Below are 114,919 nucleotides of genomic sequence, written 5' to 3'. Positions count from 1 at the left end.
TATTAGTGAAAATAAATATCTCAAAATGGACTTACGGTTTGACTAATGGAAAAATGACTTTAGGGCAATCTTATGTTGACGGGCCAAATTTAATATTTGAACGCAATTAAAAAAACGACCCCACAACGCGGTATAACCGCAATTACGGCGGATTCGACTACGTCCGAATCCACTCGGAATTGCTAACGATTGGCATAAACTGAAATTTTGTATATTTAAATCCGTAACTGACGGTTATACTAACACGTTGTAAATAATACAAAACCAACTGACTATGAAAAAAGCAATAATTCTTATTTTGACTATTGTAACTACGATAGGTTGTGCTTCAAAAAAGCATAATGTAGCTTCAAATAATTCAGCATCATATACAAGCTTGAAAAATTTTGGATATGTTCCAATTGATCCAATGCCCGTAATTGTTGACACTTATGATGGGAATTTTGAACCTGAAAATTCTGATTATTTAAATTCACTTGCTGACGAAACAATATTGGTAGCAACAGGAAAATATAATGCAAATGGAACTATTACATTTGGTCCAATAGGAGGAACTATAAAAGGTGAAAAATATACAGTAATTCTTGACTGGATAAAGTATACAACTATTTCCAAAGATTTAGTTGAATACAAAGGTGCTGATGATAAGAGTAGAATTGAATTTATTGATTTAGAAAGAGCTTACTCCGACAATGAAGATTTTTCAAATATGGGTGAAACGCACTCAATTCCAATTTACACAGGGATTGGATTAAGATTAAAAGCAACTTTTGTAGCTGATAGTACTGGTATTAATGTGAATGGCATCTTTGGAATTTCTGGAAGTTTCAACTCAAAAAATGTAAAAGGAAACTTGATTATTCAGTCAATGGGTATAAGTGGAAAATCTGTTTCATTACCTCTTCCTAGCGAAATTAATCCAACTTCAATACAAAATGCAATGATGGCTATTTCTTCCATTAGAGCATTAGTCTACACTTCTGAAAAAGATGATTTGCAAATCACTCCTAGAGTTATAGGCTATTATAATACTATTGGAGATAAAACAGACAGACATAAAATGGTTTCTGCATTGAGCCAAAGTGGTGAAGAAGTCTATTTTAAATTTAAGTTGCCATTAGAAAAGCAAGTTGACCTTTACGAAAAGAAATGGAAAATGAAACAAAAAATGAACGATATTGAAGATAAATATAAACCTAAACCTAAACAATAAAACGTACTATTTACAACAATAGCTATAAGTAATTGCTTCTACTCGCCTATTCTGAAAACCCTCTCGGATTTTCAGTTTGGTCTGTACTTGTAAAATTTTGTATCTTAACCTCGCAACTACTCATAGCCAATACCGTTGTAAACAATTTAGAGCAACGCCATTAAATGAAAGAAGAAGCACCATTATTAATTCCTAAAATCAAATACGTACTGAAACAGATTGCTAAACAGAAATCTGAAAATTATATGATTGAATTAATAAACCATTCTTTCTTCGATTTCGAACAGCATTGGAATAACAAGGAATTTCCAAATGCTTATAATCTCAAAATATATTTAACCCCTGATATATATTCAAAATATTACTCAACAAAAAAGAATATTGAATCAATAATTAAAAAAAGAATAAATGACTCAGCGGAATTATTAATTCCTGACCTCAAATTATTTCCAGATTATGACAAACTTGAACTTTTATCATCTGAAGTAAAACCAATTTACACAAAATGGGAAGAGATAAATTCAAATCAACAGAAACTTATAGAGATAATGGAAAGAAGTTCAGACTCTATTGATTATCAAAGTATCGGAAATACATCGAGAACATTAATGGATAAATTGGCTAGAGCAGTTTTTAACGCTGATTTACACAAATCTAATGACCCAACTATTGAGTTAAATAATGGAAAATTTAAGAATCAATTAAATACATACATCTCTTGTGAACTAAAAGGAAAGAAAAACAAAGAATTGAGAAAAGTGGCTCAATCTTCAATGGAGTTTGTAAGGGATTCGATTGATTTAATGAATTCAACAACACATAAACTAAATGCGGAAAAACATTTTGCGGAATTGTGTGTTATAAGTGTAATTAGTGCTGTAAGTATAATTAAAACAATAGATGCGCTTGATTAAAAACTGTTTACAACAATGTATAACCGCAATTACGGCGGATTCGACTTCGTCCGAATCCACTCGGAATTGCTAACGGCTGGTATAAACTGAAATTTCGTATATTTAAATCCGTAACTGACGGTTATACTAACACGTTAGCAAATATACTGACCAAACTGGGAATTGAATTTTGAAAAACTAACTAAAATCAACAATTATGAAAAATACAAATTGGGCGGAAAGAATTGGATTTATCCTTATCATTATCGGATTTGCTTTCATGATTCTCAACGATAAGTGGGAAAGCAATCCAATGCCAAAAATTATGGGAGAATATATGTTAGTTGGTTCTGTAGGACTTTTAGTTTGGGCTCTTGGTCATATGAAAAGACAAGCAGATGAGAAAAAGGAGAAAGAACGGAATAAGTTGGACTTGGAAAATTAAATCGCTCGATATTGAACTGAGTTATTGGTAAGAATAAATGGACTGATATTTCTAAAATGTAAACAAATACGGAGTGATGGAATTAATAAAAGTACATTTTCTAACAATGTATAACCGCAATTACGGCGGATTCGACTTCGTCCGAATCCACTCGGAATTGCTAACGGCTGGTATAAACTGAAATTTCGTATATTTAAATCCGTAACTGACGGTTATACTAACACGTTAGAAAATGAACAATGACAAAATGAAAGCAGCCGTACGAAGAAATTATTGTTCGCCAAGTCAACTTAGAATAGAGCAGACTGACAAACCAATCCCAAAGGACAATGAAGTCTTAATTAGGGTTTATGCTACAACCGTCAATAGAACAGATTGTGCTAACCTTACAGCGAAACCATTTATAATGCGGTTTGTTCTAGGATTGTTCAAACCTAGAAAAGTTATTGTCGGAACCGATTTTGCAGGAGAAATAATATCAGTTGGCAATGAAGTTACAACTTTTGGCATTGGAGATATGGTATTTGGTTTTAATGATACAGGAGTTGAATCGCAAGCGGAATATTTGACCATCTCGGAAGAGCATATTTTCAATATCCCGACAGATATTAACTTCAAACAGGCTGCTGCAAGTCTCGAAGGAGCACATTACGCCTACTCTTTCGTTCATAAGGTAGACATCAGGTCAGGACAGCACATTTTGATCAACGGAGCTACAGGAGCCATTGGCTCTGTCCTATTGCAATTAGTAAGGCAATTTGATGTCAAAATCACCGCTACGGCCAACACCAAGAATATTAATCTAATAAAAAGCTTGGGGGCTGATGAAGTCCATGATTATACCAAAGAAGACTTCACTAAAAAGGGAGGGAAATTTGATTTTATCTTTGATGCAGTCGGTAAAAGCACATACGGAAAGTGTAAATCAATTTTAAAGAAAAATGGCGTTTACATTTCTTCTGAACCAGGTCCATATGCTCAAAATGTGTTCTACCCTCTAATGAACCCAATATCAAGTAAGAAAGTGATCTTTCCTATTCCTTACAAAACAAGGGAAACGATTCCTTATATCATTAAACATTTGGAGCTGGGAAAATTTGAGCCGGTGATTGACAAAGAATATAGTCTGTCTGAAATATCGGAGGCTTACAAGTATGTAATTAAAGGAGAAAAAACGGGAAACGTTTTGATCAGGCTAATTAATAACGAGAGTACAACAAAACCTAAACAGCATTAATACGCAGTTTAGCCAAAACGTTAGCTACCATATGAACAACTAAATGGGATTTCACATTGTAAATATCGAAAATGGAATTTTAAAAAAGGATTATGTGGAATCTTTTGAAGAGCTTGCATTCATTGACTTCATAACTAAAGACTCTATAATTTACCAAGGCGAGGAACATTGGAAACCAATAAAAATATCCGATTCGAAAAAATATGAACATTTTTCAAAAGGTTGGTTCAGAGCAGGAATTCAGGCTCAGGAACTATTTAAAGAACAAGCGATAGAAAATGGTTTTATTTTGGAGGAGTTAAATCAAGACCAGAATAGTTTCAAACTTTACACCTCAAATGCTGAAAAAAAATCCATAAAACGAGGTGATTTTCTAATTAGAAATTATGCCAATATAGAAATTGACATCAAATGTAGAGGCTTCAAAAAAACCAATGGAAACCACTATTTTGATTTTAAATGTGAGGACGCTATTAAACACTTGAATATGATGAGCTTCACGAATACGCCAATTTTAATTGCTGTTTATGAAAATGTAAATGACAAACCAGTATCAGAGAATATTTATTTCTTTTCAATTAAAGAGCTTCTATCTAGTAGTTTGGAGACTCATTTTAGAAAAGGAATAGGTAAATGCTATAAAATTCCGATTAGTTTTACTCAAAAGGGCTTTGAATTTATCGATAAAATTTACAAGGAGCATTTAGGGTTAAAAGAGAAAAGCTATTCTGTTGCTGAAAAGAGAATTAAACACCCAAATGCTTATTCTAAATGGAGTGTTGAAGATGACGAAAAACTTGAAGTTCTTTTTTGTGAAGGTAAGACAGTGAAAGAATTGAGTAAATTTTTTGGGAGAAATAACGGAGCAATTCGTTCTCGAATAGAAAAATTGGAATTGAAAGAAAAATACGGTAGCTAACAATGGCTATAAGTAATTGCTACTTCTCCCCTATTTCTGAAAATCCTCGCGGATTTTCAGTTTGGTGTGTACTTGCAAAGTTTAATGCAAAACCACGCAACTACTCATAGCCGAATACGTTAGGCAACATTTGAAAAAAAAACCGAACAAAAAAGAATGTTATTCGATAATTTAGAATATATAAATATAGAAAACCAAACGACCGATTTTCCAAAACATTTTCACGAAACGTTTTGCATCTCGCTAATACACAATGGAATTGAAAAAATCGAGTTTGACAGCCAAAGCCTCTTTAGCGAAAAAGGAAGTATTTCGATTACCAACCCTTATGAAATACATTCCAACCCTTTGATAGACAAAAATACTTGTTTGAGTTTTGACACTATCTATCTATCAAACGACTTGATGAAATACCTGCTCAACGGAAAAAACATCACATTTTTAAACCGAAAAATCAATAGCGCAAAAACAAACCAATTATTCGTGAAACTCAAAAATGCTATGGACACAAAGAATCCCAAAAGCATTGAATTTTTTCTAAAACAATTTATAAACACACTAAAATTCCACTCACAAGAAAACGAAACGGAATACGCTAAACAAAATCTTAACGATTTTAGCGAAATCAACAGCTACATAGATAACAACATTGGTGATAAATTTTGTCTTGAGGAGCTTTCAAAAATGGCGAACATCAACAAATATGGGTTTGTCAAAAAATTTAAGGCTGCAACTGGAATGACACCGATGAACTATATTTTGATGAAGAAAATATTTTCCTGTAAAACACGTATCGACCGAAATTCAGAACTTACCGAACTAGCTTATTGGTATAGTTTTACAGATATGGCTCATTTTTCCAAAACCTTTAAACGCTATATTGGTATCTCGCCAAAAAAATATCAAGCAAATCTTATCGTAATTTAGTAATTGCCAAGATTATACAAGTACTTGTTTTTAGATAAGCCTACATTTGGAAAAATTTTAATTCCGAATGAAAAAAACGACTTATTTACTATTACTCTTTTCTATACTTTCCAACGTCATATTTGCACAATCCATAGACGATACTTTTTCGCAAAAGAAAATGCGGAAAGATTTAAAAACATTTATAAAAATTAGGGAAACCGTAAATTCTGGACTTTACACATACCATACTAAAAAACAGATTGATAGCACTTATGCGTGGGCTTATAATGAAATACCGCATTTAAAATCGTATCGAGATTTTTATAATTTACTAACAACTTTGACAGATTATGAAGGTAGTGTTCACAATGGCACATACTGGCCCAACAAACTTTGGAAATCTATAAAAAATGAACCAAAAGGATATTTTCCGCTTCCGTTAAAAATTATTGAAGGGAAATTCTTTATAAATATTGAAAACATGGATATTCCATTAGGTTCAGAAATTATTTCTATAAACAGTCATAACAAAGAACAATTGTTAAGAGAACTTGGCAAATATTATACAACAGACGGATTTAACACAACTGGAAAAAAAATTGGAATCGATAAACATTTAAGTAAATACTATCGTTACAATTTTGGTTTAGAAGATGAATTTAAGGTTGTGTACAAAAACCCAAAACTTAAACAAAACCAAAGTATTACTTTAAGTAGTGCCAGCTACAAAAAATATTACGAAAACTTTTCAAACAGGCATTCCCAAAAATTAGATAATAAGATATACGATGATGTTGAAAAAAACGACTACTATTCGCTAGAAAAAATAGATTCAAAAACTGCAATTTTAACAATAAACAGTTTCAGTCTTGGTAGTGGTAGCGAGAAAAGTCACTTAAAATACAAACATTTTTTGGATTCAGTTTTTGTTGATTTAAACCAAAATAAGTTTGAAAACCTGATTGTAGATATTAGGAACAATGGTGGAGGAGACAAACCCAATGATATGGTTACGTTATCCTATTTGGTAAACTCACCACAAAAAGAAATCCGAACTGCTTGGATAGGGTTTACGCAGTCCATACCTTATTGGAAATACTTTCAAATAAACATCCCTTTTTATTTAAAACCTTTCGCAAAAGGAAAACTTAAAAAAATGATGAAAAAAGAATTGCCAATTATAAAAAACAATAGGAGGTATTATAGAGATATAAAAACATATCAACCAAACAGGAACAGGTTTAAAGGTCAGGTATATCTACTAACAAGTCCATTTGTTGCTTCAGCCGCTTCTCTTTTTGCCTCAATGGTGGCTTCAAACACGAATGCTATTGTTATTGGCGAGGAAACAAGCGGTGGCTATTATGGTCATAACGGTTCTTTTCCTGTAGAATATAAATTGCCAAAATCTAATTTTACAACCGACTTTTCCATTGTAAACTTAACACAAGATGTGAAGAAAAAAGATACACAGCCTTTTGGCAGAGGCGTTATACCAGATTTTATTGTAAAGCAAACAATTGAAGACTTTATCAATAACAAAGACACTCAAATGGACTTTGCTCTTGACTTGATAAAAAGAAACGCCACGGAATAAAAAACGTTGCCTAACAACGTATATAAAAAATAGCGGCCTAAATGCTTAATTCAAAGAATTTCCATAAATTTATCATCAGTAATAAATTGAAAAATTAGCGCGTGAAAATCCGCTACTTTTCATACACGAGACCGTTGTACGTAAGCTAGAAAACATGGAGCTAACAACAGAAATAAAGGAAAATATAAACAAAAGCGTTCTCTGTTGGCTTGCGACAGTATCGACTGAAAATATACCGAATGTTTCTCCAAAAGAAATTTTCAATTATTACGGAAAGGACAAAATAATCGTCGCTAATATCGCTTCACCTCAAACCGTTGAAAATATAAAGCAGAATCCCAATGTTTGTATCAGTTTCATAGACATTTTTGTGCAAAAAGGATTCCAAATAAAAGGAAGAGCTAAAATTATAGGAAAAGCAGACTCTGAATTCTTGGAAATGGAAAACATATTGACTAAAATGACTTGTGGAAATTTTCCTTTTTTGACAATAACAGAAATTAAAGTGGAACAAATTAAGCCAATAATTGCTCCGAAATATATTCTATATCCTGAAACAACGGAATCGGAACAAATTGAAAGTGCGAAAAAAACATATGGAATTTAATAATTATGATTTTAGAAGTAGCAATATTGAAAGTGAAAAAAGGACAAGAAAAGCTATTTGAAAAAGCTGGATAATTCATCAGTTCTATAAAGGATTATTTAAACCATTCACTTAAAAAATGTATAGAACAAGACAATCAATATTTTTTACTAGTCAATTGGGAAAAACTAGAAAATCACACTATTGATTTTAGGCAATCGACTCAATATTTAAAATGGAAAAAATTATTACATCATTATTATGACCCATTTCCGATAGTTGAACATTACGTAACAATAATTGAACACGAAAAAAATTAATGAATAAAAGCCTACGTACAACACAGTATAACCGCAATTACGGCGGATTCGACTACGTCCGAATCCACTCGGAATTGCTAACGGCTGGCATAAACTGAAATTTTGTATATTTAAATCCGTAACTGTCGGTTATACTAATACGTTGGTGAACAATTCGCCAAAGGCGAACTTTGATCTGCGTTGCTTGCGCAACTCTGCATCTCAAAGTGAATTGTTCACCAACAAAGCGCTAAACCAAATTACGACATCCTTTTATATAAAAAAACTCCCCTTTGGCGGGCATCGAGCCTAAACTATTCACAACGTATGCTAAACGTAATTTGGCTCTACTTTTCAAACTCCCAATATAATAAATTTGACAAATAACGGTTGCCAAAGGCAACCTATTGCCGAATCAATACTAGTGATTAACTATCAACTCCCTAGTACATATCACTAGTATTGATTATTCAAATTTATTATATTTACCTTTTCAAAGCAGAACTACGTTTAGCGCTTTGTTATGGGCAACCTTAAAAAACCGACAGTACAAATAAACTGAATGAAAGAACTTGAAATTGAACATAACCTTTCCTCTTATGTACAGCGAATTGAAAAGGATATTGAACTTGGTAACTTTAGAACAACCAAGACTGAAGACTTTTTTCTTCGAGTTTTAAGTGCTGCATATAAATTACCCAATCTTGAAAACCTTGCATACGATAAGATTAATACAATTGCTATTGACCTAATCGACCGTAAAAAAGGACTTGGTGTACAGGTTACAGCTCAAAAATCAAACGAAAAGGGGAAAATAGACAAAACAACAACAGACACAATTTCTGAATGGAAAGAACAAGGCGTTAAAACGCTTTGGATTTTATTTATCTCTGAAACTCCATATATAAAAAAGAACATTGACACCTCGAAACTGTACTTAGAGAAAGATGGTCTAAAAGTTTATATTAAAACTATAAGAAGACTTATAGGAGATGTCAATAAACGTCCGATAGAAGAGAGAGTAAAATTTGATGAGCTTTTAAAACAAGAAGTTTCTACAGAATATTATGGACTTTCAAAACTTGCACTTTTCAAGCAAATAGAAAAAGGTGAGAAGATTGTAAATGACAATTTTTTCAATCTTGAATCATCAATTTATTATAGTAAAAAAGAGTACCAAACAATAAATACCCTTTCATTTCAATTTAGCAAAGGAAAATTAAAAGAGTACTGTATTTTGGGCAACCCTTGTAGCGGGAAAACAACTTTTGCATATTCTATAATTCAAAAAATCAACAATAGAAAGACATTTTATCTTAATCTCTCCAACCCAACGATTACAGAAAAAGATTTAGCAGAAGAATTGATTCAAATCTCACATAATTACTCGCTTGTGATTATTGATAATATTCACGACAATATTGAAATTTTTCGTTATTTACGTGATAGAATATCAAATCATAAATGGATAAAAGTTCTATACCTCTCACGTTACTACAATACATTTGATGATTTTGACACAGAAAATATTTATAGATTAATTGACGGTATCCCTTTCTTTAGAATTGACTCAAATGAAAGTTTTGAAGAAAAAGTATCTGGCATAATTTGGAAGAAAACAAAATCGTTAATCGAAAAAGGAAGTCAGCTTCAGTGGCGAAAAGGAGATTTTAAACAAGTTCTTAAAAACATTAATAGAAATTTATTAAAACTAAATATTGCTTTACGAATGTGGGAACAAAAAAACTCACATTCTGCACCCCTTACTTTTGATAAGATAGATTCTAAGAAAATATTGCACCAATTCTTTAAAGAGCATAAGCTAAACCTTTTTAAGAGTGAGGCTTTGTTAACTTACTGTTTGCTTTTTAGAAATGATTTTTCTTTCGTTCCATTGAGAAATGCCTACGATGAAAACTCTCTACTGCGAGAAAAAGGAATTATCTTACAATACTTTAAAAGTGATTTTTGCTTTTTCCCACATAAAGAATATGCTCAATTAATATTTGACTCATACGATTATATTGAAAATGGTATTAGCATTGACAAAAAAACGGAATTAGTATTAAACTATATCCAAAGCTTTGATTATGATGAAAACAATATTGGTTTATTGTTCTTATTAGCCAAGTTTCAAAAAACGGAAGAAAAAGAAATTATTGGCAGTTTATTAAATGATGAAACTACAAAAGAAGTTTTTTTAGGTGAGCTATCAAATAAGACAAATAAAAGCTATTGGATAATAAACATTTTGAATATTGTCTTTTTTCATTCCGAACGTGTTGAAACAAATTATTTAGAAGAGTATTACAAATCTTTCCTGACATTCTTCAAATCAAATAAACTTAGCCTGTACGTTGAAGAACATTACATAGCCTATTCAAGGCTTCTTCAATTGAGTAACATCTTGAATATTGAATTGAATGAATCTAGCATTTTAGTTTCACTGAGAAAGAACGAAATAGCAAATACTAGTTCAATCGTGGAGTTAACATTAAGAATCAGCAAAAAAAGGCGTGAGTCAGAAACAATACTTCGTATTCTTCATTCCTATGATTTCGCTGAATGGTTAAAAATGATAACAGATTTACCCCGTCTATCAAATGTTACCAATTGCCTTTCAGAGTTAAATACTTCAACTGTAGCGAAAAAGTTACTGATTGGCTTAATGAGAAACATAAATTGGGATAAACAATACAACAAAGCAAAATCATTAAAGATTGACCAGTTTGTAAAATCGTTGAGAGAAATCAACAGGATTGACATTTCAATTGGCACAAATAAATCTTGGGTTCTTTTTCAGAAAGCATTAAATGACTCTCTTTTCAAAATCAAGCTAAATGGTGCTAACCTATCAGAATATTCAAAAGCACTATCCGATTTATCTAAAATTGACTCTAATTTCGTAAAGAAACAATTAACAATAGACCTCAAAAACAAAGTTGTTTATAACAAGTTTTCAAATGAAACAAGTATCTCAAATTTCACTGCAAGGGCATTAGAATTAAGAAAACTTTTTGAAGATGAAAAATCATTCTTTGAGTTAATAGGTTCAATAGTGGCAACAAAAAGCTTTGCACAGAAAATAGAAACAGAAACCAACTTAAACTATCTATTAATATTTGCAGAGTTTGCAGAAAAATATTTGGATTTAGAAGAGCTTAATCTGAGCCAAACTCTTTCAAACTCAATAACAAAAATTATTAGGAACCTGCCTAATAAGCTTGAAGCTTTAAGTAATCCTAAATTTTTGAACATTAATGACTTGGATTCAGAATTCGTTGATTCAATAACAATAAAATAACTTATGCGGAAGACCTGTTCAGAGTTATGTCTTCAATCGATAAAGTCAAAACAATAGAAAAGTTTAAACAGATTAATAAAACAATATTAGTTCGTGCTTTATTAAACCCTGAACTTAATTTTAGTCAAGCCTTGGAAGATTTGTATAAACTGAAAAACAAAGTTTATAAAAATGAGAATCTAAATTGCAATGAAAAAATTTATTCAATTCTAAATGAATACCTAACAAATTACAGCAGAGACTATAGGCGTTACAGTAGAGTTAATATTAGTGATTTTTTTAAAGGTTATTATTTTGGTTCATTTATAAGCAAAGATATAATAGAACACCATTGCAAAAATGACTTGCTAAACAAGCTAAAATCTGACAAACATAAAAACTTTGAAATTTCCCCACTATTCCAATTTTTGAGACGTATCTCAAGTATGTATAAAAATGAACTTGATGATAAACTCACAATATTTTTAAAACTAAACACTGACAATTTTATTGATGCAATCAGAAATGAGGATATTGTAAAGACCTTGTCAGGTTTGTGCGAACTTGCATTGACAAAATTTGATATTTATGGAGATGAATTATTATTCAAAGCGAGAAGTATAATCATTAAAAAAATAGCACAAAGAAAAAGGGATGATATTTATAAAGTTAAACTCATTCCTGACCTCGAAAAAATTGCGAAAGACAAAGGGAAAATTATACTAAGAGAATTGAAATAAAGAAAAAGGCAGCCCATAACAATGTATAAAAATAATAGCCGAAACATTAGTAAATTCAAGGGTTATAGCCCGCTTCAACTTTCTTGTAACTTGACAGAAAAGTGCCACGCAGTCGGCTACTATTCTTATACGTTACCGTTGGTGAACAATTCGCCAAAGGCGAACTTTGATCTGCGTTGCTTGCGCAACTCTGCATCTCAAAGTGAATTGTTCACCAACAAAGCGCTAAACCAAATTACGACATCCTTTTATATAAAAAACCCTCCCCCTTTGGCGGGCATCGAGCCTAAACTATTCACAACGTATGCTAAACGTAATTTGGCTCTACTTTTCAAACTCCCAATATAATAAATTTGACAAATAACGGTTGCCAAAGGCAACCTATTGCCGAATCAATACTAGTGATTAACTATCAACTCCCTAGTACATATCACTAGTATTGATTATTCAAATTTATTATATTTACCTTTTCAAAGCAGAACTACGTTTAGCGCTTTGTTGTGTGTAATAGAAGTAAAACATGATTGAAAAAATTAAACTTAAATCAGGGTCTTCCCAAGGTCAACCGAATCTTGACTTTAGGTTAACTCCAATAACCATTTTTGTCGGACCAAATAACTCTGGAAAAAGTCGTGTTTTAATAGAAATAGAAAATTTCAGCAGAAGAACTCATGGACAGGCAAATGATCTTGTACTTGATAATTTAATGTTTGAACCCTTTACGCAACAAGAAATTGAGGAAGAGATAACTCGAATTGAAACAGTCCCTAATCTTGGTGAAAATGTGCATCCAGGTCATGTTATTCTTTCAAAAATCAACCCTCAAAATAATGGAGCAATAAGACAACAGGTGAATCGACAAGGTCTTATAACTGAGGCTCAAAATCCCAACACTCGACAAGGCCATTATCAAGCATTTCTAAATATGTACACCATGCGTTTGGATGGTACTAATCGTTTGACCTTATTGAACGAACAAAATGCAGGAGATCTTCAACAGACACCAGCTAATCATTTAGCACATCTGTTTATAAACAACTCATTAAGGGAAGAAGTTAGAAGAATTATTCATGAGGCATTTGGCAAATATTATGTAGTCGATCCAACGAATATTGGCAAGCTACGTGTTAGATTATCTGATAGAGCTCCTTCCTCAGAAAGAGAGGAAAAAGGATGGGAAACAGAATCAATCAACTTTCATAAAGATGCAATAGAGATCAAATCTGCAAGTGATGGAGTAAAAGCATTTTCAGGAATTATTACTACCATTTTAGCAGGTGATCCAAAAATCACATTAATTGATGAGCCAGAAGCATTTCTTCATCCTTCATTATCAAATAAGTTAGGTAATGAGATAGGTAAATCATTGCGAGCAACTAAAAAAAGGCTTTTTGTATCAACTCACAGTTCTCATTTTTTAATGGGTTGCATACAGTCAGGTTCTCCATTAAATATCATAAGACTTACTTATAAAAATAATTTGGCGACCTCTCGAATCTTACCAAAGGAAAAGATTCTAAATCTTATGAGAAATCCTCTCTTAAGGTCTACAGGCGTGCTTAATGGATTGTTTTACGAATCTGTAATCGTAACGGAAGCTGATTCAGACCGAGCGTTCTATAATGAAGTAAATGAAAGATTATTGGCGGAGTCTGACCGAAGAGGAATAGTTAACTGTCTATTCATTAATGCCCAAAATAAACAAACAGTATGGGATATAGTCCACCCATTAAGAGAGTTAGGAATTCCAGCAGTTGGAATAGTTGATATAGATGTATTGAAAGAAGGTGGTCAAGTTTTTTCTAAACCTTTAATTGGAGCATTTATACCAGAACCCAGTCATCAAGCACTACACAATCAAAGGCAAACTATGAAAACAGCTTTTGATGCTTCAGGGCAAAATATGAAAAGAGATGGAGGAGTTGAGATTCTTGATGAGCCAAATAAAGAGGCATGTAATAACCTTTTCAATCAATTAGAAGAATATGGTGTCTTTGTCATTCGAAATGGTGAATTAGAATCGTGGTTAACCAATTTGAGAGCAACAGGTCATGGTTCAAAGTGGTTGATAGATATTTTTGAAAAAATGGGAGCTAATCCTGAAGACGCAAATTATTTGAAACCTTCAGCCGGAGATGTTTGGGATTTTATCGGAACAGTAAAAGATTGGATTGATAACCCGAATAAAAAAGGAATACCAAAATAAAACTACACACAACAAGGTGTATAGTGCATACCCTGCGGGATACGCACCATACACAAACCGTTGGGTGTAATTTAAAGCAACCAAACTATAATTTGAACATCAAGTAAATAAATAGAAATATGAAAAAACTGATTTATCTTTTCATTCTGACTTTAGGAATAATTTCTTGTAGTTCTGACGATGAAACTGAAATTAGCAATTCTGATTTAGTTGGCGTTTGGAATTGGACTGGAACCTCTGGAGGACTAATATATTTTGAAGAAACACCAGAATCAACTGGAAAAACTATACATCTGACTTTAAACAGCAATTATAACTTCTCAATTACAGAAAATAGTAACGAAATATCAAGTGGGACTTATGTACTGACCTTAAAAAAATCCATTTATTCAGGGGAAATGGAAAGATTTATTCAATTCCCAGAAAATCAACAATATACTGGAATTGTTAATCGAGGAATCATTAAGACTTATGAAACTAATAAACTTGATATTTCCGATAATAATCACGACGGAATTGGAAGCGGATTTACAAAAATTAAGTAAAAAAACTACACACAACAACGGCTATAGTTCATTGCTTCTGACTTTCCGAGAGGAAAGTCCTCGCAAATTTGCTATCTTCGGTTTACGTTGGAAAATCCTTACGGATTTCCACGCAACGAAACCATAGCTCAACCGTTGGTGAACAATTCGCCAAAGGCGAACTTTGATCTGCGTTGCTTGCGCAACTCTACATCTCAAAGTGAATTGTTCACCAACAAAGCGCTAAACCAAATTACGACATCCTTTTATATAAAAAAACCTCCCCTTTGGCGGGCATCGAGCCTAAACTATTCACAACGTATGCTAAACGTAATTTGGCTCTACTTTTCAAACTCCCAATATAATAAATTTGACAAATAACGGTTGCCAAAGGCAACCTATTGCCGAATCAATACTAGTGATTAACTATCAACTCCCTAGTACATATCACTAGTATTGATTATTCAAATTTATTATATTTACCTTTTCAAAGCAGAACTACGTTTAGCGCTTTGTTACCTGCAAGCTGAAAAAAGTCACTGAAAGACAATAATAAAAATATTAATAAACGAACTGAATAATAGATTATATGACAGAAATTACATTTGAATATTGGAATAAACTCGCTGAACAAGTAATTATGATTAGCTCGTTATTAGGAGGTTTTTCGATTGCGATAATTGCAAATTTTTTAGTTTCAGATTTGAACACAAAATTGTCAAAATCAATTATGACTGTCTCGACTTTAGCATCTAGTTTCTTTTTGATTACCATTTTTGCTATGACTAATTTATTAATGAAAACAACAGTTGGATATCCTTTTAAAGTAACTGATAATGATTTAATGCTTCCTAGAGCAGTTGGAGTGATTGCATTTTTTATCGGTATTATATCTTTACTTGTTATAATTTCAATGTCAGGTTGGACGAAATCCAAAAAAATGGGCAGATTTACAACAACACTTGGAATAATAACAACGATATTGATATTGCTAATGACTACTTAAATGAGCGGATTGAATAAAAGCCAGCAGGTAACAATGTATAACCGCAATTACGGCGGACTCGACTTCGTCCGAATCCACTCGGAATTGCTAACGGCTGGCATAAACTGAAATTTTGTATATTTAAATCCGTAACTGACGGTTATACGAGACCGTTAGCGGTAAGCATAGAAAAGCAGTCGTAAATGGAATTAATTAAAGACAATACAAAATTGCTTTTATTCGGACAAAGTTCCGAAAGATTATCGTTTAGGCAACTTGAACAAACGGATTTTAATGAATGGTTAAAATTCTGTGAGGATAATACTTCATTAAAATATATATGGTTGACAGATAAAGATTCTCCTGATGAAAAATGCAAAATCTGGTTCGATAGGGTTTTTAATAGATACAAAAATAACTTAGGAGGAATGAATGTATTGATTGAAAAAAACAACCACCAATTTATTGGACAATCTGGACTTCTCATTCATACTGTTGATGGAATTGAAGAGCTAGAGATAGGTTATTCTTTAATGCCAAAGCAAAGAGGAAAAGGTTATGCAATTGAAGCAGCTCAGAAGTGTAGAAACTATGCTTTTGAGAACAACTTAACGGACTCTTTAATTTCAATAATACACATTGACAACAAGGAATCTGAAAAAGTAGCTAGAAAAAACGGAATGAAACTCGATAAAACGACTATTTATAACAACAATAAAGTAAATATTTTTAGAATTAGTAAATCTGAATGGAATAAAGAATGTTTTAATAAAGCCTACCGCTAACAAGGGCTATAAGTAATACGGGCTGAAGTCATAAAATCAAAGGTCATGCTTTTTACGAAATTTTGTATCTTAGTCGAAAGTTTCGGCTTCGTAAATCCGCACTACATATAGCCAAATCCGTTGGTGAACAATTCGCCAAAGGCGAACTTTGATCTGCGTTGCTTGCGCAACTCTACATCTCAAAGTGAATTGTTCACCAACAAAGCGCTAAACCAAATTACGACATCCTTTTATATAAAAAAACCTCCCCTTTGGCGGGCATCGAGCCTAAACTATTCACAACGTATGCTAAACGTAATTTGGCACTGCTTTTCAAACTCCCAATATAATAAATTTGACAAATAACGGTTGCCAAAGGCAACCTATTGCCGAATCAATACTAGTGATTAACAATCAACTCCCTAGTACATATCACTAGTATTGATTATTCAAATTTATTATATTTACCTTTTCAAAGCAGAACTACGTTTAGCGCTTTGTTGTGGTTAATGTCGAAAAACCGAAAAAGTGAATGAACAAAACGATATTTGAGATTACCAAAATGGACTGTCCTTCGGAAGAAAATCTAATCCGAATGAAATTGGACGAAATCTCAAGTATTGCGAATTTGGACTTTGACATTCCCAACCGAAAACTAACCGTTTTTCACAACGGAGAAATTGACCAAATCGAAAAGTCCATTCTTGAACTGAATTTAGGTGGAAAGAAAATTTCGTCCGAACAAACCGACCAAACGGAATTTAACGAAACCTCTAACCAGAAAAAGCTACTATGGACAGTACTCGGAATAAATTTCGTCTTTTTCCTGATCGAAATGACAACTGGAATAATCTCAAAATCAATGGGGTTAGTTGCTGACAGTTTGGATATGCTTGCCGATAGTTTTGTTTACGGAATCAGTCTTTTTGCAGTTGGAGGAACTTTAACAAGAAAAAAACGGATTGCTAAACTTGCTGGATATTTTCAAATAACACTTGCAATTATCGGATTTATTGAAGTTTTAAGGAGATTTTTTGGAGACGAGAAAATTCCCGATTTTTCAACAATGATAATCGTTTCTATTTTCGCACTTGTCGCAAACGGAATTTGCCTTTACATTTTACAAAAGTCAAAGAGCAAGGAAGAAGCTCATATGAAAGCAAGTATGATTTTTACATCGAATGATGTGATTATAAATTTGGGAGTAATAATAGCTGGACTTTTCGTAAATTGGTTAAGTTCAAGCAAACCTGATTTGATTATAGGAACAATCGTTTTTGTCTTGGTAGTTCAAGGAGCTTTTAGAATTTTAAAATTGAGTAAATAAATAAAAAAACACTAACCACAACAATGTATAACCGCAATTACGGCGGATTCGACTTCGTCCGAATCCACTCGGAATTGCTAACGGTTGGTATAAACTGAAATTTTGTATATTTAAATCCGTAACTGACGGTTATACTAACACGTTGGTGAACAATTCGCCAAAGGCGAACTTTGATCTGCGTTGCTTGCGCAACTCTACATCTCAAAGTGAATTGTTCACCAACAAGCTGAAAAAATGAGATTCACAATAACAATTTTAGTTCTGATTTTATGCTTTTCGTCTTGTAAAAAACAAGTGGGGAAAAAGGTTGAATCAGAATATAAAAAAACCGAATTAAAAGTTGAACCGACAAGAAGAGTTGATTTGACTAAAATTCCTGATTCCTTGGAATTGGTAGCTGACAAAAATCTGAATGGAGATTTTAATGGCGACAATAAAACTGACTTTGCCTCTATCGTAAAAAATAAAAACAACCAAAAAACTGGAGTTTTAATAATTCATAATTCAGCAAATCAAGAAAGTTTTGTTTTCGGAGCAGGAAAAGAAATTGACAATATGACTGACTTAAAGTGGATTGAAATATTTAAAATCATTCCGAAAGGAGAAACTGTAGCACCTGAATTAGTTGACGAAGAAACAGGAGATTTACTCGGACCAGACGAATCTCAAAATTTCAAGCTAATTGGAAACGGAATTTATATGAGTGTGACTGAAACTCACGGTGGCGGAATTATATTTTGGAACGGAAACGAATATAAATGGTATCATATAGAATAAAAAGCCAGTTGCCAACACAGTATAACCGCAATTACGGCGGATTCGACTACGTCCGAATCCACTCGGAATTGCTAACGGTTGGTATAAACTAAAATTTTGTATATTTAAATCCGTAACTGACGTGTTATACTAACACGTTAGCATTAGGATAAAAAAATGAATAAACTTAAACGTAATTTTTTAAAATATTTTTTTGAATTTATTATTGTAACCTTTGGGGTTGCTTTAGGCTTAATTCTTAGTGAATGGAGGAAAAATGAAGAAACCGAATTAAAAAAACAGCAATCAATTCATTATATTATTAATGAGATTGAAACAAACAAAGAAGAATTATCGAAAACGGTTCAGTATCATGAATTAATTAAAAAAAATATTGATAGTATCTCACGTAATTTTCCAAGTGAGAAATTATCAATGAATATTTTAGAAAAAGGAGCTTTCCATCCCATGAAAATTAAAGGTTGGAAAGGTTTAGAAATTCCCAAACTAAGTGAAACTGCTTTTAATAATTTAAAATTAAGTGGAATAATTGAGAATTATAGTTTTGAATCATTGGAAGAAATTTCTAAAGTTTATAACCAACAAAAATATTTAACAGAATTAAGTAGTTCTTTAATTGAAAAAACGGTTAATTTCAATTCAAACACAAAAGTATCAGATATGATGATGGTGTTGGATTTATTAACAAGTGATTATTTACAACTTGAGAAAGAGCTTATAATTGATTACAATGAATCTATTGAAAAATTAAAGCCATAATAACGCTACACAACAACAGCTATATGCAATGCTCTTTTCAGAATTTTTGGAAAGTTATTTAGTGATATAATTTTTTCGTAATTTTATCGAATAACAAGAAAACATCGTCGCACAGCACATAGCTCCAACCGTTGGTGAACAATTCGCCAAAGGCGAACTTTGATCTGCGTTGCTTGCGCAACTCTACATCTCAAAGTGAATTGTTCACCAACAAAGCGCTAAACCAAATTACGACATCCTTTTATATAAAAAAACCTCCCCTTTGGCGGGCATCGAGCCTAAACTATTCACAACGTATGCTAAACGTAATTTGGCACTGCTTTTCAAACTCCCAATATAATAAATTTGACAAATAACGGTTGCCAAAGGCAACCTATTGCCGAATCAATACTAGTGATTAACAATCAACTCCCTAGTACATATCACTAGTATTGATTATTCAAATTTATTATATTTACCTTTTCAAAGCAGAACTACCTTTAGCGCTTTGTTATCTGCAATTGTGATAAATCAAAAATTAAGTCAAACGTAATAATGAATGAAAATAAATTGACCAATCAAAAGAGAAATAAATCCAGTCAAATGAAATCAACCCAAATACTTGATGCCATTATAATTGGTTTTCTATTTGGTATTATAATATACAGTGTAGTGAATAAATCAAAAACCAAAAAAGGGGATGACTTGTAACAATTGCGACTCTGAGGTAAAACAAAATTATTGTCCAAATTGTGGGATTCCAATAAAACTATCAAGGATTAATGGACGATACATACTGAATGAAATTGGAAGTGTTTTAAACTTTGACAAAGGAATATTCTACACTATCAAAGAACTGCTGATTAGACCAGGGATAAGCGTCCATAATTTTATTCATAAAGACAGGAATAGACTTGTAAAACCCATTATTTTTGTCATTGTAACTTCCCTGATTTATATGATAGCACAGCACTTTCTTCTCTTTGAAGACGGTTATATGAAAGCTGACGGATTCGAGGAATCAGCAATTACAAAAATACTTGGGTGGATTCAGAGTAATTATGGTTATGCAAACATTTTAATGGCAATTTTTATTGCAGGTTGGATAAAAATATTCTTTAAAAAATATGACTACAATTTTTTTGAAATTCTAATCTTATTGTGCTTCGTAATAGGAATTGGAATGTTGATTTATACGGTTTTTGGAATTATAGAAAGCACAACTAAGAGTCGAGTATTACATATAGGCGGAATAGTTGCATTGATTTATACCTCTTGGGCAATTGGACAATTTTTTGATAAAAGTAAAAAAACAAACTATTTAAAAGGATTTACAGCTTATCTTTTGGGTATGTTAACTTTCTTTATTGGGGCAATAATTTTAGGATTATGTATCGATTATCTACAAAAAATATAGTTTAAAAAAATGAAAAAGCAGATAACACGGTATATGAAATCATAGCCGCCTATCGACATGCTACGCTTCATATACTAGTGATTAACTATCAACACCCTAGTATATATCACTAGTATTGATTATTCAAATTTATTATATTTACTTTCTCAAAGCAGAACTACCTTTAGCGCTTTGTTACCCCTGCCATTTGAAAAACACTCTGTATAAAAAGATAATATGTTTCATTTCGACAAAAATTTTGGATTGTTTGTAGGTAAACTGACTGACAACATTTATCATAAACATTACGCTTTACAAATAAGTGTTTCGACAAAGTCTAAAATGGAACTTTCTATAAAAAATGAGAAAAAGCTATCTGGAAAATCTTTTTTTATCAATTCAAAAGTTGAGCATTGTTTGGTTAGCAAGGCAAATCAACTGACAATTCTTATAAATCCATTAAGTCCTAAAGGACACGCATTTTATTTACAATTTGGAAAGTCCAACTTTGTAAAACTTGAAAATAATTTATCTAATAAAATAATAGAGACTCTAGGTCAATTTGAAAATTCCAAAATTGATTTTAATGTTTTATGTAAAAAAATTAAATTGATTTTAGAGGAATATCAATGTGCTTGCAAATCCGAAAATCATATGGATGATGAAAGAGTTTTTAATGCCATAAAATATATGGATGTTAATTTTGAAAAAGTATTAAGCCTTGAAGAGGTTGCAGAAAAATGCTTTTTATCACCAACACGTTTTTTACATTTATTCAAAGAAAAGACTAATTTAACTTTTAGAAGATATCAGTTATGGAATAAACTAATACAATCCCTTCCCTTTTTAGTCAAACATTCTATTACAGAAACAGCTCATTCTTTCGGATTTTCTGATAGTTCTCACTATACACGAACTTTTAAAGAAACTTTTGGAGTTACACCAAAATTTCTTACTCCAAAAATATAGCCAGTTCATACAATTTTAAGTCTGTTCAAATTCTCAACTTTGTATTTCAAAAGAAAAAAATGAGAAAAATATTAATTGCTATGTTGTTAGCACAACTAAACGCATTATCTCAAACAAACTTAAAATCAATGAACAATTACTTAAAAGAAACAGAAATTCTAAATTATTCAGACACTTCAATTCAATCATTGATAAAAGATAAAAATTGGATGGAATTGGATACAATTGAGAGAGTTAAATCAATTTACAATTTTGTAAGAGATGATATTGAATTTGGATATAATATCTCTGATGACATTCCTGCAGCAGAGGTTTTAAAAGACGGCTACGGACAATGTAATACAAAAGCAACATTACTTATGGCTCTTTTACGAGCAACTGGAGTTCCTAATAGAATTCACGGTTTTACAATAAACAAGGCATTACAAAAAGGTGCAATTAATGGAATTTGGTATAAGCTATCTCCCAAAAATATTTTACACAGTTGGGTCGAAGTGTACCTTAATGATACCTGGTATTTTCTTGAAGGAGTGATTTTAGACAAGAAATATTTAACCAAATTACAAGAAAAAAACAATGATTGCAAAACTACATTTTGTGGCTATGGAGCGTATACTGACAATTTTGAAAACCCACCAATCGAGTGGAATTTAAACAATACATTCATTCAGAAAAAAGGAATAAATCAAGATTTTGGACTATTTGACACACCTGATGAATTCTACGCTAAACACCAACAAAAATTAGGAGTATTTAAAAGGTTTGTTTATAGAAAAATTGTTAGACACAGAATGAACAAAAATGTTGAAAAGATAAGAAACGGCAGGTAACAATGGCTATAAGTAATGTGGATTGAAGGGAAAATCCAAAGGTAGGTCTTTCTATGTCGCTCGCAATTTGTATATTAGTTGGATAATTATAACCAATATAAAAATAACTCGCTTGGGTTCGGGTTTAACCGAAAGTGAAGTGCTTTAAAGTCCGCACTACTCATATCCGAGACCGTTGGTGAACAATATGAAAAAACAATTATCTACATACATTTTAATTTTATTTATTTTTTCGTTTATGTCTTGTAAAAGTCAGGAAAACAAAAAAACTGAAATAATTCAAACTCCAAAATCGTTTAAAATTATTGACGAAACAGAAGGAGATTTAGACAGTGATGGAGTTTCTGAAAAAGTTATAGTTTACGAAACAAAAAAGGAAACTGATTTAGGAACTGAAAGACAAATATTCATTTACAAAAAAACTAATGACAAATGGAAATTGTGGAAAAAATCTGTTGGAGCAATTTTACCAAGTCAACACGGAGGAATGATGGGCGACCCTTTCAAAGGAATTTCAATTGAAAGAAATTGTATTGTAATTAATCATTTTGGAGGAAGTCGTCAAAAATGGAATTATACTCATAGATTTAGATTTCAAAGTGGAGAATTTCAATTAATCGGAGCAACAGTCAATTTTGGTTCTCCTTGTGATTATTTCTTCAATTTTGACTACAATCTCTCAAATGGCAAGATAAATTACGAAAAAGAAACCGAAGATTGTGAGAATGAAAGTTCAAAATTTGAGAAAAAAGAAATGATTAGAAAATTGGAAACTCTGCCGACAATGAATGGTTTTTACCCTGGTAATAACGAATTGAAATTTCCGAAATCTGAAACGATAATATATTATTGAATAAAACTATTGCTAACAATGTATAACCGCAATTACGGCGGATTCGACTTCGTCCGAATCCTCTCGGAATTGCTAACGATTGATATAAACTGAAATTTTGTATATTTAAATCCGTAACTGACGGTTATACTAACACGTTGGTAAACAATTCGCCAAAGGCGAACTTTAATCTGCGTTGCTTGCGCAACTCTACATCTCAAAGTGAATTGTTCACCAACAAAGCGCTAAACCAAATTACGACATCCTTTTATATAAAAAAACCTCCCCTTTGGCGGGCATCGAGCCTAAACTATTCACAACGTATGCTAAACGTAATTTGACGCTTTATTAGCGGCAAGTAGAACAAGCGACTGACTTTCTAAAAAATAGAACCCAACAGTTATTCATTTTTGCCAAACACAGACTTACGGTATTCAACACCCCATTTTGCCAATTCATCAATTAATGGAGAAAGCGTTCTACCATATTTTGTTATTGAATATTCGACAGTTATTGGCTTCGTGTTCATTACGGTTCGACTAACCAAATTGTTAATTTCTAAATCTTGAAGTTCCTTTGAAAGCATTTTTGTTCCAATTCCATCTATTTCTCGTAACAAATCCATAAAACCTAATTTATTCCCCTCTATTAGTGTTCCAAGAATATGAAACTTCCATTTTCCAGATAATAAACTCATTGCATCGCTAATTGCTTGCATTCTAATTTGGCAGACAGGTGTTGTATTTATTTCTGTTTTTTTTCTCATTTATGCCGCTTTTTTCTCTTCTCGCAAAATTATGAATATCTTTAGTAGTTTCCAAAAGGAAACTACTTTCTAAAAGGAAACTCATAGAATAAGAGTAATTGATATATTTTATCTTTGGAACAATAAATCAAAAAGTGAAAATAAGAATACTCAAGTTAGTATCTATATTAATTATGCTAGCAACGTAGGTTGTCAGACCCAAACAAATAACAAAATGGAAAACAACAATCCTCTATTGTGCAACCCTGATAGTGGTATTTGCGAAATACCAACTACTAAAACAAATGCAAGAGACAGCAATTTAGTAAAAGCAACTCAAAGGCCCGTAAAAATTATTTATTACACCGACCCAATTTGTTCCTCTTGTTGGGGTATTGAACCACAACTACGAAAACTTAAATTGGAATATGGAGAAAATATTGAAATTGAATATAGAATGGGTGGTTTGCTTCCTGATTGGAGTTACAATAGTGGTGGTATCAGCAAACCTTCAGACGTAGCACATCATTGGGAAGAAGTAAGCATTTATTACGATATGCCAATAGACGGAAATGTTTGGTTAGAAGACCCATTACATTCGTCTTATCCACCTTCAATTGCTTTTAAGGCAGCTCAAATGCAGGACAATGAAAAAGCAATCTTGTTCCTTCGTGAAATACGAGAAATGGTTTTTCTACAAAAAAAGAATATTACGAAATGGGAGTATATAGAATTAGCAGGAAAAAAAGTAGGTCTTGACATTGTTAAACTTAAAATTGATTATGAAGAAAAAGCAAAAGAACTTTTTGAAGAAGATTTAAAATTGGGCAGAGAGCTTGGTGTAAGAGGTTTTCCAACTATGATTTTTACAGACACAGTTGGTCAAAAAAAAGTGGTTTATGGCTCAAAACCTTATAGTACATTTGAAAGTACTTTGATTAAATTACTTCCATCTGCAACTAAAACAATTTATGATAAATCCTGGAGTTCTGTATTTTCAAAATATCATTCATTGACTGCAAAAGAATTTTCAGAATTGACTGAAACAGGCAGAAAGGAAAGTGAGCAAATACTAAATGAATTGACAGCCAAGGACAAGTTAGAAAAACTGAATATAAAAAACGGAGCAATTTGGACCTTGAAAGAAACCAGCCGTTAACATTGTGTATAAGCAATAACGGTTCAAGTTTGCACTTAAACCGTTTTTGTGTTTAATTAAGTATCTTGCTTTCCGAAAGGTAGTAGCTATAAATCCGCTACTATTCTTATACCAACCGTTGGTGAACAATTCGCCAAAGGCGAACTTTAATCTGCGTTGCTTTTCAAACTCCCAATATAATAAATTTGACAAATAACGGTTGCCAAAGGCAACTCAATACTAGTGATTAACAATCAACTCCCTAGTATATATCTCTAGTATTGATTATTCAAATTTATTATATTTACTTTCTCAAAGCAGAACTACCTTTAGCGCTTTGTTAGCGAGCATATGAACAAAATTTTCGCATACATATTAATTTTAGGAACAATTGTTAAAGTATCGGGACAAAACTCGGATATTCTGGTTTTAGAAAAAGACACATTGAACCTTTATTCAAATCCATTAGAGAAGAGAACTGATTGGGAAAGAATCAATCAATCGATTACGAAACAAATTCAAGAATATGAATTTAATGCAAGTCAAGACTCAATAATTGAATTTTCACCTTTCTTTCAAAATTATAAGACAGAATGGAAAATTGAGAAAGGAAATTTGTATTTCAACAAAATCACAACCTACACGGATTTAGAATCAAAACTTGATTTAACGAAAATATTTAAAGGCAACAAGTTTCCATTAATTGCTGACTGGCTTAATGATTCTTTGATTATATTTGAGGGTAATTGCATCATCTGCGAATCCAACCATTTAAAGAACACCTCAATCTATCCAAATGAATTAATACTCAAATTTAGAAAAGGAACATTAGTAAATAAATCGAGATACAAAAACCAAATTTTGAAAGAATCAAAACTTTCGGGTTTAGACCCAAGTGAATATCTCAAATATATTTACAGCAAAGTTAATTGGAGTAAATTAGGTAAAATGGATAAGACTATCCAAGCCTTTGTAAGTATTGAACCTGATAAAAATGGTAAACTAAAAAAAATTGATTGGGAAAACACTTATCTGATTTCTGACAACAACATAATAAAAATTAAAAAGAATAGATTTTTAAAAGAAGCTGTCCGAATTGCTAAACACATTCCCGATTGGACTGTGATTTTAAGTCATAAAAAGATTATGAACCAAGGCATATCGATTATATTTAGCCAAGAAATGAAAGAAAAATACGCTCGCTAACAATGGCTATAAGTAATTGCTACTTCTCCCCTACTTCTGAAAATCCTTGCGAATTTTCAGTTTGGTGTGTACTTGTAAATTTTGTATCTTAACCTCGCAATTAATCTTACACAAAACCGTTGACGATAATTATGAATAGGACAGTGATAACTTTATCTATTTTATTTTTATCTACTATTGGTTTTTCTCAAACTTTTAAAAATTATGAGCTTAAAAGACTGAGTTCGTTTGAAATTAATTTTAACTCGATTAACCTAAATAATTCAACCGATTATTTTAATTTAAAAACAATTTTAGGAAAAGATAAAAAAAGGAGAACAAATAAAACTGTTGGAATAGTATTGACTTCTTTGTCTGCGTTAACTACAACACTTGGAATTATGGTAATTTCAGGTTCTAAAAATGCCCAAGAAGGAGTCGGAGAATCTATCGGGATGATGTTTGTCGCAACTGGAGTTATCGAATTGGGAATATCAATTCCTTTATTCATTTCATCTAACAAAAGAAAAAAAGAGAGAAATAAACTCATTGAATATTATAAAAATAGAAAGAATTGGAAAACAACTGTTGCCAACATTATATAACCACAATTAAAACAGAACGAAAATGAAAAACTTATTAACCTTTTACATTTTGATTTTAACACCTCTCGGAATTCTAATCTGGCTGAGTAAATCTGACTTGATAAATGGACCTTTTTTCGCTGGACTCTTAATCTTTTATGTATTCGTTTACAGAACTTATACTGACGGAAAAAGACTAGCCGATAAAAGCATTATTCATAAAAAAGATATATGGAAAATGATAATTCCTGGAAAACGATTTGAGTATTTTAAAGAATTATATCTGAAATAAAATTGACCGAACAAAATAAAAAAACTGCTTACCATACTGCATAACCATAATTACGACCGATTTGACTACGTCTAAATCCACTCAAAATTGTTAAAACCTGTGCTAATCTAAAAAAATAATTGCTATATTTAACCATAACTGACGCTATAGAAGATAATTTTACTAAATTTTTAGATTGGATATAAAAGAAAATATATGCCCTTACGCTATCAATAGCAACAGGACAAGTTTTAGTATTAGTAATTTGACTTTTATTTAATGATAATTATTTTTTTCCCAATATTCTTAGGTTCAATTTGGCTATAAAGAAAATGAAAAAAATAACGTGGCATAACACAGTATATAAAAAATAGCAGATAAAGTGCTAAATTCAAAGTAATTACTCTTCTTTTAGGTTAGTGATAAACCAAAAAGTTAGCACCTAAAAACCGCTACTTTTCATACACATGGCTGTTGGTGAACAATTCGCCAAAGGCGAACTTTGATTTGCGTTGCTTGCGCAACTCTGCATCTCAAAGTGAATTGTTGTCAACAAAGACGAAAAAGAAGACTTCAAATACCTACCTAATTTTAAATTTTAAGAATGAAACTGTTTGAAAAAATAAACACCGCCTACAATACTATTTTTACTCCTAACAAATTGACTATCGGAGTGGGCATTCCCATTGAGAATAACCAGATGAATCCCATAGCCACCATGAATGACCACATTAAGCGGGCTAAATTGGTAGAACAACTGGGGTTTAAAGCCTTATGGGTTCGCGATATTCCGTTTTTTGTACCTTCTTTTGGTGATGCGGGGCAAGTGTACGAACCCTTTACTTATTTGGGGTATCTCGCAGCACATACAGAATCTATTGCCCTCGGTACGGCAAGTATAGCCTTACCGCTGCACCACCCAGCGCACATAGCCAAAGCGGCGGCATCTCTTGATCAATTATCGGGTGGAAGATTTTTGATGGGCGTGGCTTCGGGCGACCGCCCAACGGAGTATCCTGCTATGAATATAGACTATCAAAAAAGAAGTCAGCTATTTAGAGAAGCCTTCGAGTACATTCGAAAATCCGCCGAACCTTATCCCAAATTCTATTCAGAAAATTATGGTCAATTAGACGGCAGTTTAGACATCATACCCAAACCAACGGCTTCTAAAATACCGATGTTGGTCACAGCCCATAGTCAGCAATCGATAGCATGGAATGCTGAATTTTCGGATGGCTGGATGAATTACCCCATGGGCCAAACACAACTTGAAACCACCATTAAAGAGTGGCGTGGGATCATTGCGCAAAAATACGATTACGACAAGCCCTATATGCAGTCCTTGTTTATTGACCTACACCCCGATGATAACTTCAAGCCTGTGCCCCTACATTTAGGCTTTAGGGCAGGCGCAAATTACCTAATCGCTTATTTTAATCTGATGCGCGATATTGGGGTAAATCACATTGGTGTTGTATTACGATTTAACTCTAACCATGTAGAGGACACGTTGCAACAAATTTCAAATAAAATACTTCCTCATTTCCATTAAAAATCAACCACATGAAACATAAACTATATGCAATGGATTTTGCTTTTTACAATAGCTTAGGCGTCTATAATTTTGAAGCCCGCTGCGAAATGGTAAAAGACATAGGCTATGACGGCATCAACTTTTCAATTTGGAACGGCGTCCGTTGGCAAGAAAGTCTGCTCTATGCCCAAGTGAAAGAAAAATATGATTTAGAAGTCACAGGTACCTACGTGGTGCTTAACTTAGACTACCCTGCCGACCATCCGAATAATACGGGTATACTCACCATGCTCGAAAACATAGAAGGCTGCAAACAAATAGACCTAGCTATTCAAAGTGCTGGTCGGGGTATCCCCAAATCAAACGTGGCTGGAGATAGTGTCATTATTCCTTGGCTAACCAAAGCCTTGGCTATATGTCAAAAACGAAACTTAGAGTTATTGCTTTATCCGCATGTCCAATTTTGGATGGATAACTACAAAGACGCCATTCGGCTTTGCAATACCTTGCAGCACCCTAACTTGGGTATGGTTATGACCGTTGTACATTGGTATGGCGAAAACGGCAGTAACCCCGCCACTTATTTAAAAGAGTGCTATCCCTATACGCGTAAAGTACACATAGCTGGGAGCAGACGCAGCCCATTAGGCTGGGGTGGAATTGCCACTTGTGAACCCGCAGACACTGGAGAATTAGACAATTTTGCCATAATTGGCGCATTAAAAAATCTCGGATACAAAGGCATGTTTGGTGCCATGATGTGGGAAGAAGGCGGCGATCCATATCAAAAGTTACAACGAGCTTATAGCGCTATAAAAGGCATGATAGAAAGAGCCGACAAACACCCGCATTGGTTCACCCATATTTTAAAAGAATAACGGTGTACAACAATAGCAGAACTATGTTTAGCACATTTGTTTTTTTTGCTGATACAAAAACCAACGCTCAAAAAAAACGAACAAAATTAAAAAACATTTATTACCTTTGTAACTCAAGTTGCATGAAATCTACTACACACATATTGACACTCTTAATTTCATTATTGGTTTTTGCTTCCAGTAATGCATTTGCGTGTAAAAACACTTCTGTAAAGGCAAGTAGTGAAAAGATGACTTGTTCAAGTAAGGACAATCATTATAAAAAACCGTGTTGTAACAAAGATAAAAAACACGATAAAGGCTGCAGTGGAGCTTGCTGTAATTTCTTTTGCCATTATCCAAACTCGATTAGTATTCCTTTTTTTCAGAATGATTTTAAACTATCGAACACGAATAATTTCGAGACCTTAAATGTGAACTGGACTTACGTTCAACACATACCTAAAGATATTTATCTTTCCATTTGGCTACCGCCTAAATAAGTTATAATATTTTTTTGATAGCCATAGGTTTGTCTTTTTTAAAACAAGTCTTTGGCTTGTATTTTTTAGCTTATATATTAATTACAAACTTAAAATATTTTAAAATGAAGAATCTCATCAATATTCTAATTCTTCTGTTAATGATTGGTAACCAACCCATTTTTGGACAATTAGTAGAAGGAAATGTTAATAATTTACCTGTTCATAAATATACGTTGACCATAAAAAAAGAAATGGTCGAAAAAGCAGGAAAAAAAGTAATGGGAATGACTATTAATGGAACTATTCCCGGCCCAAAACTCGAATTTACGGAAGGCGAATATGCCGTCATTTATGTTAAAAATGAAATGGATGTAGAAACGTCTATCCATTGGCACGGCATCTTAATACCTAATTTTTATGATGGTGTACCTTATTTAACCACACCTCCTATAAAACCAGGAACTACTTTCAAATATGAATTTCCAATCAGACAGTCGGGAACATATTGGTATCACTCGCATACAATGTTACAGGAACAAAGTGGTGTTTTCGGTTCAGTAATAATCCATCCAAAAAAGAAAGCCTTACCATACGACAAAGACTTGGTTTTGATGTTGTCTGATTGGACAAACGAGAAACCTGAAAACGTATTGCGAAACCTGAAACGTGGCAATGAATGGTATGGAATAAAAAAAGGAACATCCACACCTTTAAATAAAGTAATTGGACATGGTGGGTTTGGTGCTCAGCTAAAATTTTGGAAACAACGGATGGAAAGTGCAGACATTGCCGATGTCTATTACCCCGCCTTTTTAATCAATGGTAAACAATCGGTTGAATATCCTGAATTTAAACCAGGCGAAAAAGTTCGTTTACGTATAATAAATGGCTCGACATCGACTAATTTTTGGATGACATTTGGCGGACAAACGCCACTTTTGGTTTCGGCAGACGGAAAAAACGTTGTCCCAATTCCGCACAATAAAACTTTTATTGCCATTGCTGAATCCTATGATTTTATCATCACCATTCCCGAAAATGGAAAAATAGAATTTCGTGCTATGGCACAAGATGGTTCGGGAACAACAACCACTTATTTTGGAAAAGGGAAAGTGATTCCTGCCGAAATTGTTCCAAAACCCAACAAAATTGAAATGATGAAGAAAATGGCAAAAATGGATATGAAAATGGGAGCACCTGCATTAAAGTATCGTCCGAAAAAAGATGACCGTTATAAAATGGAAAAAAAATATGGAATGAAGATGCCTAAAGATACAATGAAAATGACTCATTCCAATATGGATGGCATGACAATGAAAAAAAACACGATGCCAAAAATGAACGGAATGAAAATGGGAGATTCCAAAAAAGATAAAACGAAAATGAATGGGATGGAAATGTATTCGCAATACAACTACGATTATTTAAAATCGCCCGTAAAAACAGCCTATCCAAAAAACGTTCCTGTTAAAAACATTTTATTGAACCTGACAGGAAATATGAACCGTTATATATGGAGTATGAATGGTGTGCCTTTGAGCGAAACGGACAATATAAAAATCAGTAAAGATACGGTTACCAGAATAACTTTTAACAACCTGACAATGATGCCTCACCCAATGCACCTTCATGGTCATTTTTTTAGGGTTATTAATGAAAATGGAGAATACTCGCCTCTTAAACATACTGTAAATGTTCCGTCTATGGGTAAAGTAACCCTAGAATTTTACCAAAATGGTGGCGATGAGTATGGCGATTGGTTTTTTCATTGTCACATCCTCTATCATATGATAAGCGGAATGGCAAGAGTTATGAGTTACGATACACCAACAGACCCGAGGATGTTAAAATATCCAACATCCAACTTAATGAAAAAAGTAGATAAATATTATGCTTGGTCAACACTTGATATGGCATCAAATACAGCAGCCTATAACCTTGTTGCTTCAAATATTCGCAATCAATTTAACGTTTCGGCAGAATATGGTTGGAACAAAAACCTCGAAGCAGAAGCAACTTACGAATATTATCTGTATGATTATTTCAGGGTTTTTGGTGGGGTAAATATCGAGAATGAAAATAGAGATAACCTGAACGAAATATCTACAACAGCCATAGCAGGAATCCGTTATTTAACGCCTTACCTATTAGATCTTGATGTTCGTGTTGACAATAAATTACGTCCTCAAATAAGTTTGAGCCGAGAAATAATGATTTTCCCAAGAACTTCAATTTTTGGAATGTACGAATATCAAGCTGATTTTGGTTGGGTAAACAAACTCGATGCAGGAAGTCATTTTGAAAGAGAAGTTACTTGGAATGCAGGTATCGAATATTTTTTATCAAGAGACTTTTCATTGACAGCAAGCTACGACAATCGTTTTGGTGCAGGTGGAGGTCTATCAATAAGATTTTAGACAGAAACAATAATTATCTATTTAAATTTTAAAAACAATGAAAAAAATAAAATTAACAACAGCAATTGTTACAATAACTTTTATTAGTTTATCAGTAATGTCTTGTAACAACGGTAAAAAAGATAATTCTAAAAATACCGAAGTGAACCAAAATAATGTTCACGCAACTAACAATATCCAAAAATCGAATATTTCTGTTATTCTCAAAAACTATATGGCGCTAAAAGACGCCTTGGTAGCGGACAACAATAAAGCAGCACAAAAAGCTGCAAAAATGACAATGGAGGCCTTCAAAGCTTTGAATATTAGCGAATATAATAAAAAGGAGCAAAAAGAACTCACTGACATTATAGCTGATGCCGTGGAAAATGCCGAACACATTTCTGAAAGTCCGATAAAACACCAGCGTGAACATTTTAAAATTTTGAGTCAAGATGTTACGGATTTGGTGACTATTACAGGATCAAAAACCAAATTATACCAAGATTTTTGCCCAATGTATGATGGCGGAAGTGTTTGGTTGAGTTTGAACAAAGAAATCAAAAACCCTTACTATGGAAGCAAAATGTTGACCTGTGGAAAAGTACAAAAGGAGATTAACTAAATGAGATTTCTTAAAATCATAGGAGTAATTCTATTGGTAGTGTTCGTGGGCATACAATTTGTGCCCACGCAACACAACCAAAATGATATGGTGCCAAAAACCGATTTTATATTAACAAACAATACGCCTAAAAATATTGGTGATTTATTAAAAACATCCTGTTATGATTGCCATAGTAACCATACCAATTATCCTTGGTACAATAAAATTCAACCTATTAGTTGGTTTTTGGAAAAGCATATAAATAAAGGAAAATCCGAACTGAATTTTAACGAATGGGACGATTATTCAAACCGAAGAAAAAATAGCAAATTAAAATCTATCATCAACCAAATAAAAAACGGTGAAATGCCTCTTCCTTCGTACACATGGATTCATAAAAATGCTGTATTACACAAGGTAGAAAAGACGAAAATAATCGACTATATGAATCAGTTAAAAGACAGTCTAAAATATTGATGTGATAAAAACAATTGAATTGATTTTTCTACACTAAAAGCTAGCTACACAAGCTAAAACTTATAAAAGAGTATGACTTCGCTAACGCTGAAAACAAGCTAAATAAAATAAATACAGTATAAGTAACAACGTATAAAAAATAGCCGTTTAAGCGTTTAAATCAAAGGTACTTTTATAAATTCAAAGCCGTTAGTAGGCAATTGACCAAAGGCGACATTTGATTTGCGTTGCTTTCTTATTACTGTTTTTACATCAGGCGATATAACAATAACAATAAAAACAATACCTAGAGGAATTTTTAAAAATGTTACAATTAATAATTTCCAATCTTCTAGAACTATTGTAATATTTGCTTTTTTAATTGGATTTTTTCGTACCTTTAGATATAAATTGCATTACACTTGATTTTATTTACCCTAGTAAAAATAAAGAATTATAGAAAAAAATAATTGGTTTTTTAATAAGCAGAAGGTGCTTTTAGGTTTTAAGATAAGACCTTTGACTTTAATAATTATATTAGGGATTTTTCTTTATTTTATTATAATACCCTTAGCTAAAAGCCCATAACACAGTATATAAAAAAATTACTATCTTTAGCCGTAAACGATGCGTTATACTCATGTGCTGTAGACAATTAATAATGTGGAATATGGAAACCACAAAAAACGGAACAAATAAAAATTTATAATTATGAAAAAAAGTATTTATTTTCTTCTCCTTCTAACAGCCATTATAACTGCTTGTGTTAGTGGAGAAAAGCCAAAAAAAGAGATTTCTAAAGAATTAAAGAAACAAACTGAAAAAATTGAACAAGCTACTCAAGAATCTGTCGAATTAATTCATAATTCGGAATCTAAATTCAAAGCCACTCAAAGCAAAATAGACAGTTTATTAAATGACATTTAAAAAGTACCTTATGAAAAAAATAGTATTAATAGCCATTGTATTTTTTATTTCTTCCTCAATTCTAAATGCTCAAGGAAAAGGAAAACAGAACAAACCTAACAATGTTGAGCAAACCCATAAAAAGGACAACAAAAATAAAAATGCTCAAGAAAAACCAAATAAAAAGAATAAGCCCAACAAAGAATTAAAAGTTAAAAAGGATAAGAAAAATGTGAATGAGACCAAAGAAAAGGGTAATAAAAAAATGGATAATGATACTACCGAAATAAAGGATCATTCAAAAAATAAAACAGAAAAGGTTAAAAAAGAAAATAAGAAAAATGTGAATGAGACCAAAGAAGATGGTAATGCTTATGGTAAAAACAAAGAAGGATTACGTGGTAAAGAATTTGGTCAACAACGTGCTACGGAAGCCAAAGTTGCTGCCGAATCAAAAAGAGATGAAATAGAAAGAAAAGTTAAAGAGCAAGAAAATCAAATAAAAGAAAATGAAGAGAAAATTAAGCAAGCTAGAGAAAAAGTAAAAAAACAAAAAGAAAAGGGCGAAATTACATTAGAAGAAGAAACTCAAAAGAATGAAAAAATCATACTTGCAGAAGAAAAGGTAAAAGAAATGAAAAAGATTGTTGAGAAAGAAAAAAAGAAAAAAGAAGAGCTAGAAAATCTTATTAAGTCAGATTAAATATTCCTTAAAGTAGCCCATAACGAAGTTAAAATATAAGGCTTATTGTCTGCTAAAAACCATAACGACCTGTTGCTTATACAATACCGCTTCTCAAAGTGAATTGTTCACCAATAAAGCGCTAAAATCAACATCCAACTATATCTAAGAAATGCTCTACTTGGAAGAAAAAAGAAAAGAATAAAAAAATATAATTAACGATAAACGAAGTTTATTCTAAAAAATTAAATGTGCGAAATATTAAAATGAAGAATTTACTAATATATTCCAAGTATATTTCTCCTTTAGCTATTTTAGGATTTATCGTTGATTTTTATATACTCAAGGTTGATATTTTTAAATATATAGGAATTTTCATTGGCTCTATAATTGCTACAAATTTTATTTGTAAAAACAGGAAAGATAGTAGTTAAATACAAACTATAATGTCTGTGTCTTTATAAGATAATTAGACACCTGGGTTATTTAGGAACTATGTTAATTTGGATTGCTTTTGGTTTTGCTATTGAAAATTACATAATGCTTTTAATTGCAATACCAATGATTATAATTTCTTATACATATAAAAACAAACTAATATGAATGGTATAAAATATATTACAACACTGATTTTATTAACTGTATCTATACAAATGGCAAATGCCCAAGCTGCTATAATTGCTGCCTTATTTGGTGATAAAGTTGCCAGTGAAAAATTTAATTTGAGTATGGAATTGGGTATTCCATGGAGTAACTTTAGTAATGTAACAGGTTCAAAACCAACCAATGCTATTAATTTTGGAATTGCAGGCAATGTAAAACTGTCAGAGAATTGGTATGTGAGTCCAACTGTTTATTTTTTGTCTAAACGAAGTATAAATTTAAATCGCTTTTCACTTAACTCTACAGATACCAATCTAAATGCTTTATATCAAGATGTACCTGCTAATTTAACGCTTGCTTATACAGACATACCTGTGTTTGTGTATTACCAGCCAAATAATTCTAATTTTAGATTTGGCATAGCACCACAAATATCTTTTTGCAAAAAAGGCAATATTGTCTATGAAGGTAATTTGGGAGATTTTGACCAATCTATAAAAGATAATGTAGCTGGTACAGATTACGGTGCAATACTCAATATAGGCTACCTCTTTAAAACAGCACATAAAGGAAAAGGCATTATATTAAATGTTAGATACTACAATGGATTTTCTGATGTGTTTGACAATAAATTTATTGCTAAAAAAAACAACAGTAGTTATTTTTCAATACATATCAGTCTGCCATTTATTTCGGACAAATTGACTAAAAAGAATTTAGAAAACAAGTAATTTATATTTGATATTAAAATTGACGTAAGAAATTTTCACTATTATCGCTTTTACTGATTGTACCTTATTCGGTATTTGGTATAGATGAGGTTTTGCATGAATTAGAATTAAAACACGTATTTTAAGCAACTGAAAAATGGAAATTCTAGAACTTAATCTGAGTGATAAAATTGCTTCTGTAAAACTTAAAATCGATAACTCGAAAAATGATTTTATTTCCTACAACTCACTTGTATTAGATACCGATAATCAATGGAAACGAATTAACAACCGTGCTATTGTAACTGCAAAAAAATAGAAAAGCCTGTGTACTACAATAGCTATAAGTAATTACTTGTTCTCCCCTACTTCTGAAAAATCCTCGCGGATTTTCAGTTTGGTGTGTACTTACAAAAGTTGTATCTTAGTCACACAACTACTTATAGCAGAATGCGTTGGCAGTCATCATAATAAAGAAACTATCATTCATATCAATACTTTTGATTTTACTTGGGTGTTCACCAAAAATAAGTGAATATTTTGAGCAAAATAAATATATCAAAAATTACAGCATTCATGTAATAAATGATTCTCTTCAATTATATTTTAAAACACCCGCGGATATAACCTATACTACCAATAAAAAGGAATTAAAGAAAATTATCCGCAATGAGAAATTTAAACTGTTAAATAATGTTTTAGTTTATGGTAAGACTAATGACCCTCCATACGAGTATTTTGTAACAATCTCTAAAAATAGCCCCCAAAATTACCCAAAAGAACTTATCGTATTCGACACAATTATTAACAGCCATGTGATTAGGTTTATAGGTAACCCATTAGCTCAAAATTCAAAAAAAACTTTAGAAATTGATTTGAACAATATTTTTAAGAGTTTAGAATTAGGCTCTACTTACAGAAAGCAAATCAGTACTGTTTTTGATATTGTGAAAAAATATAAATCTTCCAATAAATTCTATGCTGCACTCAATGAAATAAATGAATTTCCAACTTACGACAAACAAGAGGAATGGTCTAAACTACAAATGGAACTTACATTTTCTTCATTTCTCGGAAAGAATGAATTTTATGAATCCTATTTGAACAAACTCGAATCAAGATTTGAACCAAATGATACTATTTCTGAAATCATAAGAAAGAATTCAGTTTTTAATTCACAGGTTATTGATACAATTATTAAAGAAGCTGAGAATTGTAAAATTGTAATGATAAATGAAAATCACTTTTATCCTAATCACCGAATATTGATTTTTGATTTATTGCAAAACCTAAGAAAAATAGGCTATAATTATTTGGCCTTGGAGGCACTAAATACAAAACAAGACAGCATATTAAATTTGGCGAATTCTTATCCTGTTCTTGAAACAGGATTTTACACGAGCGAACAGAATTACTCAAACCTTATAAGAAAAGCAAAAGAATTAGGATTTGAATTTGTGGCTTATGAAAACACTGACAGCAACAAAAATAGGGAAATTGGTCAAGCAGAAAATTTATATAATAAAACTTTTAAAATTACCCCTAATAGCAAAGTATTGGTCTTAGCTGGAATTGACCATATCCTTGAAAAACCAACAAGCAGAGGAAAAGAATGGATGGCTAGCATTTTTAAAGATAAATATAATATTGATCCACTTACCATTAGCCAAACTCACTTAAATTTATACAGACAACAAATTAACTCAAAATATGGAATTATTAACAGCAAGCTTTTTGATAATGAAAGATTAAACTCCGTAGATTATTTGGTTCTAAACAACGAAACAGAAATTCAAATGGAAAATATATTAGCTTCATATCAATACAAAAACAATACTAAAAATGATGTTCAAATTGCATTGTTCTTTGGTAATGAGATTGAAAACCAATATGATTACATTAAAAAAGTTCCATATTTTACAACAATAATAAAATCAGGAAAGAAAACTGAACTGCCAATAGATGAAAAACAAGAAATATACTTATACACATTTGACAAGAATGGAAAACATATTGACAAACAAATAATTATGCCTGCCAACAATGGCTATAAGTAATTGCTAGTTCTCCCCTACTTCTGAAAATTCTCACGGATTTTCAGTTTGGTGTGTACTTGTATATTTTGTATACTAACCACTCAACTACTCATCACTAGTATTGATTATTCAAATTTATTACATTTACTTTCTCAAAGCAGAACTACGTTTAGCACTTTGTTAGCTGCAACCTAAAAAGAACAAACATCAAAATGAGATTTCTACTGCCAACCATATTTTTATTTCTATTTACTTCTTGCAATGGACAAAAAAATAAACCTATTGAAACAAAAGAGTTTAAAGTTTATACTGATGCCGATATTGTTACAAGTAGTCTTCTTGACAGAAATGGAAACTTATGGTTTGGAACATCAACTGAAGGACTATACAAATATAACGGAGAAAAATTTTCGAACTTTAATGAAAGTAATGGACTATGCACTAACCAAATATGGAACATAATTGAAGATGATAAAGGAATAATTTGGTTGGCTACTAATAAAGGTTTGTGCAAATACAATGGCAATACGTTTACTCAAATTTCACTTCCATATATTGACACCAGTAGTGATTGGTATAAAGACATTTATCCAACTATAAATCCAAACCAAGCAAATTCAATAATTCAAGATAATGATGGTATGCTTTGGATTGGTACTTCTGGTGGTGGTGCTTATAAGTATGACGGAAATACATTTGAGAGTATTTTAGCTGACAAAGGTAGAAAATTTGAAGACAGTCTTCATCACAATGTCGTGCAAAGTATAATACAGGACAAAAACAACAATATTTGGTTTGCTTCAATGAGTAATGGTGGAATAACTCGCTTTGACGGAGAGACATTTAAAGATTTCAAAAGCGAAAATGGATTAAGTGATAATATGGTTCGTTACCTATATCAAGACAATATGGGAAATATTTGGATTGGAACTAACGGAAACCGAAATGGTGGTTTAGATAAATTTGACGGAAACAACTTTATAAATTTTAACAAAAAAAATGGATTGTGTGCTAACAATGTTGCAGTTGTATTCCAAAGTACAGATGAAAAACTATGGTTGGGAAGTGACTGGGGAGCTCTTTGTTATTTTGAAAATGGAAAATTTAATTCATTTGACAAGCTGTCGGGAATTGCAATAAGGACAATTATCGAAGATAAAAAAGGAAATCTATGGTTTGGTGGTCGAAAAGGAAATCTGTGGAAATATGACGGAGAGCAGTTAATAGACCTAACCCAATTGAAAAATGAATAAAGGCAGCAGCTAACACCGTGTTATAGTACACGTTGCCCATTTGCAATCAATTTAGAAAAAGAGGTATTTTTCTTTGGAGGGCTTAAGGAATAAAGGTTTATTGATACTTCTTGGTCGCCTACAATAATGTTTTGAGTGATGGTTTCTACGACATTTCTTTTTTCTTCGTTGGATAACTTATCCCAATTATCATATAAAGATTTAGTTTCTGTTAAAATATAATCACTCGATTTTACGTGTTCTTTTAAAATCTTAATTTCACTTTCTAATGTTGGAATGGTTCTTTGTAAAATTCGTTAAAACGAGAAGTTTCAATTTGATTGTTTTCATACAATTCGAAGAGTTTATAAATCTTGGTTTTTACCTTTTTTTATTTTCTCTTTTACAATATTAAGTTCTCTTTCTTTGTATTTAATGCCTGTTTGGCTAGTTTGGTAATAGGCTTCAATATCTTTTTCTGAAAGAAGAAATTGTTTTAATTGACTTTTAAATATTTCTTCAATATATTCAGAAAGAAGTTTGCAAATTCTAAAAGCTCAATAATATTACGAGTAAAACGTGCAATCTTGGAAAAGATAAAACCACTAACATGTTCACGATGAATATCCATCAGCATACGTTGGCATTCAGGATGTTCTTTAACTGTTTTACCTGATACACCCGTTAAGTCGTAAATTTCAGCAACTTCATAGTTGTGTAATTTTGCATAGGTTTTTGCTTGGTCTAAATGATGTTCTGGGCTATCTCCTCGTTTTTTACATGACTTCCAAGTTTTTAAGTGAGGGTCTAAATTAAAAAGGCTTGTTTTTAAAAACAAGGTAATATTGAAAAAGTATTTTTTTAAGCGTAATAATATGATGCTATTGGTTAAAATAATACGCTAAAACTTTCAATTTAAAATAGTATTTATATTTAGCTTTAATATATTCTGAAGCATTTCTGATATATTTCCCTTTACTTTCTAAAAATTCGTAATTACCAACATTCCCATTTTTGTATTGACTCTGTAAGATTTCAAAGGCTTGTTTTTGAGTATCTAAAGCAGTTTTGGAAGACTCTAATGACGCTTTAGAGGTATATACATCATTTGTCGCTACTTTGATTTTATTTCGCAAAATTTGTTTATTACTTTCTAATTCAGCTTCTGATGTCTTTAATTCTTCTTTTGTTTTTTTATAATTTTCTTTTGTTAGAAACCTATTAAAAATTGGGATGGTAGCTGAAATACTAATAAAATGAGTTCTGTTATTGTTTAATTGTATCCAAAAACCATTCGCTTCACTTTGTCCTGTTTGTTGGTTAAACACAACATCATCTTGACCTAGAATGTGAAAATAATTACTGCTATAAAAATAATTTAAATTTACTCTGGGATAAAAATTAACCTTTGAAAGTTGAATATCTTTATTTTTGAGTTCAATATCTAATTTGGAACTACTAATTTGTGGGTTATTTTCTATTACTTGTTCAGTAATTTCATTTGGTGTCAATGGTATATTTTGAATAGAAATTTCTTCAATATCAAAATTCTCAATTTGTTTAATATCCAATAATTCCTGTAATTCTATCAAACTATTTTTTACGTTATTTTCTGCAATCACCTTTTCTTTGGTGTCAGAAGCAAATGTGGATTCAATTTCTAATAATTCTCTTTTTTCAATCAGTACATTATCGTATAGCTTTTTTAGTCTGTTGTAGTTTTGTTGACTAATTTCTACTTGTTCTTGAGCAACTTTTAAAATTTCTTTATTAAAGAGAACTTGCAAATATTTATTAGTAATATTTAACGTTAAATCAAATCGTATTTTATCTATATCTGCTTCTAATTTTTCTTTTGATAATTTAGATTTTTGAAGTGTATATCTATTTTTAAAGCCATTAAAAACATTTAGAGAAGAAGACAAATTAAAGTTATTTGAACTACTTTCAAGCTGACCAACACCTGTAGAAACATTAAATGAATTTCCAAGAGAAAAGTTCTGCGAAGCATTAAAATTTGCATCGGGTAGATAATTTCCTTTCGCAATTTTAATATCACTATTTAATACTTCTGCCTGTATCTTTTGTTTAATAACATCAATATTGTGTTCCTTTGCGTGTTCAATACAATCTTCTAGCGACCATTTTTTTTGAGAAAATAAACTGGTTATTGAAAAACAAAAAACTGTTAGGATACAATATCTAAATATCGTGTTCATTCTTTTCTTTTTTACTTAATAAGGCATACATTAAAGGTACAAAATACAAACTTATAAAAGTTCCTATTAACATTCCTCCAATTACTATTAAAGCCAAAGGCTTTTGTAATTTAGCACCTAAACCACCTATAAAGAGAAATGGTAACAAAGCTAAAATAGTGGTTAAAGAGGTCATTAAAATAGGTTTTAAACGTAATTTACCTCCCAACTTAATGGCTTCTTGTATTGGTTTTCCTTCTTTACGCAATAAATTAATAGTGTGCAATTTCAAAATACTATCGTTAATAACCACACCACTCATCACTACAATTCCAATTGCCGACATCACATTAATAGTTCCTCCAAAAAGCCATAGTAATAATAATGCTCCTCCTACATCAATTGGAATTTCTAATAAAATAATTAAAGGTTGCCATAGCGATTCAAATTGTGCAGACATTATAAAATAAAGTAACAACACAGCTACCAAAACAACAATTAATAATTCATTTCCTAATGCTTTTATGTCAAAAAAACTACCCTCAAAACGAACATTATATTCTTGTTGATTGGTAAATTTATTTTGGATTTCATTCACTTTATCTTTAGCATTGTTATTTGTTTTAATGTCAAACGCTAAATACTCACCACTTCGATTTGCGGTAATAGTTTTGTATTGTTGAGCAGGATAAATTTTTATTAAATTACGAACAGCTATCAACTCGTTATTTTTATTCTTCACAAACAAATCAGCAATCATCATTTCAAAAGTTTCTTTTTGATAATTGAGTTTGATAGGAATAAATTTTTGAGCAGTTTTTAAATTATCTATAAAATTTTGATTAAACGTAGATTTTAATTCATTTAACAAATCATCATAAGAAACATTGTATAACAACACTTTTTCGGGTAATACTTCTATAAAAGCAGTTTGTTTTAAAGGAATTTCAGTAGCTGTATCATCTTTTAGTAAGTTTTTAATATTGGATAAATTTTCTTCAGATGGAACTTCTAAAGAACTCCTTGAAAATACTTTTGCGATTAATTCACTTTTTTGATTACCAAATAGATATTGGAAAATGTTTTTAGGTTTTTCAATAGTAAAGGTAGCACTTGGAAACACTTTTTTAATTTCACTTTGTAAACTAGTCTTTAAATTTTCAATTTCAGCAATTGTATTTGTTTTTAGATATACATTTGCTTCTGAAAAACTTTTTGTGTTTTCTTGTTGTAGTATGAATTGTTGTTCTCCTATTTGAGAGAAAATAGTTTCAACATTTTCTTTATCTTTAAATAATCTTGTTATTCTTTTTTGGTTTTCGTTAGCGGTAATATTTTCATTCCAGTCAATACTCAAAATTGCTTCATTTTGATTCATCTTGGGTAATTGAGAATATGGCATTATCATTGATAAAACAATAGCTAAAAATATAAATAGTATCGAAATACCATAAACAATCCCTTTTCGTTTAAAGAAAAAGTTATATCCTTTTTCGTACCAATTTTCAATATGTTGAGTTTTAACATCAAATTGCAACCATTTTTCAATTTTGAAGTTTTTGTTCTTTAATTGCTTGTAAATAACAGGAATCAATAAAATAGACACCAACAAAGATGAAAACAAACCAATCGCTACCACTAATGCTTGGTCATAAAATAATGCGCCTGTAATTCCGCTTAAAAAGAGCAGTGGTAAAAACACTGAACAAGTAGTTAAAACCGAACTGATAAGTGGTGTAATGATTTCATTTGTACCTTTTATGCAGGCATCAATTAAGTTATTTCCTGTTTCGATTTTTTGAGTAATATTATCAATAACAATAATGGCATTGTCTATCATCATTCCTACACCCAAAATAAGTCCTGATAATGAAATAATATTGATGGATAACCCAAACAAATACATAAACAACACACTTATTACTAAAGAAACAGGAATACTAATAGCAATAATTATAGGCGACTTTACATCTTGTAAAAAGAAGAACATTATTAGGATTGCCAAAAAACTACCTATCCACAAACTGGATTTTAAATTGTCTATAGAAAGTTGTAATAATTTAGTTTGGTCTTGGTTGGTGGTAAATTCTAAATTAGGATAATCTTTAAGAAAAGACTGCGTAACTTTTTCAAGAGATTTTTTCAATTCATAAACTCGTGCATCTGCTTGCTTTATAATAGCTAATACAATGGCTCTTTTACCATTTACATAGATTAAACCTCTGTCTTGTTCTGATTGTAATTGAATAGTTGCTAAATCTTGTAGCTGAAATAATTTATCGTGAATATTTAGATAAATATTCTCAATATCTTTTTTGTTTTTCAAAGGATTAGCAAATTTAAAATTATATTGATAAATTCCGTTTTGAACTAGTAGATTACCCAATTCAAAATTATTTTGTTTGATAGCATTAATAAGTTCATTACTACTTACCCCAAGACTTTGTAATTTTTGAATGTTGGGTGTTACTAAAATTTCGGGTTTAGTTATTCCACTAATATCTGCTAATGCAATATCGGGTAATTGTTCAATACGTTTTTTTAAAACAGTTTCTGTAAAATCACTTAATTCTAAAAACTTTTCCGAAGAAAAATCTTCTTTCAAAGAAACGGTTAAATTTACAATAGGAATATCGGTAGCAGAGGCTTTAATAACTTTAGGTCGTTCTAAATCTCTTGGTAAATAATTTAAAGAAGCATCTACTTTTTCATTGGCTTCTACAAAAGCTAAATTGGTATTTGTTCCATATTCAAAAGACAACTTTAAAGTTGCAAAACCATCTCTTGTTTCAGAAGAAATATCTTTTAAGTTACCAACTTGTAATAATTGATTTCGTAAAGGACGAACTACATTGGTTTCTAATTCTCTTGCTGTATTGTTAGGATAGCTGACCTGTACCGTAATTTCGGGTATAGGAATATCAGGTATTAAAGAAGTAGGAATACGAGAAGAAGCAACAATGCCCAATAATAAAAAGGCTAGAGTTGTCATAAAAACAGCTATGGGACGGTTTATTAAAAACTTTACCATAGTAAGTTACTTATTTTTGGGTACTATTATCAGTTACAAAAGTAGCATTTACTTTTGCATCATGTGATAAGTTTAAATTACCCGAAACAATAATCGTATCTGTAGCTTTTAAGCCTTTTTTAATGGCGTAGCTATCATTATTTTCTCCTGCAACTTCTACATAATTCCATTTGGCTAAACCATTTTCTATAGTAAATACTACTTCTCGGTTTGAGCGTAAAACTAATGCTTCTTTGGGTACAACCAACACATCTTTTAATGGTTTGTTAATAAACACTTTTACATTCATACCATCTAACAAACCTGTATTTTTTGAAATAACTTTAGCTTTTATTTTTATAAGACCATTTTTATCTACTATGGGGTTTATTTCGGTAATAACACCTTTAAATTGTTGGTCTTTGTTTGCAAAAGATTGTATTTCTATTTCTTGACCTTTACTAATAAAACCAAACTCATTTTCTAAAACTGAAAAAGAAACTTCTAGAGCATTTGGGTTAATGATAGTACAAAACACATCGGAAGTAGTAATAAAATCTCCTTGTTTTTTTTCTAAATTGGCAATAACACCAGAAAATGGTGCTTTTAATAAAGTTTGCTCGTATTCTATTTGTGCTCTTTCTAAATTATTTTTGGCTTCTAAAACACCACTTTTTATTTGTAGACTTTTAAGTGTAGTTGGGCTGATGATTTCTTGATTGTAATTTATCTTTTTCTCCTTTAGCTCATTGTTTGCTTTTTGTAATTCTATCTTGGCTTTATCTACATTATTCTTTAAAAGATTGTTTTCTAAAGAAGCTAATAATTGATTTTTATTTACTTTTTGACCATTTTTGACATTAACTGAAGTTAATTTATCAGTTGATTTAAAATAGAGTTGATTCTTCTTAAGAAAAGATATTTTACCATTACTTATAATCGTTTTATAAAAAATATTTCTTTTAATAAGAAATACTTCTACTTTCTTTTGTTTTACTTTGGATAATTCATCGTTATCCTTTATTGCTCTATCAACTTTCCTCTCGCATGAAATACAAAAAAGCAGAGATATAAATAATATTTTTCTCATTATTATTTTTTGTTACCTAATTCTTTAATAACTAATTTATCTTCGTATTTAATAATTTAATTTTCATTGTTTTTCAATTCAAACAGTTCAAAACCTAGCTCATCTTCTTTGTAATTTTCATTATCTGGATTATTTGTTGAAATCCACAAACCTTCTTTATTTATAAAATAATCAAAACTAATATATTTTGGTTTGGTGTTTAATATTGCTGTTTCATAAATAACATTTAATTGATTATCTAAAACCATAATAGAAAATGTATCATTTAATGAATTAAATTTATCATTCATATTATAATCTTTTTTAAGATGTTTGCAAAATCTATAGTAAACATCTCGATAACGGTCGTAAACTAAATAGGTATATAAAAAACTCTCATATGAATGCTTAAAATAGGGTTCCCGATCCCACAACTTATCACATCGTATTTGCTTAACTTCTCTTTCTTTATACTTAGATCTTACAATTTTCTTTTTAATAGCTTTTTTTTCATCTAGTGTATGAATATACAATGTGTCTTCTATAGGATATGAAAAAACAGCTGTGTTTTTTCTCAAAACATTACTAACCCCAGTATCTAAAGAAGTCAAACACTTATCAAAATACGATGTTGGGTAATTAGAGCTATCCATCTCAAAAAAACGACCATCATCAATATGGTATATCGATGTTACGTTAGATTTGTATAACGTGTTAGACTTATCAGGTGGTAAATCTACCCAATAGGTTAAATAAATTTTATTTTGGAAAATATAAGGCTGCGACTTATTTACTACAGCTGCTGAACTTATCGGTTTGTTCTCTGAAAATTGGTCGTCAGACAATAATTTTCTTTCAAAAAGAATATCTCCTTCCGAATTTATCATCATTATTTTATTTAACCCAAATAAAAAAATAGAATCTTTACTCTTTACATTAAAACCATGATACCTTCCTAAAAGCCTTAATACTTCTGGTGTAAATATAATTTCTTTTTGACTTTCTTTTTTATATATGTTGTATATATCTATCCCATCTTTTCCAGACCTCATTTTTTTTCTATACACAATAGAATCATTACTAGAATCAGTTTGTGTATAAAAACTATAAAAATAACCGTTATTTTTAAGTGTAACTTTTTTTGAAGGAACTAAACTTTTTTTGTAGTTGATGTGTTTTGATAGTTCTTGAGCAGATTTATCATTTTTACAAGCAAAAAAGAAAGAAAGAAAAAAGAGTGATATTAAAAATTTAATTTTCATTGTTTTTCAATTTAAACAGTTCAAAACCTAGCTCATCTTCTTTGTAATTTTCATTATCTGGATTATTTGTTGAAATCCACAAACCTTCTTTATTTATAAAATAATCAAAACTAATATATTTTGGTTTGGTGTTTAATATTGCTGTTTCATAAATAACATTTAATTGATTATCTAAAACCATAATAGAAAACGTATCATTTAATGAATTAAATTTATCATTCATATTATAATCTTTTTTAAGATGTTTGCAAAATCTATAGTAAACATCTCGATAACGGTCGTAAACTAAATCAGTATATAAAAAACTCTCAAATGAATGCTTAAAATAGGTTTTCTGCCCCCCCCACAACTTATCACATCGTATTTGCTTAACTTCTCTTTCTTTATACTTAGATCTTGCAATTTTCTTTTTAATAGCTTTTTTTTCATCTAGTGTATGAATATACAATGTGTCTTCTATAGGATATGAAAAAACAGCTGTGTTTTTTCTCAAAACATTACTAACCTCAGTATCTAAAGAAGTCAAACACTTATCAAAATACGATGCTGGGTAATTAGAGCTATCCATCTCAAAAAAACGACCATCATCAATATGGTATATCGATGTTACGTTAGATTTGTATAACGTGTTAGACTTATCAGGTGGTAAATCTACCCAATAGGTTAAATAAATTTTATTCTGGAAAATATAAGGCTGCGACTTATTCATTACAGCTGCTGAACTTATCGGTTTGTTCTCTGAAAATTGGTCGTCAGACAATAATTTTCTTTCAAAAAGAATATCTCCTGCCGAATTTATCATCATTATTTTATTTAACCCAAATAAAAAAATAGAATCTTTACTCTTTACATTAAAACCATGATACCTTCCTAAAAGCCTTAATACTTCTGGCGTAAATATAATTTCTTTTTGACTTTCTTTTTTATATATGTTGTATATATCTATTCCATCTTTTCCAGACCTCATTTTTTTTCTATACACAATAGAATCATTACTAGAATCAGTTTGTGTATAAAAACTATAAAAATAACCGTTATTTTTAAGTGTAACTTTTTTTGAAGGAACTAAACTTTTTTTGTAGTTGATGTGTTTTGATAGTTCTTGAGCAGATTTATCATTTTTACAAGCAAAAAAGAAAGAAAGAAAAAAGAGTGATATTAAAAATTTAATTTTCATTGTTTTTCAATTCAAACAGTTCAAAACCTAACTCATCTTCTTTGTAATTTTCATTATCTGGATTATTTGTTGAAATCCACAAACCTTCTTTATTTATAAAATAATCAAAACTAATATATTTTGGTTTGGTGTTTAATATTGCTGTTTCATAAATAACATTTAATTGATTATCTAAAACCATAATAGAAAATGTATCATTTAATGAATTAAATTTATCTTTCATATTATAATCTTTTTTAAGATGTTTGCAAAATCTATAGTAAACATCTCGATAACGGTCGTAAACTAAATCGCTATATAAAAAACTCTCATATGAATGCTTAAAATAGGGTTCCCGATCCCACAACTTATCACATGGCATTTGCTTAACTTCTCTTTCTTTATACTTAGATCTTGCAATTTTCTTTTTAATAGCTTTTTTTTCATCTAGTGTATGAATATACAATGTGTCTTCTATAGGATATGAAAAAACAGCTGTGTTTTTTCTCAAAACATTACTAACATTAGTATCTAAATTACACCAACACTTATCAAAATACGATGTTGGGTAATTAGAGCTATCCATCTCAAAAAAACGACCATCATTAATATGGTATATCGATGTTACGTTAGATTTGTATAACAGGTTAGACTTATCAGGTGGTAAATCTACCCAATAGGTTAAATAAATTTTATTTTGGAAAATATAAGGCTGCGAATTATTTACTACAGCTGCTGAACTTATCGGTTTGTTCTCTGAAAATTGGTCGTCAGACAATAATTTTCTTTCAAAAAGAATATCTCCTGCCGAATTTATCATCATTATTTTATTTAACCCAAATAAAAAAATAGAATCTTTACTCTTTACATTAAAACCATGATACCTTCCTAAAAGCCTTAATACTTCTGGCGTAAATATAATTTCTTTTTGACTTTCTTTTTTATATATGTTGTATATATCTATCCCATCTTTTCCAGACCTCATTTTTTTTCTATACACAATAGAATCATTATTAGAATCAGCTTGTGTATAAAAACTATAAAAATAACCGTTATTTTTAAGTGTAACTTTTTTTGAAGCAACTAAACTTTTTTTGTAGTTGACGTGTTTTGATAGTTCTTGAGCGGATTTATCATTTTTACAAGCAAAAAAGAAAGAAAGAAAAAAGAGTGATATTAAAAATTTCATATATTAAAAAATTAAAACATTAAAAAACAACTTGCTATTAAACAATAAAATTATAGAGAGGCTAAGAACAATGTAAAGTTAAAAATACTTGCTTTAGCCTCAATACAATCTTATTCTTACTTTATAGCTCTACTGTAGGTCCACATGAACCTACTCCGGTTTCACAGCAAGGTCCAGAATTAATATTCGGACTCGCTTTACCATCGGTATCAGCAAAAGCTTTTTCTGTACTTAATGTTAATGTTAGAGCAAACCCTAAAAATGAAATTAAAAACTTTTTTTCATTTTTAAAGTAAAATTTAAAAAAGAATGTTGCGCAATTTATATATACACTCTTTTTCAAAACAATGCTAATATATAAAAAAATAACTCACAGAAAATAAGAAACTTTTTCATTGAAGTTAAAAATTAGATTGTTTTTACGTCAAAGTCAAATAACCAGCAATAGTAGGTTAAATATTAATACTTTCGATTTTAATAAAAGACAAGGTGTTTTGCAAAATACTTTCTTAAGTTTGTCTTTCAAACTGCTTGCCATAGAAAATAAAATACACATATCATCTTTTAAAACACTTATCTTTTTTTTATTACTCGGAATTTTAGGGTGTTTTATTATTCCTAAACTCTCTATTCGCTTAAATCCAAGCGAGTCTTTACCTTCTATTTCTGTAAAATATGATTGGGTTAATGCCTCTCCGTATGCTTTAGAGAGAGAAGTTACCAGTGTTTTAGAAGGTGGCTTTAGTACCGTAAAAGGCTTAACCAAATTAAGTTCTAAATCTTCAAAAAATAATGGTAGAATTACTTTAGAGTTTGATAAATATACTAAAATAGATAATGTGCGTTTTGAAATAGCTACTATTATAAGACAGCTATATAAAAAACTCCCTGAACGAGTTAGTTACCCAACTATAAGCGTAAATAAACCTAATGATGATGAAAACCAACGTGCATTTTTATCTTATAGCATAAGCGCTTCACAAACACCTTTTATAATTCAAGAAGTGGTTAAAAACCAAATAGAACCTATTATTGGGGCTATACAAGATGTAGATAAAACTCAAGTGTATGGAGCAACACCTATAGAATACGTCATTGATTATAATTTTAATACGCTCAAACAACTTCAAATTAACAAGCAGGATATTTTTACTGCCTTACAACAAAGATTTACAAAAGAAAGTTTAGGTAATGTTTTTTACAGAAAAGAATACATTTCACTAGCTGTTAATTCTAATGAAGAACTTAACTGGCATATTCCTATAAAAAAAATTGAAGATCGACTTATTTACTTAGATGATATTGCTACTGTTAAAAAATTAGAGCAAGAAGCTCAAAGTTATTTTAGGATAAATGGAAAAAATGCAATAACACTTTCTGTATATGCAACAAAAAATGCGAATACCATTGCATTGGCAAAAGAAGTAACTAATAAATTACAAGAAGTACAACAAAAATTACCAAAGGGTTATTCCATAATTGAAACTTACAATGCCACTGAATATTTAAAAACAGAACTAAATAAAATTTATAAGCGAACAGCATATACAATTGCCTTTTTACTACTTTTTATTTTATTGGTAAGTAGTAGTTTTAGATATTTATGGATAATAATAATCAGTTTAATCTGTAATCTTGGAATTGCTTTTTTGTTTTACTATCTTTTTAGAGTAGAAATACAACTGTATTCTTTAGCTGGAATTACTATTTCTCTTGGATTGATTATAGACAATAGTATCGTAATGATTGATACTATAAAAAAACAAAGTAATACCAATGTTTTTATTCCAATTTTAGCATCAACACTAACAACTATTGGAGCGTTAACTGTTATTTATTTCTTAGATGATGCATACAAAGTAAATTTAATTGATTTTGCTCTAGTAATTGTAATTAATCTTGGTGTTTCGTTATTTGTAGCTTTATTTTTAATTCCTGCTTTGTTAGAAAAAATTCATTTACAAAAAACAACTCCAAAAACGATAGGATTGTTAATTCAAAACAAATTTTATTGTTTTTATGAAAGGCTAATAAAAGCTTTATTACGTTTTAAAAAACTGGCTATTGTATGTGTTATTTTAATTTTTGGAATTCCGTTTTTTATGCTGCCTCAAAAATTAGAAAACAATAAAACTTTTTTAGAAAAAACCTATAATATTACAATTGGAAATGAATGGTATCGCGAAAATGTTCGTCCTTACATTGATAAATATCTAGGTGGTAGTTTTCGTTTGTTCAATTATTATGTTTTTGAAAATGCATATTACAATAGAAATGAAGAAACAAAACTGTATGTTGTTGCTTCTATGGAAAAAGTAGCAACCGTACATCAAATGAACGAAGTCTTTTTAGAAATTGAAAATTACTTACAACAGTTTTCAGAAATTAAACAATATACAAGCAACGTTTATAGTGGAAATTATGCAAAAATGGAAATTAGTTTTAAAGATGATTTTCAAGAATCTTCTTTTCCATTTATTTTAAAAGCTCGACTAGTTTTAAAAGCATTATCTCTAGGAGGTATAGATTGGAATATATATGGTGTAGGTAAGGCTTTTAGTGGTAAAAATAATAGTAAAGAGCCTATTAGTTTTACAGTAAAAGCTAAAGGATATAATTACGATGATTTGAATGCTTGGGCAGATACACTCAAAGTAGCTTTAGAAAAGCATCCAAGAATACAAAAAGTATTAATAAAAGAAAACTCCTATTGGTCAAGAAAACCATCATATGAGTATCATTTTAAATTGGATAAAGAACAGTTAGCTTTACGAAAAAGTAATCCGTCTAAAATATTTGATGAACTAAAATCTTTGGCGCTTTCTAATCAACCCGATTTTTCTTTAAATATTCAAGGAAAATACACTCCTGTTCGTTTAGAATCTAAAAACTCAAAAGATTTTGATTTGTGGGGTATAACTAACACTCCTTTAGATAGTTTGCATACTCCAATTGTATTAAAAAATATTGCAAAAACCTATAAAGAACGTGAAGAAGAAAATATATACAAAGAAAATCAAGAGTATATAAGATTAGTGCAGTTTCAATATACAGGCTCAACAAAATTTGGAGAAAAGTACTTAAAAGAAAAACTAACCGAATTAAAAGAAAAATTACCACTTGGGTATCAATTTGAAAATTATCAAAATAGTTGGTTTTTAAGTGATGATAAAAACAATAACTATACTTTTTTACTTTTCTTGGTATTGGGTATTATTTATTTTATCTGCTCAATTCTCTTTGAAAGTTTAAAACAACCGTTCATTATTTTAAGTGTAATACCAATTTCTTTTATTGGTGTTTTTCTTACTTTTTATCTATTTGATTTTAATTTTGACCAAGGAGGTTTGGCAAGTTTTGTACTATTAAGCGGAATTACAGTAAACGCTTCTATTTTTATTATTAACGATTTTAATAAATTAAAAAAAGAATTTCCAAAAGAAAATTATGTTAGTATATATATTGAAGCGTTTAAGCAAAAAATATTCCCTATTACTTTAACAATAATATCTACTATTCTTGGTTTTATTCCTTTTGTAAAAGATGGTCAAAATGATGTGTTTTGGTTTGCGTTAGGAGCAGGAACTATAGGAGGGTTGCTATTTTCTCTTTTAGGAATTTTGATTTATCTCCCCTTATTCACTTTGAAACAAAAAAGATTAGTTGAATAAATTTGGTTTAGAGAACACACTTACCATTTTTTCCTTGTATATAACTTTGAGGAACAAAACCAAAACTTCTAGAATCTATAGAGTTATGTCTATTATCGCCCATAGACTTTTTGGTAGTATTTTTTTCAGCTTATTAACAAGTATTTTAGTTGTGAAACTGTCTAAGATTAAAAGTAGCAATAATGATATTACTATTAGCTTTGACCACCCATAAAAAAACAATATAAAAGCAAACTCAATAAAGAAAAGTAACTTTTTTATTGGGTAAAAATAGGGTTTTAATAAAAAAATAAAGTAATTTATTTAACAAAGAGAAATTTTCAAAAGGGAAACATAAAGGGCATTTCTCTGATGATTTAAAATAACATAAAACGGGCTACAACAATGTATAGCCGAAATTACAACGGATTCAACTACGACCAAATCTACTCGAAATTACTAACACTAGTTTTTAATCTAAAAAATAATTGCTATCTTTAGCCGTAACTGACGGTTATACTAATCATTATACCGCATTTAAATTGTAGCTATGAAAATTCAAAACAGACTTATCAGTTTTATTTGTATAGTTGCACTCTTCTTTTCGTTTAAGGAAGTAAGCCAACAGAAAAGCAAATTGGTAAATAATTTAACATCAAATATTTATTTTAATGATGACATCGTTATCTTGAAAAGCTATTCTCTCCAATATGCGAAAACTATAGTAAATCAAAATAATAAATTCATAATTAATATATTTAGATGGATAATCGAGCATGAACATGACGATTCTCTACTTAAAGAAAAAAAAATATCCTAAGGCAACAGAGTTTAAATAAGATAGGTAAGATATTCCTATTTTATTGATTCACCAATCAGAGTATTTTGGGCGTGTGAACTCTAAAGCCTTAGAACTTTGTAGAGATATCAAAAAAAACATTAAAAAAACCTAAAAGAGGGTCTAAAAAGAAACCCTAACAATAGCCGAAATGGTGTTTTAGAAGAAAAAGCTATGTATGCCGTTATTTCTTCTGCGAGAGAAAGTAGGTGAGAATCTGAAAGAAAGAAAAATGACTGATTTTATCATTTTAGACAAAAAATTAGTTAAAAAATCGACCTATATAAATTCACTCCATTCAAGTAATAAAAAATATAAAAAAGAGAAAATCGTTTATAAAAAATTAAAAAACAATGAAATCGAAAATCTTATTATTATTATTAGCTTGTTTTGTCGTAGCTAACTTAAAAACGTATGCTCAATCAAAATCAGACAGAAAATACCTAACAGGAAATTGGGGAGGCGTAAGAAACAATTTAGAGTCAAAAGGTTTGTACATTAATTCTAGACTTACTGTTCTCAATCAAAATTTTGTAGCAGGAACGGGAGATAAAGAATCCGTTTTCAATGGTAAAGCACAGTTAGATGTAAAATTTAATGGAAAAAGCATAGGATTGAGCAGTTGGACATTGGTGAGCAAGGCGGAGTATAATTTTGGCAATGACGTAGGTTTTGCTGGCGACGTGCTGCTACCCAAAAACACCTCCATCGCATTTCCAGGCAATAAACCAGGCGAACGCTTTGATATAAGCAGTCTGTATTTTGTATATGATTTTAATAAGAGCAGTCAACTGCTTTTTGGAAAAATAAATGTGGTAGACCTAGGGGCAAGCGCTAAATATAGTGGTGGTGCTGGATTAGATGCCTTTTGGAATATGGGTTTTGCCGCACCTATCTCAGGTATTATGCCCGCCTACTTATTTGGTGCCATTGCTAATATAACTGGCAAAAAGCTAAATTGGACAATGATGGTATATGACCCCGTAAGTACCGTGCACAAAACAGGTCTTGAGGCGCCCTTTGCCGAAGGTGTAGTACTATTAGTAGCTCCGAGCTGGCCAGTTAAAATAGGCAACTCACTAGGTAGCCATAGTTTACAGTTGACCTTCAGCACCCAAGACGGCGACAATTTATACAACCTAGGTGATATCAACTCCGATATCCATATACCTCTTTCAGATAAAAAATACCGCTATTTTGCCAGTTATAGCTTTGATCAGCCCATCCGTGTCTTCAATGACAAAAGTAGCTGGGGTGTATTTGGGCAAATAGCCGTCTCTGATGGTAATCCAAATCCTGTAGATTTTAGTTTTTTACTAGGAATTGGAGGAAATAGTTTCATCAAAAACCGAACGCAAGATAAGTGGGGGTTAGCATTATACAATTATTCGCTAAGCAAGATTATAGATGATAAAGCTGAAGCATTAGGCACTCCACTTCGCAATGAGTTAGGTCTTGAAACTTTTTATCAATATTGGGCAACCCAATGGTTTTCTATTGGTGCAGATGTGCAAGTTATTAATCCTATCATAAAAAATAATGATACCGCTGTATTTTTAGGTTTGAGGTCTTCGTTTAAATTGTAAAAAACTAAAGCTAACAATAAATGGTCTAAGTCATTACTTGGGTTAGTAAATATTAGTCGAGAAATTCTGTTAATTTTCCTCAGTTTCGAGATTTTTTACTACATTAAACTGTTAAACCATTACCCATACCGATTGCGTTAGTGAACAATTAACCAAAAGCGAAATTTGATATACATTACTTTCGAAACACTACTTTTCAAAGTAAATTGTTCGTCAAAAAAGCACTAAAGAACTACGTTTAGTGCTTAAATAGGCAATATTAAAAAACAAAACATCATAAAATTATGATTTAAAAAATTAAAACATTTGAAGGAAATTCTTTAGCTATAGAGGTTATTGACAGTTTTACAGAGACGGACGAAAAGTTAGCTCAAAAATTTTTTAACAAAAAAGTAAAAGAAGGTTTTGAAAATATAAATGTGCTGATAAAATTAGACGAGGCAAAAGTTAGTCCGAGTAGTATAAAAGTTTTAATTTCTATAGATGCGTTTTTCTTTGAACGTTTACAAAAGGGGTTTGGAGAACGGTATTTTTTGATATTTCTACTAATCAAACTATGCTATCTATAATTAACATTATACCATCTTCTATTGCAATTTACTTTTTAATAAATTTTAAAAACATCAAGAATATTGTATTTCAATTTTTCAGTATAGCTTTAATTACATTACTGATTTCAATTATTATATACAATATATGGGGATTATTATAAATAACTATCCTCAACAATGTGTAGGAATTACGATTTAGGTACTGACCTAAATTTAAAGTATCCTAATTAGAAAAGTAGTTGCTTGAAATCTGCTACTGCTCATATACAAAAACCTTCTAGTATATATCACAAGTATTGATTATTTAAATTTATTATATTTAGCTTTTCAAAGCCCCCCCCCTTAACTCTTAGTTAAAAACACAAATTTATGAAGCAAACAATATTAATAGTATTTGGAATATTATTACCTTTTTTTGTATTGCACAAACTGAAAATAAAATTTCAAAAGAAGAAGCAAATATACTTTTTGAAAAAACGAAAGATTTTCCAAAAAACACTGAGTTTTCAATTGCCTGCATCAAAAATAAAGAAGCTTCATACTATGGGTTTAAACAGGTAAATGACACAATAGAATATACAGAAAAATCAAGGTCGAAAAGTTCTTTGCATTAGTAATCTTAGAAATATAAACGAACTTACCTCCTTTCTTCAATTTATAATCAGGAAAGCAAATTCAACCATACCCATGGTAATCTACAAAAAATTACCTTATCTATACTATTTTATAAAACTTAAGTGGAAATGTTTTTATTGTTTTTCGTTAATTATAAAAAGTGCTTTTTTATGATAAAAAGCAGCAAACTCTACAACTAAAAAATCTTCTATCTCTTTATCTGTCTTTTTTTCTTCTATCATTTTAAAAATTATAGCTATATAATTATTCTTAAACGTTTTAAGACTTCCTTTATCAGCTACAATATCTTGATATGATAATCCTTTTAATTGTGATTGCATCCAATTATGAGCCTTCATTTTCAACTCTCTTGTTTTTAAGTTTTTTTTATCTTGTTCTGATACAAATGCTATGCCTCCTTGCTCTTTTACTAAAGACGAAAGTCTAACGTAATCTACTTTTACTTTTTCACCTAATAAAACCGCTTGATTGTATAATTTTTTTAAGCTTTTAAAAACTAGTTTATGATAAATATCTATAAAATTTTTGTACTTATATAAATAATCTAAATACCTTATTGCAGCTCTTTTATAATGTTTATTGCTTGCATTTTCATTATTAACTACATCTGTTTCTAATAAACTTAAATTATTTCTTATTATTTCTATACTTTTTACACTTACAAACATAGAATCATTTAACAGCTGTGTAAGCTCTGAGGTAATTTTTGAATGTTCGCCTTTAAAGGTGTAATTTTTATATGAAAACTCAAATTCTTTTAATTTTTTATTTTTTTCTCTTTTATTAAATTTTAATTTTGGTTTTTTCACTCCAAAAGCATAACTATAACCAAACGTTACGGTTAATTCTTCTAATTTTTTTTGATTTGTTGTCGCTCTAAATAATTGTACCGCATTTAAATTAAAATTATGTTTCTTTGCTATAGTTGTAGAAGCACTAGCCCTTATATTTAATACTGCAGAATTTATGTTTTTATTCTCACTCATGTTATACGAGCTTCCTAAAGTAGTATTGAATTTATTTTTAAAAAATAGTTTACTAATATTTAAAGAAGCTCCCCATGCCTGACTATCATCTCTTCCAATATCACTATAATTATAATTTAAAGAAGGTGAAATAGACAATGCTCTCTCAGGAAAACCAAGGGTATATACTGCATTAGCGTTATGAAAATTATTGGCTTGCCCTATTCGAATGATTCCATTTTCTTTATTAGCAGACGAAAATAAAGCATAACTTAAATTAATATTTTGAGTGTTATATTTCTTTTTAACTAGCATCCAACTCAAATTTACATTAGCGTTTTGTGATAATTGTTTAAAATCTAATGCTTCTTGTTCTTCATCTGTTAAATCATTATCATTAATATCATCAAATTGATTTAAGCTTTTGTTTGTAAACGTTGTAAAATTAGAATATGACCCCGATAACGTAACAGCATCATTCATTTGATACGTAGCATTTATACTTCCTACATTTCTTCCTGTAGATTGTGCTTTTTGATTATTTAAATTATCTCTTTGATATCCTATATTAAATGATAAATTTAATTTATTTTTAAATAACGATCGAGTCATATTTAATGTAATATTTTCAAAGTCATTATTAAAATAATAGGCTCCTAGGGTTTGGTAATTAGGGTCAATACGTTCATAACCTAAACCTACTTTCATTTGTCCTAATTTTATATCTAAATCTGCTTTAAGCGCATTGTAATATTCGGTTGATGTACGATTGTTAAACAAAAAACCTGCTAAATTATTAGCATTATTACTACTTTTATCTGCTCTGAGATCTTGTGTAATAGCTGTTGATGCATATTCTGCTCTTACCGTGTATTTTTTAGCAATGGTTGTTTCACTAGTAAGGCTTATTGCTAAATTTTCTTTGGGTTTTATATTTCTTTCTTCTGGTATTGCTGTAATAGACTTTTCTGCATCCTTTGCATAAAACCCTATTAAACCAACCTTATACTTCGGTTTTTTCCAAGCTACTTTTGCACCATACCCCATACGTTTAAAAGCGGGTACGGTTTTGGGGTTACCATCATCTTCTGTCGCTTTTAATAAACGCCCATACATAGCACTAAACTTTAACGGGCTTTTTTGAGGTGTTAGCTCTACCCCTCCTCCTGTAAATTGATAACCGTTTAAAGTATACGGTGAAAAATTCATCGTAACATCTCCAATATGTGCTTGTACCCATTTGTATCTGGGGTGTAAGCTTAGTTTATTAAAATTAAAAGGTAACTGGTAATCAAAATTTTCCCCTTGGTTAGAAAAGCTATACGTAAAAGGTACATTAAAGCTTAGCCAACTTACATTTACGGTTCCTTGTAAAAAATAAGTAAACGGAATACGTGCATTACGGGTATTAGCATTGTAATACACCATATTGGCATTTACATTTCCATTAACCTTAACCTTGGTAGATTTTGTAATGGACTCTATATCTAAATTTTGTGATAAACCTATACTACTTACTAAACATAGTAAACTTATGAATATGTACTGTTTCTTCTTTTTCAATACTTCTTTTTCTTCCTTCTTAATTTTTTTACACTATATAAGTTTTTATTACTTAACAACAAAATATACTTTATAATTTGATAATAAGCACCATATACAGCATTAATTTTAAATACACTTTCTCTTACAAAATAACAATTTCTTATGTTTATCTATTATTTTTTTGTTACTTTTTATAAACTCATAAAGTATAACCCGCTGTGCATTTTGATTTAAATAAAAAAAGTTTCCCATCTTTCTGATAATCAGCAAATTGTTTTCATTACAAAACTTTAAAACGAAACAAGCGTTTGCTAGGTGAAATCGAACTTTATTTAAAAACCATCCTGACGATTTAAAAAGGGTAGCCAGCGTAATCTTCGCTTTAATTCATAAACCCCACCATCTTTTTGAAGTATTTCTAAAATTGATTCAGAGTTAATATTTTCATTTGAAGGATTCTCCCAGTTTTTCACATTTAACCATTCTTCAAATGTCAAAATGTTATCCATGAAAAAACCACAAGAATAAAGAAAAGAAAAATATTTTTTCAGTTCATCATCAAAGCGATTATCATCCTTTACTTTCTTATTATAAAATTTTTCTGCAATCCAATATTTCGGAAAAAAAGGAGTTTGTAATCGTTTTATTTTAGCATAATAACTTTCATGTTCACTAGGAACAAAGATTGGCTGAACAAATTTTTCATACCATCTATTCCATTCCTGTTGGTCACTTTCAACAATCATCATTACTTCAATTTTACTGGGGTTATACCACTCAAGGCGGATGTTAATTTTGATTGAGTAAAAACAACAATATTTGTATAATCTTGAGCACCTCTTGCTCCAGGAACGATTAGCCCATTATAACCTTTCGACCTTGCCCAAGAACCAATTACATTAGTAAATTCATACATTTCAGATTTTGACCCTGTTGTTAAAACCAACTTATTAAATTCAGAACCCAGTTGTTCAATAACAGATTGGTCAGTCAAATCAAGCATGTTATTAATTTGGACATTGTCAAATTCATATGTGCTGTATGAATTCCAATCTCCATAATGGGACATCTCAGTTTGATTTCCAGGTAAGGTTTTTGAATAATACATCACTCTCTCCTTGTAAATCATATCTTCCCCATACTTTTCCTTTTGAAATACTTGAAAATTGACTTTTATTTTCAATACTACTTCTTGCAAAATTTTGCTCACCAATTTTCACAATACTTTCCTCTTTTACAATTTCAGTTTTTGAAAAGGAAAGCTCATAATACGGTAATACAATTTTTGCATATACAGTTGTAGCACATTGCAAAAAGAAAGTGAAAAAGAAAAGTAATATTTGGAGAAGGAATTTCATTCTTTTACAATCTCGAATTCGTTAAATGAACTGATTAATATTTCATCATTAATTATGTATCTATCTTTTTCTGCAATCAGTTTGGTATCATTCGAAATTTGAAAAACAATAACACTCTTCTCTTCATAGTGATTGTAACTTAATTGATAACTGCCAAAACGTTCCATTAGTTCTTCAAAATAGATAGCGTCTTTTAATACAAATTTTACTTTAGAAATTTTGTCATCGTTTAAAACCAATAAAATTCCTAGAACTCCGTCTATTTTAGAATCAAAAACTAAATTGTTACCAACTCTATTTTTAATATTGCCTATTTTATCAAAAAGGTCTTCATTACCTAGGTGATTGCTCAAAATCTCTATAATCTGATTTAACTTTTCCATTAGTACGTTTTAACTATAGCTTCAAGTTTTCCATTTGGTAAAATACCTCCAGGCAACCAAAGAGGATTAGTGCCAAATTCATTACCATCAGGCATTTCAAAATAATATTTATTGTTTTTAATCAAAGATTATTTTGGTTCCAATACTTTCAGGAGCGTCTTTAGAGATAAATTCTATAATTTGTTTTTTTTCTTTTTCTGAAAAAACTTTAGACTTTTCAAGTGAGATAATGTCTGCATAAAAAGTAGGAGGATTGAATATTAACTCACCAGAAATGTTTTCTGATCTGTCATTATAACTAATTGTCAATTCACCTCTTGAAATTATTGAATATGTTATTTTTTCCTTTTTCTCTGGAGAAAAATTAGCTATATTTCTATCTAAAAACTTTGATGGGTTTGATTGTATTTCTTTCGCTAGTTTATCTATAAAACCCTCACCACTATTTTTGTAGTATTCAACCTCTAAAGGATTTAATTCTATAGAAATATCATAAACAGCAACGGTCCCGCATAACACTTTTAAAACCAATGATTTTTGGTTGTCATATAGGGTGTAATCCCATTTTTTTTTTATTAATTCTTTCATTGAATATTTGTTAATGTTTCTATGTATTCACCCGCCGGAATAGGGTCTAAAACAGCTTCAAGTTTTCCATTTGGTAAAATACCTCCAGGCAACCAAAGATTATTTGCTCCAATTTCATTGCCATCAGGCATTTCAAAATTATATTTATCGTTTTTAATCAAAAATTATTTTAACAGCTGCATCTTTAGTTTTTTCTGTTATTTGCTTTATTATATTTTCTCTTTCTTCATCATTTATAATTATTTTATTATGAGGATATTCCCAATTTTTTATTGAATTAATATCCGCATAAAAAATTGGAGTTGTTGTTAATTCACCAGTAATAATAAGTGATTTGTCTCCAATTATTACTTTAATTTTACCTCTATTTAATCCTAAAATTTCCATACTTAAATTATTTTGTATATATCACAGTTTCTATCATTGTCTCTGCGTCTATTGTAGATATTTTTGTTACGTTAGGGTTATCTTTTAGTCTGGGAAGTTCAATGTTTTCCCATATATTACCTTCTTCTCAAGTTTTTGCCTAATACAGCTTTCACTTCACCAGATACTTGAGAAGCATATAAAGCACTTACATCTTCCCAAACCTTTATAGAATTAGGGTCATCAAATTTCCATAAAGGCATTTCAACATTGTATTTCGCTAATAACCCTTCTAATGTATTTCCCCCTGCTGGCGCAAGCGTCACGCTTGTGTCTTTATACAGTTTATTTTTTCTTCTGATACATCTATCTCTAAAACTGTTTGGTCGTCTTGATAATTTCTCGCACTACTATATTTCCAATCTGTAGGATTTGTTACAAATCCACTTTGAACAGGATTATTATGTATATAATCTATCTTTTGTTGTATTACTTTTTCACTCCACAATTCTATAGGCTTATTATGTTGTTGCCAAAATTGACGTTTTTTAACATTACTTTTTTTACTTCCCGCTCTTTCTAGCATCCATAACAACCATTCTTTTCTGCTCTCTTGTGGATTTTCTTCTATTTTTTTTATTAATTTTCTTGCGGTAAATCCTTTAAAATCTCTAATCAATCCTGAAGGGTCTTCATTGCTTGACCTAAAAATTAAATGTACATGACTTGGCATAAAACAATAGGCAAATACTTCCATACCTTTTTCTTTTCTACAATATTCTATACTTTCTACTAAAACATTAAAATACAATTGTCGAGTAAAAACATCTAACCAATATACTGTAGCAAAACTGATAAAGTATGCTGCTGATTCGTTATGAAATTTATACTTTCTACTCATTTTTATATTCTATTTTTCTCTTTCCGTCACGAGCAAGATGCTCGCGCTAGCGGGGTAAATTTCATCCCTTAATTTTATTTGTTTTTGATATTCTTTTTCTGCTTCTAAATCAAATAATCTAGTCTTTTCTTCTAGTGATAATTTAGAAAACTCATCATCTGTATAATCTTTCATTTTTTTTCACTCAACAGTTATTTTAATTATATATCTTATATACTGTTTCCTTTCATTTTTTTATGTTTATTTTTTAAAATCTTCTCAATTTTTAAAGTATCCCACGTTCCACTCCAAATACTGAAAATACCCGAAAGCAACTCAAAAAAATCTGGCTCTGATTTTAAAACATCTTTTAACCAATTCGTATTATAGATAGAATATGCGCTAAAACCAGATTCTTCTTGAAATCTCATACTTCTATTTAAACTACTTGCCCAAAACTTGATTTTATCTTTTTTATTCATTTTAGGATATGCTTCTTTCCAAAATATATCCTCAGCTTTTTTAGCTTGCTCTACTTTAAACTCTAACTTTTTTAAAATTTCTTTATTACTTTTATTTGACATATCAGTTCAATTGATTTAAATATATTTCCCATTTATTACCTCCTATATTTTTAACTTCTAGGACTTCAAAATAACTACCTCTGCGTAGTAGTAACTCTTTAGGGTCATAGCCTCTGAATCTTATGCCATCAGCATAATTAGAAATATCTGGAGCTCTTTTAACATTCATTATTAATTTAACATTTTTTTCTCCTTTATCAAAAAATGCGGCTTCTTTAGTACTACCTGCTGATATAAATTCTTTATATGTTACTTTACTCCCTTTTTTATGTAAATCTAAAAAGGTATTTAATATTTCTCCATTTAATTCTAAGGCTCTGAAAGCTGTCCCTTCATAGTTTGGTAGTTTTCTAAGACCATCTTTCATGATTTTTGCTAGTTCATATGTTTTTGAACTATTAATACCTTCTCTTATCCATGTATTTAAATCTCTGTAAAAAAGTTTGTTGTATATCCCCAAATAGCATAAGTTTCATCTCTAGTTAAGTTATAATTGTTTCCGTTTCGTAAAACTTCTTCAATAATTTCAAAAAAATCTCCTTTAGTGTGAATATTATGGTAATTTTTAAAATAGCTAACTATTTCATCTTCTGTTTTACCGAATTTTTTTAATACAGAAACAAATGAATTAGGTAATAAGTCTCTTACAAAATCTGTATTAACAACCTTTCTAAATATTTTAAGCAAATCTCCATCAGTAAAATGACCTTTTCCAATTTCATTTGAGATTTCAACAATTAGTTCTGAATTCTCTTCTAGATATTTTAAATTATCGGATTGTTTAAGAACTCTTTCTACTTGAATCCTATCTATTCCTTTAGATTTAAGGATTACAGAAACTTCATCTAAGGCTTTTCTTACTTTAGGGTATTTGACCAATCCAACCGTAACTTCAGCAACCTTAGTTAATTCATCAATAATTAAGTCATCAACTGTATTATCAGCTTTTTCCAGAGCTTCCTTAGCTGTTTTCTTAATCATTTTTTGGGTAAAAACATCTAGTCCTAAAGACCCCATTTCTAACCAAAATAAGTGCACTCTTAACTTCTCACAAAATTCCGATTCACAATCTGAAACTGTCAGCATTGCATTTAATGCCCCTGATGTTATCTCTGCTCCTGCAATAGTATATTTTAACCCTTTTTGTAATTTAGTTAAATGCCTTAAATGTCTTAGCTTTGCTATATTACCAACCCCTGTAAAAGTAGTAACCACATCTAAAGTTAAGCTAAATCCTGTTTCTAAATTAGCTGTAGAATTAATATCTTTAAATGCTTTTAAATAAAATACAGGTATTTCTTCTGCTGGTATCTTTACCCCTTCTCCCTCTTGATTACTGTTTAAAAGATTAACTTTCTTATAAAAATCAAAATGTCCTAAATACTCATAATGACGATTTGGATTATTATACCTAGAAGTAATATGAATTTCATTATTCTTAGTATGAAAAAATGTTGCAAAATCATCTGTATAAAAACCTAAAACTTTTTTTGAGTTGTAAGGAATATATAATTCTACATCTTGTTTAGCATAATCTGTTTGTAACCAATATTTATATAAAGTTTTAATATATTTAGTAAAATTATCTTCTCCTCCATAATTATCTATTTTATCATAAATAATTCTAAATAATGTTTTATCATCTAGCTTATTAGTCAATAGTCCGTCTAATAAATCTTTGGCATTATTTTTACCAATGCCATTTACAAGCTTTATTACAGCTTTTTCTTCATCTGTACCCCACTCGTTCAATGAGCATGAAGTTAATATTTTTAAGTCTTTCCAATAAAAATCTTTTCTTTTATCAATGATAAAACTTGGAGCATGCTCATATAAAAAATCTAATTTGTTACAGTCATTTCCTGCTATTTCAAACTCCTTATTGTATTTTTCTAAAACGTACTTTTTATTGAAACTAATTCCCGTATAAGCAGAATATTCTTCGTAATCTTTAACATCTTCTATTGTTATACGAATTGCATCTTCTTCTTTATGATTTTCATTTGTTACATATTTTATTTTATCAGTATAACTATGCTTTTTGTTTATCTCTAATTCTAAAAGCATATATATTTTTGATAAGTTTACATTTCCCTTTTCCCTAGACAAACTTCCTTTCAATTCTAATTTTCTTCCATTATATTCAAAAGGAACAGAATAAGCCAGCTGCTTAACTTTATCAAGTTTCCAAAAATACTCTAGTTTACTAGGAACTATAAAATTTTGAACATCATATGGAACAGATGATTTGCCATAATTATCTTTTATCCAATTAACCAAAACATCATAGTTAATTAAATCTTCATGTCTATCATCACCATTTGATTCTCCTTCTCCATCCTTATCAAAAACTCCTATACGTAGCTTAGGGTTGTGTATGGCTTGCCAGTGTACAAAAGGAAGTTTTGTTCCTTCTTTATAATCTAGTAGCCAATTAGTCGCTTTTTGCGCATATTGATAACTATATTTAGAAAATGGATGCTTTAACTGGAAAGCCCCATGACCTAGTTCGTGAGCAACTGTAAGTGGTATGCAGTTAGCAGTTGTACAGTTAGTTGTATATATATACCCAAACTGCCTGCCTAAAGGCATCAATCCTTTTTCATTACTAGAAGATGGTTGTTTATCGGTTATAATTAAATAGTAGGTATCTTCTTTATATACTGGGTGTTGTTTTAACTTATTATTTATTTGACGCTGTTGTTCGGTATATTGTGCTGCATAACCACTCTCTCCACTTTCTATAATACCATTGGGAGTTAAGGCTTCTAAATCGTATTTAAAATCATTAATCTCCGTAATGGTAATATTTACCATGGCTTGTTTATAAATGTTTTGCAACTCTTTTTTTATAGCTTCTGTATCTGTATTGGTCGTATTAACCAAGGTTACTTTTACATTCTTTACTACTGCTTGGTATTGTATAAAAGCACCTGCAACCTCATATTGAGTTCCTTGTTTTACTAAAGCTTGGGTTTCTATTTCGGCATCATCAAAAACACCTTTTAATTGTAAGGTATACGAAGTAGCGGTACTATCTATTTTTGTAATAGCTACCCCCTCTTTTGTTTTAAATAGTACATCTTGTGGTTTTATACTACTACCTGTAATAGACAAATTAGCTACAATAGTTTCTGTATCATTCTTTGCAACCGCTTTGTAGGGTATATAATAATCGTTTCCTAATTTTTTATATAATTCTTTGGTAGCACTATAGTTGCTTTGGTAACTATCAAACCCATATTTACTATCGGATGCTTTTGTAAAGGTAACGACCACTCCTTTTGCCGATATGGCAGTAGCTTGCCCATTAGTATTAACGCCATTGGTGTTGTCAGGTGTACTAGCACCTCCTTCTGCTTGTAATGCTTGGTCACCTACATTTCCTTGTTCATCAACCGTCCAAACTTGTCCGTTGCTATCGGTAATTACGGTATCTTCTCCTCCTGGTAATTCTACCACCTCTCCATCTTTTCCTATAACTAAGATGTCGCCGTTGGGGTCTATTTGCACATCTGAAACAACAATAGTCAGAGTTGATAACTCTTGCCCAAAAACTATTAGCTGTGAAAACAGAAATAAGAATAATGAAATTATATGCAACTTTTTTCGTAGCAAGTTAATCGTCTAAATATTTAGCTAATGTAGTTCTATTTTCCTTGATAACTTGGGCTAGTTTTTCTACGTTTAAAACGCCATTAGCATCTTTTACTAAGGGCTTGAGTTTGTTTACTTCTGGGTAGTTTGAATCATTTTCTCCATTAGAAAATTGATTAATAGCAATTGATTTCAAACCTCTAATAATTTCATAAATGTTTTTATCTATCTTTTTTATTCTTTCAAAAATCATGATAGAATCATTCTTTATAACAAACTGAGATGTTTTCAACTCTTCTTTATTAGCACTCCTAATTAAATACTTAAATACTATTATATTTTTATTATCAAATAAATAAGAAAATTTATGAATTGGTATAATGTTTAACTTTTTAGTTTGCTTACTCTTGATATAGTTTAAAATTAAATCAAGTTCAGTTTCTTTATAATTACCAACTTTATTTAAAAAATAAGAACAAAATTTTTGGTTTTTAAGTGGAATTAAATAATTCGTCTTTACAACCTTCTTGTTTAAGGATAAATTTTAAGAAAATTTTTGTTTATTACTTTCAATTAAACTTAAATTATTTCTTTCAAATATTTCTTTTAATTCTTCTACATGATTAAGCATAACATTACTTAATTTTAAATATAAATTAGCAATTTTAAAATTATTCTTTTTCCATGAAGACTCTATAATATCATTTAAAGTAGAGTTATTTGTTTCTCTGTTTTCAAAAACAGCATCTAAATAACCCAAATTTAAATTCATAAATAAAAACTCGATTGGATCTTTTAATTTTTCTCTAATTAAAAACCATTTATTTCCTTCTTGTTTTGCTTTTAAACTTACTACAATAGGTTTTTCTCTTCTCTCGTCAAAAACATTTACTCTAACTATCGCATAATTTTCATTATCAAAAGTATATGTAATTTTTCTTGCTAATTCAAGGTAATCAGTCTTTATGTCTTGGTTTTTAATTCTAGAAAACTACTGGTCAGACCAAATCATTTTTTTATTAAAATTGAAAGACAACCAATCATTATCTTGAACAGACATTTGTGAAATAATTAACTCTTCGACAGTTGAATTTTTTACTTCCTTAAACGTTTTGTATTTCTTCTGTAATTTTACTCATGGAGAATATTTTACATATTCAATTTCATTATTTTTAACCCCTATGCCCAACAAATCCACTGAAGAACATATACCATCTATATTTTGCGAATTAACTATAGCTGTAACCCCACAAAAAACTATTACTAAAAATTTTATTTTTAACATTTTACTTATTTTAAAATCTTGTATTTAATTAACCTAAAAAACAGATAACTAAAAAGTATAATAATAAATGGCGAAAGTTTATCCCAAACATCATATTTAGAACCAATTACTTTATTATTAACTTCAAAAATTCTATTTCCTCCTTGTTCTCCGCTATATCTAAACTTTACCTTATCTCCAATCTCAAGCATAGTTTGACTCCCCCCATAAAGTGTATCTCTAGATTTTTCTTCAATAATGGTATTTAAAAAAGGCTCTGATTGAGGACTAGTACTTAAACTATTCGGTCTTCTCATATCAATAATAGTTCCTTCTTTTATTATATTAAAATATTTAATATTCTTATAAACTACTTTAACGCTACTTAAAAAAAGTATTGAGCTTATGACAAAAAAGCCTATTAAAAAAATAATATTAATCAGTTTATTCATCATCAATAATTTTATTACTTTAAGTAAATTTCTTTATTTTTTAAATCAAAAATTAATTTTTGATTACTCTCCCAATAAGTATCAAAAATTAGGTGTTTGAAATTAAAGGGTTCTCTACCAGTTAACCATCCTGCTAATTTATCCTTAGTTATGCTAGTATTAGTAGTTCTCCATTGTATTTGATCTAAGTTGTTGGTACTCTAACAAAAATTACTTCACTTTCAGCACAATATCTTCAAGTGGATGAGCAAAATTTCATGGATTTACAAGAGTGCTACTGGCATTTATTTCTGCTAAAACATCAGCTTGAGAGACAATTGATTTACTTCCTTTAACTTTCGTATTAACAAGTTGTTTATAAAGGTCTTTGACTTCTTCTATAATCAGATTATCCCATTTTGAAAGTAATGGTAGAGCTAAATCCCCCTCACATTAACAACTATTCCCTTAGGCTCTAAAAAATGTTGCTCCGCAGAAAACCCAGACACGCTCAAAAAGAGGGTCAACACAAGTGTCAGTATGTATTTGGAACGTTATCATATTGTGGCGAAGATACTCATTTTTGAAATATAGTTTGGATTTTCAGAGTTCAGGTTTTGAGCTTATCCTGAACATTAATCATGATAAAATAAAATTTGTATCTTTGTATAAGATCTGGATTTTACGCTGTATTAAAGCTTTTATAATATGACTTTTGGTAAAAAGGTAGCAAATACTAGAAAGAAAAAAGGCTTTTCACAAGCTGAACTCGCCAAGCAAGTAGACACTATCAGTGTGACTATTAGCAGATATGAACAGGACGAGATAAAACCCTCTATAGATATTGCCAGTAAACTGGCGGATGCCTTAAATGTATCATTAGATTTTTTAGTTGGAATTACAGATGTTGAATTGGATAAAAGTATTATTAATAAAATACTGACCATTCAAAAATTACCCCAAGAGGATAAGGAACATATTATGCATTCCTATCCAACACGCTAAGAATAGAGAAACTTACATTAAATAATTTTGCTTAAATACAATACAACATATCAGTCTCTTAAAAAAGTAAAAGCTGAATGGCACGCATCAGTCGCTCAATGGGAATATTATTGGTATCTATTCAAATTTAATCAAGATGGAACCTTTATTTATTCAAGAATAACTGAAAATGAATTTAAGTCAATTAATGACTGGTTTACATACGAAAATGAGCATTTAACAAAGGGAAAATTTGAGTATGATAGCCAAGGAAAACTGAAAATCTCGTTCAAAGAAGTATCCCTAAATGCTTGTATTACTGGGCAAGATGAATTACTGTTAGAGGGAAAAATGGATTGGGATATGTTTAGCCCAATCTACCTATAAGGCTTTATAAACTCCGTTAGCAGCATCCCATTGATACTTGCCTTGCTGTACTAAATTTTCCATATACTCGATTTCGCTACCAAAGCCAGTTTTTATTCTCGTAGATGTTCCTGGTATCACATCAAATTCAACTTGCCCAGTATTCGAGTTTTTAGTCCATTTATATTTTAAGTAATCATTCGATTTATCACTCAAAATAACTATATCAGCTTTTTTACTTACCAAATCATCAAGCCAAGGCTTATTATATTGCGTCCAAAACTGGTCAGCATTCTGATAAAATTCTTGAGGGGTATTTAACATCTTATAACCATCTTTAGATATGGTTCTAAAATTTGAATTATTAGCAACTGGAAAACCTCCAATACTTTCAAGAGGATACAATCGTGCGGTAGCGGGGGTAGCGGGGGGGGGTAATCCGAACAAAAGACCTCTTAAGTAGGAGTGTTATTGTCTTCCAAAAATGATTTTAATACATTGAGCTGGTATAGAATATTTTCTTTTGAAGCTTCCCAAAAATTGATGACACTTCTGTTATACTTCCAAAGAGGAAACTCTTCTTCTAAAATTATAATTACAATGTCAAAACCGTCGTTTTCCCCTCTAATCCTAATTTCTACTCCGTCTTTATTTTTAAATGAAACGCCCCAATAAGGACCGTAATTAGTTACCTTGACTGTCAAAAATTGAGGTAGATTTTTCTTGAAAAAATTAATAATCAAACGATTATTAGAATTCTCATCAGAAATAATATTTGGCTCTACCATACCACTTTCCATGTATTTTCATTAATCTTTACAAAATCCTTAGCCCCTAAATCTATGAGATATTCAGCTTCACGAAACCTAAATGTAAGTGGGGTGCTTGGAAAACTCCAAGGTTCTTGAGAAAAATAAAATTCCCTACCCAAGGCTTTCTGGTTATTAATAAATTTTTTGTTAATTTTCCACATTTCATCTTTCCAAGATGTACTGATACCATCATCCACTATTGCTTTAGCTTCATCCCATTTGTTACCCATATCAAAATAGGTATAACCGTCTGCTTTTGCAACACGATTATATGATACTTTTGATAAGTCCTCATCATATTTTCCTAACATCATTCCCTTTGAAGAAGCAGAATTTTTAGTAGAACTAAAAGCTAAATTATTTATTTGAGTGGTAGAAATACAAAACCTACCTAATGAGGATAGAACACACATCCTCTACACCCTCGATGGACTTCTTCAAAATGTTAGAACTAAACTGGCGTTTGCTAAATAGATTAGGCATTATCGTCATTGGTTAATTCCTTGAGGCCAACTAAATCTAATCTTCCAAAAGAGAAATCACTAACCCTATTTAATTCTATATTTTCATTATCTATATCTTCTTTTGAAACCTGAATGTTGATGAAATCATTAGTAAAATAAAATTCATTTGACTGTTCAATTATCATACCTTGAAAATGCCGTAAATCCTTTTTAATTCCTTTTTCGACAAAAAGAGAATTTATATTTATCTCGACATTTTTATTAATGTATTTTGTTATATCTAACAGTTCATAATCAAACAAAATAATTTTAAAGTCATTTTTCAAATAACAAGTTACCCAGTAGTCATATATCTTTTCTTGATAAATTGCCCCTGCTTCGACTTTATCTATTAACGCTTTTGTAGTCATTACTTTGGTATAAATGAAACAATAAAACCATTGTCACCTGTAGCAACAGTAAATTCTCTGAGACCTTTATTGGTTGGCATTTTGTAAACAAATGATAGTCTTTTTTGAGCATCTACTACTCTTGAAACATAATTATTATTCTTAATTGCATTGAACAAAGTTTCAACCATTTCATCCTGAGTGTTAAAAAACTTCATTAACTCATCCGAATTCCAATGTCTATCAATAATATGTTGCAACCCTGCATTAGAATTTCCTTTCTCAAGGAACATAATCAAATTGTCATTATTTTTTACTACAAATTTCAAATCCGCTTCGGTAAACTTAACTCCAGCTGCTCTTAATTCAGCAATCAAGGCATTATCCAGCAGACTCCCCGCCGTATTAACAGCCACTCCAAAATGCCTATCTAACTCTTTTATTTTAACATCCGCTTCTCCATACTTGTTTACTAGAGCCTCTCTATGCTTAAAATATTCTTCTTTAGCATTGTTACGAACACTACTAAATTTAGCTCGTATAAGCCCTGAACCTAACAACCCTAATTGTAAATAGGTATTGTATTCTTGAAAGGCTTTACAAAATGCTTCGTTACCTTGGCAAAGATACGAATAACGCATCATAATATCGGCAAAACCACTAGTAATTTCTACCGATGCTAAGGTTACTCTTCCTATTTTTTGTAAGGTAGTTAAGTGTCGTAATTTTGTTACATTTCCTATAGCAGATAGTGTTAAGGCAACATCTAATGCTAACCCTATTTGGTCTAGGTTTTTTCTAAATTGTCTTTTTTAACTGTGCCTGCAAAATAAATAGCGGGTACTTCAACCTTTGTTAGTTTTATATTGTTGTTATTTACAAACCCTAAACACACTGGTTGAAAATATTTATATTCTAATAAACTATTACCATATGCAGTTTTCGCTAACATGCTAAACTTCCCTTTTTGAAAAGAAGCATTTGAATAAGATACCCCCGCTGCCGCACGATTGTATTGTGTGGTTTTTCTATATCTTTTAATCATAATTTTCAAATACTAATATATTTTTTAGTAAACCTTCTTCTCCAGCATAATCCTTTGCTCTGCTATATACATAATCTTCTGCTTTATATACCAATCCTGCTTCTACAGGATTACTGTGCACATAATTAATTTTCTCTTGTATTACTTTATTGCTCCATAGTTCAATAGGTTTGTTATCATGTCTCCAAAATTGATAGCTTTTTACATTAGACACTTTTGTTACTGCTTTTTTAAACTGCTCTAACAAAAACTCTTTTCTGCTTTCTTTTGGATTCTTTTGAATAGCTTTTACAATTTCTTTGCTTGTAAATCTTTTAAAATCGCCCAATAACCTTTCTCGCTTTTCTCCTTGAACACTTCTAAATACTAAATGTACATAATTGGTCATAATACACCATGCTACAATTTCCATCCCTTTGTTGGTCTGGCAGAATGATAAACTATCTATCAATATGTCTTTATATTGATTTCTAGTAAACACATCTAACCACTCTACTACTGCAAAGCTTACAAAGTATAAACCTTCTGGATTATGGAACTTGTAGTTTCTACTCATTTGTTATATTTTTTATCTCAATTTATTCTTCTTTTAGTCTTTTTTACCACACGATACAATCGTGCGGCAGCGGGGGGATTTTGTAGCAACTAACTTAAAATTGGCTCTATCCCTCTTTCTTTTCTTATTATTGAATCATAACTGCCAAATTCTGGGTAATCTTCCCAATTAGCAGATACGTCAATTTTATTCTTCGCATCGCTATCAATTTGCTCGTTTGTAATCAAATCTCTTTCTGTTATATGAAATGAACCATCAGGTTTAAAAATATAGTCTGTGATTTTTACCATTTTATCCGTATCTCCTTCAAATTCCCAAAACATAATGGTCTCCAGAAAAAGTCTGTTTCCGTAATTTTTTCTCCATTCGGCAATACTATCTTTCCCCATGAAAGTATATGCCATATATACCCGATTATAGGCATCAAAAAAATTCACCCGATAAAATCCTTTATTAATTTCTATATAGCTGTAAGGTCTCTCATTTTCATAAATGGTAACAAAATATAACAACTGGTTGTCATTAGCATACTTTGCTACTTCGCTTAATAGCTGCTCATCTTTATTTTTTTTACGACTAAATTTTGTTTTGTTTGCAATATCTAAACTTTTTATTGTGGTTTCAATATCTTGCATTTTACCCCAACCCCATCTCTGAAAATATAAATTTCTCATTGTTTAATTATAAATTTTACCTTGAACATCTCTAATTTTAATTAACCTAGCATTTGCCTCGTTTATTATGGATTGAGGTATTCCATTTGTTTGGACAGGAATTTCTAAAATCATATCTCCGTCAATAGTTTGACCAATTTTTGAAAATAGATCATGATTCGCTCCTTTTACTCCATTAACTGTTTTATTTGATGCAACATCAGCAATTACTGCTTTACCTTTTGGATATTTGTTATACAACTCCTGAATATATTTTACTCCAGTGGATTCTTGTATGTCAGAAAACTGGGTATATTTCCTTGATACAATTTCTTGCCCCGGTTTATACGAATCTAACCTTACATATCTAGATGGGTCGCTCGGGTTGACCAAATATACTTCATTATTTGGATAGGAAGAAGAACGTATTTTATTAAATTCTGTACCATCAAGTATTTTTTGTAACCATGCTGGTTTTTTACTTTTTTGGGCAGATGCTGCTAAAGCATCAATTTGTTTCCATTCATCAAGTAATCCGAAATTATCTTCTAATTGCCTTAATGCGTCATCGGATAAGTTGGCAACATCATTTGCAAATCTTGCTTTAGCTGCGGCAGCGGGGGAAGATACTCATTTTTGAAATATAGTTTGGATTTTCAGAGTTCAGGTTTTGAGCTTATCCTGAACATTAATCATGATAAAATAAAATTTGTATCTTTGTATAAGATATGGATTTGACGCTGTATTAAAGCTTTTATGATATGACTTTTGGTAAAAAGGTAGCAAATGCTAGAAAGAAAAAAGGCTTTTCACAAGCTGAACTCGCTCGTAGAATAAACTCTCATCATTCTATTGTGGGAAAATATGAACGTGATGAAGTAAAACCCACTATTGACGTGGTTAAAAAACTGGCTGATGTTTTAGAAACAACTGTAGGCTATCTCTTAGGTGAAACAGAAGATAGGGAACTTCTTAAAGCCCCATCAATGATGAAGCGGTTAAATGATATTGCAAAATTTTCTGAACAAGATAAAGAACATATTCTCTACGCCCTCGATGCTATGATTAATAATGTAAAACTTAAAGCTATTTAGTGGTATGACTATCTTTGATATTGCTAGTAACGTTAGACAAAACGGAATAGATTTAGTTCCTGCAACCAACAATGAGATTAATGGTGTAAAATCACTAAGTAAAAAAGAACTACCTCAAGCGTATATTGAATATTTAAAACTTATGGGAAATGGAACTCCCAATGGTTTTTTAAAAGGTCAGTCTTGTTTTCTAAATGAAATACCAAATTTAAAAGAATGGTCAAATGAACTACTTGATGAAAATAATTTTGACAGAAAACTAACTGAAAATGATTTTGTTTTTTGGATGAGTCAAGGTTATCAATTCGCTTTTTTTAAATTAGATGAAGGAGATGACCCCCCTATTTATTATTACCGAGAAGGCACAAATCAAACTGATTTTGTGAAAATCACAAACAGCTTTAGTGAATTTCTTTATAGATTATCCATAAATGACAAATTTCTGTTTGATATTGAAAAGCCTCTTAACTGACTTTTTTCAATATCTTATTTCACTACTTCAACTCTAGTGATGGTGATGTTTTTAAATTCTGCTTGGAACTGGTCAACAATATCAATACAATTTTCACAATAGGGACGTTCTGAAACTATTTCAATTGCTCCAGAAACATTCTTATTGTTTAAATATTTGGCTCGAAGATATTCTACAATTTTTTGCTCTGTATGATTCTCATAACCTAATATTCCATCATAAAAAGTATTTTGAGGCGGTGTGAAATTTCCTTTCTGTAAAGCGTTTTGAGGAGTGACAGCTCCACTTACACATTCCAAGTCTATCACATCGTTACCAATAGTACCCTTTGAAAATGCAATATTTCGTCCTGCCCCAGCATTATACTTCATCCGAATTGAAGTAATTAGGTCTAAATCAGCCTGAGTAGCTTGTCTAATTATCTTACCCCCCGCCGTGCTAACAGCCGCTTCTCCATACTTGTTTACTACTGCTGCCAATTCATCTACCTGACTTCGTACAAAATTGCCATCGATATATTGTTTAGAATCAATAAGGGCTTTGTCTATCAATTTTTTATCGCCACTATGCAAAACAGACGACACATGAAACTCGTTTGCAGTTATTTCGGATAATCGTTTTGATTCAAGTATAAAACCATCAGCATTGTTGGCTTGTCGAGCAACTATACCATACATTTCGTCTATATGTTTAGTTGCCCCTTTTCCTCCTTTTATATATGCAGCACCTGCAAATGGTATAGCAAATGATGCCGCATATATTGTAGCATTTTGATAATCTCCTCTTATTCCTGCGTAAATAGCACCAATAGGGTCAGCAAAGGTATCTAAACCTGGTATCAGACCTGCCACATCCACAGTTCCTAATACTAGGTTATCTACTACTGCCATTTTGTCGAAATCGTAAAAATGGACATCGTCTACCAATTCTGAACCCAATCCTGAGGCAATTTTCAAACTTCTCCACCAAGTCCAAGTGTTAGCTGTTTGTTGCCAAAGCATAAAGGTGTAATTCTTTTGAGCATTTATACTTGTGGCACTATCTGAATTACCCTGTGAGCCATCGTAATCCATATATATTTCTCTAAATCGAGCTATTTTGTTAATATCAATTTCTGACCAAAATGACGTATTTGCCAATGCCCCTTGGGCATATTCTTTTTCTAATTCTCTAGAAACATACGTAATACCTTTTTCTAGACAAGAATTATAATTAGGTTCACATTCATCACAGTTATAACCTGAATCTGCATCGTCACAATCTGTTTCACAAAAGCTTTTATTATTACTACAAGTAAAACGCATTTGTTGATATTCTTTAAATGCAACGGATTGGTAGAAAGAAAGATGGTTTATAAATGAATAACCCCTTATATTTTTATTTGATTGATATAAATAGTTTTGTAAAGTACCATCAGCATACTGATAGTATTTGTTTAAGATTAATGGTTTTTCAATAGAAGCATAAATACTTAGCAGGTCCGCAAGATTACCACCTGTATTTGTTACTAAATTTTCATCTACAATATCCGTACTACTCTGTGCAAATCCCATTTCAGAACATACTGTAGTGGTTTCTCCAAATAATGATTCAAACACAGAACCATTAATCAATACCAAAACAATATTTTTACCATTTGATTGTTGGTCTATAGCTTGTGTAGCAATCTCACGTAGTTGGCTACTCGTATAAAGATTATTGTTTTCAGTTCTGAGTAAACCAACTACAAAATATGTATTTGGTTTATGGTAACTTAATAAATGTAATTTATCCTCAAGTACATCCCATTCTTTTTCACTGTTGCTCAATGAAACAGATGCTCCGTTATTAATTTGAAATATATGGCTAAAAGAACCTAGAGAGCGTTCTTTTTGGGTTTTAGCAACATCAATATTATTCAACGCTGTTGAAAGACCAGACTTTACTGTAGCGATAATTTCGGCATTTACCGATTTTGTGTGGTTCATTTGAACACATCGAATATTTTCTTCACTACTACTTGAACTTTTAGGTCGTATAGGGCAATTTCTCGCTTCTTCAAAGACCTCTCCAGTTTCTTGTCCATTCAATAATACTTTATTTGTCTTATTTACTGAAACTAATCTAGCATTTGTTCTATTTCCATCACTAAATTTGTCAAACTTAATTTTTTTACCATACTTGTCTTTCTGCCAAGCCCCATCTTTGTACTTCCAATAATACTTTTTGTTTTCTCCTGCTATTGGATAATATAAATCACCACTAGAGGTTTCCCTAACAACCGAAATTCTTCCCTCAGCAGCTGGAGTGTAACTCCCTACAAATGCAGCTGGAGCATACCCCTCACCAAGTATTATAGGATTTCCATCTAAATCGAAATACGTATAATTTCTATTTTGATATTCAATAGGAACACACACATAATCTAACTTATAATAAGTATATTCCCCCTCACCATCACTATCAAAAATACCGATACGTAGTTTAGGATTATGTATGGCTTGCCAATGTACAAAAGGAAGTTTTGTGCCTTCTTTATAATCAAGTAACCAATTGGTCGCTTTTTCAGGGTATTGATAACTATATTTAGAAAATGGATGCTTTAACTGGAAAGCTCCGTGACCTAGCTCATGGGCTGAGGTAAGTGGTATGCAGTTAGCAGTTGTACAGTTGTTGGTGTATATGTACCCAAACTGCCTGCCTAAAGGCATCAATCCTTTTTCGTTACTAGAAGAAGGTGTTTTATCTGTTAAGATTATATAGTAAGCATCTTGCTGGTATTGTGGATGCTGCTTTAGCTCATTATTTATTTGACGTTGTTGTTCGGTATATTGTGCTGCAAATCCACTCTCTCCACTTTCTATAATACCATTAGGAGTTAAGGCTTCTAAATCGGCTTTAAAATCATTAATCTCCGTAATGGTAAAATTTACCATGGCTTGTTTATAAATGTTTTGTAACTCTTTTTTTATAGCTTCTGTATCTGTATTGGTCGTATTAACCAAGGTTACTTTTACATTCTTTACTGCTGCTTGGTATTGTATAAAAGCACCTGCAACCTCATATTGACTTCCTTGTTTTACTAAAGCTTGGGTTTCTATTTCGGCATCATCAAAAACACCTTTTAATTGTAAGGTATACGAAGTAGCGGTACTATCTATTTTTGCAATAGCTACCCCTTCTTTTGTTTTAAATAGTACATCTTGTGGGTTTATACTACTATCTGTAATAGACAAATTAGCTACAATAGTTTCTGTATCATTCTTTGCAACCGCTTTGTAGGGTATATAATAATCGTTTCCTAATTTTTTATATAATTCTTTGGTAGCACTATAGTTGCTTTGATAACTATCAAACCCATATTTACTATCGGATGCTTTTGTAAAGGTAACGACCACTCCTTTTGCCGATATGGTAGTAGCTTGCCCATTAGTATTAACGCCATTGGTGTTGTCAGGTGTACTAGCACCTCCTTCTGCTTGTAATGCTTGGTCACCTACATTTCCTTGTTCATCAACCGTCCAAACTTGTCCGTTGCTATCGGTAATTACGGTATCTTCTCCTCCTGGTAATTCTACCACCTCTCCATCTTTTCCTATAACTAGGATGTCGCCGTTGGGGTCTATTTGCACATCTGAAACAGTAAAATCTACCTTAGTTGATTCTGCATTTCCTATTCCTCCTTGCACCCAATCATTGGTGTCTTCCACATCACCCCAAGTTGGGTCGTAGGTTGTTTGTATAACACCGTCTATCAATTGATAATCGGTATTAATACTTATATTAGTAAACCTTACCGCTATTTTAGTATCCCCCAAATAAGGTACTATAATGTAGCCTACTCCTGTAAATCTTCCGTTGCCCCCTTGTATTTGTTTTACCGTTACCGGAAAATCACCCGCTGTAAAGGTTTCGTTAACTCCTATGTTTTTTATAGGTTTATTATTGTGAATTTGTATCTCTGGTATAATACCACAATTATAACTACTTGCTATTTCGTTTTTAGCAGGCATGGTAAATTGACTGGTATGACTATAAGAATAACTTTGGTTAAAATCGGTTAGTTCATTACAAGTACCCCCTACACGAAAATCATAGGTTTTACCGGCTCTTAAATTACTAAGTTGTACTTGGGTATTATAGGTATATACTTCAAACCATTCGGCATCAGGTATATCGGCTCTTTTGTATTGTACATGGTATTTTTTATGGTCAGTATGCCCTTGCCATGTAATTTTTACGCGGTCTTTACCTACTATTTCTGATAAGGCAAAAGTAGGCGGGTAACAAGCGTTGGTATAGGTAAAGTAGTAAATTTCACTATAACCATCATTTTTAAAAATAGCATTTTCGCTAACACCTGTAGTCGACCTAGCTCTTACTCGCCAACCATATCTTCTGTTAGGTAATAAGGTAGGTTTACCTATATTATACAATAGTGTGGTGGTATGTGTGGTTTCTGTATAATAATTAGGGGAGGCTAAAAAAGCGGCTTGTGGGTCTATTTGATTATCCCACAACTCTCGTAATTCAAACTCATACGATACGTTGGTGGCATTGGTGTGTCTTGGCGTCCATTGAAAAATAATATTCATAGGGTCTTGCGCTACTATTTGGTCGCCTTTATAAGGTAAATTTAAAAAAGGAGGATCGTTTAAAAGTAGGTAAACACTTGAACAACCCGCTGTAGGATGATTTAACTGCTGATGGGTAAATACATCGTACACTTCCCAACAAAAAGTATACATTCCTTCGGGTAAGGGTTTATTATATTCCTGCGGCGTAATTCCTGTTAAATTGTTGGGTTGAAAATAAGTGGCTAGGTCTATATTGGTAAATTGCTGTAATACGCCTCCGTTTAAAAATATAGGTGAAGCGCCTGATACAAAATCTGTAGAATGTATATTTAATCCATTGCCTTTAATGTGTAGTTTTAATTGTACTTGTTTATTACTAACTACTACATCGGTTAATAGTAAATTTAATCGTAATTTAACATCACTTGCCGTTGCATAATCGCTTAGTTTTGTCGAATATGGCGGAATAATACTTTGCGTTACCTGTACGGGATAGCGTTGAGCGTAAGTTAGTTGGATGAACAGTAGACAGTAGACCGTTAGCAGTAGACAGCTTTTCAGTTGACAGTTGGTCGTTGGCAGTTGTTGATTTGTAAATTGCTGTGTACTGTATCTTGCATACTGCTTCCCAGCATACTGTTCTACTGTATCCTGCATCCTGCTTACTATATACTGTATAAACTTTTTCACCACTATTTAAATTTTTGAGGATATTGAATCATATAGCCTAACAGCTTTCCTACTTCAAGTGATTCTTTGTATAATTCTTTTTTTATCTCTTCTGAAATATAATTACAAGCTAACGAAAATTCTAACCAAACCTGTGTTTCACTATTTTCCATATCGGCATCAGACAATTTTGCTATAAAATGTTTTGTATAGATTCTTTTTCTATATCCTTCTGCCAGATTAGCACATACCGAACGTGAACTTCTTCGTATTTGGTCAGTCAACGAATATCTTTCTTCTTTGGGAAACACTTTTGTTACCTCAAATATTTTCATTGCCAACTCAAATGCTTTCTTATATGCCTTTAACTCGTTATACACGTAATTTTCTATTAAAATTATTATTTACTGCCACTGCTTACTAAACTACTCTTTCTGCACTTTAATATCGCACAAGATGTATGAATTACTACCGTTATCTACAAACGCTGTTATTTTTATAGCTCCTTTTCTGCCATCTGCTGTTTGAAAAAGTACAATTCTAGGCTTCATCGTATTATTAAAATGCAACAATCCATTAGGTGTTTCTGTAATTATTATAGCCTGTAACGAAGTATCGTTATTCATAGCATCAAATTGAGCTACGCTAAGACTACCCCCACTACTACTGTTTTCTTGTGAATTAATAAATTTAGTATCGGTTGCATTGGGTATAGTTGTAAAACCATTAGTGCCTGCCTGAATTGGTGATACAAATTTATTAAACGTAAAATCATTACTAAGCCCCAGAAAAACAATATCTATCTTAGACCCATTTTCTTGAGTTACTTCGTTAGCTGTGATTGTTTTTCGTAATTCTGTTGAAAAAAATGCTCCTATAGCATTGGTGTTATGTGCCGAATTAATTCCTAGTTTAACGTTCGAAAATGTTCTTAAATTTGTATTGGGTTTTACCCGAATAGTTTTGCTTATTGTTTTTTCTTTTTTACCGTTAGAGGCTATTAATTGAATGGTATAAGTTCCTGCGTTTTGAAAAGTAACTCTTGGGTTTTCTTCCATACTACTATGCGCTCCACCTTCAAACATCCATTGATAGCGTATTGCATTGGTTGTTGTGTTTTGTAAGGTAATTGTTACGGGAGCTTGATAATCATCATCAAAAAAATCGACTTCCCAATCAAAACCTATAGCTATATCTGGTAATACGGTAATTTTTTCTTCTTTAGTTATGGTTTCAAACCCGTTAGACACCGCTAATTTTATACTATATTCACCTGGATTTTGGAATATTATGTTTGCTGGATTTTTATCTGTAGAACTCGAAGGATTTCCTCCTTCAAATGTCCATTGATAAGTTAAATTGTCTCCAACTGTGGTATTTGTTAAGTTTACTTCAACTGGGGGGTAATTACTTTCTATAATTTCGGTTGAAAATTGAATATCAATACCTTCCACCACACTTATTTCTTTTTTAATTATTTCTTCTTGTCCATCAATATTTGAAGCTTTTAAAACAATGGTATAAGTTCCTGCCTTTTCATAGGTAACACTTCCTGGGTTTTTATCATTTGATGAAGTAATGGTTGCCCCTTCAAATGTCCATTGATAAGTATCAGCTCCTTCTGTTTTATTTCGAATACTTACCTGAACAGGTACAGAAATATCATCATTTACAAAGGATATTTCAAAAGCCGCCTTTATAAAAACAGGAGTTTCTTTATAGCAAGAAGTAAGTACAATAAACAAAGATAAAATTATATAAAACTTTTTCATTTTACCACTAATTTACAATCATACGTTTTATCTGTGTTTGTTTTGCCGTTTCTAAAACTACAATATACATTCCTGATGCTAAATGCATGGCAAGTGGAATTGTATATTTTTCTAAGGTTTCTATAGGTTTATGTTTGGTTATAAACGCTCCCTGCGAATTAAAAATGCGCAACGAAATAGGGCTCGTTTCAACTAAATCTATACCAATTGTAAAAGCTCCATCATTCGGGTTTGGAGAAATCGTAAATGCTTCAATAAATGGCGTATTTGTATCGCCTAGATTTGGCAAATCACTTTCTTCTTCAATAACTATATTTTTATACAACGCTTTAACACATGCTCCTACATGAGATAGTAGACCAACTTGATAGGTTCCTGGTTTAGAGAAATTTAACACGATAGTATTTGCCTCTTCTTCTGTTATATTTGCTTCTTTAGGTAAAAGCCATTCAAAAGATTCTGGAGTTGGATTACTGGTATGAAACACCACAACATCTTCATTAACATAAGCTTGAGATGACATTAAAAATTCTGCTGCTATTTCATTATCAGAATAAGTAACTGTTACGGTATCTGTTGCCACACAACCTAACGATGATGTAGCGGTAACGGTATAAACACCTTCTTCTGTTACCGTAATTGTTGCCTTATTAGAACTAAAACCTTTATCTGAAGTCCATTGATATGTAGCATTAGAATCGCCTATGCTTGCATCTAAAACATATATTTGATCTTTACATAAAATCTTATTTTCTCCTAAATCAACTTTCAATTGTTCTGGATTTTCTAATCGTACTTCTTTAAAAGTTTTACATCCTTTTGAATCGATTAATGAAAAAGTGTAAACTCCTTTACTTAAACCTGTTAAACTTGTTGTTTGTTCACCAGTATCCCAAGTATAGGTATATGGTGGTGATCCACCTGTAATTTCTAATGAAATAGCCCCATCATTACCTTCATAACAGGTTGGATTTTTTTTGTTTACTTCAATATGTAATCCTCCAGGTTGTTCAATAGTAATATTTCCTGTAGCTTCACACCCTCTGGCGTCAGTAACAAATACTACATGATTACCTGCTATTAAATTTTTTGCGGTAGTTGTAGTTGCACCATTAGACCATTTTACGGTATAAGGTGGTATTCCTCCTGAAATAACTACTGTTGCCGTAGCATCGTTTCCTGCATCACAAGAAACTTCGGTAGCCGATAATGACAACGTAATTAATTCGGGCTCTTCTAAAGTATATAAAACATCTGTTGGATTAATTAATTGTAAACCGTCATATACCCCAATAACAACACCTCGGCTGTCTTCAACATTTAAAGCATATTCACCCACTGATAAATTAGTTGCTATAGAACTATTTTGGTTTATGCTTTCATATACCCCAATATTATTTTTTTTCTTCCAAGTATATTTATAATGTTGTTCTTCATTAAAAGGTAGCCCTCCTGTTACAGTTGCTTTTAAGCTTCCGTCTGCATAGGGATTGTTAAACTCATTATTTTGGTTACAAGAAATTGGGTTTTCTACAGAAATAGTTGCTTCTATTGGATCGTATAAAATAAACTCTTCTTCTATATAAGAACAGCCTTCTTTGGTTGTAGCAGTAGTATAATTAGCATCTTCAACAGTCAGGTAATAGGTTCCTTTAGAAATGGTGTTTAATCGTATTTTATATATACCGTTTACTGTACTTGTAATGGTTTTTGTATTTAAGATATTTCCTTCTTCATCTTGCCAATAATAATGGTAACTACCATCTAAAAATGATGTTCCTCCTTGAATTTCAGCTTCTATCCAACCATCAGATGCTTCACCTTTGGTTGGCGTTGCAAATGCTGTAAAGTTTATACTTATTGGAGGTTCTGGTTGATTTATTAATATGCTTCCTGCTACCTGACAGCCGCGAGTATCAGTAACTAAGACGGTATATTCTCCTTTTACTAAATTATTAATTTGAGCAACATCACTTCCGTCTTGCCACTCAATGGTATAAGGTGGCACACCGCCTGTTATAACAGCTTTTGCCCAACCATCACCTCCATTATAACAATACACATCTTGTTTTTTAAAAGATAATTGTAACAACGGAGGTTCTTCAAAATTATAAATTATATCGGTCGGTGTTACCAATATGTTGTTTTGATAAACCCCTAAAACAATACCATTAGCATCTTTTATATTAACGGCATAATTTCCTGCGTCTAACCCCTTTGCTATATTAGATGTTTGATTAGTCAATATTGTCCAAACTCCAGGGCTAGTTTCTTTTTTCCAAGTATAATAATATGGTAACCCATTGTTTTGATTAGGCTGTAATTTTACACCTCCCTCTGCTACTACTTGTAAAATTCCATCTGAAGAAGGATCTTCGTATAAATTACCATTGTTACAAGAAATGGGTTTTACTAATTTAACAGCAGCTTGTAATGGTTCTGGGTCTTCAATAACATATTTACTTTTAACTATAGTACAATTTACTTCGTCGGTAGCTAAAGGATAATTTTTATCTTGAATAGTTAATTTATAAGTGCCCTCTCCGATGTTATGTAACTTAAGTATACATGAATTCGTATTGACTTGTGATGTTACTTGAGTATTTAGGTTATTACCGTTAACATCTGTCCAAACATAGGTATAAGCACCGTTATTTAAAGGAGTACCTCCTGTAACTGTAGCTTGAATCCATCCGTTTGTTGCTCCTGCAAAAGTGGGCGTAAAAAAATTGTAGCTTATTTTAATGGGATTTTGAGGTTCTTCAATGGTAATTGTCTGTTGAGCTTGGCAACCTCGTTCGTCTGTAACTTCAATAGTGTAAGTACCCGCAACTAAATTAGAAATGTCTTTTGTAGTTTCACCCGTATTCCAAGAAATAGTATAGTTACCTGTACCTCCTGTTATTGTTGTATTAATGGCTCCATCAGTACCTTGGTAACAAAATACATCTTTTTTGGTGTAGTGTATTTGTAATAATTCTGGTTCTTTAAGAATGTATGTAACGTCTGTAGGAGTTGTTAAAGTATTATTTGTATAATTTCCTAATACAATTCCGTTAGCATCTTTAATATTTACAGCATATTCTCCTGCTGTTTGATGTTCTAATACATTACCCGTTTCACCAGGTATAATTTGATAAACCCCTGATGCATCTTTCTTTTTCCACGTATATTTATAATGGTATTTACCCTCTAATAAAGGGGTAAAAGGAACACCGCCATTAGCTATAGCTGTAAGCTCTCCATCACTTGACAGATTTGCTAAAGCATTACTGCTATTACATGATATTGGGTTAGTTTCGTTAATAGACAATGTTAATTTTGAAGGTTCTTTTAAAGTGTAACTAGTATTATTTATTGTACAGCCTTCGTTATTTGTAGTATTATTATAATTAGCGTCTGTTACCGTTAAGGTATAAGTTCCTGAAATGGCATTTTCTAGTGTTAAAAACCAACCTTCAGTATCTACAATATCAGAAAATGTTGTCCAAACCGTGCCATTTTCGTGTCTCCAAGTAAAATTATATTTTCCATTAGGTAATGGCGTACCCCCCGTTATTTGTGCACGTATTTTTCCGTCAGAAAAGCCAAATGCTGTGGGTTGTTTTTCATATACAAAATTTATGGTCACAGGCTTTTGGGGTTGTGTTATTTTAATGGTTTCTTCTTTTTCTTCTCCTAAACCCACAATATTTCCGTGTTCATCTCTTACAAGAATTCCTGCAACACAATTATTAGCGTCTTTAATTTTTATGGTATAATTACCTGCTGGTTTTTCGGTTATAACTTCTGTTGCTTCATTTTTTGTATTGGAACCCGCTTCTGTATAAGCTCCTATTGTTCGAAATTCTACCCAATCACTTTCTAATACAGGACTAATATCACCTTCTTCTCTCAGTAAATATTTGTATTTTCTTCTATCTTGCCCTCCACTAGCTTTTATAGTTATTGTTCCATCACTTCCTCCATGACACCGAACATTGGTAGAATTAACAGAAAATTCTACTGGTTTAGGTTCTTGTATAGTAAAATTAATTTTATGAGTAGCAGACTCACTAAAAGTATTCCACGATTCACCATTATAAGCTAATATTCCTCCACCTATTATTTCTGCTTCATAGTCTCCTGGAGGTAAATTATTTATAATATACTCTTTATTTAGAATATTGTTTTCTATATTAGAAACACTGTAATCGGTATCTTTTGTAAGGTTTTTAACACTAATGCTCAATTTTTCATTTGAACTTGGGTTTCTGTCAAATAAGAATGTTACATTCCCATCCGTTTCTTCAAAACAGGTTATATCTTTTATTAATACATTTTCAAAGCGAGGAGCCGATTTTGTTAATCTATAGAAAATTTCATCTGAAGTTATGGAACAATCTTCGAACCAAGTAGAAAATAATGATACTAAACATTTTTTTTTATATATATTTACTCTAAGATAAATTTTCTTTCCTATATCACTTATACTTAAAAATGATGATGGTTTTATAGAAAATGATGGCTTCCCTTGTGTATTTGTACTTGAAGGCATATCTAACCAATTATTCTTATCGGGAACTCCAGTAGCTATTACTTGATATTGCCAGTTATAAATAGAAGTTTTAAAGCCATAAGAATTAGAATCTACACTAACATTTACATAATCATCAAAACCAATCAAATCAACTAATGGTTGTGTAAAATTAACTATAGGTCGAATTTCATAATTTACTTCTAATTTACCCCTAACTTGACCGTCATTTTCTTTTTCTATAGTTGGAATACTAGCTCGCTCATAATCATTATAAATAAACTTGTCTTCGGTTACATTTATACTTGTTGTATGATCACAGTCACAGCAATATGAAGTTCCCAAAAATTCATTTCTTGCATCTGTTGCGGATATAGTAGCACTAATTTTTTTAATTCTTCCTTTTAATCCAATACTATCTATTGTTCTGTTAACAGATGTTGAGTTAGTATAATAAATTTCTTCTGTTCCTAAACTACTATCTTCATATTGTACGGTTATTTTTGCATAATTATTACATCTTCCATCTTTATACCAAGTATTCATTTTTACGGAAATATCTATTTCAAATTTTTGCGCTAATAATTGGCTTGTTATTAAAAAAAACAATAAAAAAACAACCTTTTTCATTTTCTAAAAATTTACTTCAATTTTTTCAACTTTTGCATATCTGCCTTGTTTTAATGCTGCTTTTATATAATAAATATACGTTTCGTTAGGGCTCACTTCTTTATCTATTATACTTTTAATAGTTGCGGGCAATACACGCCAAGTACTCGGTTGTTTATCTTTTAATTGTTTATAAATAGTATACTCAACAATCTGTTTTTCATCTGCTCGCCAAAAAAGTTCTATTTGGTTGGTTTCTCTATTTACTGTATAGTCTAATCCTTTTATATATTTAACTGGTGATAAATCTACCAGTTTAATAGTTAAAGGTGTAGAAGGTGCTGAAACCAAACCATTTTTATCTATGGCTTTAATCTGATAACGATATTTATTGTTTGCTTCTAGTTGAGTATCACTATAGTTTTTTATGGTATCTTTAGTTATTAAAATAGTTTTCCATTCACTATGTTTTGTCAAGTTTTTTCTAGATAAAACATGGGTTACCTCTTCTTCTGAAGAGCGAATCCAATTAAGTATAACGTTACCATTTTTTATCTTATATCCTGAAAACACAGGTGATGTTGGCGGTATTACATCGGGTTTTTCTAACTCTAACACCTCAGATTTTTTAGAATGATTGTATCGTTTATCAACAGCAACAAGGCTATAATATACTTTACTGTTTAAGTTTTTTACCTGTACGGTGTCGATAAAAAGATTTTGATGTATTGGCGACACTGTTATTTGCGAAGGTTCTTCATCTTTTAAAAAACCTCTGAATATGCGATACCCTAAAAAATCAGGTTCTGTATTTTGCTTCCAAGTAAGATGAACCACTCCTAAGCTATCTATTTTTCCTTCTAACTCGGTAGGAATTGCAGGTGGAGTTCTTTCTAAAGGTTGTACTAGTGTTGAAAAAGATGTTTTTTGTTGTTTTGAATCTTTACCTATTGCCTTTATTTTAATATAATTAGACACTTGTAATTTAGAGTAGGTTAATTTTCGTTGATTGGGTGATATGTTATCTACCGCAACAACGTAAGGACCATTATCTTTTGAAGCAATCAACAGTTGAAATTTTTCTAATAAAGGTTCTCCTTTTTGAGGAAAATCCCAAGTAATTATTGCCTCATTATCATTTTTTGTTAATTGTACATCAAAAATTCTAGGCATATAGGGTAGTATTGGTTTTCCTACTCCTGAAAGTGTTTTTGAATACAATCCTTTTTCTCCAAATGGTGAAACTCCATTAACTCGATAATAATATGTTTTTGTGTTATTTGCTAAAGAATCTATATAAAACATACGTTTTGCGGGGGCTTCAGGTTTATCGTTTAGATTTACTAAAGGTTCTTTATTTAATGTAATAAAATTGGTTCCATCTATAGAACGTTCCACGGTATAAGATGTATAAATAGTTTTAAACATTTGGTAGTTCCAAGTTAGAATTACATTTTTGTCTCCAAAAATAGCTTGAAAGTCTAACGGAGCGGGTAAGGGCTCGTAATCTTTACTACTTACTATAGTAGCTGTTCCTTTTATTTCATTAATTTTATTTGTGCCATCTATACCTGCTGGTTTTATTTTGTACACATATTTTTCGTTAGTTTTTACCGCTATATCTTCGTATCCCCAACCTGCTTTTTTTGCTGCTTCAAAACTCATATCTGCGGCTAATAAAGAGAATGAAAAACGTTGTTCATTTTCGTTTACCAAATTGTAAATATCAGCTAACTGCCCATTATTACTACCTTCTACAAAAAAACTTTCACCAAATAATGCTTGTGCTATAATTGCGGCATTGTTGTCTTTTTTAACTATTTCTTGCCAAGTTTCTAACGGCGCTTTTTGAATGTGTTTTTCCCAAACTTTTTCAAGCTCATTTAATCGAACCCCATCTCTTGAAAAAACATATTTTTCTAGTATAAAACCATTTGTATTTGTTTTTTTCCAAGCGATAGCTGTATTTGTTGCCCAACGTAACAAAACTCTATCTTTTTGAACTCTAGCTAATAATTGAACACTTGGTTCTTTTTCTGCCTCATTTACTTGGGCAAAAGCCTTAGAAACAAATAAAAAATGGGTTACTAATAATAAGTTAAATGCAACAAATACCCTTTTCATGTTTTTTTTTGAAATATGAAAAGGGTAAGTTTACTAATTAGTAAACTTACCCTCTAATTTTTAATTATAGTCTTTTATAAATAGTATACATTTCAACTTCTTGGCTAGAAGAACCCATTTTTAGATTTCCATTTTCGAAATAATACTTACCTTCTCTTGCTTTTCCTTCAATTACAATTTCTAATACATTATTTCCTTTATCTACCCAAGTACCTTGTTTTTTTGATAAGATACAGTCGTCACTTACATGCACATAATTATCATTTTTAAAAATATTATCACTTGTAAATTCTATTACTGATTTCATTTCACATTCATTTGTTACTGGTTCTTCTCCTTCTGAGTACTTATAAATCTGCCATTTGCCAATTAAAGGATTTTCTAAAGTTTCATCATCACTACTATTACTAGTACATGATAAAAAAGATACGTTAATACATACCGCTAAAAATAAAATAATAGTTGTTTTCATTGTTTTCATTGTTTTCATTGTTTTAGTTTAAAAAAATATTTAGTTTATAAATTAACTTATTTATTACTACCTAAATTTATTAGGGTTTTTAAATTTATATTGTACACTACTTTTTTTTATGTTTCCAGGCAAAGTGTAAAATAGTGTTGTTTTGTAATACCCATACCTCATAAATAGATAATTTTTATCTAAAAATGCCAACACAGGGTTATTATTTGAAATAACTCGATTAGCATAATCATTTACAATTTGCGATTGTATATCTATCCAATCAAATTTATATACATACCCTAAATTATATCGATATGGAAAAGTGGTTTGTAACATGGTTTCATTTACTCCATATTCAGCATTGGTTACATAAGTATTTAATAACGGAATAGCATATTTAGGCGGGATGCCTAACACATTTTCATCACGATTTTTTATGTGATAACCTCCTAACGGGTATTTAGCATATAGCGGTGGGTTTATATCCTTGGTAAAATAATCGTCTTCTAAAGAGGCTTCGGCGGTTACTAATGATTGATTATGAGTATACTGATTACCTATTAATTCAACAACATCAAAAGGTTCATGATTGGCTATTCTAGCGCTCAAATAAATAACATCTGAATAAATTTTTCCCCAGTTATAATCAGTCGTATTAATTGAACTAATTTTTTGTTTAAATGTTTTATACTTAGAGGTACTAAACTCATAAGCCAAACGTTCAATTACCTCTTCTTTTGACAGGTTTTCTGCTTTGTTTTCTCTAATTTCTACACTATTATTTTTATCATTATTTTTTAAGTCTACATTTTGATAATTACCTTCTGAATAATTAGAGGTATTACTCGATTTTCTAGGTTCACTAACAATACTTATATGATATTTAGATGATTGCGCTATATCTGGCAAATCGTAAATAAGTGTATTTTTTGCCGTATTATAACTAAAACTATGTTTTGACGACGGTTTTCCTTCTTGTGAATAGGTTAAATAACTTTTCCACTGCGTGTTATCAAATAAATAATCTTGTCCTCTTTTTAATTGAATATAACCTTTATTATATTCTTTTTCTAAAAAGTATTTTTGATTTAATACTGGATAAGCATAAGTTATATTATGTAAGGGAATTACGGTAGGAGCTCCACCTGTTGTAAAAGTTCTTTTTTCTTTTTCTATTGCCTTTACACCATCAATAATAATGGTTTTAAAAACACCATTTACTTTTTCTTTAAAACTTACTTCTAGCTCAACTGTTACTTCTTCATTAGGAGGTAAAATATCGGTTGAAACAAAATTTGCTCTGTCTTTATAATTAGACCATTCTATTACGCCTGGTATCTCTTTACCTTTATGTAAAATTTTAAATTTTTCAAGAATTATTTTATATGTTTTATCTCCACTGTCTTCAGGTATTACAATAGGCTCTCCTACTTTCATACTAAAGGTTGCTTGGGGTATGGTAAAAACGTCTGTATCTTTTCCTCCATCATCAGGTGTTAAATCTGTAATAATTTTTAGCCCCCCTAATGGTGATGCGTCTTCAAAAACACATTCTTTTCCTATAGTTAATTTAAATCTAAATTTTCCTTTTACCAACCCTCCTAACACACTAAAATGACCGCCTACATAGCCTCTCATCCACACTGGATTTGGTGCTTTTATTTGTAATAAAACTGCGGTTCCTGCTTTTATAATCGGGATTTTTTTATTGACAAAAAACAGTTTTACATGGATACCTAACTCTCCTTGTAAGTATACATAGCCTTGTCCGTTAGCATACCACCCATTAATTCCTACTTTATCTCCTGTGTTTGAACATTGGGCTTTACCATAATTTTTAAGCATAATATCAAACCCTGCCCCTGCTTGAAAACGGGCATAGAAAATTAAAAAGCGTAAATCTCCTGTATCTATTGACATGTCTGATCCAAAAGCAAACCCACCCCCATTACTCAAAGCATTTTCATTGCGCATATAATTTAATTTATTGGCATCTACCCCTAAAATTTCAGCAACAATAGGTGGTGGTGGTGGCGAACTTGGTAATTGAGAACCCGTCATAAAATATCCTCCAGATTTTACACTAATAGACCCTACCCCTATACGTAAACCTAAGCGATCTTGAGGTGTGCCTACATATATATACCATTGATTAGGTGAAAAATGTAATACCGCCCAACCTGCTCTACCTTGGGCTCCTCTTCCTTTAACAACACCACCAACAACATTTACAAAAGTGTCTAATTCACCATGAAGAACATCGTTTTGAAAATCGTAAGTAATGGCTACTCTACTACTGATAGCCATTTCTTCGGCAGGAGTTTGAGGAAAATCTTTAGAGGCTTTATTTAACAGATTTCTCCCCACCCAAGAATTATCTATATTTTCTTCGGTAACTCCTAAAAATTTTTTTCGTGCCACAGTATTCTCTTTAAGCTTAGTCATAAGTTCACTTACTTTTTCCATTCCAGGTATCGTAACCCCCATTAATGTTGCTTGTCCATAAAAACCTAAAAAGTCAACTCCTCCATTGCTATTAAAAATAATCTCAAAACCAGCCCCACCTTTTATAACTTCTTTTTTGACAGCATTGAACATTACCATGGCTTTTACCCCTAAACCTACTTTTTTATCTGGTACATATCCTATACCCGAAGGAGAGAAAGAAGATGTAAAATCAGTTCGTTTCATTCGATAAGAAGCCCCACCAGCAAACCCTTCTAAATTTAAAGTTCCAGTACCTAGACCTGGTGGTAAATTGTCAACCATTGCTTCAAACTGCCAATATCGAAAAGTAGTTCTGCCAAAAATTCCTTTTGCGCCTACCTTAATTCCTTTTCCTGATTTAAATTCAGCTTCTAAATTAGCTACAAAACCATTACCATACTCAGGATTATTGTTCATTAAGTTTAAGTTTCCTTTCATAGTAAAACCACCCATATCTGCATTTAAAGTAATCGCATCAAGATTAACTTGTTGAAACGCCCACTTTTGTTTGTAGTTTTCTTCTTTAAAGGCTCCTATAATGGCTAAATTTGTTTTGGCCGCAAAACCATTACTTTCTCCCATTAGGTTTATTCCTAAATCGAAATATAAATTGGCATTCGTTTTATTGGCTGTAACACCTATGTTTTCTATCGAGGCAGGAAAACCTGCTAAAGCTACCTTATCTTGATACCCCATATAATCGACAGAAAATACGGGTGTTTCGGTTTGCAATACTAAATTCTGAAAAACAATTCCTTTAAACTCAATTAATTTTTCATTACCTAAGCTGTCTACTAAAACCTCCCCCTCTTTTTCCATACTTTTTACTTGATTGGTACGAATAGCTAATCGCCCATGTAATATTGCTTTGGGTCTAAATTCTCCTTGTTTTACTTTTAATTCAATAGCACTATTAGGTGATAATTCTCCTTTTGCTTTCCATAAATCAAAATTAACAATCGAGTCGTTCTTAACATTTAACAAATACTCTTCTTCTGAAATAATGCCCGTATATTTTAATCCCAGCATTTTGTCTTTTTCTTCTGATTTTGATACAGGTAATTGAATACGTCCATCAAAAGATGCTCCGATTAACTTATTAGCTGCGAATGAAACTTCTATTTTATCTAAAGAATAAGCCCATGCCTTTTCTTTATTGGTTCTACCTTCATCTAAGGCAAAAATATTTTCTGCATAAAAAGAGCCTGAAACTCCATGCCCATCTATTAATAAGTGATGTGCGCCAAAAGCAACTCTTTTATTTCCTTCTGAAATTGTTTTTGAAGTTTTAAATTCTTTGGGTAGTTTTACATCTAACGTATTTACATACACACCTCGCCATGTATTTTCCGTGGGTATTAGCAGCCCATTTTTATGATAATATTCAGGAAATACAACATTTGGAGAGTTTCTTAAATCACTAAAATCTAATACTGCTTCGTTTAAATAAAATTGAAAATTTCCATCATAATTTTTTTGATTTCTTTTTTTTGCTAACACAAAGGGTTGCAAACTAATTTCTACCAAAAGATCATTCCAATCAGAAGCAATTGCTTTAAAAGCTCCTTTTACTCGATAGGGTACTTGAATGGTTTGTATACCATTTTCTGTTTGTACCTTATATGGAACTTGTAATTTTGTTTCATTTACTTCTCCATTAGACTCTAGTGGTACTATTAACTCTCTCGAAAACTCAACTTCGCCTTCTATACTCAATTCTTTTACTCCACTACAATTAATTGTTACATAGGTTTTGTTTTGGGCAACTCCTGTTCTATAATCAAAACCTCCTTTTAGAGTTAACATCCATTTACCTGCATTGAAAGGAATGTGCATATCGCCTAATAACACTAGGTTAGCATCTCCTATAATACCTCCTTGATAAGACAATTTTACATTATTTGCTCCAAAAAAAAGCTCTACAGGATATCCATTTTCATTTGTTTGAGGCAAGCGAACTCTAGCAAAAACAGTAAGTTCAGTATAATCTTTATAAAAAGTTGCTTGTGTAACACCAATAGCATACTGTATATTTTCACGAGTATGTTTTACACCTACAGGTAACTCTTTAATATCTTCATTAGAAAAATTATCTACCCAAGATTCTTGTTTTTCAATTTTCTCAAAACAAGCTAGTGCTTTATCTCGATCTTCTAAAATACTTGAAGATGTAGGGTACTGAAACTTTATGGTCTCCCAAGAAATTTCAGAAGACGCGCTAATTGAAACTTTATCAACAATAGATTTAGTTGCTTTTTCTATAGAAACTTCTTTAACTAAAGCTAAAATAGATTGGCAAATAAACAATATAATTAAAGTAAAGAAAAAAGGAAACTTTCTTTTCATAGCTTTTTTTTACTCTATACAAAAACAAAAGGGCTAAAAGTTTTAGCTACTTATTTTTTTTTACAGTATACCGCAAATTTAACATTTTTATTTCTAGCAAATCATTTAACCTTAATTTTATGTTAACTTTTTAACCTTTATTCAGACAATTCACTACTACACTTTCAATATTGCCATAAAAGATAAAAAAAATTATCATTAATAGGGGTGAAAATTTAAAAATATGCTTTTTTATTAAAAAAAACTATTTTTAACACACCAAGACAAATTTACCAACGATTTGTTCTAGCTCGCTTCTGAAAATTCTAGTAAATTTTTAAATTACTCTTTATTTGTAAATTAACCTTATTAAGCATAACTTTTAAGCTATTAACCACAATAAAATCATGCGTTTTTGATTTTAAAAGGGTGTTTTTCCTTATGGTAAAAAGGTGGTTTAACCCACTTAAAAAAATAAGTCATAAATTAAATTTGTAGCATAGGTAAAAAATAACAGACAATATTTGTCTCAAAAAAATGCTCTGAATTAGTTACAAGCATCTTAAGATAATAGCTATTTTAATGGCTTAGTTTGTAACTAACACTTGGTATTATTCAATACTAATTAAGTATTGAAGTAAACATTGTTTTATTTTAATATTCAAATTTTAAAAATTTGAATAAATAATGATAACTTACCCAATATATTTACAAATCAAAAAAGAAGTTTAGCTCTTTAATTAACAATTAGTAAAAGCATATTAATAAAATTGAAAAAATGAACAAAAAAACCATTGGACAAAAAATTCTTAATCATTCTTCTACAAAAATAATAATTGGACTTATTGTTTGCGGAGGAATTGTTGGAGTTGGGCAAACTTTAATTCAACAAATACTAAACGCAACAAGTATTAATAAAGATTTTAAAAATCTAATTGAAGGGTTATTTGTTGCTGTACTTACTATAGTTTCTTACTCTTATCTCTATAAATTTTACGAGAAAAGAAAAATTACAGAATTTTCAAAAAAAGGTATCACCAAAAACTTAACTATCGGAATTGGTTTAGGAGTAGTTTTACAATCATTAACAATTTTGGTAATATATCTAAAAGGCGGATACTCTGTCGTAACTATAAATCCTATTTTATTTATCATCCCTCCTTTATCAATGGCATTTACCTCTGCAATTTTTGAAGAAACTTTATTCAGAGGCATAATATTTAGAATTTTAGAAGAAAAATTAGGAAGTTATATCGCTTTAATAATTTCATCTCTTATTTTTGGAATGTTACATCTTGCCAATCCAAATAGTTCATTAATTACGGGTATTGGTCTTGCAATTCAAGCAGGGTTATTACTGGGAGCAGCTTATATATATTCAAGAAATTTATGGTTTCCAATTGCCATCCACTTTGCTTGGAATTTTACACAATCTGCAATTTTTGGAGCAAGCGTATCAGGAAATGCAATTTCAAAAACATTGATAACCTCTAAAATAGAAGGCGCTAAATGGTTTACAGGTGGGCAATTTGGACCAGAGGGTTCAATACAAGCAACTATATTTTGTCTTATTGCAGCCATTATTCTTTTAACATTAAGCTATAAAGAAGGAAAAATTATAAAGCCATACTGGAAAAACAAGTAATTCACTAGTGAAACAAAAGCTTTAAACTTATTACAATTTCATACTTAACACAAAATTATTATAACAATTAAAAATTCAACAGCTGTAATAGATTGACAAGAATGTCGTAAAAATGTCGTAAAGAAACCGTTATCAAAAAGACGATTTCAAAAGTAGTTTTGTAAAAACGGAAAATCAAATCAACTATGAACGATATCGGAAAAAAAATTAGAGCAATTAGAAAGAAAAAAGGACTATCTCAAGAAGAATTAGCCGAATTAGCAAAAGTGAATTTAAGAACAATTCAACGAATCGAAAATAACGAAAGTGAACCTCGCGGAAAAACTATGAGTTTGATTTGTGAAGCTCTTCACATAAATACAGAAGAAATATTAAATTATGGAAAACAAAATGATAAAAATTATCTGATAATTTTTCATCTAACTGTGCTAACCTTTTTGGCAATTCCTATTGGTAATATAATTATTCCTCTAATAATGTGGATGAACAAAAAAGATAAAATTATAGGACTAAAAAAAACTGGAACCAATTTATTAAACTTTCAAATAGTTTGGTCTATTTTGGCTTATATCTCTATAACTACATTTGTTTTATTTAAAATTATGCATTACAGATACTCTTTAATTTTATTCTATTTATGGATAGGACTTTACATCATAAATATTATTTTACCCATAATTTTTGCAATTAAAACAAACAAAGGAAAAACCAGAAACCTATACCCAAATTTTATAAAATTGATAAAATAACTCGTGTCAACACTATATTACTTACTAACTACTTCACTATTGTTCTACTTTTTACCCATAAAACTATCCGTAATCGATTACAAGTATTGATTATTCAAATTTATTATCTTTACTTTTCAATAGTTCGGTAGAGTAGATTTCAATTCACAAAACAACGAAATGGCAAAAAATTCAATATTTATAGATAAGTAAAATGATTCAAGTATCTGAAAATCTATTAAAAACCTATTTTGAAGAAACCTCATTTAAAAAAAATGAATTTCTTACAAAAGAAGGTGAAATAGAGAAATATATCTATTATATCAGCAGTGGCATTGTAAGATTTGTTTCAAATACCTTTGATGAAAAAGAATACACATTTGACTTTGGAATTTCAGGCGATTTTGTTAATTCATACAATTCATATAAAAACAATTGTAAATCAGAATTTAGCATTCAAGCTATTTCTAAAGTACAGGTTTTTTATATCGACAAAAAAAACGTTGAAGACATTTTAAAACAAACCCCTGATTTTTCTTTTTTAATGATTGAGGTTTTAGAAGAACTGTTAATCAAAAAAAGCAAACGCGAATTGGCTCTTATAAAATATTCGGCACAAGAAATATACCAACAATTAATAAACCAAGACCCTTATCTTATTAAAAACATACCACTAAAATATTTGGCTTCATACATTGGCGTTACACCGCAAGCTTTAAGTAGAATAAGGCGGCAAATTTATTAACATTAGTTCAGTTACTAAAAGTACTTTCTCTTGTAATTTTGCATTTTATTTATCGAAATTATACAACAAATGCAAAAAAAAGTACAAACAAAAAGTTTAAACAGCTTTAAAAATAAATTTACCGATTCTTTAAGCAAGCAAAACACTACCCCTTATACTACAAATAGTATTCAATTAAAATACACTTTATTTACAATGATATTATTTCAATGCATAAGCTCTTTTTCACAACAAAACACTAACGACTTATATAAAATTATAGAGTATGGTTCGTATGCACCAAGTAGTCATAATGCTCAAATGTGGAATATCCGTTTATTAGGCGAAAATAAAATTGAGGTTTTTCCTAATTCTGAAAGAACTTTATCATCTGTCGATCCTAAAAATCGGGAAACATGGATTTCAATTGGGGCTTTTGTTAAAAATTGTGAAATTGCAGCAACAGACTTAGGTTATAAATCAGAAATCAAAATCAACGAAAAATCGGTTATAATAGGTTTTGAAAAAGCCCCCAACATTGTTAAATCAAATAACAATATTGAATTAATTAAAAAAAGGTTAACCATAAGAACACCTTTCTTAAAAAAAGCTATTAATGATACCGTAGTATCTCATTTAACCAACACATCTGATAACATTTTGTATTTTAAAAGAAACTCAAGTGATGGTACTAAAATAATTGACTATTCTTTAAAAGCATATCAGTTACAAATGCAAGACACCGCTAAACTAAAAGAATTAGCAAATTGGATGACATTTTCTTATAAAGAAGAAAAACAAAGAAAAGACGGAATGACTCCTAAAGCATTAGGAGTAACCGGAGTAAAACACTTTTTTTTCAATTTATTTATGAATAAAAAATCGGTTACAAAAAAAGTATTTATAAAAGGCTCTGTTAAAGGAGCTAAAAAACAACTAAATTCTTGTGCAGGGTATATATTAATCACCTCAAAATCGTCATCGAACATCGACTTAGTAAAAACAGGAATGAATCTCGAAGAGGTTTGGCTAGCATGTATACATAATAAAATTGCTGTGCAGCCTATGAGCCAAGTATTAGAAGAACAAAAATACTATGATTTGCTAAAATCTTCTTTAGGTATTACCGAAGAAATTCAAATGCTTTTACGAGTAGGAAAAGTAAAAAAATATCCTGTAGAAACTAAAAAAAGAAGACTGGATATTAAACATATTATTGTGAATTAAACCCTTTGTAAATAACTAAGTTTACGAAACAAAATTATTTAATCAAAACTTCATTTTTAACCAGTATAACATTGGTTTCGGCTAAAATACTTTGTTCTTGTTGAAGAAATTGATTTATTTTTAATTCAGTATCTATAATTTCTATAAGATGTGGGTGTTTAAAATGACGAATTTCATTTACTCCCCAATTAATTTTTTGATTATCTAAATACCCCTTGTTTACATTCAAGTGTAAAACTTGATGTAGCCCAAATGCTTTTGCCCTCTTCATTAATTCTGTTGAAAAATCAGAAGCATATAATTTTTTCCAAAATGAATGGGTTTTTATTTTTTGCCCGTATTCAAAATAAATTCGTATGGTTATAAAATCTTTCATTTTCGGCTTCTTTTCTTTTTAATTTCAGATAAATGCAATCCTTTTTCACGTATAAATCGTTTATGCTTTGGGCTACCAATAATTTGAGACGAATAAACTCCAGAATGTCCAGAAAACAAATAAGCTGTAGAACAAGCCAATGCAATAAAAACACCTGATTCTATACCAAAAAGCTCTATCCCCATAATTGTACAAGCAATTGGAGTATTTGTTGCTCCTGCAAAAACAGCCACAAACCCCATGCCGGCAAGTAAACCCATAGGTAATGGAATAAACCAAATTAGCACATTTCCTAAAGTCGCTCCAATATAAAACAAAGGGGTTACCTCTCCCCCTTTAAAACCTGCTCCAAGGGTAAACGATGTAAATAAAACTTTCAGTAAAAAATCGTAAGAATTAAGATTTACATTAAAAGCATCAACAATGGTGGGTATGCCAAGTCCAATATATTTTGTAGTGCCCATAAGGTAAATAGCAATTGCCAAAACTACCCCGCCAATTACAGGACGTAACGGAGGATATTTAATATTTTTCTTAAACAGATGACTCCAAAAATGAGTTGATTTAGAAAAAAGCATGGCTACCAAACCAAAAATAATACCGGCTAATAAAGACCATAATAGATTTATGGGGGTCATTTTTGCAACCGAATCAATATGGTATTGTGTGTGAGAAATATTCCAAAACCTACAAAAATAATCTGCAAAAACTGCCGCCATAAAACTCGGAATAATTGCATCTAATCGTATTCTACCTAATACGAGAACTTCTAACGCAAAAATTCCACCAGCAAGTGGCGTTCCAAAAACAGAGGCAAAACCTGCACTTATACCAGCAATTAAAACTATTTTTCTATCTCGTTTTGATAATTTAAGAATTTTTGTAAACCGATCAGCAACTGCTCCTCCAATTTGAACTGCAGTTCCTTCACGCCCAGCAGACCCCCCGAAAAAATGGGTTAAAACGGTTCCGAATAAAACCAGCGGAGCCATTCGAAAAGGAATTATTTTTTTAGGTGAATGAAATTCTTCAAGTAACAAATTATTGCCTTTTACAACACTATTTCCGTATAAATGATACGATAACCCAATAATGAAACCCCCAACGGGTAATAATGCTATAATCCATAAATGCGATTCTCGCCAATTTGTTGCCCATTCTAAACTTTTTAGAAAAAAAGCAGAAATACTTCCTGCAACAACACCTAATACGAAGCAGATAAAAATCCATTTAAAAAGATAAATTAAAGACGGAATTTGTTCGAATGAAGATAAAAACTTTTTAATTTTAGTTGTATTCATAATTGCCTTAAATAAAATAATGCTATAGTGGCATAAGCCATTAAAATAGAAGCCATCAGATCCAAGCGGAACGGTTTAAGGCAGACCTCATTGCCAAATTTTGAAGTACAAATATAAACTAAAAAATATATTTTGCAATAGCCAATTATAAATAGTAAAGCTTAGTTCTAATCTAAAAAAAAACAGTATATCTAAAATAAATTAAGTATTTTTAAAAGAAATCTTTATTTTACTTTTAAAAAGATATTTATACAAACATTAAGTAATTCACTAATGATAGAAACCAAAAATATAAGTTTTAAAAAAATGATTACCTTTTCAGGGCACCATTTTCTTTGGCTTGTTCCATTAATGACCAGTATAGCCATATTATATTACTTTAACATTTTAAGTTTTAAAATACCTTGGATTCCTGTTTCGGTAATTGGTACAGCAGTAGCTTTTTATGTTGGTTTTAAAAACACCCAATCGTATGACCGTCTTTGGGAAGCTCGAAAAATTTGGGGCGGAATTGTAAACGACAGTCGTACTTGGGGCATGATGGTCGACAACTTTGTGAGTAATTTGTTTACCGATAACAAAAAGTCTGAAGAAGAAATTTACGCTATTAAAAAACGATTAATTTACCGCCATATTGCTTGGCTATATGCTCATCGAAGTCAATTATTAGTTTCTACTCCTTGGGAACATATTAACCAATCAAATCACTACAAAAGAGTTGCTGAACAGTATCAAAAAAAATTTGGAATTGGTTTGATTGATGATGAAGAAACTCGTAGGGGGCTTGATAAATTTTTACAACCAAACGAATACGAACGTTTAACAAACGCTGTAAATACCGCCACTCAAATTATTAATGAACAATCACGAGACTTAAAAAAATTAAGAGAGCAAAATTTAATCGATGATTTTCGCCATATGGAAATGAAAAACGTATTACGTACTTTTTACGAACTGCAAGGTAAAAACGAACGCATTAAAAAGTTTCCTTTACCAAGACAATATGCTAATATGAGCCGTTATTTTATAGGCATTTTTATAGCACTACTACCCTTTAGTATGATTCCTGAAATGATGGGATTAGAAGAAATAGGTATTTGGTTAACTATTCCTATCGTATCTCTTATTGGATGGGTTTATGTAGCAATGGATCTTGTGGGCGATTATTCTGAAAACCCATTTTCAGGTATGGCAAATGACATACCAATGCTTTCATTATGCAGAGTAATAGAAATTGATTTAAGACAAATGTTAAATGAAGAAGATTTACCTCCAAGCATTAAGTCTAAAAATGGAATTTTAATGTAATCTTACTACTGATAAAACATAAAAATTGCCTTAAAAATAAAACCATTATAAATAATTTATCATTATTTATAATGGTTAATATTGTTAGGTATCGCAATAAAAAATATATAAATCAAATTATTGCAATAGCTCTTTTATTTATTAGTTACTACTTATAAAGTAATCTTACTTTTTAAATGGTATTTTTTTTCCATCTAAAGTACCTCTATAAAAATCGTTTTTTTCTATAAGCAGTACTTCACCATATTTACCATTTTTAATACTTGAGTCTACACCAAATATTTTATTGTTATACAAGCTAACTATTTTGGTATTAGAAGTATGACCAACAATTATATGCTCGCAATCTGTTGCTTTTAATATGTCTGAAACTTGTTCTTCTTTTAGGTTATCTCTAAAATAGCCTCGGTACCATATTGGCCCCTTTGTTCCATAATACGCATCGTAAAAAGAAGATTTCATTTTTGATTCATCCATGTCTATTGACTTTCGCATCGCATCATTTATCGCATCTATATCAAATTTGTTATTCGACACAAAATCTTCTGAAATGCCTCCGTGAACAAATATAAGGTTGTTTATTTTAAGTATCGTAGGCTTTGAACGTAACCATCTACCCATAACTGTATTATTTCCATATAATTGGTTATAACCTAAACCTAACAGTTTACTAACTTGTTTATATTTTTGGTTAGTATATTTATAGTTTTTATGAAAAACCATATACTCATGATTACCTAATACAAAATGTACTGCCCCACCTTCTTTTTTAGCCTGTTGTTCAAGTTTATAAACAAGAAGAAATATTTCATTTACTTTATCTCCTCTATCAAAAATATCACCAACTATAACCAAATGGCCTTTTTTAAAGTTCCAATTTAAATTATTATCAATTACTTTATTAGCCTTTAGTATTTTAACGGCTAATTTATATTGCCCATGAATATCACTTAACACTGCAATTTTATCAACACCTTCAAACTCTGCTTTGTCTGGAGAAAATGAGGTTTTGTATGCATCTTGTTTTAGGTCTTTTGTAACAACTTTTCCGTTAACTATATCTTTTTCTACGAGTTTATTATTTTCTATAAAAATATAAGGACCGTCATTCAAATTATTAGTTTTTTGGCAAGAAACAGAAGTGCAAGAAATCAAAAAGATTATTGAGTATAAGTAAGTTTTCATCATATTTTTTAAGTTAACAGCAATAATCAACAACATAATATTTGTATCATATCACTAAAATAAAATTATTGTTTTGGGGGCGCAATTTATTAAAATTATCACTAAGTTTTGTTAAAATTTTCTTACAATCTGAAAGAATGAGGTGTTTTTAATCACTATTTACCTTAAATAATTTTAATTAAATAAACAATTTAGATGAAATTTTCAACTTTATTATTTTTAATAAACGTGTAAAAAAATAAATAAAAAGAGTAAAAAAAGTTGTTATATTTTACCGTAATATTTTCTGATAAACCATTCAAGAGACAATAAAAAAACAGCTAAAAATAAAATCCATTTCCAATCAATTAAATTTTGTTCTTTTTTAATTAATTTTTGAGTGGTATAAAACGAAGTATTGTTATGTAAATCTGTTGTTAATATTTTTTCTTGATCTAAAAAAAATAGCTTCCCTCCTGTTTTATCCGCTATTTTTTTTAACATTCTTTTATTGGCATTGGTAAATTGTTCTTCTATTGGATAATCAATAATTTTAAAGCGTCCTGAATAATGTATATTTTTATTATTAACCGTTACTTTATAAGTATAATTTCCTACTAACAAATTTTCTAAATCTACTTGATATTTATTTCCTAATAACGAAAAAGGAATTGTTTTTTGTTTTTTTGTAGCTGTGTTAGTTAAAGTTAATAGTAATGAAGCTCGATTATCGAATTGATAATTTTCATCTGTATAAAAAGCTGTAATACTTACTGTAGCATTGACGGGATATAAATTTTCGGCATAAACCTCTAGCCTACTTCGTTTTTTATTTAACACTAAATACTGTACCAAATTGCCTATAAAATCATCAAAACTACCAAACAACTGCTCGTTTCTGTAACTTACTGCACGCCATTGCCACAGTCCTTCACCAAATAAAGCGGCTAGCCTTTGGTCATTATTTTCAAAAGTAACTAATAAGGGTATATCTGAATTTATCCCTCCTATTTTTTGATATAGTAATGGTTGATTATTTGTTTTTAAGGTTAATGCTCCAAATCGATCTTTCAAAGGAGGAAAATTTTCAAACCCAATATTTTTTTGAAAAAAAGGCAAAAATTTATCATTGTATAAAGCACTATAATTTTCAGACTGATTAATCGCTTTTTTAGTAAAATACGTTTGAATTTTATTTAAAAAATTCCAATCTGTTTTTGTTCCCGAAATAACAAAATAATTTTTATTTTGTTTGGTTAACTCATTAAAAATAGCACCAAAATTACTCGTGGGCTGATACAATATAATTAATTGATAATCATCAAGTTTAATGTTTTTAAAATCATTAATTTTAAGTGTAACCACACGTTGTTTATTCTGCTCTATTGCCTTTTTTAAAGCTCCTACATCGGGGTGTAAAAACGAGGCTAATAATAGTATTTTAGACTGTTGATCTATTACCTCTACAGAAAAACTCTTAGTATTGTTTTTTATATTTTTTTCGTTTTCTATTTTTTTTATAGAAGCCGTATAATATTGTAATCCCTTTTCATTAGCCTTTATGTTTGCAACAATAGTTTGTGTATGCTTATTGGCTGAAAAAGTAACTTTTTGTGTATAAATTAGCTTTTCATTTTTATAAATAGTAAATCGTGTGGTTACAGGCTTTTTTCCGTCATAATACAATAAGGCTTCTACTGGAAATTTATTATTAACGTAACTATACTTATTTACATTAAGTTGCGAAAGTTGCACATCACTATACATTGTAGTATCTCCTACAACAATAGGGAAAACAGGTTGTTTCGATTTTACAAATTCATAATTATTTCCAAGCGTTTGATTACCATCGCTTACCAATAATATTGCTCCTAAATTGTTTTTATACAATTTGTTAACCGATTGTAATGCCTGTGAAATATTGGTTTGAGAATCAGTAAACAACAAACTATCTAATACTTGAGTATTTTTTCCGAAAGAAAAATAGTGTATATCGAATTTATCGTTTAAGGCTTGATTAGCTTTCAAATTTTGCACCCACTGAACTACTGGTTTTGTTTGTTTAAAATAAGGTATTGATAGTGAGTTATCAACTAATACTGACAAAACAGGTTTTATATTTTGCCTTTTTATAGTCGTTATTTTAGGGTTAACAACTAACAAAAACAATATAAAAAGGCTACTTGCTTTTAAAAAAAACAATAATATATTAATTTTTCTAAAGCTTTTATTTTTATAGAAATATTGAAAAAAAGCAATACAAACACTTAATACAAGCGCTAAAAAAAGGTATAAAATTGTACTCGTTTGCAATAATTTTAAACTTAAAAAGGTGAAGGTACTTAATATCTTTTTAAAGGTAAAAAAACTATGGTAAAGAACCGTTATTTTTTACACTCATATAAAATATTATTGTTTATGAATAATAAATATCGTTGGGCGTTTATGTAAATTAGGCTGTTCTAATTTCCAATCTTTAATTGAAAGTGTTTTAATATACTCGGTAGAAAGTGTAATGTCACAGGCAATACATAAATTAGTTGCCGGAGATAATGTTGCCTTTAAATCTTGTAACATTTTATCATTTCTATACGGCGTTTCAATAAAGATTTGCGATTGATTTTTTTCTTTTGAAATTTTCTCTAATTTTTTTATTGCGTCTTTTCTTTCGTATTTATCAATAGGAAGGTAACCGTTAAAAGCAAAATTTTGCCCATTCATACCCGAAGCCATCATTGCCATTAAAATGGATGAAGGACCTACTAAAGGAACTACAGTAATACCTTTTTCATGAGCCATTTTTACTATGCTTGCCCCTGGGTCTGCTACTGCTGGCACACCCGCTTCAGATAACAAACCTACGTCAATGCCTTGTTCACAAACATCTAAATAACTACGTGTTTCTAACTCATTCGCATATTTATCTAATACCATTAAATTTAATGATGGCTGACTTTTTTTAGGGGTTATTTTTTTTATAAAGCGCCTTGCCGATTTTTCATTTTCTACTATAAAAAAATCAATATGTTCAATCACCTTTTTTACCGAAATCGGCATTACTTCAAGCGGTTCGGTTTCTTCACCAAGTGTGGTGGGTATTAAATAGAGTTTACCTTTCATTATTAATAGTATTAGCTATTACTTCACAAGCTTCTGATAAAAGTGTATATACATTTTCAAACCCGTCTTTTCCGCCATAATAAGGATCAGGAACATCACAATTTTTGTTCGGATATAATTCATTTAAAATTAATTTCACTTTATCGGCTTCTTGTTTATTATCGGCTAAGTGTATTAAATTTTGATAATTACTTTTATCCATTGCATAAATAATATCAAAATTGTTAAAATCTTCTTTTATGAATTTTCTAGACCGCTGTTTTGTAATATCTATCCCATTTTTTCGAGCTACTTCAATCGATCTTTTATCGGGTAACTCACCTTGGTGATAGCCCGCAGTACCGGCAGAATCTACTAAAACCTCAGATGATACTTTTGCTTTTAAAATACCTTCAGCCAATGGTGATCGACAGATATTTCCTAAACATACCATTAAAATTCTTTTCATATAAAATTTAGTTTACTCTAAAAACCTAAATTTAAATATTTTAGACGCTTTTTTTGAGTTACAATTTAACTAATCACAACTAATAGCTTAAACTAGTTTAAGCTATTTATATTTTATTTAAAGCGTTAATTTTTTAGTTAAATCTTCTACGTATTTTCTAAATTGCTTGTCTGTTTCGGTAAGATTATCTACTGTTTTACACGCATGTAAAACAGTGGCATGATCACGTTGCCCTATTTGATTGCCTATACTTGCTAACGAAGTTTTAGTAAGGCGTTTTGCAAAATACATTGCTAATTGACGTGCTTGCACTATGTGGCGTTTACGCGTTTTTGATTGTAACGTAACCACATCCATATCAAAATATTTAGAGACTTCTTTTTTAATAAAATCAATAGAGACTTCTCTTTTGGTATTTTTTACAAATTTATCTACAATTTGTCTTGCTAACTCAATGGTAAATTCTTTACGATTAAAAGAAGCTTGTGCTATCATAGAAATAATTACCCCTTCTAATTCGCGTACATTCGATTTTATATTTTTAGCAATATATTCGATAATTTCTTCAGGCATTTCTACTCCATCTCTAAAAAGTTTATTTTCAAGAATAGAAATTCGGGTTTCATAATCTGGCGCTTGTAATTCTGCCGACAACCCCCACTTAAAACGTGATAGTAGGCGTTGCTCAATATCTTGCATGTCTACAGGTGCTTTATCTGAGGTTAAAATTACTTGTTTTCCATTTTGATGCAAGTGGTTAAAAATATGAAAAAACACATCTTGTGTGCCTGCTTTACCCGATAAAAATTGAACATCATCTATAATTAACACATCTATCATTTGATAAAAATGAATAAAGTCGTTACGGGTATTCGATTTTACCGAATCGATAAACTGCTGTGTAAATTTTTCTGAAGAAATATATAAAACTGTTTTATCAGAATATTTATCTTTTATTTCAACTCCAATAGCATGTGCTAAGTGTGTTTTTCCTAAACCAACGCCACCATAAATTAATAAAGGATTAAACGAGGTACCCCCAGGTTTATTTGCAACTGCCATACCTGCTGAACGCGCTAATCGATTAGAATCTCCTTCAATAAAATTATTAAAATTGTAATTAGGGTTTAATTGCGATTCTATTTTTACCTTTTGTAACCCTGGAATAATAAACGGGTTTTTTAACTCTCGTTTTGACTCTAATGGTACAGTTACTTTTTGAGGTTTTAGAGGGTTACGATTTGCACTTGGTATTTTTACAGTTTGTGGGTTATTACTACTATACGTATTTTCCATACGAACATCATAAATTAACTTTGCGTCATTACCTAATTCTCTAACTAAAGCAACGCGCAACAATTTTATATAATGCTCTTCTAACCATTCGTAAAAAAATTTACTAGGTACTTGTATGGTTAAAGCTTCTCCTGCCAACTTAATGGGTTTAATTGGTTCAAACCAAGTCTTATATGCTTGTGGTTTTATATTATCTTGTATAAAATAAAGACAGTTTTTCCAAACTAAATCAGCAGTTTTAGCCATTCTTGTAATCTCGCTATTTTTTATTAATTAAAACTTTTGTGTATTGATATTCTATGAATATCTATGTTCGAATTGGAGACACAAAAGTGTGAATAAAATTCAGTAAAAAAAAATGAATTTGCTATTGATTATTATTTTTTTTTTTTGTAAACTAGCGTGATAAAATATAGTATTTGAAACCTCACTTTTTATCCTTTAGAATACGATATTCCGAAACCGACCAAATGGGAGTAGTATATCACGGAAATTACGCACAATTTTTTGAATTAGGAAGAACCGAATGGCTTAGAGAATTAGGCATTAGTTATAAAAAAATGGAACAACAAGGCGTTATGCTTCCTGTGGTTTCGTTAACTTGTAACTTTAAAAAATCTGCTTTTTACGATGAGGTTCTTACCATAAAAACGTCATTAAAAAAAATGCCCACGGCAAAGATTGAATTTAACTGTGAAATTACCAACGAAAAAAACGAGTTAATATGTACTGGTAATACCGTTTTAGCTTTTATAGATTTAAAAACTAGAAAACCTATTCGATGCCCTGAACATATTTTAAAACTCATTTAACTAAGGTTATTTTATTAACACAATTAGTTCTCTTTTTTATAAAAAAGCTTGTTGATAAGTCTATTCTTTTATCGTGTAAAACTATTCATTTAAAAACTAAATAACATTTCTAAATTTTGATACTTTTTAGGTGGTTAAAAAGCATACTTAATACAGCCTTAACTTCAAAAAAAAAAGCTACCCAAATAAGGATAGCTTTTTTAATTATTTATTTTTAAATTAATTTACTCTTTTACAACTTTTACCCTATAAATTGCTCCTGAGTCAGCATCTTTAACTCTCAATATATATACGCCTGAACTTAATTTACTTAAATCGAAAGATTGCGAATCTAAATCTCCTTTTCTATTACCTTTATCTACTAATTGCCCTTGCATTGAATATATTTCATAATATAGATTTTCTATATCACCTGGTAGTGATATATTTAAAATACCTTTAGTTGGAATAGGATACGCATCTAACTTAAGTATTTTATTTTTTGGAACAGATAAGGTTTGACTATCAAAACAGCCTACTAAGCTTATATTATTAATGGTAACATATTGTTGACTTTCATCAAATGTGTTTAACACTTTTATTCTTAAATATTTTCCTGTTATTGGGGTATCAAACACTAAAGGATCTTGAATTTCTTGATCTTTAAAAGTAGCAGAAATTGGGGTTCCCCAATCAGAAGTGTCATCTGATATATATATTTCACAATCTTTAACACGCCCCATCGCTAATTCATTGCTCGATAATATTAACTTAGAAATTTTATAGCGCCCTCCTATATACATTTGAATTTCATGAGGAAAACCTTCTGAGTTAGATTGCCAATAGGTTTCTGTTTCGCCATCAAATGCATTATCAGGCTCATAACTAACGCCAAGATCATCCATAGCATCAGGGTCATTAGGGTCTACATAGCTATCTGCGTATACTAAACTCCATTTATTATTATCTAATGCTCCCGGGGCATCACAGGTAGGCAGACAGTTTGAACCCGCTGAAAAAAAGTTTGGATATGATTTAGAATAGGTAACCCCATCTTGAGTTACTTCTTGAGTTACACTATAATCTGCTGCTGTACCTGGTAATATTTTAATTGTTTTTTCTGTTGTTGAACTAACATATTGAGGCGTGGGGGTTATAGTCCATTTCCAACTCGCACCAGCATGATTTAACATAGAATGGTCTGTTAACACAATGGTATCTGCAGCACATTCATAAGCTTTTTTACCCACCCATGCATTTAGTATGGGTTTAAAAGTTGGTTCTGCTAAAGGCGACTCGTAAATTCCCATACCACCAGCACTACGAATTTTTCCGTCTCTAAAAAAGGCTTGAGCATATTTTATATCAGCACCAGCTATATAATTATTTTGAAAAGGACTCCAATCTGTATCCGAAGCTCTTCTATAATGCACTTCAGATTTTTTTGCACCAGATGCTATTGTAAAAATATACACCAAATCTTCTCCTGACGAAGTTGGTTGTATAACTAACGTTTTTGTATATTGTGATGCAGGTAAATTACTTGTCCAATTCTCCCATGTATCACCACCGTCTGTAGATTTTAAAATTTTACCTTTCCAACCTACTTTTACTTTTTGCGGACAAAGATAAATTGTATTTTCATCATAAGGTGAAATGGCAAAATGTAAACGTCCGTTCCATGCAGTTGTACCAACTGTACCTAGCGACTTATTTACCCAAGTAAGTCCTCCGTCTTCAGACTTCCACAAACCAGAGCTTTCCACATCAGCATAAATAAAGTTTGGGTTTTTATAACTCATATCGATAAACATAACATCATTACCAAAATCATGTAAAGCATCCCAAGTTGCTCCCATATCTGTACTTCTCCAAAAAGTAGTACCTGCACCTACATATAATGTTTCATTATAATTTGGATGGGTTAATAGGTTTCCTCTTCTTTGCCCATACGCTTTCATATTAGGCAGCTTAGTAAAAGGATATACTTTGCCTTTTGCCTCTTCGTGTATGTTTTCTTGAATAGGCTTGGTTTTATTTTTATTAATATCTTTAAAAGCTGCTTGACGAGGCTTTGCATGCACAATCCACCCTGTTGGTGATTCTGCTCCACCTAGCCGTATAGCCTTTTCTTCAAAAGTATCTGATAAAGCGGTATCTCCATTATGATAACGCCCTCCTACTATTAAGTCTTCATTCCAGCTTTGATCAAATCCCCACAGATTACTACCCACTAAATTTTGAATTCTAACATGCCAATTCGCTACGTCAGTAAAATAATCTGTTGAAAAATTGATTCCTCCATCAGTAGTCACCCAAGTGTCGCCATTTGGCATTACTTTCATACTCTGCATATCAGGATGAATAGGAAAAGCACCTCCATATCCACCTATTTTAGTAAAGTTTTCTGCGCCATCTGTAGACTTAAACAAAGAACAAGTACCCCAAAAAACAAGATTTTCATCAGACGGAGATGCTTCTAATACAAAATCGTAAAAACCTTGACCGTTAGAGAACCCTCCTAAACCTACGTCTGCTATTGGTTGCCCTTCTTTTGTTAAAACCCATGTAAAAGCACCTGATTTATCACTAGTTCCTTTATAAACAAAAGGAGCGCCATTTCCATCAGCATTTAATGATAAGACACTTGCATATAACACATTGGGGTTAGCTGGTGTAACAGCTAACAGCCCCCCAGATTTTTGTACTTTATCTGAAGGAAAGTTAGGGTCTGGAGTAAATGTATCACCTTCATCAGTAGAAATTAGTATTTGGAATTTATTATCACTTGTTGCTGATATAGCATATATCGTATTACTATTGGCTCCTGGCTTAAACTCTATATCCCAAGTAAATCCGGTGTAAGTTTTAGTCCAAGTAGCACCTGCATCTTTACTTATATATATTCCTTTATTGGCTTTAGTTGTATTTACCCCAGCTATAATATTTGGATTAGTAGGTGATACTTGTATTTTCGATAATTTAGGAACCGTTAACTGTTGCCATGTTTGCCCACCATCTATAGATTTTTGAACTTTATTACCTGTAACATATACAATATCTGGATTTGTTGGGTCAATAGATATATAAGCTACCCCTAGAAAAGGATAAGATGGCGCACATAAGGTCCACGTTTCACCTTTATCTGTTGATTTATTAACAAACCCCGTATCAGAACCCGCATACAATACATTAGGGTCTGAAAGAGATGCGTCAAAAGCAACAACATTTACCTGCCAAGGATAAAATGGTTCTCCGTTAGGTGCAACTCCTCCATTTTTCATAACCGTTTGTTTAGGTCCTAAAAAAGTCCAATTTGAGGGGTCAACTGCACCCGATCTTGCCATAGCTGTGCTTTGGGTGCTTTGAGAGCTAGCTGCTTTTAATTCATCTGCGTCTGGAAGTTTAATAGTTCCGTCATCTAAAACATAAGGTGCTATAGCCGATCTCCAATTTATAAAATATCGTACAATAGCCCCTTCTGACTCAGAATCTTTGCCTTTCATATAATTATCATACAAACTAGTTATGGTATTAAAATTAATTGGATAGTCGTATAACATTTTTGCCCATTCAGGATAAGACTCATCGTAACTAGGCTTATCTTGAGCAGGAACATTTGGAGCGTCATCGTACGGGGTATAAGCCATTTGAGCCATACCTAAAAACGATTGTAAAACCAAGAGTCCGACGGCACATCTTCTAAGTAATTTTGTTTTCATGTTTTTGCTTTTTGTTTATTAGTTATTGTGTATAATATTTAGGGGGAAATTGTGTTAAAATTTGATAACAAAGTTCTGTAATAAGCTCACATACGCTATTACAGGTTATATTGTTTAATGGTTAAATAATTGGAAACTCGTAGTTTTTTTTGTTTAAAAACCATACTTTCACACTTAGAACTACGTGTATTAGCTTTCACAAAAGCTAATGATATTTTAGAATATCTAATTGAGTAAAAATAATCTGTGATTATAATAAACCAATTATTGACGACGTTATTAGTCATAAGAATATCTAAGCTTTTTAAATGTTGTGTACTCTCCATATCCTACACTTTATAATACTTTTTGTAAAGCGTTTTTAGCTATACCTTACAACACTTTTTTTAAGTCAATAATAGTTTACCGCAAGTAACAATTAAAATGCGAAATATAGTAGGTAAAATTAAATCAATTAAGGGGGTCAATTTAATCATTGCTTTTAAATGAAACACCTGTAAAATATAGGTAAATCAAGTTTTAAGACCTTATATTATGCTTGTAAAATCGTTGTAAAAACAAGTAACTTTTAAATAAACCTTTCAATACATTCATTAACAAGTATTCTTACTTTTTTACAATTATTTAATATTGAAATATAAAAGATAATTCATAAACTTATTAACACTATACCTCGGTAAATAGTTCGTCTTTATTTAATCTTGATTTTGGTAAAGTGGCATTAAAATCATCTGAAGCTCTATACCCAAGAGCAACCATACAAATAGCTGTATATCCTCTTTTACGAAGCTCTAATTCTTCATCTAAAAGCTTAGCATCAATTCCCTCCATAGGTACTGCGTCTATACTTAATGATGCTACTCCTAACAAAAAGTTTCCAATATTTAAATACACTTGTTTTTCCATCCAATGCTGAGCGTCTTTTAAATCGTATTTATGAATATTGGTGAAAATATTTTTAGTGGTTACCCCTTGATTTTTATACTCTTCGTTAGCATATCTACCATCTTGAAATTCTTTATCAACAATATGTTGTAAATATAATGTGTCAATCTCTGTTTTAGCACAAAATAATACTACATGAGAAGCATTCAATACTTTTTGTTGGTTAAAGCTGAAAAATCCTGAAACACCTTTAGCAAGACGTTTTTTACCTTCATCGGTTTTGGCTATAACAAAATGCCAAGGTTGAGAATTAATAGACGAAGGACTCAATTGCAATAAAGCTTTAATATTCTCTTCATTTTCAAGAGAAATTTTCTTTGTTTTATCGAAAGACTTAGTAGAATACCTCCAATTTAAAACTTCTTTAATATTTTTAAAATCCATTGTTTTTAATAGGTTAAACTAATTACAAATTTATTATTTTGATAATTTTACAGTCACGAAATTAAGCATCATTTATTGTATTTACAATAGCAGTTATAAACAACATATTGTTTACATATACCAAGAACACAAAAATGATTCATTTAAAAGTAGTAAACAAATATCTTTACCATATATGATAAGAGATAAAATTACCGGCAAATATATTAGCAAAAATTAAAAAACAAAAAACCCTTGAAAATCAAAAGATTTACAAGGGTTTATGTGATCGCGACAGGATTCGAACCTGTGACCGTCTGCTTAGAAGGCAGATGCTCTATCCAGCTAAGCTACGCGACCTTTAAAAATAAAACTATTAACACCAATGGTAGATGCCTAT

101 protein-coding genes, 1 tRNA gene and 1 riboswitch (1 of these 103 running past the window's edge) are annotated in these 114,919 nt (G+C 30.8%); of the genes, 48 read left to right on the top strand and 54 right to left on the bottom strand.

The window, feature by feature from the left end:
* The first annotated feature begins 274 nt into the window (after positions 1 to 274).
* From AB2B44_RS09785 to AB2B44_RS09685, 21 genes are all read left to right on the top strand, one after another.
* Positions 275 to 1,213, top strand: a complete 939-nt coding sequence (locus AB2B44_RS09785) for a hypothetical protein (RefSeq protein WP_369049395.1) — start codon at positions 275 to 277, stop codon at positions 1,211 to 1,213.
* Positions 1,214 to 1,377: 164 nt separating this feature from the next.
* Positions 1,378 to 2,127: a hypothetical protein gene (locus tag AB2B44_RS09780; RefSeq protein ID WP_369049394.1), complete on the top strand. Its 750-nt coding sequence runs from the start codon at positions 1,378 to 1,380 to the stop codon at positions 2,125 to 2,127.
* A 196-nt stretch (positions 2,128 to 2,323) separates the two neighbouring features.
* Complete coding sequence (locus AB2B44_RS09775; protein WP_369049393.1) at positions 2,324 to 2,551, top strand: hypothetical protein; 228 nt, start codon at positions 2,324 to 2,326, stop codon at positions 2,549 to 2,551.
* A 232-nt stretch (positions 2,552 to 2,783) separates the two neighbouring features.
* A complete protein-coding gene (locus tag AB2B44_RS09770; protein WP_369049392.1) occupies positions 2,784 to 3,788 on the top strand; it encodes an NAD(P)-dependent alcohol dehydrogenase in 1,005 nt (334 codons plus the stop codon).
* A gap of 43 nt (positions 3,789 to 3,831) precedes the next feature.
* Positions 3,832 to 4,707 (top strand): hypothetical protein, encoded by an 876-nt coding sequence (locus tag AB2B44_RS09765; protein ID WP_369049391.1) that lies wholly within the window; start codon positions 3,832 to 3,834, stop codon positions 4,705 to 4,707.
* A gap of 156 nt (positions 4,708 to 4,863) precedes the next feature.
* On the top strand, positions 4,864 to 5,634 hold the full coding sequence (locus AB2B44_RS09760) for an AraC family transcriptional regulator (protein WP_369049390.1): 771 nt from the start codon (positions 4,864 to 4,866) through the stop codon (positions 5,632 to 5,634).
* 67 nt (positions 5,635 to 5,701) lie between these two features.
* Positions 5,702 to 7,213 carry a S41 family peptidase gene (locus AB2B44_RS09755; protein ID WP_369049389.1) on the top strand — a complete coding sequence of 504 codons (1,512 nt, stop codon included), beginning with the start codon at positions 5,702 to 5,704 and terminating at the stop codon, positions 7,211 to 7,213.
* Between the two features lie 154 nt (positions 7,214 to 7,367).
* Complete coding sequence (locus AB2B44_RS09750; protein ID WP_369049388.1) at positions 7,368 to 7,820, top strand: pyridoxamine 5'-phosphate oxidase family protein; 453 nt, start codon at positions 7,368 to 7,370, stop codon at positions 7,818 to 7,820.
* 840 nt (positions 7,821 to 8,660) lie between these two features.
* Positions 8,661 to 11,402 (top strand): SMEK domain-containing protein, encoded by a 2,742-nt coding sequence (locus AB2B44_RS09745; protein ID WP_369049387.1) that lies wholly within the window; start codon positions 8,661 to 8,663, stop codon positions 11,400 to 11,402.
* A gap of 26 nt (positions 11,403 to 11,428) precedes the next feature.
* Positions 11,429 to 12,121: a hypothetical protein gene (locus AB2B44_RS09740; protein WP_369049386.1), complete on the top strand. Its 693-nt coding sequence runs from the start codon at positions 11,429 to 11,431 to the stop codon at positions 12,119 to 12,121.
* A gap of 520 nt (positions 12,122 to 12,641) precedes the next feature.
* Positions 12,642 to 14,327, top strand: coding sequence for an ATP-dependent endonuclease (locus AB2B44_RS09735; RefSeq protein ID WP_369049385.1), 1,686 nt, complete (start codon positions 12,642 to 12,644; stop codon positions 14,325 to 14,327).
* 119 nt (positions 14,328 to 14,446) lie between these two features.
* Positions 14,447 to 14,872: a hypothetical protein gene (locus AB2B44_RS09730; RefSeq protein ID WP_369049384.1), complete on the top strand. Its 426-nt coding sequence runs from the start codon at positions 14,447 to 14,449 to the stop codon at positions 14,870 to 14,872.
* Positions 14,873 to 15,440: 568 nt separating this feature from the next.
* Positions 15,441 to 15,857 carry a hypothetical protein gene (locus tag AB2B44_RS09725; RefSeq protein WP_369049383.1) on the top strand — a complete coding sequence of 139 codons (417 nt, stop codon included), beginning with the start codon at positions 15,441 to 15,443 and terminating at the stop codon, positions 15,855 to 15,857.
* A gap of 182 nt (positions 15,858 to 16,039) precedes the next feature.
* Entirely contained in the window at positions 16,040 to 16,621 is a 582-nt protein-coding gene (locus AB2B44_RS09720; RefSeq protein WP_369049382.1) for a GNAT family N-acetyltransferase, read from the top strand.
* A gap of 511 nt (positions 16,622 to 17,132) precedes the next feature.
* Positions 17,133 to 17,927 (top strand): cation transporter, encoded by a 795-nt coding sequence (locus AB2B44_RS09715; protein ID WP_369049381.1) that lies wholly within the window; start codon positions 17,133 to 17,135, stop codon positions 17,925 to 17,927.
* Positions 17,928 to 18,221: 294 nt separating this feature from the next.
* Positions 18,222 to 18,704, top strand: coding sequence for a hypothetical protein (locus tag AB2B44_RS09710; protein ID WP_369049380.1), 483 nt, complete (start codon positions 18,222 to 18,224; stop codon positions 18,702 to 18,704).
* A gap of 156 nt (positions 18,705 to 18,860) precedes the next feature.
* Positions 18,861 to 19,463 (top strand): hypothetical protein, encoded by a 603-nt coding sequence (locus AB2B44_RS09705; RefSeq protein ID WP_369049379.1) that lies wholly within the window; start codon positions 18,861 to 18,863, stop codon positions 19,461 to 19,463.
* A 679-nt stretch (positions 19,464 to 20,142) separates the two neighbouring features.
* A complete protein-coding gene (locus AB2B44_RS09700) occupies positions 20,143 to 20,859 on the top strand; it encodes a DUF3667 domain-containing protein (RefSeq protein WP_369049378.1) in 717 nt (238 codons plus the stop codon).
* 321 nt (positions 20,860 to 21,180) lie between these two features.
* On the top strand, positions 21,181 to 21,807 hold the full coding sequence (locus AB2B44_RS09695; RefSeq protein ID WP_369049377.1) for a helix-turn-helix domain-containing protein: 627 nt from the start codon (positions 21,181 to 21,183) through the stop codon (positions 21,805 to 21,807).
* 59 nt (positions 21,808 to 21,866) lie between these two features.
* Positions 21,867 to 22,637 (top strand): transglutaminase family protein, encoded by a 771-nt coding sequence (locus tag AB2B44_RS09690; RefSeq protein WP_369049376.1) that lies wholly within the window; start codon positions 21,867 to 21,869, stop codon positions 22,635 to 22,637.
* A 178-nt stretch (positions 22,638 to 22,815) separates the two neighbouring features.
* Entirely contained in the window at positions 22,816 to 23,490 is a 675-nt protein-coding gene (locus AB2B44_RS09685; RefSeq protein WP_369049402.1) for a hypothetical protein, read from the top strand.
* A gap of 379 nt (positions 23,491 to 23,869) precedes the next feature.
* Here AB2B44_RS09685 and AB2B44_RS09680 read toward each other — a convergent pair whose 3' ends face one another.
* Complete coding sequence (locus AB2B44_RS09680) at positions 23,870 to 24,187, bottom strand: winged helix-turn-helix transcriptional regulator (RefSeq protein ID WP_369049375.1); 318 nt, start codon at positions 24,185 to 24,187, stop codon at positions 23,870 to 23,872.
* 262 nt (positions 24,188 to 24,449) lie between these two features.
* On the opposite strand from AB2B44_RS09680, the gene AB2B44_RS09675 reads away from it, so the two are divergent.
* The 14 genes from AB2B44_RS09675 to AB2B44_RS09610 all read left to right on the top strand — a co-directional run bounded on the left by AB2B44_RS09675 (position 24,450) and on the right by AB2B44_RS09610 (position 39,920).
* Positions 24,450 to 25,373, top strand: a complete 924-nt coding sequence (locus AB2B44_RS09675) for a ClpXP adapter SpxH family protein (protein ID WP_369049374.1) — start codon at positions 24,450 to 24,452, stop codon at positions 25,371 to 25,373.
* 330 nt (positions 25,374 to 25,703) lie between these two features.
* Positions 25,704 to 26,558, top strand: a complete 855-nt coding sequence (locus AB2B44_RS09670) for a hypothetical protein (RefSeq protein ID WP_369049373.1) — start codon at positions 25,704 to 25,706, stop codon at positions 26,556 to 26,558.
* Positions 26,559 to 26,689: 131 nt separating this feature from the next.
* Positions 26,690 to 27,142 (top strand): hypothetical protein, encoded by a 453-nt coding sequence (locus tag AB2B44_RS09665; RefSeq protein WP_369049372.1) that lies wholly within the window; start codon positions 26,690 to 26,692, stop codon positions 27,140 to 27,142.
* Positions 27,143 to 27,996: 854 nt separating this feature from the next.
* Positions 27,997 to 28,947, top strand: a complete 951-nt coding sequence (locus AB2B44_RS09660) for an LLM class oxidoreductase (RefSeq protein ID WP_369049371.1) — start codon at positions 27,997 to 27,999, stop codon at positions 28,945 to 28,947.
* Between the two features lie 11 nt (positions 28,948 to 28,958).
* A complete protein-coding gene (locus tag AB2B44_RS09655; RefSeq protein WP_369049370.1) occupies positions 28,959 to 29,807 on the top strand; it encodes a sugar phosphate isomerase/epimerase family protein in 849 nt (282 codons plus the stop codon).
* Between the two features lie 586 nt (positions 29,808 to 30,393).
* Positions 30,394 to 32,688, top strand: a complete 2,295-nt coding sequence (locus AB2B44_RS09650) for a multicopper oxidase domain-containing protein (protein ID WP_369049369.1) — start codon at positions 30,394 to 30,396, stop codon at positions 32,686 to 32,688.
* Between the two features lie 37 nt (positions 32,689 to 32,725).
* Entirely contained in the window at positions 32,726 to 33,292 is a 567-nt protein-coding gene (locus AB2B44_RS09645) for a DUF3347 domain-containing protein (protein ID WP_369049368.1), read from the top strand.
* Positions 33,293 to 33,751, top strand: a complete 459-nt coding sequence (locus tag AB2B44_RS09640) for a heme-binding domain-containing protein (protein WP_369049367.1) — start codon at positions 33,293 to 33,295, stop codon at positions 33,749 to 33,751.
* Positions 33,752 to 34,441: 690 nt separating this feature from the next.
* Positions 34,442 to 34,657: a hypothetical protein gene (locus tag AB2B44_RS09635; protein WP_369049366.1), complete on the top strand. Its 216-nt coding sequence runs from the start codon at positions 34,442 to 34,444 to the stop codon at positions 34,655 to 34,657.
* Between the two features lie 10 nt (positions 34,658 to 34,667).
* Positions 34,668 to 35,339: a hypothetical protein gene (locus AB2B44_RS09630; protein ID WP_369049365.1), complete on the top strand. Its 672-nt coding sequence runs from the start codon at positions 34,668 to 34,670 to the stop codon at positions 35,337 to 35,339.
* Between the two features lie 578 nt (positions 35,340 to 35,917).
* Entirely contained in the window at positions 35,918 to 36,652 is a 735-nt protein-coding gene (locus AB2B44_RS09625; protein WP_369049364.1) for a porin family protein, read from the top strand.
* A gap of 136 nt (positions 36,653 to 36,788) precedes the next feature.
* Entirely contained in the window at positions 36,789 to 36,950 is a 162-nt protein-coding gene (locus AB2B44_RS09620; RefSeq protein ID WP_369049363.1) for a hypothetical protein, read from the top strand.
* 136 nt (positions 36,951 to 37,086) lie between these two features.
* Complete coding sequence (locus AB2B44_RS09615; RefSeq protein ID WP_369049362.1) at positions 37,087 to 38,688, top strand: hypothetical protein; 1,602 nt, start codon at positions 37,087 to 37,089, stop codon at positions 38,686 to 38,688.
* A gap of 191 nt (positions 38,689 to 38,879) precedes the next feature.
* Complete coding sequence (locus tag AB2B44_RS09610; RefSeq protein WP_369049361.1) at positions 38,880 to 39,920, top strand: two-component regulator propeller domain-containing protein; 1,041 nt, start codon at positions 38,880 to 38,882, stop codon at positions 39,918 to 39,920.
* Between the two features lie 475 nt (positions 39,921 to 40,395).
* Here the strand turns inward: AB2B44_RS09610 and AB2B44_RS09605 are convergent, their stop codons facing one another.
* The 8 genes from AB2B44_RS09605 to AB2B44_RS09570 all read right to left on the bottom strand — a co-directional run bounded on the left by AB2B44_RS09605 (position 40,396) and on the right by AB2B44_RS09570 (position 50,126).
* Positions 40,396 to 40,737: a recombinase family protein gene (locus tag AB2B44_RS09605; protein WP_369049360.1), complete on the bottom strand. Its 342-nt coding sequence runs from the start codon at positions 40,735 to 40,737 to the stop codon at positions 40,396 to 40,398.
* A gap of 43 nt (positions 40,738 to 40,780) precedes the next feature.
* Positions 40,781 to 42,118, bottom strand: a complete 1,338-nt coding sequence (locus tag AB2B44_RS09600; protein WP_369049359.1) for a TolC family protein — start codon at positions 42,116 to 42,118, stop codon at positions 40,781 to 40,783.
* The gene (locus AB2B44_RS09595) at positions 42,102 to 45,128 is read right to left on the bottom strand and encodes an efflux RND transporter permease subunit (RefSeq protein ID WP_369049358.1); all 3,027 of its coding nucleotides are present in this window, start codon (positions 45,126 to 45,128) and stop codon (positions 42,102 to 42,104) included. The genes AB2B44_RS09600 and AB2B44_RS09595 overlap by 17 nt, the downstream gene beginning before the upstream one ends.
* Positions 45,129 to 45,138: 10 nt before the next feature.
* Entirely contained in the window at positions 45,139 to 46,197 is a 1,059-nt protein-coding gene (locus AB2B44_RS09590) for an efflux RND transporter periplasmic adaptor subunit (RefSeq protein ID WP_369049357.1), read from the bottom strand.
* 56 nt (positions 46,198 to 46,253) lie between these two features.
* Complete coding sequence (locus AB2B44_RS09585; protein ID WP_369049356.1) at positions 46,254 to 47,438, bottom strand: DUF4221 family protein; 1,185 nt, start codon at positions 47,436 to 47,438, stop codon at positions 46,254 to 46,256.
* Positions 47,428 to 48,615 (bottom strand): DUF4221 family protein, encoded by a 1,188-nt coding sequence (locus tag AB2B44_RS09580; protein ID WP_369049355.1) that lies wholly within the window; start codon positions 48,613 to 48,615, stop codon positions 47,428 to 47,430. Before AB2B44_RS09580 ends, AB2B44_RS09585 begins: the two co-directional genes overlap by 11 nt.
* Positions 48,605 to 49,783, bottom strand: coding sequence for a DUF4221 family protein (locus AB2B44_RS09575; protein ID WP_369049354.1), 1,179 nt, complete (start codon positions 49,781 to 49,783; stop codon positions 48,605 to 48,607). Before AB2B44_RS09575 ends, AB2B44_RS09580 begins: the two co-directional genes overlap by 11 nt.
* A 121-nt stretch (positions 49,784 to 49,904) precedes the next feature.
* Positions 49,905 to 50,126: a hypothetical protein gene (locus AB2B44_RS09570; protein ID WP_369049353.1), complete on the bottom strand. Its 222-nt coding sequence runs from the start codon at positions 50,124 to 50,126 to the stop codon at positions 49,905 to 49,907.
* Positions 50,127 to 50,178: 52 nt separating this feature from the next.
* Here AB2B44_RS09570 and AB2B44_RS09565 point away from each other — a divergent pair, with 52 nt between their 5' ends.
* The gene (locus tag AB2B44_RS09565; protein WP_369049352.1) at positions 50,179 to 53,454 is read left to right on the top strand and encodes an efflux RND transporter permease subunit; all 3,276 of its coding nucleotides are present in this window, start codon (positions 50,179 to 50,181) and stop codon (positions 53,452 to 53,454) included.
* A gap of 7 nt (positions 53,455 to 53,461) precedes the next feature.
* On the opposite strand, the gene AB2B44_RS09560 is transcribed toward AB2B44_RS09565, so the two are convergent.
* Positions 53,462 to 53,557 (bottom strand): S26 family signal peptidase, encoded by a 96-nt coding sequence (locus AB2B44_RS09560; RefSeq protein ID WP_369049351.1) that lies wholly within the window; start codon positions 53,555 to 53,557, stop codon positions 53,462 to 53,464.
* Between the two features lie 1,067 nt (positions 53,558 to 54,624).
* On the opposite strand from AB2B44_RS09560, the gene AB2B44_RS09555 reads away from it, so the two are divergent.
* Positions 54,625 to 55,857: a carbohydrate porin gene (locus tag AB2B44_RS09555; RefSeq protein WP_369049350.1), complete on the top strand. Its 1,233-nt coding sequence runs from the start codon at positions 54,625 to 54,627 to the stop codon at positions 55,855 to 55,857.
* A 1,300-nt stretch (positions 55,858 to 57,157) separates the two neighbouring features.
* Here AB2B44_RS09555 and AB2B44_RS09550 read toward each other — a convergent pair.
* From AB2B44_RS09550 to AB2B44_RS09465, 18 genes are all read right to left on the bottom strand, one after another.
* Complete coding sequence (locus AB2B44_RS09550) at positions 57,158 to 59,572, bottom strand: hypothetical protein (RefSeq protein WP_369049349.1); 2,415 nt, start codon at positions 59,570 to 59,572, stop codon at positions 57,158 to 57,160.
* A gap of 314 nt (positions 59,573 to 59,886) precedes the next feature.
* Complete coding sequence (locus AB2B44_RS09545) at positions 59,887 to 60,303, bottom strand: hypothetical protein (protein ID WP_369049348.1); 417 nt, start codon at positions 60,301 to 60,303, stop codon at positions 59,887 to 59,889.
* A complete protein-coding gene (locus AB2B44_RS09540) occupies positions 60,303 to 60,557 on the bottom strand; it encodes a hypothetical protein (RefSeq protein WP_369049347.1) in 255 nt (84 codons plus the stop codon). Before AB2B44_RS09540 ends, AB2B44_RS09545 begins: the two co-directional genes overlap by 1 nt.
* Before the next feature lie 67 nt (positions 60,558 to 60,624).
* On the bottom strand, positions 60,625 to 60,912 hold the full coding sequence (locus tag AB2B44_RS09535; protein ID WP_369049346.1) for a hypothetical protein: 288 nt from the start codon (positions 60,910 to 60,912) through the stop codon (positions 60,625 to 60,627).
* Positions 60,909 to 61,295 (bottom strand): hypothetical protein, encoded by a 387-nt coding sequence (locus AB2B44_RS09530; protein WP_369049345.1) that lies wholly within the window; start codon positions 61,293 to 61,295, stop codon positions 60,909 to 60,911. The genes AB2B44_RS09535 and AB2B44_RS09530 overlap by 4 nt, the downstream gene beginning before the upstream one ends.
* Entirely contained in the window at positions 61,295 to 61,420 is a 126-nt protein-coding gene (locus AB2B44_RS09525) for a hypothetical protein (RefSeq protein ID WP_369049344.1), read from the bottom strand. The genes AB2B44_RS09530 and AB2B44_RS09525 overlap by 1 nt, the downstream gene beginning before the upstream one ends.
* The gene (locus AB2B44_RS09520; RefSeq protein ID WP_369049343.1) at positions 61,413 to 61,883 is read right to left on the bottom strand and encodes a hypothetical protein; all 471 of its coding nucleotides are present in this window, start codon (positions 61,881 to 61,883) and stop codon (positions 61,413 to 61,415) included. The genes AB2B44_RS09525 and AB2B44_RS09520 overlap by 8 nt, the downstream gene beginning before the upstream one ends.
* Complete coding sequence (locus AB2B44_RS09515; protein ID WP_369049342.1) at positions 61,880 to 62,044, bottom strand: hypothetical protein; 165 nt, start codon at positions 62,042 to 62,044, stop codon at positions 61,880 to 61,882. Before AB2B44_RS09515 ends, AB2B44_RS09520 begins: the two co-directional genes overlap by 4 nt.
* Entirely contained in the window at positions 62,037 to 62,270 is a 234-nt protein-coding gene (locus tag AB2B44_RS09510; RefSeq protein ID WP_369049341.1) for an Imm74 family immunity protein, read from the bottom strand. Before AB2B44_RS09510 ends, AB2B44_RS09515 begins: the two co-directional genes overlap by 8 nt.
* A 116-nt stretch (positions 62,271 to 62,386) precedes the next feature.
* Complete coding sequence (locus tag AB2B44_RS09505; protein ID WP_369049340.1) at positions 62,387 to 62,575, bottom strand: hypothetical protein; 189 nt, start codon at positions 62,573 to 62,575, stop codon at positions 62,387 to 62,389.
* On the bottom strand, positions 62,572 to 63,150 hold the full coding sequence (locus AB2B44_RS09500; RefSeq protein ID WP_369049339.1) for a transposase: 579 nt from the start codon (positions 63,148 to 63,150) through the stop codon (positions 62,572 to 62,574). The genes AB2B44_RS09505 and AB2B44_RS09500 overlap by 4 nt, the downstream gene beginning before the upstream one ends.
* 9 nt (positions 63,151 to 63,159) lie before the next feature.
* Positions 63,160 to 63,324, bottom strand: coding sequence for a hypothetical protein (locus tag AB2B44_RS09495; protein WP_369049338.1), 165 nt, complete (start codon positions 63,322 to 63,324; stop codon positions 63,160 to 63,162).
* A 35-nt stretch (positions 63,325 to 63,359) separates the two neighbouring features.
* Positions 63,360 to 63,713, bottom strand: coding sequence for a hypothetical protein (locus AB2B44_RS09490; protein WP_369049337.1), 354 nt, complete (start codon positions 63,711 to 63,713; stop codon positions 63,360 to 63,362).
* 1 nt (position 63,714) lies between these two features.
* On the bottom strand, positions 63,715 to 64,080 hold the full coding sequence (locus AB2B44_RS09485; protein WP_369049336.1) for a hypothetical protein: 366 nt from the start codon (positions 64,078 to 64,080) through the stop codon (positions 63,715 to 63,717).
* A 56-nt stretch (positions 64,081 to 64,136) separates the two neighbouring features.
* Entirely contained in the window at positions 64,137 to 67,316 is a 3,180-nt protein-coding gene (locus AB2B44_RS09480) for a hypothetical protein (protein WP_369049335.1), read from the bottom strand.
* A 16-nt stretch (positions 67,317 to 67,332) separates the two neighbouring features.
* Entirely contained in the window at positions 67,333 to 67,563 is a 231-nt protein-coding gene (locus AB2B44_RS09475; protein WP_369049334.1) for a hypothetical protein, read from the bottom strand.
* 291 nt (positions 67,564 to 67,854) lie between these two features.
* Positions 67,855 to 68,082, bottom strand: coding sequence for a hypothetical protein (locus tag AB2B44_RS09470; protein ID WP_369049333.1), 228 nt, complete (start codon positions 68,080 to 68,082; stop codon positions 67,855 to 67,857).
* Between the two features lie 518 nt (positions 68,083 to 68,600).
* Positions 68,601 to 69,029, bottom strand: coding sequence for a hypothetical protein (locus tag AB2B44_RS09465; protein WP_369049332.1), 429 nt, complete (start codon positions 69,027 to 69,029; stop codon positions 68,601 to 68,603).
* Positions 69,030 to 69,713: 684 nt separating this feature from the next.
* Between AB2B44_RS09465 and AB2B44_RS09460 the strand changes: the two genes are divergently transcribed.
* Positions 69,714 to 70,010 (top strand): helix-turn-helix domain-containing protein, encoded by a 297-nt coding sequence (locus AB2B44_RS09460; RefSeq protein WP_369049331.1) that lies wholly within the window; start codon positions 69,714 to 69,716, stop codon positions 70,008 to 70,010.
* A 27-nt stretch (positions 70,011 to 70,037) separates the two neighbouring features.
* Positions 70,038 to 70,376: a hypothetical protein gene (locus AB2B44_RS09455; RefSeq protein ID WP_369049330.1), complete on the top strand. Its 339-nt coding sequence runs from the start codon at positions 70,038 to 70,040 to the stop codon at positions 70,374 to 70,376.
* Here AB2B44_RS09455 and AB2B44_RS09450 read toward each other — a convergent pair.
* From AB2B44_RS09450 to AB2B44_RS09410, 9 genes are all read right to left on the bottom strand, one after another.
* On the bottom strand, positions 70,371 to 70,802 hold the full coding sequence (locus AB2B44_RS09450; RefSeq protein ID WP_369049329.1) for a hypothetical protein: 432 nt from the start codon (positions 70,800 to 70,802) through the stop codon (positions 70,371 to 70,373). The genes AB2B44_RS09455 and AB2B44_RS09450 overlap by 6 nt on opposite strands.
* Before the next feature lie 8 nt (positions 70,803 to 70,810).
* Positions 70,811 to 71,059 (bottom strand): hypothetical protein, encoded by a 249-nt coding sequence (locus AB2B44_RS09445; protein ID WP_369049328.1) that lies wholly within the window; start codon positions 71,057 to 71,059, stop codon positions 70,811 to 70,813.
* A 77-nt stretch (positions 71,060 to 71,136) separates the two neighbouring features.
* Positions 71,137 to 71,580 carry a hypothetical protein gene (locus AB2B44_RS09440; RefSeq protein ID WP_369049327.1) on the bottom strand — a complete coding sequence of 148 codons (444 nt, stop codon included), beginning with the start codon at positions 71,578 to 71,580 and terminating at the stop codon, positions 71,137 to 71,139.
* A gap of 62 nt (positions 71,581 to 71,642) precedes the next feature.
* On the bottom strand, positions 71,643 to 72,041 hold the full coding sequence (locus tag AB2B44_RS09435) for a hypothetical protein (protein ID WP_369049326.1): 399 nt from the start codon (positions 72,039 to 72,041) through the stop codon (positions 71,643 to 71,645).
* Positions 72,041 to 72,664 carry a hypothetical protein gene (locus AB2B44_RS09430; protein ID WP_369049325.1) on the bottom strand — a complete coding sequence of 208 codons (624 nt, stop codon included), beginning with the start codon at positions 72,662 to 72,664 and terminating at the stop codon, positions 72,041 to 72,043. Before AB2B44_RS09430 ends, AB2B44_RS09435 begins: the two co-directional genes overlap by 1 nt.
* Before the next feature lie 143 nt (positions 72,665 to 72,807).
* A complete protein-coding gene (locus tag AB2B44_RS09425; RefSeq protein ID WP_369049324.1) occupies positions 72,808 to 73,065 on the bottom strand; it encodes a hypothetical protein in 258 nt (85 codons plus the stop codon).
* Positions 73,058 to 73,621 (bottom strand): transposase, encoded by a 564-nt coding sequence (locus tag AB2B44_RS09420; protein ID WP_369049323.1) that lies wholly within the window; start codon positions 73,619 to 73,621, stop codon positions 73,058 to 73,060. Before AB2B44_RS09420 ends, AB2B44_RS09425 begins: the two co-directional genes overlap by 8 nt.
* Positions 73,622 to 73,710: 89 nt before the next feature.
* Positions 73,711 to 74,295, bottom strand: a complete 585-nt coding sequence (locus AB2B44_RS09415) for a hypothetical protein (protein ID WP_369049322.1) — start codon at positions 74,293 to 74,295, stop codon at positions 73,711 to 73,713.
* Between the two features lie 3 nt (positions 74,296 to 74,298).
* The gene (locus AB2B44_RS09410; RefSeq protein ID WP_369049321.1) at positions 74,299 to 74,667 is read right to left on the bottom strand and encodes a hypothetical protein; all 369 of its coding nucleotides are present in this window, start codon (positions 74,665 to 74,667) and stop codon (positions 74,299 to 74,301) included.
* A 368-nt stretch (positions 74,668 to 75,035) separates the two neighbouring features.
* On the opposite strand from AB2B44_RS09410, the gene AB2B44_RS09405 reads away from it, so the two are divergent.
* A complete protein-coding gene (locus tag AB2B44_RS09405) occupies positions 75,036 to 75,368 on the top strand; it encodes a helix-turn-helix domain-containing protein (protein ID WP_369049320.1) in 333 nt (110 codons plus the stop codon).
* Between the two features lie 4 nt (positions 75,369 to 75,372).
* On the top strand, positions 75,373 to 75,840 hold the full coding sequence (locus AB2B44_RS09400; RefSeq protein ID WP_369049319.1) for an SMI1/KNR4 family protein: 468 nt from the start codon (positions 75,373 to 75,375) through the stop codon (positions 75,838 to 75,840).
* 14 nt (positions 75,841 to 75,854) lie between these two features.
* On the opposite strand, the gene AB2B44_RS09395 is transcribed toward AB2B44_RS09400, so the two are convergent.
* The 7 genes from AB2B44_RS09395 to AB2B44_RS09365 form a co-directional block, all read right to left on the bottom strand.
* Entirely contained in the window at positions 75,855 to 81,053 is a 5,199-nt protein-coding gene (locus AB2B44_RS09395) for a deaminase domain-containing protein (protein WP_369049318.1), read from the bottom strand.
* A gap of 35 nt (positions 81,054 to 81,088) precedes the next feature.
* On the bottom strand, positions 81,089 to 81,445 hold the full coding sequence (locus AB2B44_RS09390) for a four helix bundle protein (protein WP_369049317.1): 357 nt from the start codon (positions 81,443 to 81,445) through the stop codon (positions 81,089 to 81,091).
* Positions 81,446 to 81,490: 45 nt separating this feature from the next.
* Complete coding sequence (locus tag AB2B44_RS09385; RefSeq protein WP_369049316.1) at positions 81,491 to 82,837, bottom strand: PKD domain-containing protein; 1,347 nt, start codon at positions 82,835 to 82,837, stop codon at positions 81,491 to 81,493.
* A 7-nt stretch (positions 82,838 to 82,844) separates the two neighbouring features.
* Positions 82,845 to 87,983 (bottom strand): T9SS type A sorting domain-containing protein, encoded by a 5,139-nt coding sequence (locus AB2B44_RS09380; RefSeq protein WP_369049315.1) that lies wholly within the window; start codon positions 87,981 to 87,983, stop codon positions 82,845 to 82,847.
* Positions 87,984 to 87,986: 3 nt separating this feature from the next.
* Entirely contained in the window at positions 87,987 to 90,086 is a 2,100-nt protein-coding gene (locus AB2B44_RS09375; RefSeq protein WP_369049314.1) for a fibronectin type III domain-containing protein, read from the bottom strand.
* 64 nt (positions 90,087 to 90,150) lie between these two features.
* Complete coding sequence (locus AB2B44_RS09370) at positions 90,151 to 90,576, bottom strand: lipocalin family protein (RefSeq protein ID WP_369049313.1); 426 nt, start codon at positions 90,574 to 90,576, stop codon at positions 90,151 to 90,153.
* Positions 90,577 to 90,624: 48 nt separating this feature from the next.
* Positions 90,625 to 95,382, bottom strand: a complete 4,758-nt coding sequence (locus tag AB2B44_RS09365) for a hypothetical protein (RefSeq protein ID WP_369049312.1) — start codon at positions 95,380 to 95,382, stop codon at positions 90,625 to 90,627.
* Positions 95,383 to 96,139: 757 nt separating this feature from the next.
* Between AB2B44_RS09365 and AB2B44_RS09360 the strand changes: the two genes are divergently transcribed.
* From AB2B44_RS09360 to AB2B44_RS09345, 4 genes are all read left to right on the top strand, one after another.
* Positions 96,140 to 97,006: a lysostaphin resistance A-like protein gene (locus AB2B44_RS09360; RefSeq protein WP_369049311.1), complete on the top strand. Its 867-nt coding sequence runs from the start codon at positions 96,140 to 96,142 to the stop codon at positions 97,004 to 97,006.
* Positions 97,007 to 97,191: 185 nt separating this feature from the next.
* On the top strand, positions 97,192 to 97,755 hold the full coding sequence (locus tag AB2B44_RS09355) for a DUF4870 domain-containing protein (protein ID WP_369049310.1): 564 nt from the start codon (positions 97,192 to 97,194) through the stop codon (positions 97,753 to 97,755).
* Between the two features lie 193 nt (positions 97,756 to 97,948).
* Complete coding sequence (locus AB2B44_RS09350; RefSeq protein WP_369049309.1) at positions 97,949 to 98,479, top strand: Crp/Fnr family transcriptional regulator; 531 nt, start codon at positions 97,949 to 97,951, stop codon at positions 98,477 to 98,479.
* A 69-nt stretch (positions 98,480 to 98,548) separates the two neighbouring features.
* Positions 98,549 to 99,685: a nitroreductase family protein gene (locus AB2B44_RS09345; protein ID WP_369049308.1), complete on the top strand. Its 1,137-nt coding sequence runs from the start codon at positions 98,549 to 98,551 to the stop codon at positions 99,683 to 99,685.
* 34 nt (positions 99,686 to 99,719) lie between these two features.
* On the opposite strand, the gene AB2B44_RS09340 is transcribed toward AB2B44_RS09345, so the two are convergent.
* The gene (locus AB2B44_RS09340; protein ID WP_369049307.1) at positions 99,720 to 100,061 is read right to left on the bottom strand and encodes a DUF190 domain-containing protein; all 342 of its coding nucleotides are present in this window, start codon (positions 100,059 to 100,061) and stop codon (positions 99,720 to 99,722) included.
* On the bottom strand, positions 100,058 to 101,362 hold the full coding sequence (locus AB2B44_RS09335) for a voltage-gated chloride channel family protein (protein ID WP_369049306.1): 1,305 nt from the start codon (positions 101,360 to 101,362) through the stop codon (positions 100,058 to 100,060). The genes AB2B44_RS09340 and AB2B44_RS09335 overlap by 4 nt, the downstream gene beginning before the upstream one ends.
* Positions 101,363 to 101,401: 39 nt before the next feature.
* A riboswitch (Fluoride riboswitch) is annotated at positions 101,402 to 101,466 on the bottom strand.
* Between the two features lie 202 nt (positions 101,467 to 101,668).
* Between AB2B44_RS09335 and AB2B44_RS09330 the strand changes: the two genes are divergently transcribed.
* Positions 101,669 to 102,670 carry a bestrophin family protein gene (locus tag AB2B44_RS09330; protein ID WP_369049305.1) on the top strand — a complete coding sequence of 334 codons (1,002 nt, stop codon included), beginning with the start codon at positions 101,669 to 101,671 and terminating at the stop codon, positions 102,668 to 102,670.
* 165 nt (positions 102,671 to 102,835) lie between these two features.
* On the opposite strand, the gene AB2B44_RS09325 is transcribed toward AB2B44_RS09330, so the two are convergent.
* The 5 genes from AB2B44_RS09325 to dnaA all read right to left on the bottom strand — a co-directional run bounded on the left by AB2B44_RS09325 (position 102,836) and on the right by dnaA (position 108,944).
* A complete protein-coding gene (locus AB2B44_RS09325) occupies positions 102,836 to 103,858 on the bottom strand; it encodes a metallophosphoesterase (protein ID WP_369049304.1) in 1,023 nt (340 codons plus the stop codon).
* Between the two features lie 261 nt (positions 103,859 to 104,119).
* On the bottom strand, positions 104,120 to 105,940 hold the full coding sequence (locus tag AB2B44_RS09320) for a VWA domain-containing protein (RefSeq protein ID WP_369049303.1): 1,821 nt from the start codon (positions 105,938 to 105,940) through the stop codon (positions 104,120 to 104,122).
* A 303-nt stretch (positions 105,941 to 106,243) separates the two neighbouring features.
* On the bottom strand, positions 106,244 to 106,954 hold the full coding sequence (locus tag AB2B44_RS09315; RefSeq protein ID WP_369049302.1) for an SAM-dependent methyltransferase: 711 nt from the start codon (positions 106,952 to 106,954) through the stop codon (positions 106,244 to 106,246).
* On the bottom strand, positions 106,944 to 107,402 hold the full coding sequence (locus tag AB2B44_RS09310) for a low molecular weight protein-tyrosine-phosphatase (protein WP_369049301.1): 459 nt from the start codon (positions 107,400 to 107,402) through the stop codon (positions 106,944 to 106,946). Before AB2B44_RS09310 ends, AB2B44_RS09315 begins: the two co-directional genes overlap by 11 nt.
* Before the next feature lie 117 nt (positions 107,403 to 107,519).
* Positions 107,520 to 108,944, bottom strand: coding sequence for a chromosomal replication initiator protein DnaA (gene dnaA / locus AB2B44_RS09305; protein WP_369049300.1), 1,425 nt, complete (start codon positions 108,942 to 108,944; stop codon positions 107,520 to 107,522).
* Positions 108,945 to 109,117: 173 nt separating this feature from the next.
* Here dnaA and AB2B44_RS09300 point away from each other — a divergent pair, with 173 nt between their 5' ends.
* Positions 109,118 to 109,510: an acyl-CoA thioesterase gene (locus AB2B44_RS09300; protein ID WP_369049299.1), complete on the top strand. Its 393-nt coding sequence runs from the start codon at positions 109,118 to 109,120 to the stop codon at positions 109,508 to 109,510.
* 224 nt (positions 109,511 to 109,734) lie between these two features.
* Here the strand turns inward: AB2B44_RS09300 and AB2B44_RS09295 are convergent, their stop codons facing one another.
* The 3 genes from AB2B44_RS09295 to AB2B44_RS09285 form a co-directional block, all read right to left on the bottom strand.
* Positions 109,735 to 113,211: a discoidin domain-containing protein gene (locus tag AB2B44_RS09295; protein ID WP_369049298.1), complete on the bottom strand. Its 3,477-nt coding sequence runs from the start codon at positions 113,209 to 113,211 to the stop codon at positions 109,735 to 109,737.
* Between the two features lie 666 nt (positions 113,212 to 113,877).
* On the bottom strand, positions 113,878 to 114,540 hold the full coding sequence (gene nfsB, locus AB2B44_RS09290; RefSeq protein WP_369049297.1) for an oxygen-insensitive NAD(P)H nitroreductase: 663 nt from the start codon (positions 114,538 to 114,540) through the stop codon (positions 113,878 to 113,880).
* Between the two features lie 265 nt (positions 114,541 to 114,805).
* Positions 114,806 to 114,879, bottom strand: a tRNA-Arg gene (locus tag AB2B44_RS09285).
* Between the two features lie 7 nt (positions 114,880 to 114,886).
* Between AB2B44_RS09285 and AB2B44_RS09280 the strand changes: the two genes are divergently transcribed.
* Positions 114,887 to 114,919: the start of a transposase gene (locus tag AB2B44_RS09280; protein ID WP_369049401.1), read on the top strand. 192 nt of this gene lie beyond the right edge of the window; the window shows 33 of its 225 coding nt (coding positions 1–33); the start codon lies at positions 114,887 to 114,889; its stop codon lies beyond the right edge, outside the window.

Source organism: Tenacibaculum sp. UWU-22 (assembly GCF_041021355.1).
GTDB lineage: Bacteria > Bacteroidota > Bacteroidia > Flavobacteriales > Flavobacteriaceae > Polaribacter.
Note: the sequence above shows the minus strand (reverse complement) of the source record. Positions and strands in the feature narration are given on the sequence as shown.

Coding starts and splice junctions, on each gene's coding strand:
- AB2B44_RS09785 (WP_369049395.1), top strand. CDS start 275: ATGAAAAAAGCAATAATTCTTATTTTGACTATTGTAACTACGATAGGT.
- AB2B44_RS09780 (WP_369049394.1), top strand. CDS start 1,378: ATGAAAGAAGAAGCACCATTATTAATTCCTAAAATCAAATACGTACTG.
- AB2B44_RS09775 (WP_369049393.1), top strand. CDS start 2,324: ATGAAAAATACAAATTGGGCGGAAAGAATTGGATTTATCCTTATCATT.
- AB2B44_RS09770 (WP_369049392.1), top strand. CDS start 2,784: ATGAACAATGACAAAATGAAAGCAGCCGTACGAAGAAATTATTGTTCG.
- AB2B44_RS09765 (WP_369049391.1), top strand. CDS start 3,832: ATGGGATTTCACATTGTAAATATCGAAAATGGAATTTTAAAAAAGGAT.
- AB2B44_RS09760 (WP_369049390.1), top strand. CDS start 4,864: ATGTTATTCGATAATTTAGAATATATAAATATAGAAAACCAAACGACC.
- AB2B44_RS09755 (WP_369049389.1), top strand. CDS start 5,702: ATGAAAAAAACGACTTATTTACTATTACTCTTTTCTATACTTTCCAAC.
- AB2B44_RS09750 (WP_369049388.1), top strand. CDS start 7,368: ATGGAGCTAACAACAGAAATAAAGGAAAATATAAACAAAAGCGTTCTC.
- AB2B44_RS09745 (WP_369049387.1), top strand. CDS start 8,661: ATGAAAGAACTTGAAATTGAACATAACCTTTCCTCTTATGTACAGCGA.
- AB2B44_RS09740 (WP_369049386.1), top strand. CDS start 11,429: ATGTCTTCAATCGATAAAGTCAAAACAATAGAAAAGTTTAAACAGATT.
- AB2B44_RS09735 (WP_369049385.1), top strand. CDS start 12,642: ATGATTGAAAAAATTAAACTTAAATCAGGGTCTTCCCAAGGTCAACCG.
- AB2B44_RS09730 (WP_369049384.1), top strand. CDS start 14,447: ATGAAAAAACTGATTTATCTTTTCATTCTGACTTTAGGAATAATTTCT.
- AB2B44_RS09725 (WP_369049383.1), top strand. CDS start 15,441: ATGACAGAAATTACATTTGAATATTGGAATAAACTCGCTGAACAAGTA.
- AB2B44_RS09720 (WP_369049382.1), top strand. CDS start 16,040: ATGGAATTAATTAAAGACAATACAAAATTGCTTTTATTCGGACAAAGT.
- AB2B44_RS09715 (WP_369049381.1), top strand. CDS start 17,133: ATGAACAAAACGATATTTGAGATTACCAAAATGGACTGTCCTTCGGAA.
- AB2B44_RS09705 (WP_369049379.1), top strand. CDS start 18,861: ATGAATAAACTTAAACGTAATTTTTTAAAATATTTTTTTGAATTTATT.
- AB2B44_RS09700 (WP_369049378.1), top strand. CDS start 20,143: ATGACTTGTAACAATTGCGACTCTGAGGTAAAACAAAATTATTGTCCA.
- AB2B44_RS09695 (WP_369049377.1), top strand. CDS start 21,181: ATGGAACTTTCTATAAAAAATGAGAAAAAGCTATCTGGAAAATCTTTT.
- AB2B44_RS09690 (WP_369049376.1), top strand. CDS start 21,867: ATGAGAAAAATATTAATTGCTATGTTGTTAGCACAACTAAACGCATTA.
- AB2B44_RS09680 (WP_369049375.1), bottom strand. CDS start 24,187: ATGCAAGCAATTAGCGATGCAATGAGTTTATTATCTGGAAAATGGAAG.
- AB2B44_RS09675 (WP_369049374.1), top strand. CDS start 24,450: ATGGAAAACAACAATCCTCTATTGTGCAACCCTGATAGTGGTATTTGC.
- AB2B44_RS09670 (WP_369049373.1), top strand. CDS start 25,704: ATGAACAAAATTTTCGCATACATATTAATTTTAGGAACAATTGTTAAA.
- AB2B44_RS09665 (WP_369049372.1), top strand. CDS start 26,690: ATGAATAGGACAGTGATAACTTTATCTATTTTATTTTTATCTACTATT.
- AB2B44_RS09660 (WP_369049371.1), top strand. CDS start 27,997: ATGAAACTGTTTGAAAAAATAAACACCGCCTACAATACTATTTTTACT.
- AB2B44_RS09655 (WP_369049370.1), top strand. CDS start 28,959: ATGAAACATAAACTATATGCAATGGATTTTGCTTTTTACAATAGCTTA.
- AB2B44_RS09650 (WP_369049369.1), top strand. CDS start 30,394: ATGAAGAATCTCATCAATATTCTAATTCTTCTGTTAATGATTGGTAAC.
- AB2B44_RS09645 (WP_369049368.1), top strand. CDS start 32,726: ATGAAAAAAATAAAATTAACAACAGCAATTGTTACAATAACTTTTATT.
- AB2B44_RS09640 (WP_369049367.1), top strand. CDS start 33,293: ATGAGATTTCTTAAAATCATAGGAGTAATTCTATTGGTAGTGTTCGTG.
- AB2B44_RS09635 (WP_369049366.1), top strand. CDS start 34,442: ATGAAAAAAAGTATTTATTTTCTTCTCCTTCTAACAGCCATTATAACT.
- AB2B44_RS09630 (WP_369049365.1), top strand. CDS start 34,668: ATGAAAAAAATAGTATTAATAGCCATTGTATTTTTTATTTCTTCCTCA.
- AB2B44_RS09625 (WP_369049364.1), top strand. CDS start 35,918: ATGAATGGTATAAAATATATTACAACACTGATTTTATTAACTGTATCT.
- AB2B44_RS09620 (WP_369049363.1), top strand. CDS start 36,789: ATGGAAATTCTAGAACTTAATCTGAGTGATAAAATTGCTTCTGTAAAA.
- AB2B44_RS09610 (WP_369049361.1), top strand. CDS start 38,880: ATGAGATTTCTACTGCCAACCATATTTTTATTTCTATTTACTTCTTGC.
- AB2B44_RS09600 (WP_369049359.1), bottom strand. CDS start 42,118: ATGAACACGATATTTAGATATTGTATCCTAACAGTTTTTTGTTTTTCA.
- AB2B44_RS09595 (WP_369049358.1), bottom strand. CDS start 45,128: ATGGTAAAGTTTTTAATAAACCGTCCCATAGCTGTTTTTATGACAACT.
- AB2B44_RS09590 (WP_369049357.1), bottom strand. CDS start 46,197: ATGAGAAAAATATTATTTATATCTCTGCTTTTTTGTATTTCATGCGAG.
- AB2B44_RS09585 (WP_369049356.1), bottom strand. CDS start 47,438: ATGAAAATTAAATTTTTAATATCACTCTTTTTTCTTTCTTTCTTTTTT.
- AB2B44_RS09580 (WP_369049355.1), bottom strand. CDS start 48,615: ATGAAAATTAAATTTTTAATATCACTCTTTTTTCTTTCTTTCTTTTTT.
- AB2B44_RS09575 (WP_369049354.1), bottom strand. CDS start 49,783: ATGAAATTTTTAATATCACTCTTTTTTCTTTCTTTCTTTTTTGCTTGT.
- AB2B44_RS09560 (WP_369049351.1), bottom strand. CDS start 53,557: ATGGGCGATAATAGACATAACTCTATAGATTCTAGAAGTTTTGGTTTT.
- AB2B44_RS09555 (WP_369049350.1), top strand. CDS start 54,625: ATGAAATCGAAAATCTTATTATTATTATTAGCTTGTTTTGTCGTAGCT.
- AB2B44_RS09545 (WP_369049348.1), bottom strand. CDS start 60,303: ATGATGATTGTTGAAAGTGACCAACAGGAATGGAATAGATGGTATGAA.
- AB2B44_RS09540 (WP_369049347.1), bottom strand. CDS start 60,557: ATGCTTGATTTGACTGACCAATCTGTTATTGAACAACTGGGTTCTGAA.
- AB2B44_RS09535 (WP_369049346.1), bottom strand. CDS start 60,912: ATGAAATTCCTTCTCCAAATATTACTTTTCTTTTTCACTTTCTTTTTG.
- AB2B44_RS09530 (WP_369049345.1), bottom strand. CDS start 61,295: ATGGAAAAGTTAAATCAGATTATAGAGATTTTGAGCAATCACCTAGGT.
- AB2B44_RS09520 (WP_369049343.1), bottom strand. CDS start 61,883: ATGAAAGAATTAATAAAAAAAAAATGGGATTACACCCTATATGACAAC.
- AB2B44_RS09510 (WP_369049341.1), bottom strand. CDS start 62,270: ATGGAAATTTTAGGATTAAATAGAGGTAAAATTAAAGTAATAATTGGA.
- AB2B44_RS09500 (WP_369049339.1), bottom strand. CDS start 63,150: ATGAGTAGAAAGTATAAATTTCATAACGAATCAGCAGCATACTTTATC.
- AB2B44_RS09495 (WP_369049338.1), bottom strand. CDS start 63,324: ATGAAAGATTATACAGATGATGAGTTTTCTAAATTATCACTAGAAGAA.
- AB2B44_RS09490 (WP_369049337.1), bottom strand. CDS start 63,713: ATGTCAAATAAAAGTAATAAAGAAATTTTAAAAAAGTTAGAGTTTAAA.
- AB2B44_RS09485 (WP_369049336.1), bottom strand. CDS start 64,080: ATGAAAGATGGTCTTAGAAAACTACCAAACTATGAAGGGACAGCTTTC.
- AB2B44_RS09475 (WP_369049334.1), bottom strand. CDS start 67,563: ATGATTTTTGAAAGAATAAAAAAGATAGATAAAAACATTTATGAAATT.
- AB2B44_RS09470 (WP_369049333.1), bottom strand. CDS start 68,082: ATGAATTTAAATTTGGGTTATTTAGATGCTGTTTTTGAAAACAGAGAA.
- AB2B44_RS09465 (WP_369049332.1), bottom strand. CDS start 69,029: ATGATGAATAAACTGATTAATATTATTTTTTTAATAGGCTTTTTTGTC.
- AB2B44_RS09460 (WP_369049331.1), top strand. CDS start 69,714: ATGACTTTTGGTAAAAAGGTAGCAAATACTAGAAAGAAAAAAGGCTTT.
- AB2B44_RS09440 (WP_369049327.1), bottom strand. CDS start 71,580: ATGTGTGTTCTATCCTCATTAGGTAGGTTTTGTATTTCTACCACTCAA.
- AB2B44_RS09435 (WP_369049326.1), bottom strand. CDS start 72,041: ATGACTACAAAAGCGTTAATAGATAAAGTCGAAGCAGGGGCAATTTAT.
- AB2B44_RS09430 (WP_369049325.1), bottom strand. CDS start 72,664: ATGATGCGTTATTCGTATCTTTGCCAAGGTAACGAAGCATTTTGTAAA.
- AB2B44_RS09425 (WP_369049324.1), bottom strand. CDS start 73,065: ATGATTAAAAGATATAGAAAAACCACACAATACAATCGTGCGGCAGCG.
- AB2B44_RS09420 (WP_369049323.1), bottom strand. CDS start 73,621: ATGAGTAGAAACTACAAGTTCCATAATCCAGAAGGTTTATACTTTGTA.
- AB2B44_RS09415 (WP_369049322.1), bottom strand. CDS start 74,295: ATGAGAAATTTATATTTTCAGAGATGGGGTTGGGGTAAAATGCAAGAT.
- AB2B44_RS09405 (WP_369049320.1), top strand. CDS start 75,036: ATGACTTTTGGTAAAAAGGTAGCAAATGCTAGAAAGAAAAAAGGCTTT.
- AB2B44_RS09400 (WP_369049319.1), top strand. CDS start 75,373: ATGACTATCTTTGATATTGCTAGTAACGTTAGACAAAACGGAATAGAT.
- AB2B44_RS09395 (WP_369049318.1), bottom strand. CDS start 81,053: ATGCAGGATACAGTAGAACAGTATGCTGGGAAGCAGTATGCAAGATAC.
- AB2B44_RS09385 (WP_369049316.1), bottom strand. CDS start 82,837: ATGAAAAAGTTTTATATAATTTTATCTTTGTTTATTGTACTTACTTCT.
- AB2B44_RS09380 (WP_369049315.1), bottom strand. CDS start 87,983: ATGAAAAAGGTTGTTTTTTTATTGTTTTTTTTAATAACAAGCCAATTA.
- AB2B44_RS09375 (WP_369049314.1), bottom strand. CDS start 90,086: ATGAAAAGGGTATTTGTTGCATTTAACTTATTATTAGTAACCCATTTT.
- AB2B44_RS09370 (WP_369049313.1), bottom strand. CDS start 90,576: ATGAAAACAATGAAAACAATGAAAACAACTATTATTTTATTTTTAGCG.
- AB2B44_RS09365 (WP_369049312.1), bottom strand. CDS start 95,382: ATGAAAAGAAAGTTTCCTTTTTTCTTTACTTTAATTATATTGTTTATT.
- AB2B44_RS09360 (WP_369049311.1), top strand. CDS start 96,140: ATGAACAAAAAAACCATTGGACAAAAAATTCTTAATCATTCTTCTACA.
- AB2B44_RS09355 (WP_369049310.1), top strand. CDS start 97,192: ATGAACGATATCGGAAAAAAAATTAGAGCAATTAGAAAGAAAAAAGGA.
- AB2B44_RS09350 (WP_369049309.1), top strand. CDS start 97,949: ATGATTCAAGTATCTGAAAATCTATTAAAAACCTATTTTGAAGAAACC.
- AB2B44_RS09345 (WP_369049308.1), top strand. CDS start 98,549: ATGCAAAAAAAAGTACAAACAAAAAGTTTAAACAGCTTTAAAAATAAA.
- AB2B44_RS09340 (WP_369049307.1), bottom strand. CDS start 100,061: ATGAAAGATTTTATAACCATACGAATTTATTTTGAATACGGGCAAAAA.
- AB2B44_RS09335 (WP_369049306.1), bottom strand. CDS start 101,362: ATGAATACAACTAAAATTAAAAAGTTTTTATCTTCATTCGAACAAATT.
- AB2B44_RS09330 (WP_369049305.1), top strand. CDS start 101,669: ATGATTACCTTTTCAGGGCACCATTTTCTTTGGCTTGTTCCATTAATG.
- AB2B44_RS09325 (WP_369049304.1), bottom strand. CDS start 103,858: ATGATGAAAACTTACTTATACTCAATAATCTTTTTGATTTCTTGCACT.
- AB2B44_RS09315 (WP_369049302.1), bottom strand. CDS start 106,954: ATGAAAGGTAAACTCTATTTAATACCCACCACACTTGGTGAAGAAACC.
- AB2B44_RS09310 (WP_369049301.1), bottom strand. CDS start 107,402: ATGAAAAGAATTTTAATGGTATGTTTAGGAAATATCTGTCGATCACCA.
- dnaA (WP_369049300.1), bottom strand. CDS start 108,944: ATGGCTAAAACTGCTGATTTAGTTTGGAAAAACTGTCTTTATTTTATA.
- AB2B44_RS09295 (WP_369049298.1), bottom strand. CDS start 113,211: ATGAAAACAAAATTACTTAGAAGATGTGCCGTCGGACTCTTGGTTTTA.
- nfsB (WP_369049297.1), bottom strand. CDS start 114,540: ATGGATTTTAAAAATATTAAAGAAGTTTTAAATTGGAGGTATTCTACT.